This window comes from Vibrio sp. 10N.286.48.F5, assembly GCF_041469785.1.
GTDB classification, from domain to species: Bacteria; Pseudomonadota; Gammaproteobacteria; order Enterobacterales; family Vibrionaceae; genus Vibrio; species Vibrio crassostreae_C.
This window is the reverse complement of record NZ_JBFRLG010000003.1, coordinates 57,672-173,014: the sequence shown is the minus strand read 5'-3', so window position 1 is coordinate 173,014 and position 115,343 is coordinate 57,672. Positions and strand designations below refer to the sequence as shown.

94 protein-coding genes, 1 tRNA gene, 2 pseudogenes and 1 riboswitch (2 of these 98 cut by a window edge) are annotated in these 115,343 nt (G+C 44.0%); of the genes and pseudogenes, 58 read left to right on the top strand and 39 right to left on the bottom strand.

Annotated elements, in window-relative coordinates:
• From AB4185_RS02290 to AB4185_RS02280, 3 genes are all read right to left on the bottom strand, one after another.
• Nucleotides 1-1,476, bottom strand: partial view of a SpoVR family protein gene (locus AB4185_RS02290; RefSeq protein ID WP_372134777.1) — the 5' portion only. The gene continues 87 nt to the left of window position 1, outside the view; only the first 1,476 of its 1,563 coding nucleotides appear in the window; the start codon lies at nucleotides 1,474-1,476; its stop codon lies beyond the left edge, outside the window.
• Nucleotides 1,477-1,487: 11 nt separating this feature from the next.
• Nucleotides 1,488-2,759, bottom strand: a complete 1,272-nt coding sequence (locus AB4185_RS02285; protein ID WP_017062133.1) for a YeaH/YhbH family protein — start codon at nucleotides 2,757-2,759, stop codon at nucleotides 1,488-1,490.
• Nucleotides 2,760-2,886: 127 nt separating this feature from the next.
• Nucleotides 2,887-4,821: a PrkA family serine protein kinase gene (locus tag AB4185_RS02280; RefSeq protein ID WP_017062132.1), complete on the bottom strand. Its 1,935-nt coding sequence runs from the start codon at nucleotides 4,819-4,821 to the stop codon at nucleotides 2,887-2,889.
• Between the two features lie 379 nt (nucleotides 4,822-5,200).
• On the opposite strand from AB4185_RS02280, the pseudogene AB4185_RS02275 reads away from it, so the two are divergent.
• Nucleotides 5,201-5,341: pseudogene (locus AB4185_RS02275) on the top strand (MipA/OmpV family protein); the annotation flags it as partial.
• A 108-nt stretch (nucleotides 5,342-5,449) separates the two neighbouring features.
• Here the strand turns inward: AB4185_RS02275 and AB4185_RS02270 are convergent.
• The 5 genes from AB4185_RS02270 to AB4185_RS02250 all read right to left on the bottom strand — a co-directional run bounded on the left by AB4185_RS02270 (nucleotide 5,450) and on the right by AB4185_RS02250 (nucleotide 12,403).
• Nucleotides 5,450-5,950: a YfbU family protein gene (locus tag AB4185_RS02270; protein ID WP_017070032.1), complete on the bottom strand. Its 501-nt coding sequence runs from the start codon at nucleotides 5,948-5,950 to the stop codon at nucleotides 5,450-5,452.
• Between the two features lie 220 nt (nucleotides 5,951-6,170).
• Nucleotides 6,171-6,911 carry a pyruvate formate lyase 1-activating protein gene (pflA, locus tag AB4185_RS02265; protein WP_010437353.1) on the bottom strand — a complete coding sequence of 247 codons (741 nt, stop codon included), beginning with the start codon at nucleotides 6,909-6,911 and terminating at the stop codon, nucleotides 6,171-6,173.
• Between the two features lie 164 nt (nucleotides 6,912-7,075).
• The gene (locus tag AB4185_RS02260) at nucleotides 7,076-8,077 is read right to left on the bottom strand and encodes a lipid A deacylase LpxR family protein (RefSeq protein WP_017062129.1); all 1,002 of its coding nucleotides are present in this window, start codon (nucleotides 8,075-8,077) and stop codon (nucleotides 7,076-7,078) included.
• 200 nt (nucleotides 8,078-8,277) lie between these two features.
• Complete coding sequence (pflB, locus tag AB4185_RS02255) at nucleotides 8,278-10,554, bottom strand: formate C-acetyltransferase (protein ID WP_017066931.1); 2,277 nt, start codon at nucleotides 10,552-10,554, stop codon at nucleotides 8,278-8,280.
• A 307-nt stretch (nucleotides 10,555-10,861) separates the two neighbouring features.
• On the bottom strand, nucleotides 10,862-12,403 hold the full coding sequence (locus AB4185_RS02250) for a DUF3360 family protein (RefSeq protein WP_008220142.1): 1,542 nt from the start codon (nucleotides 12,401-12,403) through the stop codon (nucleotides 10,862-10,864).
• Nucleotides 12,404-13,194: 791 nt separating this feature from the next.
• On the opposite strand from AB4185_RS02250, the gene AB4185_RS02245 reads away from it, so the two are divergent.
• The 4 genes from AB4185_RS02245 to AB4185_RS02230 all read left to right on the top strand — a co-directional run bounded on the left by AB4185_RS02245 (nucleotide 13,195) and on the right by AB4185_RS02230 (nucleotide 16,372).
• Entirely contained in the window at nucleotides 13,195-13,965 is a 771-nt protein-coding gene (locus AB4185_RS02245) for an ABC transporter ATP-binding protein (RefSeq protein ID WP_004736532.1), read from the top strand.
• 136 nt (nucleotides 13,966-14,101) lie between these two features.
• A complete protein-coding gene (locus tag AB4185_RS02240; RefSeq protein ID WP_010437364.1) occupies nucleotides 14,102-14,872 on the top strand; it encodes an ABC transporter substrate-binding protein in 771 nt (256 codons plus the stop codon).
• Between the two features lie 79 nt (nucleotides 14,873-14,951).
• Entirely contained in the window at nucleotides 14,952-15,692 is a 741-nt protein-coding gene (locus AB4185_RS02235; protein WP_017063493.1) for an ABC transporter permease, read from the top strand.
• A gap of 2 nt (nucleotides 15,693-15,694) precedes the next feature.
• Nucleotides 15,695-16,372: an ABC transporter permease gene (locus AB4185_RS02230; RefSeq protein WP_017063494.1), complete on the top strand. Its 678-nt coding sequence runs from the start codon at nucleotides 15,695-15,697 to the stop codon at nucleotides 16,370-16,372.
• 77 nt (nucleotides 16,373-16,449) lie between these two features.
• Here the strand turns inward: AB4185_RS02230 and xthA are convergent, their stop codons facing one another.
• The 3 genes from xthA to emrD all read right to left on the bottom strand — a co-directional run bounded on the left by xthA (nucleotide 16,450) and on the right by emrD (nucleotide 21,068).
• Nucleotides 16,450-17,256 (bottom strand): exodeoxyribonuclease III, encoded by an 807-nt coding sequence (gene xthA, locus AB4185_RS02225; RefSeq protein ID WP_010437369.1) that lies wholly within the window; start codon nucleotides 17,254-17,256, stop codon nucleotides 16,450-16,452.
• A gap of 169 nt (nucleotides 17,257-17,425) precedes the next feature.
• Complete coding sequence (locus AB4185_RS02220; protein ID WP_017065926.1) at nucleotides 17,426-19,516, bottom strand: S9 family peptidase; 2,091 nt, start codon at nucleotides 19,514-19,516, stop codon at nucleotides 17,426-17,428.
• A 346-nt stretch (nucleotides 19,517-19,862) separates the two neighbouring features.
• Complete coding sequence (gene emrD / locus AB4185_RS02215) at nucleotides 19,863-21,068, bottom strand: multidrug efflux MFS transporter EmrD (RefSeq protein WP_372058183.1); 1,206 nt, start codon at nucleotides 21,066-21,068, stop codon at nucleotides 19,863-19,865.
• Between the two features lie 499 nt (nucleotides 21,069-21,567).
• On the opposite strand from emrD, the gene AB4185_RS02210 reads away from it, so the two are divergent.
• The gene (locus tag AB4185_RS02210; RefSeq protein ID WP_229647105.1) at nucleotides 21,568-23,685 is read left to right on the top strand and encodes a methyl-accepting chemotaxis protein; all 2,118 of its coding nucleotides are present in this window, start codon (nucleotides 21,568-21,570) and stop codon (nucleotides 23,683-23,685) included.
• Nucleotides 23,686-23,797: 112 nt separating this feature from the next.
• Here the strand turns inward: AB4185_RS02210 and AB4185_RS02205 are convergent, their stop codons facing one another.
• From AB4185_RS02205 to dinG, 5 genes are all read right to left on the bottom strand, one after another.
• On the bottom strand, nucleotides 23,798-24,931 hold the full coding sequence (locus tag AB4185_RS02205; RefSeq protein ID WP_017070025.1) for a cupin domain-containing protein: 1,134 nt from the start codon (nucleotides 24,929-24,931) through the stop codon (nucleotides 23,798-23,800).
• Between the two features lie 71 nt (nucleotides 24,932-25,002).
• A complete protein-coding gene (gene rsmS / locus AB4185_RS02200; protein ID WP_017055021.1) occupies nucleotides 25,003-25,173 on the bottom strand; it encodes a pleiotropic regulatory protein RsmS in 171 nt (56 codons plus the stop codon).
• On the bottom strand, nucleotides 25,163-25,711 hold the full coding sequence (locus tag AB4185_RS02195) for a primosomal replication protein (RefSeq protein WP_017070024.1): 549 nt from the start codon (nucleotides 25,709-25,711) through the stop codon (nucleotides 25,163-25,165). Before AB4185_RS02195 ends, rsmS begins: the two co-directional genes overlap by 11 nt.
• Nucleotides 25,712-25,733: 22 nt before the next feature.
• On the bottom strand, nucleotides 25,734-26,513 hold the full coding sequence (locus AB4185_RS02190) for a TSUP family transporter (RefSeq protein ID WP_017062114.1): 780 nt from the start codon (nucleotides 26,511-26,513) through the stop codon (nucleotides 25,734-25,736).
• Nucleotides 26,514-26,641: 128 nt separating this feature from the next.
• Nucleotides 26,642-28,717: an ATP-dependent DNA helicase DinG gene (gene dinG, locus AB4185_RS02185; protein ID WP_372102502.1), complete on the bottom strand. Its 2,076-nt coding sequence runs from the start codon at nucleotides 28,715-28,717 to the stop codon at nucleotides 26,642-26,644.
• 513 nt (nucleotides 28,718-29,230) lie between these two features.
• Between dinG and AB4185_RS02180 the strand changes: the two genes are divergently transcribed.
• Nucleotides 29,231-30,223, top strand: coding sequence for a porin (locus tag AB4185_RS02180; RefSeq protein ID WP_372134775.1), 993 nt, complete (start codon nucleotides 29,231-29,233; stop codon nucleotides 30,221-30,223).
• Nucleotides 30,224-30,300: 77 nt separating this feature from the next.
• Nucleotides 30,301-31,008 carry a DUF2057 family protein gene (locus tag AB4185_RS02175; RefSeq protein ID WP_017062111.1) on the top strand — a complete coding sequence of 236 codons (708 nt, stop codon included), beginning with the start codon at nucleotides 30,301-30,303 and terminating at the stop codon, nucleotides 31,006-31,008.
• Between the two features lie 58 nt (nucleotides 31,009-31,066).
• Here AB4185_RS02175 and AB4185_RS02170 read toward each other — a convergent pair whose 3' ends face one another.
• Nucleotides 31,067-31,795: a pseudouridine synthase gene (locus tag AB4185_RS02170; RefSeq protein ID WP_102332492.1), complete on the bottom strand. Its 729-nt coding sequence runs from the start codon at nucleotides 31,793-31,795 to the stop codon at nucleotides 31,067-31,069.
• A 321-nt stretch (nucleotides 31,796-32,116) separates the two neighbouring features.
• On the opposite strand from AB4185_RS02170, the gene AB4185_RS02165 reads away from it, so the two are divergent.
• Nucleotides 32,117-34,342: an NADP-dependent isocitrate dehydrogenase gene (locus AB4185_RS02165; protein WP_017067848.1), complete on the top strand. Its 2,226-nt coding sequence runs from the start codon at nucleotides 32,117-32,119 to the stop codon at nucleotides 34,340-34,342.
• 326 nt (nucleotides 34,343-34,668) lie between these two features.
• On the opposite strand, the gene cspD is transcribed toward AB4185_RS02165, so the two are convergent.
• The gene (gene cspD, locus AB4185_RS02160; protein ID WP_004736548.1) at nucleotides 34,669-34,890 is read right to left on the bottom strand and encodes a cold shock domain-containing protein CspD; all 222 of its coding nucleotides are present in this window, start codon (nucleotides 34,888-34,890) and stop codon (nucleotides 34,669-34,671) included.
• 585 nt (nucleotides 34,891-35,475) lie between these two features.
• On the opposite strand from cspD, the gene clpS reads away from it, so the two are divergent.
• Both clpS and clpA read left to right on the top strand, forming a co-directional pair.
• Nucleotides 35,476-35,796, top strand: coding sequence for an ATP-dependent Clp protease adapter ClpS (gene clpS, locus AB4185_RS02155; RefSeq protein ID WP_004737430.1), 321 nt, complete (start codon nucleotides 35,476-35,478; stop codon nucleotides 35,794-35,796).
• A 39-nt stretch (nucleotides 35,797-35,835) separates the two neighbouring features.
• Entirely contained in the window at nucleotides 35,836-38,109 is a 2,274-nt protein-coding gene (clpA, locus tag AB4185_RS02150) for an ATP-dependent Clp protease ATP-binding subunit ClpA (RefSeq protein WP_017062108.1), read from the top strand.
• A 166-nt stretch (nucleotides 38,110-38,275) separates the two neighbouring features.
• Here clpA and infA read toward each other — a convergent pair whose 3' ends face one another.
• The 3 genes from infA to aat form a co-directional block, all read right to left on the bottom strand.
• Nucleotides 38,276-38,494, bottom strand: coding sequence for a translation initiation factor IF-1 (gene infA / locus AB4185_RS02145; protein ID WP_001040192.1), 219 nt, complete (start codon nucleotides 38,492-38,494; stop codon nucleotides 38,276-38,278).
• 81 nt (nucleotides 38,495-38,575) lie between these two features.
• Nucleotides 38,576-39,274, bottom strand: a complete 699-nt coding sequence (locus AB4185_RS02140) for an arginyltransferase (protein WP_017062107.1) — start codon at nucleotides 39,272-39,274, stop codon at nucleotides 38,576-38,578.
• On the bottom strand, nucleotides 39,274-39,984 hold the full coding sequence (aat, locus tag AB4185_RS02135; RefSeq protein WP_017063504.1) for a leucyl/phenylalanyl-tRNA--protein transferase: 711 nt from the start codon (nucleotides 39,982-39,984) through the stop codon (nucleotides 39,274-39,276). The genes AB4185_RS02140 and aat overlap by 1 nt, the downstream gene beginning before the upstream one ends.
• 53 nt (nucleotides 39,985-40,037) lie before the next feature.
• Here aat and AB4185_RS02130 point away from each other — a divergent pair, with 53 nt between their 5' ends.
• Together AB4185_RS02130 and aroA are read left to right on the top strand one after the other, a co-directional pair.
• Nucleotides 40,038-40,493 (top strand): glycine zipper 2TM domain-containing protein, encoded by a 456-nt coding sequence (locus tag AB4185_RS02130; RefSeq protein ID WP_050634895.1) that lies wholly within the window; start codon nucleotides 40,038-40,040, stop codon nucleotides 40,491-40,493.
• A 162-nt stretch (nucleotides 40,494-40,655) separates the two neighbouring features.
• Nucleotides 40,656-41,936 carry a 3-phosphoshikimate 1-carboxyvinyltransferase gene (aroA, locus tag AB4185_RS02125; RefSeq protein WP_017062105.1) on the top strand — a complete coding sequence of 427 codons (1,281 nt, stop codon included), beginning with the start codon at nucleotides 40,656-40,658 and terminating at the stop codon, nucleotides 41,934-41,936.
• A 61-nt stretch (nucleotides 41,937-41,997) separates the two neighbouring features.
• Here aroA and AB4185_RS02120 read toward each other — a convergent pair whose 3' ends face one another.
• Nucleotides 41,998-42,243, bottom strand: a complete 246-nt coding sequence (locus AB4185_RS02120; RefSeq protein ID WP_017062104.1) for a YciN family protein — start codon at nucleotides 42,241-42,243, stop codon at nucleotides 41,998-42,000.
• Between the two features lie 439 nt (nucleotides 42,244-42,682).
• On the opposite strand from AB4185_RS02120, the gene topA reads away from it, so the two are divergent.
• The 4 genes from topA to AB4185_RS02100 all read left to right on the top strand — a co-directional run bounded on the left by topA (nucleotide 42,683) and on the right by AB4185_RS02100 (nucleotide 49,594).
• Nucleotides 42,683-45,313: a type I DNA topoisomerase gene (gene topA, locus AB4185_RS02115; protein ID WP_048612738.1), complete on the top strand. Its 2,631-nt coding sequence runs from the start codon at nucleotides 42,683-42,685 to the stop codon at nucleotides 45,311-45,313.
• Between the two features lie 524 nt (nucleotides 45,314-45,837).
• On the top strand, nucleotides 45,838-47,067 hold the full coding sequence (gene glgC, locus AB4185_RS02110) for a glucose-1-phosphate adenylyltransferase (RefSeq protein ID WP_080582251.1): 1,230 nt from the start codon (nucleotides 45,838-45,840) through the stop codon (nucleotides 47,065-47,067).
• Nucleotides 47,057-48,511, top strand: a complete 1,455-nt coding sequence (gene glgA, locus AB4185_RS02105) for a glycogen synthase GlgA (RefSeq protein ID WP_102332491.1) — start codon at nucleotides 47,057-47,059, stop codon at nucleotides 48,509-48,511. The genes glgC and glgA overlap by 11 nt, the downstream gene beginning before the upstream one ends.
• A 285-nt stretch (nucleotides 48,512-48,796) precedes the next feature.
• A complete protein-coding gene (locus AB4185_RS02100) occupies nucleotides 48,797-49,594 on the top strand; it encodes an alpha/beta fold hydrolase (protein WP_017062100.1) in 798 nt (265 codons plus the stop codon).
• 131 nt (nucleotides 49,595-49,725) lie between these two features.
• On the opposite strand, the gene AB4185_RS02095 is transcribed toward AB4185_RS02100, so the two are convergent.
• From AB4185_RS02095 to torD, 5 genes are all read right to left on the bottom strand, one after another.
• Nucleotides 49,726-50,043: a DUF2007 domain-containing protein gene (locus tag AB4185_RS02095; protein WP_017062099.1), complete on the bottom strand. Its 318-nt coding sequence runs from the start codon at nucleotides 50,041-50,043 to the stop codon at nucleotides 49,726-49,728.
• 47 nt (nucleotides 50,044-50,090) lie between these two features.
• Nucleotides 50,091-50,771, bottom strand: a complete 681-nt coding sequence (locus AB4185_RS02090) for a TVP38/TMEM64 family protein (RefSeq protein ID WP_059020315.1) — start codon at nucleotides 50,769-50,771, stop codon at nucleotides 50,091-50,093.
• 134 nt (nucleotides 50,772-50,905) lie between these two features.
• On the bottom strand, nucleotides 50,906-51,496 hold the full coding sequence (locus tag AB4185_RS02085; RefSeq protein WP_019820997.1) for a TfoX/Sxy family DNA transformation protein: 591 nt from the start codon (nucleotides 51,494-51,496) through the stop codon (nucleotides 50,906-50,908).
• A gap of 127 nt (nucleotides 51,497-51,623) precedes the next feature.
• A riboswitch (cyclic di-GMP riboswitch) is annotated at nucleotides 51,624-51,709 on the bottom strand.
• Nucleotides 51,710-51,879: 170 nt separating this feature from the next.
• Nucleotides 51,880-52,884, bottom strand: coding sequence for an HTH-type transcriptional repressor PurR (gene purR, locus AB4185_RS02080; RefSeq protein WP_017062096.1), 1,005 nt, complete (start codon nucleotides 52,882-52,884; stop codon nucleotides 51,880-51,882).
• A 315-nt stretch (nucleotides 52,885-53,199) separates the two neighbouring features.
• Nucleotides 53,200-53,847 carry a molecular chaperone TorD gene (gene torD, locus AB4185_RS02075; RefSeq protein ID WP_017062095.1) on the bottom strand — a complete coding sequence of 216 codons (648 nt, stop codon included), beginning with the start codon at nucleotides 53,845-53,847 and terminating at the stop codon, nucleotides 53,200-53,202.
• A gap of 285 nt (nucleotides 53,848-54,132) precedes the next feature.
• On the opposite strand from torD, the gene torR reads away from it, so the two are divergent.
• Nucleotides 54,133-54,846: a two-component system response regulator TorR gene (torR, locus tag AB4185_RS02070; protein ID WP_017062094.1), complete on the top strand. Its 714-nt coding sequence runs from the start codon at nucleotides 54,133-54,135 to the stop codon at nucleotides 54,844-54,846.
• 166 nt (nucleotides 54,847-55,012) lie between these two features.
• Here the strand turns inward: torR and elyC are convergent, their stop codons facing one another.
• Complete coding sequence (gene elyC / locus AB4185_RS02065; RefSeq protein WP_372057981.1) at nucleotides 55,013-55,864, bottom strand: envelope biogenesis factor ElyC; 852 nt, start codon at nucleotides 55,862-55,864, stop codon at nucleotides 55,013-55,015.
• A 115-nt stretch (nucleotides 55,865-55,979) separates the two neighbouring features.
• Here elyC and cmoM point away from each other — a divergent pair.
• From cmoM to fdhF, 5 genes and pseudogenes are all read left to right on the top strand, one after another.
• Nucleotides 55,980-56,764: pseudogene (gene cmoM / locus AB4185_RS02060) on the top strand (tRNA uridine 5-oxyacetic acid(34) methyltransferase CmoM).
• A gap of 125 nt (nucleotides 56,765-56,889) precedes the next feature.
• On the top strand, nucleotides 56,890-58,227 hold the full coding sequence (mukF, locus tag AB4185_RS02055; RefSeq protein WP_017055049.1) for a chromosome partition protein MukF: 1,338 nt from the start codon (nucleotides 56,890-56,892) through the stop codon (nucleotides 58,225-58,227).
• Nucleotides 58,208-59,014 carry a chromosome partition protein MukE gene (gene mukE, locus AB4185_RS02050; RefSeq protein ID WP_017067527.1) on the top strand — a complete coding sequence of 269 codons (807 nt, stop codon included), beginning with the start codon at nucleotides 58,208-58,210 and terminating at the stop codon, nucleotides 59,012-59,014. The genes mukF and mukE overlap by 20 nt, the downstream gene beginning before the upstream one ends.
• On the top strand, nucleotides 59,011-63,471 hold the full coding sequence (gene mukB / locus AB4185_RS02045) for a chromosome partition protein MukB (protein WP_372134773.1): 4,461 nt from the start codon (nucleotides 59,011-59,013) through the stop codon (nucleotides 63,469-63,471). Before mukE ends, mukB begins: the two co-directional genes overlap by 4 nt.
• Before the next feature lie 381 nt (nucleotides 63,472-63,852).
• Entirely contained in the window at nucleotides 63,853-68,082 is a 4,230-nt protein-coding gene (fdhF, locus tag AB4185_RS02040; RefSeq protein ID WP_372134771.1) for a formate dehydrogenase subunit alpha, read from the top strand.
• Between the two features lie 124 nt (nucleotides 68,083-68,206).
• Here fdhF and AB4185_RS02035 read toward each other — a convergent pair whose 3' ends face one another.
• The 6 genes from AB4185_RS02035 to AB4185_RS02010 all read right to left on the bottom strand — a co-directional run bounded on the left by AB4185_RS02035 (nucleotide 68,207) and on the right by AB4185_RS02010 (nucleotide 74,698).
• Nucleotides 68,207-69,187 (bottom strand): alpha-L-glutamate ligase-like protein, encoded by a 981-nt coding sequence (locus AB4185_RS02035; protein WP_372107050.1) that lies wholly within the window; start codon nucleotides 69,185-69,187, stop codon nucleotides 68,207-68,209.
• 3 nt (nucleotides 69,188-69,190) lie between these two features.
• On the bottom strand, nucleotides 69,191-70,696 hold the full coding sequence (locus AB4185_RS02030) for an inactive transglutaminase family protein (RefSeq protein ID WP_372134769.1): 1,506 nt from the start codon (nucleotides 70,694-70,696) through the stop codon (nucleotides 69,191-69,193).
• Between the two features lie 17 nt (nucleotides 70,697-70,713).
• Complete coding sequence (locus tag AB4185_RS02025; RefSeq protein ID WP_372134767.1) at nucleotides 70,714-71,454, bottom strand: ATP-dependent zinc protease; 741 nt, start codon at nucleotides 71,452-71,454, stop codon at nucleotides 70,714-70,716.
• A 312-nt stretch (nucleotides 71,455-71,766) separates the two neighbouring features.
• The gene (gene cmoB, locus AB4185_RS02020; RefSeq protein WP_009846365.1) at nucleotides 71,767-72,738 is read right to left on the bottom strand and encodes a tRNA 5-methoxyuridine(34)/uridine 5-oxyacetic acid(34) synthase CmoB; all 972 of its coding nucleotides are present in this window, start codon (nucleotides 72,736-72,738) and stop codon (nucleotides 71,767-71,769) included.
• Nucleotides 72,739-72,924: 186 nt separating this feature from the next.
• Nucleotides 72,925-73,653: a carboxy-S-adenosyl-L-methionine synthase CmoA gene (cmoA, locus tag AB4185_RS02015; protein WP_017062083.1), complete on the bottom strand. Its 729-nt coding sequence runs from the start codon at nucleotides 73,651-73,653 to the stop codon at nucleotides 72,925-72,927.
• Between the two features lie 139 nt (nucleotides 73,654-73,792).
• Nucleotides 73,793-74,698: a DUF72 domain-containing protein gene (locus tag AB4185_RS02010; RefSeq protein WP_029235140.1), complete on the bottom strand. Its 906-nt coding sequence runs from the start codon at nucleotides 74,696-74,698 to the stop codon at nucleotides 73,793-73,795.
• 314 nt (nucleotides 74,699-75,012) lie between these two features.
• Between AB4185_RS02010 and aspS the strand changes: the two genes are divergently transcribed.
• The 18 genes from aspS to AB4185_RS01920 all read left to right on the top strand — a co-directional run bounded on the left by aspS (nucleotide 75,013) and on the right by AB4185_RS01920 (nucleotide 92,891).
• On the top strand, nucleotides 75,013-76,791 hold the full coding sequence (aspS, locus tag AB4185_RS02005; RefSeq protein ID WP_017062081.1) for an aspartate--tRNA ligase: 1,779 nt from the start codon (nucleotides 75,013-75,015) through the stop codon (nucleotides 76,789-76,791).
• A 171-nt stretch (nucleotides 76,792-76,962) separates the two neighbouring features.
• Nucleotides 76,963-77,484, top strand: coding sequence for a crossover junction endodeoxyribonuclease RuvC (ruvC, locus tag AB4185_RS02000; protein WP_008219936.1), 522 nt, complete (start codon nucleotides 76,963-76,965; stop codon nucleotides 77,482-77,484).
• A gap of 214 nt (nucleotides 77,485-77,698) precedes the next feature.
• Nucleotides 77,699-79,159, top strand: a complete 1,461-nt coding sequence (locus AB4185_RS01995; RefSeq protein WP_372134765.1) for a methyl-accepting chemotaxis protein — start codon at nucleotides 77,699-77,701, stop codon at nucleotides 79,157-79,159.
• Between the two features lie 92 nt (nucleotides 79,160-79,251).
• Nucleotides 79,252-79,863 carry a Holliday junction branch migration protein RuvA gene (gene ruvA, locus AB4185_RS01990; RefSeq protein WP_008219934.1) on the top strand — a complete coding sequence of 204 codons (612 nt, stop codon included), beginning with the start codon at nucleotides 79,252-79,254 and terminating at the stop codon, nucleotides 79,861-79,863.
• 162 nt (nucleotides 79,864-80,025) lie between these two features.
• A complete protein-coding gene (ruvB, locus tag AB4185_RS01985) occupies nucleotides 80,026-81,042 on the top strand; it encodes a Holliday junction branch migration DNA helicase RuvB (protein ID WP_017062078.1) in 1,017 nt (338 codons plus the stop codon).
• Between the two features lie 552 nt (nucleotides 81,043-81,594).
• Complete coding sequence (cydA, locus tag AB4185_RS01980; RefSeq protein WP_017062077.1) at nucleotides 81,595-83,181, top strand: cytochrome ubiquinol oxidase subunit I; 1,587 nt, start codon at nucleotides 81,595-81,597, stop codon at nucleotides 83,179-83,181.
• Between the two features lie 13 nt (nucleotides 83,182-83,194).
• Entirely contained in the window at nucleotides 83,195-84,331 is a 1,137-nt protein-coding gene (gene cydB, locus AB4185_RS01975) for a cytochrome d ubiquinol oxidase subunit II (RefSeq protein ID WP_372134763.1), read from the top strand.
• A gap of 31 nt (nucleotides 84,332-84,362) precedes the next feature.
• A complete protein-coding gene (gene cydX, locus AB4185_RS01970; RefSeq protein ID WP_000270284.1) occupies nucleotides 84,363-84,470 on the top strand; it encodes a cytochrome bd-I oxidase subunit CydX in 108 nt (35 codons plus the stop codon).
• Nucleotides 84,463-84,765, top strand: a complete 303-nt coding sequence (gene ybgE / locus AB4185_RS01965) for a cyd operon protein YbgE (RefSeq protein WP_017067532.1) — start codon at nucleotides 84,463-84,465, stop codon at nucleotides 84,763-84,765. Before cydX ends, ybgE begins: the two co-directional genes overlap by 8 nt.
• A 172-nt stretch (nucleotides 84,766-84,937) precedes the next feature.
• Complete coding sequence (gene ybgC, locus AB4185_RS01960) at nucleotides 84,938-85,375, top strand: tol-pal system-associated acyl-CoA thioesterase (protein ID WP_017062074.1); 438 nt, start codon at nucleotides 84,938-84,940, stop codon at nucleotides 85,373-85,375.
• On the top strand, nucleotides 85,365-86,048 hold the full coding sequence (gene tolQ, locus AB4185_RS01955; protein WP_017063515.1) for a protein TolQ: 684 nt from the start codon (nucleotides 85,365-85,367) through the stop codon (nucleotides 86,046-86,048). The genes ybgC and tolQ overlap by 11 nt, the downstream gene beginning before the upstream one ends.
• A gap of 3 nt (nucleotides 86,049-86,051) precedes the next feature.
• Nucleotides 86,052-86,495: a protein TolR gene (gene tolR, locus AB4185_RS01950; protein WP_017062072.1), complete on the top strand. Its 444-nt coding sequence runs from the start codon at nucleotides 86,052-86,054 to the stop codon at nucleotides 86,493-86,495.
• Between the two features lie 13 nt (nucleotides 86,496-86,508).
• Complete coding sequence (tolA, locus tag AB4185_RS01945; RefSeq protein WP_017062071.1) at nucleotides 86,509-87,576, top strand: cell envelope integrity protein TolA; 1,068 nt, start codon at nucleotides 86,509-86,511, stop codon at nucleotides 87,574-87,576.
• A gap of 12 nt (nucleotides 87,577-87,588) precedes the next feature.
• On the top strand, nucleotides 87,589-88,941 hold the full coding sequence (gene tolB, locus AB4185_RS01940) for a Tol-Pal system beta propeller repeat protein TolB (protein ID WP_017062070.1): 1,353 nt from the start codon (nucleotides 87,589-87,591) through the stop codon (nucleotides 88,939-88,941).
• Between the two features lie 113 nt (nucleotides 88,942-89,054).
• On the top strand, nucleotides 89,055-89,597 hold the full coding sequence (gene pal, locus AB4185_RS01935; protein WP_017062069.1) for a peptidoglycan-associated lipoprotein Pal: 543 nt from the start codon (nucleotides 89,055-89,057) through the stop codon (nucleotides 89,595-89,597).
• 33 nt (nucleotides 89,598-89,630) lie between these two features.
• Entirely contained in the window at nucleotides 89,631-90,413 is a 783-nt protein-coding gene (gene ybgF, locus AB4185_RS01930) for a tol-pal system protein YbgF (protein WP_017062068.1), read from the top strand.
• A gap of 209 nt (nucleotides 90,414-90,622) precedes the next feature.
• Nucleotides 90,623-91,684: a quinolinate synthase NadA gene (gene nadA, locus AB4185_RS01925; protein ID WP_017062067.1), complete on the top strand. Its 1,062-nt coding sequence runs from the start codon at nucleotides 90,623-90,625 to the stop codon at nucleotides 91,682-91,684.
• Nucleotides 91,685-91,859: 175 nt separating this feature from the next.
• Complete coding sequence (locus tag AB4185_RS01920; RefSeq protein ID WP_017063519.1) at nucleotides 91,860-92,891, top strand: potassium channel family protein; 1,032 nt, start codon at nucleotides 91,860-91,862, stop codon at nucleotides 92,889-92,891.
• A 75-nt stretch (nucleotides 92,892-92,966) separates the two neighbouring features.
• Here AB4185_RS01920 and AB4185_RS01915 read toward each other — a convergent pair whose 3' ends face one another.
• A complete protein-coding gene (locus AB4185_RS01915; protein WP_372134761.1) occupies nucleotides 92,967-93,536 on the bottom strand; it encodes a UPF0149 family protein in 570 nt (189 codons plus the stop codon).
• Nucleotides 93,537-93,707: 171 nt separating this feature from the next.
• On the opposite strand from AB4185_RS01915, the gene AB4185_RS01910 reads away from it, so the two are divergent.
• The 4 genes from AB4185_RS01910 (at nucleotide 93,708) to gltS (ending at nucleotide 98,599) form a co-directional block, all read left to right on the top strand.
• Nucleotides 93,708-96,161: an ATP-binding protein gene (locus tag AB4185_RS01910; RefSeq protein ID WP_372134759.1), complete on the top strand. Its 2,454-nt coding sequence runs from the start codon at nucleotides 93,708-93,710 to the stop codon at nucleotides 96,159-96,161.
• A gap of 248 nt (nucleotides 96,162-96,409) precedes the next feature.
• A complete protein-coding gene (locus AB4185_RS01905; protein WP_017072260.1) occupies nucleotides 96,410-96,859 on the top strand; it encodes an L-alanine exporter AlaE in 450 nt (149 codons plus the stop codon).
• 180 nt (nucleotides 96,860-97,039) lie between these two features.
• Nucleotides 97,040-97,130: transfer RNA gene (locus AB4185_RS01900), tRNA-Ser, on the top strand.
• 254 nt (nucleotides 97,131-97,384) lie between these two features.
• Nucleotides 97,385-98,599: a sodium/glutamate symporter gene (gltS, locus tag AB4185_RS01895; protein ID WP_017062061.1), complete on the top strand. Its 1,215-nt coding sequence runs from the start codon at nucleotides 97,385-97,387 to the stop codon at nucleotides 98,597-98,599.
• Nucleotides 98,600-98,663: 64 nt separating this feature from the next.
• Here the strand turns inward: gltS and AB4185_RS01890 are convergent, their stop codons facing one another.
• Both AB4185_RS01890 and AB4185_RS01885 read right to left on the bottom strand, forming a co-directional pair.
• On the bottom strand, nucleotides 98,664-99,416 hold the full coding sequence (locus AB4185_RS01890; RefSeq protein ID WP_372057987.1) for a DeoR/GlpR family DNA-binding transcription regulator: 753 nt from the start codon (nucleotides 99,414-99,416) through the stop codon (nucleotides 98,664-98,666).
• A 9-nt stretch (nucleotides 99,417-99,425) separates the two neighbouring features.
• A complete protein-coding gene (locus tag AB4185_RS01885) occupies nucleotides 99,426-100,130 on the bottom strand; it encodes a glycerophosphodiester phosphodiesterase family protein (RefSeq protein ID WP_017062051.1) in 705 nt (234 codons plus the stop codon).
• Nucleotides 100,131-100,403: 273 nt separating this feature from the next.
• Here AB4185_RS01885 and AB4185_RS01880 point away from each other — a divergent pair, with 273 nt between their 5' ends.
• The 13 genes from AB4185_RS01880 to AB4185_RS01820 all read left to right on the top strand — a co-directional run bounded on the left by AB4185_RS01880 (nucleotide 100,404) and on the right by AB4185_RS01820 (nucleotide 113,833).
• Nucleotides 100,404-101,417, top strand: coding sequence for a C4-dicarboxylate TRAP transporter substrate-binding protein (locus AB4185_RS01880; RefSeq protein WP_372134757.1), 1,014 nt, complete (start codon nucleotides 100,404-100,406; stop codon nucleotides 101,415-101,417).
• A gap of 107 nt (nucleotides 101,418-101,524) precedes the next feature.
• On the top strand, nucleotides 101,525-101,989 hold the full coding sequence (locus AB4185_RS01875; RefSeq protein WP_017062049.1) for a TRAP transporter small permease: 465 nt from the start codon (nucleotides 101,525-101,527) through the stop codon (nucleotides 101,987-101,989).
• A gap of 9 nt (nucleotides 101,990-101,998) precedes the next feature.
• Complete coding sequence (locus AB4185_RS01870; protein WP_017062048.1) at nucleotides 101,999-103,282, top strand: TRAP transporter large permease; 1,284 nt, start codon at nucleotides 101,999-102,001, stop codon at nucleotides 103,280-103,282.
• Nucleotides 103,283-103,317: 35 nt separating this feature from the next.
• Nucleotides 103,318-104,103, top strand: a complete 786-nt coding sequence (locus AB4185_RS01865; protein WP_017062047.1) for an HAD-IIB family hydrolase — start codon at nucleotides 103,318-103,320, stop codon at nucleotides 104,101-104,103.
• A 761-nt stretch (nucleotides 104,104-104,864) separates the two neighbouring features.
• Nucleotides 104,865-105,848: a hypothetical protein gene (locus AB4185_RS01860; protein WP_372134755.1), complete on the top strand. Its 984-nt coding sequence runs from the start codon at nucleotides 104,865-104,867 to the stop codon at nucleotides 105,846-105,848.
• A 50-nt stretch (nucleotides 105,849-105,898) separates the two neighbouring features.
• Nucleotides 105,899-106,882, top strand: coding sequence for a hypothetical protein (locus tag AB4185_RS01855; RefSeq protein WP_029236521.1), 984 nt, complete (start codon nucleotides 105,899-105,901; stop codon nucleotides 106,880-106,882).
• 15 nt (nucleotides 106,883-106,897) lie between these two features.
• A complete protein-coding gene (locus tag AB4185_RS01850) occupies nucleotides 106,898-107,509 on the top strand; it encodes a lipoprotein (protein ID WP_017062044.1) in 612 nt (203 codons plus the stop codon).
• A gap of 84 nt (nucleotides 107,510-107,593) precedes the next feature.
• On the top strand, nucleotides 107,594-109,087 hold the full coding sequence (locus tag AB4185_RS01845; protein WP_017062043.1) for a transglycosylase SLT domain-containing protein: 1,494 nt from the start codon (nucleotides 107,594-107,596) through the stop codon (nucleotides 109,085-109,087).
• A gap of 78 nt (nucleotides 109,088-109,165) precedes the next feature.
• Complete coding sequence (locus AB4185_RS01840) at nucleotides 109,166-109,336, top strand: hypothetical protein (RefSeq protein WP_017062042.1); 171 nt, start codon at nucleotides 109,166-109,168, stop codon at nucleotides 109,334-109,336.
• A gap of 2 nt (nucleotides 109,337-109,338) precedes the next feature.
• Complete coding sequence (locus AB4185_RS01835; protein WP_372134753.1) at nucleotides 109,339-110,145, top strand: ETEC_3214 domain-containing protein; 807 nt, start codon at nucleotides 109,339-109,341, stop codon at nucleotides 110,143-110,145.
• A gap of 58 nt (nucleotides 110,146-110,203) precedes the next feature.
• Complete coding sequence (locus tag AB4185_RS01830) at nucleotides 110,204-111,181, top strand: bifunctional oligoribonuclease/PAP phosphatase NrnA (RefSeq protein WP_017062040.1); 978 nt, start codon at nucleotides 110,204-110,206, stop codon at nucleotides 111,179-111,181.
• 245 nt (nucleotides 111,182-111,426) lie between these two features.
• The gene (locus AB4185_RS01825) at nucleotides 111,427-112,353 is read left to right on the top strand and encodes a LysR family transcriptional regulator (protein ID WP_017062039.1); all 927 of its coding nucleotides are present in this window, start codon (nucleotides 111,427-111,429) and stop codon (nucleotides 112,351-112,353) included.
• 226 nt (nucleotides 112,354-112,579) lie between these two features.
• Nucleotides 112,580-113,833 (top strand): D-amino acid dehydrogenase, encoded by a 1,254-nt coding sequence (locus AB4185_RS01820; RefSeq protein ID WP_136978945.1) that lies wholly within the window; start codon nucleotides 112,580-112,582, stop codon nucleotides 113,831-113,833.
• Between the two features lie 75 nt (nucleotides 113,834-113,908).
• Here AB4185_RS01820 and AB4185_RS01815 read toward each other — a convergent pair whose 3' ends face one another.
• Nucleotides 113,909-114,646 carry a dienelactone hydrolase family protein gene (locus AB4185_RS01815; protein WP_372134751.1) on the bottom strand — a complete coding sequence of 246 codons (738 nt, stop codon included), beginning with the start codon at nucleotides 114,644-114,646 and terminating at the stop codon, nucleotides 113,909-113,911.
• A gap of 225 nt (nucleotides 114,647-114,871) precedes the next feature.
• Nucleotides 114,872-115,343 carry the 3' portion of a 1-aminocyclopropane-1-carboxylate deaminase/D-cysteine desulfhydrase gene (locus AB4185_RS01810; protein ID WP_372134749.1) on the bottom strand. The gene runs 464 nt beyond the window's last position, so 472 of the gene's 936 nt are visible here — the last part of the coding sequence; its start codon lies off the right edge, out of view; the stop codon is at nucleotides 114,872-114,874.

Genomic DNA, 115,343 nt, shown 5'->3' with positions numbered 1-115,343 from the left:
ATCAAAGCCCCACAAGCGATAGAGATGCTTCATCACTTCGTCGTAGCCTTTATCAAGCGGGATGCGGTCGTGAGGCACATATTGCAGTGTCATTGAGCGGTCACCACGAACATCGACATTAAACACCTGAATGTTTGGTTCAAGGTTACTTAGGTTGTATTGCGCCGCAAGCTTCTCACGAATCAGGCGATAGCCCGGATCATTATGAATAGCACTCACCTCAATGGTATTTTTACGGTCGTCGTCGAGTACAGAGAACAGCTTAAAGTCTCGAATGATTTTTGGAGAAAGGTATTGGCTGATGAAACTTTCATCTTTGAAGTTGTGCATCGCAAAGTGCACCGCTTCTAACCAATCACTTCCGGCTAACTCAGGGAACCACTCTCTATCTTCATCGGTTGGCTCTTCACAGATGCGTCGGATGTCTCTAAACATCGCAAAGCCAAGCGCATAAGGGTTTATACCGCTGAAATAAGGACTGTTGTAGGCAGGTTGTGCGACGACACTGGTATGGCTGTGTAGGAATTCTAAGATGAACTTATCACTCACCAAGCCTTCGTCGTAAAGGTGGTTAAGAATGGTGTAATGCCAGAAGGTTGCCCAGCCTTCGTTCATCACTTGAGTTTGTTTTTGAGGGTAGAAGTATTGGCTCACTTTGCGAACGATGCGAACACACTCTCGTTGCCAAGGTTCAAGCAGTGGTGCGTTCTTCTCGATAAAGTAGAGAATGTTTTCTTGAGGCTCGCTAGGAAAGCGGATCTTGGTCTCTTCTTCCTTACTTTTATTTTGAGGAACGGTTCGCCATAGCTCATTCACTTGAGATTGCAGATAAGCTTCGCGTTCTTCTTGTCTTGCTGTCTCTTCTGCAATGGAAATCTTCTCAGGGCGTTTGTATCGGTCTACGCCGTAATTCATCAGTGCGTGACAAGAATCAAGGAGCTGCTCGACTTCAGCAACACCATATTTCTCTTCACAACCACTGATGTACTTCTTAGCAAACAACAAGTAATCGATGATGGAACTGGCATCGGTCCATGTTTGGAACAGGTAGTTGCCTTTAAAGAAAGAGTTGTGGCCATAACAAGCGTGAGCCATTACCAGCGCCTGCATTGTGACCGTGTTCTCTTCCATCAGGTAAGCGATACACGGATCGGAGTTGATTACGATTTCGTATGCCAAGCCCATTTGGCCATGCTTGTAGTTTTGCTCGGTTTGAATGAATTTCTTACCAAAAGACCAGTGGTTGTAATTTATCGGCATACCAATGCTCGAGTAGGCATCCATCATCTGTTCTGAAGTAATCACTTCAATCTGGTTTGGGTAAGTGTCTAAACGGTAATGCTGCGCCACACGCTTAATTTCTACGTGGTATTTCTCCAAGAGGTTGAATGTCCAATCTGGACCATCAGGCAGCATCTTGTCGTTTTTCTTCTTTGCAGCTTTGTCTTTCTCTGCAACGTTTGATTTCGCTGTCATGGCAAACTCCCTTACGCTGTCTCTTTCTGGAACAGTTCTCTAAACACAGGAAAAATATCATCCACCGTTTTAATGTTTTTCATGGCGAAGTTGTCAAAGCTACTCTCGAGTTTTTCGTATTCGTGCCAAAGCGTTTGATGAGAGCGGCGTGTTATTTCGATGTAAGAGTAATATTGGCAAGTTGGCAGAAGCGTATTGACCAGTAACTCTTTACAACGAGGAGAGTCATCAGCCCAGTTATCGCCATCAGAGGCTTGTGCTGCATAGATGTTCCACTCATTAGCAGGGTAGCGGTCTGCGACAATTTCCTTCATCAGTTTCAGTGCGCTCGAAACAATGGTGCCACCCGTTTCTTGTGAGTAGAAAAACTCATGTTCGTCGACCTCTTTAGCCTGAGTATGGTGACGAATAAACACAACATCGACGTTTTCGTAGGTGCGATTTAAGAACAGATACAGAAGAACATAAAAGCGCTTCGCAATATCTTTTGTGGCCTGATCCATAGAGCCCGATACATCCATTAGACAGAACATCACGGCTTGGCTAGATGGAATAGGGCGCTTCTCGTAGTTTTTAAAACGTAAGTCGAAGGTGTCAATGAACGGCACGCTTTCAATCTTTTTACGTAACTCGGCAATCTCTTCTTTGAGGCGACCTTCCTCAAAAGGTTGTGCCGGCTCCGTCATTTTAACTTGGTCAAGCTGTTCCATCAGTAGGTTAAGCTCGCGCTTTTTACCTGCTGTCATCGCGGTTCTACGAGCCAGAGATTGCTGTAGTGAACGAACGATAGCGATGTTGGATGGAATCCCCGCGCTTTGGTAACCAGAGCGGTGAGTTTTCCATTCGGTGATTTTGTTGACCTGATTTTTCTCTAGATTAGGTAGAGCTAAATCTTCAAAGAGAATATCAAGATACTCATCTTTTGAAATTTGGAAGGTAAATTCATCTTGGCCTTCGCCGTCAGGGCTTGCGTCGCCTTGGCCTGAGCCACCACCTTGACCACCACCTTTAGGGCGTTCGATTTTATCGCCAGTGATGAACTGATCATTACCTGGGTGAACGCGCTCTCTTACGCCGCCTTGACCTTGGTGAAAGTTCGGCTCTTTGATGTCTTTATGGGGAATAGTGACGTCTTCACCTGTTTCTGTATTGGTGATTGAGCGTCGGTTAACTGCATCGGCCACAGATTCTTTGATTTGCTCTTTATGGCGTCGTAAGAAACGCTGTCTATTCACAGCACTCTTATTTTTGCCATTGAGCCTCCGATCGATAAATTGTGCCATAAGAACTCCCTCTCAGCTGATGTCGCGATCCTACTTTTTATTCGGGTATAAGAGTTATTGATTTACTAAGGTATAAAAGTTATTGGTTTATACGAGCTGCTCAGTTGAGCAGCTCAATACCGTTTAGTTATGAGGATTTACGAACTCTTAGGTACCACTCAGATAGCAGTCTCACTTGCTTCTCGGTGTAGCCTTTTTCCATCATACGAGCAACGAAGTCGTCATGTTTTTTCTGATCATCCGTTGAGGTCTTAGCATTGAACGAAATAACAGGAAGTAGCTCTTCTGTGTTAGAGAACATTTTCTTCTCAATCACAGTGCGCAGTTTCTCGTAGCTCGTCCACACTGGGTTTTGACCGTTATTGTTGGCTTTGGCACGAAGCACAAAGTTCACAATCTCATTTCGGAAGTCTTTAGGGTTACTGATACCGGCTGTCTTCTCGATTTTCTCTAGTTCGCCATTCAGAGAAGCACGGTCAAATAGTTGGCCTGTTTCTGGGTCGCGGTACTCTTGGTCTTGAATCCAGAAATCTGCGTAGGTGACATAGCGGTCGAAGATATTCTGACCGTACTCAGAGTAAGACTCTAGATAAGCGGTTTGAATTTCTTTACCGATGAACTCTACGTAGCGTGGCACTAGGTATCCTTTCAAGAACTCTAGGTACTTCTCGGCGGTCTCTTGAGGGAACTGCTCCCGTTCGATTTGCTGCTCAATAACGTAGAACAGGTGCACTGGGTTCGCGGCCACTTCGGCTTGGTCGAAGTTAAACACACGAGACAGGATCTTAAAGGCGAAACGCGTTGATAGCCCAGACATGCCTTCGTCAACGCCAGCATAATCTCGGTACTCTTGGTAGCTCTTCGCTTTTGGATCGGTGTCTTTTAGAGTCTCACCATCGTAAACACGCATCTTAGAGAATAGAGATGAGTTTTCAGGCTCTTTTAGTCTCGAAAGAATGCTGAATTGCGATAGCAGATCGAGTGTGCTTGGTGAGCAAGGCGCTTGGGATAGCTCACTGTGCTCAAGCAGTTTCTTGTAGATCTTAACTTCTTCAGACACACGCAGACAGTAAGGGACTTTTACAATGTACACACGGTCGAGGAATGCTTCGTTGTTTTTGTTGTTACGGAAGGTCTGCCACTCAGATTCGTTCGAGTGAGCGAGAATCATACCGTCAAATGGCAGTGCAGAAAGCCCTTCGGTACCGTTGAAGTTACCTTCTTGTGTTGCCGTAAGTAGAGGGTGTAATACTTTGATTGGCGCTTTGAACATCTCCACGAATTCCATCACACCTTGGTTGGCTTTACAAAGCGCACCAGAGTAGCTGTAGGCATCAGGATCATCTTGAGAGAAGTGTTCAAGTTTACGAATATCAACTTTACCAACCAGAGACGAGATATCTTGGTTGTTTTCATCACCTGGCTCCGTTTTCGCGATCGCAACTTGATCGAGAATAGAAGGGCGCAGTTTGATGACTTTGAATTTGGAAATATCACCGCCAAAATCGTGCAGACGTTTCGCTGCCCACGGAGACATAATTGAGCGAAGATAGCGTTTCTCAATGCCATATTCATTCTTCAATAAGTCGCCGTCTTCGTTAACGTCGAATAGACAGAATGGGTGATCGTTTACTGGGCTTCGTTCACCGTCAGCAGACAATACATAGATTGGTAGTTTCTGCATCAGGGCTTTGAGTTTTTCAGCGAGAGAAGATTTACCACCGCCCACAGGGCCAAGTAGGTAAAGGATTTGTTTACGTTCTTCTAAACCTTGCGCAGCATGTTTTAAGTAAGAAACAATCTGTTCAATCGCATCTTCCATACCGTAGAAATCTTTAAATTCGCTGTAGCGTGAGATGACACGGTTCGAGAAAATACGACTCAGTTGAGGGTCTTGAGCAGTGTCAATAACCTCTGGTTCGCCAATGGCTAGTAATAAGCGCTCGGCAGCATTAGCGTAAGCACTTTTATCGTCTTTACACAGCCCTAAGAACTCCTGCAATGTCAGCTCTTCTTCCTTGGCTGCTTCATAACGTGATTGATAGTGGTCAAAGATACTCATAGTCACATTCCCCTTGTTAACCAGTCAAAACTGACGAGCGATTGAAAAATAGGCTCTCCCTACATTTTAAGGTTAGACCCGCTTCCACAATTTTGCTTAACAATTATGTATTTATTTACAATTTTGCGTGTGAAAAACGTGGCGAGCGCAATAGGCAACTTGAGGCGCGTAGAATCAAATTATTTTACATTCGAGGGGATCTGGCCGTTTGTTTTGAGATTTTAGGTCGCTTAACAATACTCACAATGGATTTATGTGCATTAGATGTATAACTGGGCTCTATTGATTTTTGGAATGGAGTACCATATAATGCGCTAAGTTATCAAAAATTGCTCAATAAATAGGTAGATGTAGTGAAGAATAATGGGTTCAAAATAGTGGCTATCTGCATGTTACGCCAAATGTTCGAGTAACTGGTGGCGTTCGTTATACCAACCTTGAAGGTGATATAGAGAATAGCCCAATACTTGAAAGTGGTATCAACATGGCCGCGAACGTTGGTGTTGCTTACGTTTTCTAGTTGCTTTGGTTTTTCTCTTTGTGTGCGAACATTAAAAAAAGGGTTACTCATGATGAGTAACCCTTTTTCTTGAAACTTTTTAAAAGTTATCGCTGATCTATTAACGAATTAAGCGCTAAAGATTTGAGATAGCTCTGTCGCACATAGGTGGTACTGACGAGGGCAGTTGCGCCATGTTGTTAGCATGCGACGGTACTTCTCTAGCATTGGCATCTGGCTATTGAAGTGGTGATCGGCTTTGTCGAATTGAGGGTAAAGACCTTCAGAATCAACAAGGAAACGCACGTAGTGTACGATCTGCGCTTCAGAAGCGATATCAAAACCTAAGAACTGCAGGCGACGTTGGTCTACTTCAGCACGCTCTTGTTCTGCAAGCATTTTGTTCGACTCTTGCATTGCATGGTACATCTCCATGATGTCGATAATTTCGCGACATTCTGCTTCAGTCAAACAACCAAACTCTTTGTTAAGTTCACGCATTTGGAGTTCGTAACCACGTTCTACAATCGTTTGTAGACGCTGGTATTTCGCCGAGTTCTCAGGGTTCATTTGAGACATTAGGTAGTATTGATTTGATAGAATTAGACGCTGAGCATTGGTCATTTCCATGGGAGGAGCCTCACTAAAAAACTAAATGTTGTATTCTTTTGTTGCAGTAAGAGTAACAGCATTCCTACGAGTGGAAACATGATCTCAACACGGATTTAATATGATTTTTTGAATTGATAAACAAAAGTTGTAAAGAAAAGTGAAAGGATTGTTTGGCTCGAAAAGAAAACGCCCCAATCGAAATTGAGGCGCTTGAAATCACTATGAACGTCAGTCTAGATTAGTATTTTACGTTTGAATGGTACTGGCTAAGAACAGCAACAATCTCGTCCATTTTCTCTTTGCTTGGCGGGTTTGTACCTTCAAGAGGGTAGTCAAAACCAAGTGCTTCCCACTTATGTGCACCCAGCTTATGGTATGGAAGCAGTTCTACTTTCTCGATGTTATCCATGTCTTTGATGAATTCGCCTAGCAGATGAGCATCTTCAGGTGTGTCCGTGTAGCCAGGGACAATCACATAACGAATCCACGTCTTCTTACCGATTTTGTGTAAGTAGCGTGCGAAATCCAGAGTACGTCTGTTTGATACACCAATGAAATCGTGGTGAATCTCATCTCGCATGTGCTTAAGATCCAACATAACTAGATCAGAGGCTTCTAGGACTTCATCAACCACTTCAGTGTGCTTACGAATGTAGCCATTAGTATCAAGACAAGTGTGGATGCCTTCAGCTTGAGCTGCGCGGAAAAAGTCACGAACAAACTCAGGTTGTAGCATCGCTTCACCACCAGAACAGGTGATACCACCGCCCGATGCTTTCATGAAATGACGGTATGATTTTGCTTCGTTGATGATCTCTTCGACCGTTACTTCCTTTCCGTCATGAAGATCCCATGTATCACGGTTATGACAGTACATACAACGCATTAAGCAGCCTTGAAGAAACACAATAAAGCGGATACCAGGGCCATCGACAGTACCACAAGATTCGAATGAGTGAATGCGACCAGTTGTAGACATGAGCTATTCTCGTAGAGGAATTTATACCGTTTATTTTATTACAAAAACGGTACATAAAATAGGGTCAAATGGTAACGAGACCTTTAAAAATAAAGGCAACCACCTGTGAAGATGATTGCCTTTATTAAACTTGAAAAGTAAAGGACGAAAGCCCTTACTGGTGGCTAGAAGAAAGCAAACATTGTGATACCGCCAGTGGTGTACACTGACTCTTTCGCTTCTTCGTAATCCGGTGTTTTTGCGGTTAGCGCGAAAGAGGCACCAACGTATCGGTTATACCAAGCGACACCCAATACAGCAGTTGCTTGAATGTTCTCTAAAGTCACATCGTAGATCGCTGGATCTTCGTTGTTTTTATTAGCGTACTCATCAACACCTGAGCGATCGCCTTCGATAGTCAGGTCGTTGAATCGGTAGCGACCTTCGAGGCCTGCATAGGTAAACCAACCAGCGTTTGATGCGCCGATCATGCCCGGTTTGAATGGGTTTTCTGTGGTGATGTTAGCTGCACCAAAGTTACCGCCTAAGTCTGTACCCCAACGAAACATGAAGCCCGTTGAAATGTCACTTCTAAAGTTACCGACGTTGATTTCAGAAACGTTAGAGATTTCGTAGTCAGTATTCGCAAGAGCTTGATTACGCATTAGGTTGAAATGGCTTAGGTAACCAACGCTTCCCGCCCATTCATCATCGACTTGGTATTCCCAACCCATCGGCTCATCCGACTTAGTGATTGAGTGAACCAGCTTTTGAGCATCTTCAGACAGTGCACGTTCGCCCGTAGTACCAAACGTGATATTAAAACGCTGGGCTTGCTGTGGGTTTAAGCTGATGTAATTGAATTCAGTGTGAAGGTAACCTGCGTATGGGCGATCATTAGGCGATGGCGTTTCTAACTCAATGTCAGAAGGCGTATACATCTTGTGGCCAATGGTGATTTCCCACTTGTCTAGAGAGCTTGCGCCCCAGTAGGAAAGACTCAATGGTTTTACCCAGTTATATGGCGTAATACTTGATGATGTGTAACCCAGAAATAAGCCGTTGGTATAGTCTTGGTCGACACCAAAAATACCATCATTATCTAAAGCAAAAGTTAACGTAGAACGCTCAGAGGCTAAAGATGAGAAAGAGAGAAGAATCAGGGGTAAACAACGCAGGTATTTCATGGAGCAGTTACTCTTAAATTATGAACCGCGATATTACCGTAATTTGACAGAATTTGTGGAAAAAAAGTGAATGGCAGGGTGCTTTTTTGCTCAACCTAACATTTCGCGGGATAGGTGAGTGTAGTGCGATTTATTTCAGATATAAAAAAGCCCCGCACATTGGCGAGGCTAATATTATTTACTGTCTATTGAGCGTGAGCTTATAGAGATTCAGTAAATGTACGTGCGATTACGTCAGCTTGTTGCTCTGCAGTTAGAGAGTTAAAGCGAACAGCGTAACCAGATACACGGATTGTTAGCTGAGGGTATTTCTCAGGGTGCTTAACTGCGTCTTCAAGAGTTTCGCGGTTAAGAACGTTAACGTTAAGGTGTTGACCACCTTCAATGCCAGCTTCGTGGTGGAAGTAACCATCCATTAGGCCTGCAAGGTTAGCACGTTGGCTGTCTTGTTCTTTACCTAGTGCGTTTGGCACGATAGAGAACGTGTAAGAGATACCATCTTGTGCGTCAGCAAACGGTAGTTTACCTACAGACGTTAGTGAAGCTACAGCGCCTTTCTCATCACGACCGTGCATTGGGTTTGCACCAGGAGCGAAAGGAGCGCCAGCACGACGACCGTCTGGAGTGTTACCTGTTTTCTTACCGTAAACCACGTTAGACGTGATAGTAAGAACTGACTGTGTAGGGATAGAGTTACGGTAAGTCTTAAGCTTACGGATCTTGTTCATGAACGTAGAAACTAGTTCACAAGCAATATCATCTACACGAGAGTCGTTATTACCGTATTTAGGGTAATCGCCTTCAATTTCGAAGTCAGTTGCAATGCCATCTTCGTCGCGGATTGGTTTAACAGTCGCGAACTTGATTGCAGACAGTGAGTCAGCTGCAACAGATAGACCAGCAATACCACAAGCCATTGTACGACGAACGTCACGGTCATGAAGAGCCATTAGAGACGCTTCGTAGCTGTACTTGTCGTGCATGTAGTGAATGCTGTTTAGTGCAGTCACGTATTGCTTAGCTAACCAGTCCATGAATGTGTCTAGGCGACCCATTACGTCATCGTAGTTAAGAACTTCGTCAGTGATCTTGTCTGAAACAGGACCAACTTGCATCTTAAGTTTCTCGTCCACACCGCCGTTGATTGCGTAAAGCATTGTTTTCGCAAGGTTAGCACGAGCACCGAAGAACTGCATTTGCTTACCAACGATCATTGGAGATACACAACAAGCGATAGCGTAATCATCAGACTCTAGGTCAGGACGCATTAGGTCATCATTTTCGTACTGGATAGAAGAAGTATCGATAGATACCTTCGCACAGAAACGCTTGAAGCCGTCAGGTAGTTGCTCAGACCAAAGAACAGTGATGTTTGGCTCTGGAGAAGGACCCATAGTGTATAGAGAGTTTAGGAAACGGAAGTTCGAACGCGTTACTAGCGTACGACCGTCGATACCCATACCACCCATAGACTCTGTTGCCCAGATTGGGTCGCCAGAGAACAGCTCATCGTACTCAGGAGTACGTAGGAAACGAACCATACGCAGTTTCATTACGAAGTGGTCGATCATTTCTTGTGCTTGTTCTTCAGTGATCTTGCCAGCAGCGATATCACGCTCGATGTAGATGTCTAGGAAAGTCGAAGTACGACCTAGAGACATTGCAGCACCGTTTTGAGATTTAACAGCAGCTAGGTAGCCGAAGTAAGTCCACTGGATAGCTTCTTGAGCTGTTTGAGCTGGCTCAGAGATATCGAAACCGTATTTCTCAGCCATTTGCTTGATTTGACCTAGAGCACGATGTTGCTCAGAGATCTCTTCACGCAGTTGCATTGTTTCTGCTAGGTTTTCACCGTTTTCGAATTGCTCTTGAAGAGAAGCAAATTGAGCTTGCTTGTCTTTCATTAGGAAATCAATACCGTAAAGTGCAACACGACGGTAGTCACCAATGATACGACCACGGCCGTAAGCATCAGGAAGACCAGTCAGAACACCAGACTTACGACATTTTAGGATATCAGGAGTGTAGATATCGAAAACGCCAGCATTGTGTGTTTTGCGGTATTCTGAGTAGATTTTTGAAACCATTGGGTCAAGAGTTTCACCGTATGCTTTACAAGAACCTTCAACCATACGCACACCACCGTTAGGGATGATTGCACGTTTTAGTGGCTTCTCAGTTTGTAGACCAACGATAGTCTCAAGATCTTTCTCAATGTAACCTGCATCGTGAGCAGTAATGGTAGAGATAACAGAAGTATCGAAATCTACAGGTGCTTTAGTTGCGTTTTCCTGTTTGATACCTTCCATTACCGAAGACCAAAGCTTGTTAGTTGCTTCAGTACCCTCAGAAACTAGGAAAGACTCGTCGCCTTCATACGGCGTGTAGTTCTTTTGAATGAAATCACGAACGTTTACTTCGCTTTGCCACTCACCTGCAGCAAAATCTTCCCAAGCTTTAGCAAATTGCTCTGCCATGACATACCTACCTTTTTAGTAGAAAAAATACGTACATTAACACTGTTGAGCCAGCGCCCCTCGTAAGGGTAGTACACTCTTATTAATAACAATATATATGAGCATATAAGCGTCATATGGTTATATATATTGTCACTACCTTTTATATGTTGTCTTTACTCTATGAATTCAAGACTACGCTAAAAAATTTCTGTAAACCTTAAACTAAATCAATAAATGCCAAAAAAAGTTGAAAAAATTTGAGTGGCAGGGGTTGCCACCCAAACTTTTTTTTAATCCTAATACTACTTTTGTGTAGTAAGGACCATTATAGCCAAGCTTTTAGGCCATATTGACTTTCTAGCATACCAACTGCAAGCATTGCTACTAGACAGATAACTAAAACGCCAACTGGGATAACAATCTTATCTACAAATGATAGACGCTTCGCACGCTCTTTATCACCAATTAGACCGTTATTATCTAGAAGCATAGTCAGTGCCCATGCTAATACTGGGTTAACAACCGCTGAACCGAAGATACAGATACCAGCTGCTTGAGAGTCTTTTGAATCTTTAACCATCTGCATACCCGCTTCAAGTAGAGGTAGAGATACACCTACAAGTAGCGCAACACGCATCACTGGTGGCCATACTGCTACGTCCATTGGGAAGCCAAGAATCGCAACAATAATACATAGAGAGCCAAGCAAGATTGCGCCGCCAGGGATTGGACGTTTCGCGATTGCTGCTGGGATCATGTAAGTACCCCAAGATGAAGTGATGTTACCACCACCAACTGCTGTACCTACCATTTGACGAACTGAACACATAGTCATTGTGTCGTCTACGTCCATCAGTACTTTTTCAGACTTTTTAGGGTAGTTCAGTTCTTGGAAGATACGGTGACCTAGGAAGTCAGGTGACCACATTGCTACTGCTAGGATTGCAAATGGTAGAGAAGCGATGAAGTGCTCAACGTTTGGTAAACCAAGCATCCAACCTTCTTCAGTAGAACCCCACCAGTAGATTGGGTTTAGGTTTGGAATGCCTGTTTCAGTTACGAATTTGATATCGAAACCAGCACCAAGTACTAGAGCAATAGCTAGACCAGTGAAAGCACAAACAGGGATTGCTAACCAACGCTTGTTCACTTTAGCAAGGAATGCATATAGACCGATGGTAACGGCTAGAACAATCAAACCGATGTAACCCATGCTACCAGCAGCGACAGTGTCAGACTGAAGACCAACAGCCCAAGCTTGAATTGAGTTTATTTGGCTCATTGTACCGGTTAGACCCAAGAAGATGAGCAAGCCACCCGCCGTACCTTCAGAGGTAAGGTTAACAAGTTTAGACCCACCTTTTAGGAAGCTTAGGATAAGACCGAAGACACCGATAAGGATTGCCAATGCAAGAGGGTGAGCACCAGCAAGAGCGATGGTACCAATAAGAGGAATCATTGGGCCGTGGTTACCGGCAAGGTTAGCTTTAGGGTTAAAGAAACCAGAAGCAAGGATACAGAACAGCAGTGCAGGGATAAGCATTTCTACACGAGCGACTTCAATCGCAAAGTCTTTACCAAGGTTTACGTGATCCCAAGCTTGAGTTAGGCCTTCAGCCCAAGACATCATTACTGCAGAGTACATCGCGATGATACCAATGGTACCAGCCAGTGCAGGAACAAGGTCTTCTAGTTCAAAGCGGAAGTCACGGCCAGGAAGGTTTAGGCCAAAGCGGCGAGGCTTCATGATTTGAAGTTCGTGATCTAGATAATCTGAGCGGTTCTCAAATTCAGAAGCAGGGCGGTGTAGCTCTTTATAGCTTTTCTCTTCTACTTCAGAGTTCGCATTGTTCACAACGTCTGACATAGATTCCTCATATTTTATGTTAGTAATTCTAAAATTGAATTCTATAAGTTCGCGTAATTGCGTTATTTCTTAGTTATAACTCATTAACATCATGTTGCACGGTTTTGATGTGCTTTATGCAGCTAAGTTAAAAGAAATGTTTGGCATTTTTAATGCCTTATTCTTTGCTGAGGAGTCTAACAAGCTTACCCTTTAGGGTGATTGATCTTGATCACTTTATGAGTATATGTGAAAGAAAGCTACAAAACGCAGCGATTCATTAACTTCCCATTGATGAATCGTGTAATTAGTTTTCACAAATTGACGTTTACCTATCTTCTTCGAGCCTTTGTCGTCATGGCTTGAGTTCAATACTCAATTCTTACTGAGTTATTTCACTATTACTTGCTTCCCAACTGTTCCGAGTGAAATGCTTACAATGTAATAACCTTAAAATAATTGTGCCTTACGGTGTGTATGTAGTGTTGAGCGTGCAGATTATATTTTGCAGATCTCGGCGTATCTAAGTTCACAAAACTTGTTTTTCTTGTGAGACATCAAGCTACGTGAATCTCATTTTGGTTAACTTTATTTAAACAATGTAAGGGGTGTAATTACAGCTTATTGATAGAACTCATTCATTAAATTGAGGCGAAAACGCTACCTTTTGCATAATAAGTCAGAGTGAATCGCTATTTATTCCAATTTATTAGGTTAATAATTTGTTGCATGTTGTTTCGTGTGGTGCTAGTTTGTATCGCATGAAAAGGTCGGAGTACCTTGCATTTTCACAAACTTGGGAGAGAAAGCGCATGAAAGATGTACCAGCGCTGGACATAAAGGATCTACACAAAACGTTTGGTCAAAATGAAGTTTTAAAGGGAATTTCACTTTCTGCGCACAAAGGCGATGTTGTATCGATTATCGGATCTTCAGGGTCGGGTAAAAGTACTTTCCTTAGATGTATCAACCTTTTAGAGACACCAACTGCAGGCGAGATTTGGGTTAATGGCGAATTAATTCAAATGAAAAACAACCGCCAAGGCGTATCTGTTCCTGCTAATGAAAAACAAGTACAGCGAATCCGTTCTCGCTTAGCGATGGTTTTTCAAGGCTTCAATCTTTGGTCTCACCTGACCGTTCTCGAAAACGTTATCGAAGCGCCTGTTCACGTCTTAGGTGTACCTAAAGCACAAGCGATTGAAAATGCAGAGCTACTACTTAAAAAAGTAGGCTTGTATGAGCGCAAAGATTACTACCCAGGTCATTTATCCGGTGGACAACAACAACGAGCGGCAATTGCTCGAGCGTTAGCGGTTGATCCGGAAGTGATGCTGTTTGATGAGCCAACATCAGCACTTGACCCTGAGTTAGTAGGGGAAGTACTTGGTGTAATGCGAGATCTAGCAGAAGAAGGAAGAACCATGCTTGTGGTAACACATGAAATGGCTTTTGCTCGTGACGTATCAAACCATGTGATGTTCCTGCACCAAGGTCTAGTGGAAGAACAGGGCGATCCAGCTAAACTGTTTACGGAACCTGAATCTGAACGTTTACAACAATTTATCTCATCGATTTACTAATCAGAATTGAAACGCCGTTGCCAAGGTAAACAGCGACTGTGTGAACAATAAAACACAACAAGTAAGTTAATAAGCAACAACAAACACAATATTAAAACTAGCAAAACATAAAAACCTAAATCACAGGAGTAGGGATATGAAAAAGTGGTTATTAGTCGCGGCACTTGCTGCAACTGCTGCAACGGGCGTAGCTCAAGCAAAAGAATGGAAAACAGTACGCTTTGGTATTGAAGGTGCTTACCCTCCATTTAGCTGGACAGAAGCTGATGGTTCACTGAAAGGCTTCGATGTCGATATGGCTAACGCACTTTGTACTGAAATGCAGGTGCAGTGTAAGATCGTTGCACAAGACTGGGATGGTATCATTCCTTCTCTACTTGCTCGTAAATATGATGCGATCATTGCGGCAATGTCTATCACGGAAGAACGTAAGAAAAAAATCGACTTCACAGGTAAATACGCACTTATCCCAAACAAGTTCATCGCTAAGAAAGGTGCAGGCCTTAACTTTGATGATCTAAGCGGTCAAAAGATTGCCGTTCAACGTGCAACAACTCACGATAAATACCTAACAGACAACTACGGCGATACAGTAGAGATCGTTCGTTACGGTTCATTCGACGAAGCTTACCTTGATCTAGCAAACGGTCGTGTTGCTGCTGTACTAGGTGATGCATCTGCTCTAGAAGAAGGCGTGCTAAACAAAGCTGGTGGTGAAGACTACGAGTTCGTTGGTCCATCACTAACTGATCCTAAGTGGTTCGGCGAAGGTTTTGGTATTGCTCTACGTAAGCAAGACAAAGATCTGACTAAGCAATTAGATGCGGCAATCCTTTCACTACGTGAAAAAGGCATCTACCAAGATATCGCGGCTAAATACTTCAACTACGACGTATACGGTCAGTAATCTTTAGCGTCAATTCTTAAGGGAGAGGTTCTCCTCTCCCTGTCTTACCAACTTTTTCGCAGTTCTGTTGGAATCCATTATGTTTGATTTACAAGGATATGAAGCGTCGATCCTGAAAGGGGCGGTGCTCACAATCGAAGTTGCCTTGCTGTCGCTAATTTTAGCTATGGTTCTTGGTATGCTAGGTGCCTTAGCAAAACTCGCGCCTTATCGCTGGGCTCGTGCTATTGCAACCCTCTACACAACCGTCATTCGAGGTATTCCCGATCTCGTATTGATGATGCTGATTTTCTTTGGTGGACAAATCCTTTTAAACAACAGTTTGTATTCCATCAACGAGTGGCTCAACGAGTGGTTTGCATCCAGTGATCCTAACCACGAATGGACCTCTTACCTACCTGATTATATTGATGTCAGCCCATTTGTTGCTGGTGTCTTAACCATAGGCTTTATTTTCGGTGCCTATATGGCAGAAACGTTCCGTGGTGCCATCATGGCTGTCGACAGCGGTGAAATGGAAGCGGCAAAAGCTTATGGTATGAGCCCTGTAAAGGCGTTTCACCGCATACTGCTACCGCAGATGATTCGTCACGCATTACCGGGTTTTGGGAATAACTGGCTGGTATTACTTAAAACCACTGCGCTGGTTTCGATTATTGGCCTAGAAGACATGGTACGTGTTAGTGCACTGGCGGCGGGTTCAACCAAAATGCCATTCACTTTCTACATGACTGTGGCGATTATCTTCTTATTCTTCACCAGTGTTTCAACGGGCTTACTTAAGCTGGTTGAACGTAAATTCAGTATCCACGCGAGGTAGTTATGGACTTTTCATTGATAATTGAAAGCCTGCCGATTTACCTTGGTGGTTTATGGACAACGGCTTGGATGGTTTGCGTTGCTTTGATCATTGGCTTATTCGTCGCCATACCACTAGCTATCGCTCGTAACAGTCCAAATATGCTGATTAATGCTCCGGCTTGGTCATTCATCTATTTCTTCCGTGGTACGCCATTATTGGTGCAGTTGTACCTGATTTACTACGGAATGGATCAGTTCTTCCCTGTAAAAGATACACTATGGGAAAATGCATGGTTTTGTGCTTTGGTGGCATTCATCCTTAACACATCGGCATACACAGCTGAAATCATTCGCGGTGCGATTAACGGCTTACCAAAAGGTGAAGTTGAAGCAGCAAAAGCGTATGGCATGAGCACACCTAAGACATACCGACGTATCATTCTGCCAAGTGCATTACGTCGTGCATTACCGGCTTACAGTAACGAAGTTATCTTTATGCTTCACGGCTCAGCCGTTGCAGGTATTGTGACGATTATGGATCTAACGGGTGCAGCTCGTTTGGTTAACTCTCGCTACTATGCTCCGTTTGAATCTTTCCTAACAGCAGGTCTGTTTTACATGGGGTTGACGTTTATCATCATTGCGATTTTCAAATTCGCAGAGAAACGTTTCTTAGCTTACTTAAGACCACTTAGCTAATTGCACGGTATTCACACAGTTAACAAAACGGCGCTTCTATAGCGCCGTTTTTTATGAGCAGATTCTGTTGCTGTTGATTACTTAAACGTTGACCAAATTGGCGCGTGGTCAGACGGCTTTTCGATGCCACGCAGTTCGTAATCGATGCCTGCTTCAGTACACTTATCAGCAAGCTTTTGAGTCGCTAGGACTACATCAATACGCAGGCCGCGGTTGTCCACGAAACCTTTCGAGCGGTAGTCAAACCACGAGTATTGGTCGTTTACTTCAGGGTGCAGTAAGCGGAAGCTATCCACAAAACCCCAATCCATCAGTGTTTTCAACCATTCTCGCTCTTCTGGTTGGAAAGAGCACTTACCTGTTTTCAACCAACGTTTCGCATTAGGTTCACCGATGCCGATGTCTGCGTCGATAGGGCTGATATTAATGTCGCCCATCACAATGACTTGTTCGTCTTTGTTGTGGTAGTCATTTAGGTAAGTCATCAAGTCTTTGTAGAACTGGCGTTTGTACGGGTATTTTGTTTCATGCTTGATGTTATCCCCTTGAGGGAAGTAGCCATTTAGCACGGTAACCTTTTCACCATTTTCATCTTCAAACGTCGCCATGATCATGCGTTTTTGATGGTCTTCATTATCTGTTGGGAAACCCTTCTGCACAGAAATAGGCTCTTGCTTACACAACATTGCCACACCGTAGTGGGCTTTTTGACCGTGGAAGTAAACCTTATAGCCCATTGCTTCAACATCAGCAATTGGGAAGGCTTCATCGTGCACTTTTATCTCTTGCAGACCAATCACGTCGGGTTGGTGTTTGTCGATAATAGCTTGCAGTTGGTGAAGGCGGGCTCTAAGACCGTTGATGTTGAAGCTAATTACTTTCATTTGTTTTTATACCTCTCGTAAACCTTTGTCACTGCTTGTTTTTAAAGGTTTTTGATTTGGTGGATTTCATGGTTCATCGTATTTAACCATGCTTAATAATTTCTGTCGCCACTTTGTAGAGACAAAATGGCGACATTAAATGATGTGAATACTTACAGTTACGTAGAATCTATTGAGTCTTAAGTAAATCCAAAAAGAACGCGTATTCAAGTGCGTCTTCTTTTAATCGTTTAAATCGGCCAGAAGCGCCACCGTGACCGGCTTCCATATCGGTTTTGAACAGCAATACGTTGTTGTCTGTTTTCATTTCACGCAGCTTCGCAACCCATTTCATTGGCTCAAAGTACTGCACCTGTGAGTCATGCAGGCCTGTCGTTACCAACATGTTCGGGTAGTTTTGTACCTTAATGTTGTCGTACGGTGAGTACCCCAGCATGTAATCGTAGTAGGCTTTATCGTTCGGGTTACCCCATTCGTCATACTCATTGGTGGTTAGAGGGATCGATTCATCGAGCATGGTTGTCACAATGTCTACAAACGGAACATGTGCACCAATACCACGGTACAGTTCTGGTGCTTGGTTGATGATTGCTCCCATCAATAGACCGCCAGCAGACCCCCCAACGGCGAACACTTTATCTTTCGCGCCGTAGCCTTCTTCAACAAGCTCTTTGGTTACATCAATAAAGTCGTTGAACGTGTTTTGTTTGGTCAGTTTTTTGCCATCTTCATACCAAGGGCGACCAAGCATTTCTGAACCGCGGACATGTGCGATGGCATAAACAAAACCTCTATCCAGTAGGCTTAGGCGAGTTGAGCTGAAGGTAGGTTCAATCGTAGAGCCGTAAGACCCATAGCCGTATTGGTAGATTGGGTTAGTGCCGTCTTTCTTAAATAAGTCTTTACGATAAACCAAAGAGACAGGAACTTGCTTACCATCGCGAGCCGTAATCATGATTCGCTCTGATTGGTAGTTATCCGCTTCGAAATCACCTAATACGGGTGTTTGCTTCATGAGTTCGGATTCACCTGTACTTAGGTCGAAATCATAGTAAGTACCTGGCGTGGTTAAGCTGCTGTAATAGATACGAACTTTTGCGTTATCTAATTCATAGTTACTCGTTAGGTAAGCGGCAAATGCGGTGTCGTTAAATTCAAGTGGAAACTCGTGGCCTGTTGAGAGTTGGCGAACTTTCACTGTAGACAAGCCATCCGCGCGTTGCTCGTAGACAAGATGGTCATCAAACAACTCGAAATCTACAAGCTGAGTATTATCGTCTGCTGGGATGACATCGACCCATTTTGAGCGATCATGCATCTCTTCGGTTGTGACTTTCATTAAACGGAAGTTGACCGCTTGGTAGTTGGTGTAGATGTAATACCAATCACCTAGCTTAGCGATGCTGTACTCTATGCCGGTCTCTTTTGGGTAGAAAGCCTCAGCTGTAGCCTTTGGGTTGTTGGCATCGATGACTGAGACACCGCTGGTTTCTGTGCTCGAATGCCAAATGTAGACCTGTTCTCCATCTTTGCTTTTACTCAAAGAGGTGTAGTAAGCGCTATCGGCTTCTTCGTAGATTAACTGATCGCTTGCCTGAGCTGTGCCTAACACGTGGCGGTAAACTTGATAACCCAGCAATGTTTGTGGATTTTTTTTGATGTAGTAGAAGGCTTGGTTGTCGTTTTGCCACGCGATAGCACTTGAAGCGCCTTCAATTTCATCTTTTAGGTATTCACCTGTTGTGAGGTCTTTGATCTTGATGGTGTAAATGCGGCGGCTTAGCGTATCTTCGCCATAGGCCAACAAGTTTTCGTCTGGGCTGATCGTTAAGCCACCAATACTGAAGAATTCATGCTCTTTTGCTAGCTCGTTTACATCTAAGATGACTTGCTTGTCTGTGCCTAAAAAGTTTTTTTCACGCAGGTGAACTGGGTATTCGTTGTCGCCTGTCACCTTATTCGAGTAGTAGTAACTGCCTTTGCGAACCGGTACCGAATTGTCGTCTTTCGCGATTCGGCCTTTAATCTCTTCAAATAATTGTTTTTGTGCTGCTTCTGTATGTTTCAACACCGTATCTGCGTACTGATTCTCTTGCTCAAGTTGTTGCAATATCTCTGGATCTTGGCGTGCATCATCGCGCATCCAATAGTAATCATCGATTCGGGTTTCACCATGAATCGTCATTGCGTGAGGGACTTTCTTAGCAACGGGTGCTTGGGTTTGCTGAGCGACGAGCTGTGATTGAGAGTAGTGGTTCATGATTGAGATTCCTTGATTGCTGCATCCGGCGACAAGCGCTATTGATACGGCTAATGTGGTTAAAGCGATACGCATCTGTATATCCTTAGTGTGTACCTTCTCGTTTTAATGCCAGCATCCTTTGTTGTGAGAGTTCAGGTACGTTGGTGTTCTTCCAGTGATATTATTTATAATTGGATTCTGGATATGCACCTTCATCGTAAGTGTCTGTTATTGTTTTCAAAAAATCAAAGCAATGTTAAATGAAATTACTGATACGTGAGAGTGGAAGGAATAAATGTGCAACAAAAAGGACACACTTTTCAATATGTCCCTTTCCTTTGTTTAGCAAGATTCGAGTTTTACGTTAAATAGCCAATGGCATTTCGTTTGAGTGGTCAGGTTTACGATTAACCCAACGTAAACCAAGCATAGCGATGAATGACATAGCAATCATCAGGCAACCGAGTGGCAGTTGGTCTTGAGCTGGGAAGAACGATGCCAATAGTGTTGCGATGCCAGCACCTAGGTTTTGCATACCACCTAAAATCGCACCTCCAGTACCAGCGTGGTACGGGAATGGCGAAAGTGCCCCTGTTGTTGTTGCTGGGAATAATATGCCAGCGCCCAAGAAGTAAATTGTGGCACCGCCAATCAAAGTTAATGTTGTTGTTTGACCAAACAGACCCGGTATCAATACCACTGTTGAGCCTACCAATATCGCAACCAGACCAACATTCAATGCACGGCGCTCAGAGCGACGTTGTGCGATGTAACTAGATAAGCCTGCACCGACTAAGTAACCTGGAATAGGCAAGACAAACAGCAAGCTTACTGTGGTTGCCGGTAAGCCAAGTACGCCACCAAGCAACACACCTGCCGCTGCTTCAAATACGGCTACACCAGCAAAGGTTGCGACTAATACCAATAAGAAACCTTGGAAACGTTTATCAGACAGAACGAACTTGTAGCTGTTGGCAACCGATTCATGCTTGCGTCGTTCTTTCGGCAGTGTTTCCATCATGCTCGTCATCATAGTGATCACAACAGCAATACCAAACAGCGCAAGGAATAAGTAGCTAGAACGCCAGCCGAAAACTTCTGTTAGGTAACCACCCAGTACAGGAGCCATCAATGGTGAGAAAATCACACACATGCTAATCAAGCTGTTTGCACGGTGCAGCTCTGCGCCTTCAAAACAGTCGCGAGTCAATGTACGAGACATCGCACCACCACAACCGATGCCCAAACCTTGGATAAAGCTGCCCGCTAAGAACCATTCATATTCGTGAGCGAACAATGCTACCAAAGTACCGATGATGTAGATGATCAAACCAATCACGATGATCGGTTTACGACCTAGGCGATCTGAAAGTGGGCCGTAAACAAATTGCGACAGACCATAAGGGATCAAGTAACACGCCATCACTGCCTGCAGTGAAGATGCCGAAACTAAGAACTCACCTGCCATATGACCGATAGAAGGCACGTACATCGTTTGAGTCATTTGACCTACGGCAGTCAGAATAGCGATTAAAAAGGTAAGTTTCGCTAATGGAAACGAGGCGGACATTTGCGTATCTCTCCAAAAATTAAGACGTAAAAAGCCTTAGCGCTCCATTAAAGGAGAGCCAAATGAATAAAGTGTTCAGGGAATCTAGGCGCGAGATATTAGATCTTGATTGCGGGCTTAGCAATCAAAAAGTGTGAAGTTGAGCAAGATAAAAATCTATAACTTGGATTATAAAAACTAATCCGAAGTTACTGCATTTTAAAGAGGGAGAGGGTGGAGTGGGCTTCCTTTAAATATCGATGTTCTGGCTATGTCCAAAGCGCTAAAACCTAAGCAACACAGCTAATGATTATATGAGTACATCATTTGAAATCACAGAAAAAAGGAAGAAAACACGCTCTATTAACATTTGTATAAACTTTCGTTTTATATGTAAGCAATTTGTGCTGTAATTATCCGCTAAGCTATTCGTCTAACTCATTTACATTGTGTACAGCAATTCGTTGTCGATGTGATAGTTATGGTTATGGAAGTCTTTTGGCTTAAATAAGGATATTAAATGCGCTCTCTATCGGTACAGTGGAAAATAACCCTCTTAGCAGGTTGTTGTTTAATCATTACGTCACTGTCTCTTATTGGTTTCTCGATCTACAACGCGACGAGCAATCAACAAGTCATCAAATCTCAAAGTTCAGAATCAGTTATCAATAAAACTCAGCAGTTGCTGGCGTCTGTTTCTCAGCTAAACGCTCAAGAAACTCAACGTTATGTAGACGAAGCTATTTACCGCGCAGAGATGCTTGCGGCCAGTGCTCAGTTTCTAAAAAACAATGCAGACGAAAACTTTACACCAAGTGAAGAGCTTCGTACCGCCTTGGATGAAATGGTTCGTCGCTCGGTTTTAAACTTCGACTCTATTCAAGGAGCGTATCTAGTTTTCAAGCCTGACTTGCTCGATAGTGAAGATGCGAATTATGTCGATGCTGATTATGTTGGTTCTAACGAAAAAGGTCGTTTTGCTCCTTACTGGAAGGTGGCAGATAACGGTGAAAATGTTCTAGCGAACGTTCTTTCAGAATCTATCTTGAATGATGACAGCAATAGCGAACGTTTTTACTGTCCTTTGTCTTCAGGGCAAACGTGTATTAGTACGCCGAGAGTCGTGAACAGCGGTGGTGTAGCACTACTTACGTCCTCTATTTCAGTCCCTATTTTGGTTGACGACGTTGCTATTGGTTTTCTTGGTATTGATCTAAGACTTGATGGTTTAACCAGTGTGATTACTCAATCTGACCAGAGCTTGTTTAACGGTGCGGGTAAAGCTTACGTGGTTAGTCTAGATGGTTCGGTCATCGCTTCTGATGATTCAAGCATTGCAGTCGGTTCAACTTTCCAAAGTGGCAATACAAACAGTGATTTAATGACCGACTTTATCTTTGGTGGTGAAGTGACAACGCAATGGAGCGAGAACGGTGAGTGGTTACTTGCCTTTGCACCTGTTGTTGCAGCTAACCAAACTTGGGGGGTGTTGTTTGAGATCCCAAGAGACAGTGTCGTCGCTGACGCAAATAAATTGGATTCCATCATTAGCACTAAGCTAAGTGAAGGCATCAAAACAGAAGTGATCGCCGGTACAGTGTTTATTATCTTTGGCTTAGCCATTATCGCATTTGCTTCCCTTTCAATTGTGAAGCCTATTCGACAAGTGGTTGAGCGACTTAATGATATTGCTTCTGGTGAAGGTGATTTGACCCAACGTTTGGAAGTGAAATCTCAAGACGAAATTGGTCAGCTATCCAAAGGGTTCAACTTATTCTTAGACAAGCTACAACACACGATCAAAGAAGTGATTCACACCACTGAGCAAGTGGCGAGCACGACAAGCCAGGCTAAAGCATCGGCATCAAGCACTCGAGAAAGCAGTGAATCTCAATTTAAAGAAGTGGATCTTGTGGCGACAGCGGCAGAAGAGATGACTCAAACTGCGGGCTTAGTGGTACAAAACGCAGAAGTGGCCGTTGATGCTGCTTGTGAAGCGAATCGTTCTGCTCAACAAGGGCAACAAGTCATCGAACTTTCAGCCGGTGAAATGAGAAAGCTGGTTGAGCGTATGTCGAGTGCTGTTCCTATTGTTGAAGAATTGGCAAAAAATAACGGAAACATCACCGAGATCTTAAGTGTGATTGAAGGGATCTCTGAGCAAACTAACTTACTGGCATTGAACGCGGCGATTGAAGCGGCTCGTGCTGGCGAACAAGGTCGAGGTTTTGCTGTTGTTGCGGATGAGGTAAGAAACCTCGCAAGTCGCACCCAGTCATCGGTTGGTGAGATCAGAGCGGTGATCGACAAGGTTCATGCTGGAACTCAAGATGTCGTTGAAGCAATACAAGAAGGCAATATCCTAGCTAACGATACAGCACTACACGTTCAGAAAGCAGTTGAAGATCTGGGGTCGATCTTTACTTCTATTGAGGCGATCAGTGATATGAACAGTCAGATCGTTCGAGCAGCCGAAGAGCAACAATCGGTTTCCGGTGAAGTAAATCAAAGCGTGGTTAATATTCGCGATTTGAGTGCGAAGATCTTGGAGCAAGCCGCGGCTTCTGAGCAAGTCGGCAATGAAATTGACCAACTGTCTCAACAACAAAAGAAGTTGGTCAATCAGTTCAAGGTATAAGCATTAAGCCTTAACCAGTTCTTGAATAGAAAAAGGGACAAATGAAGATTTCATTTGTCCCTTTTTTAATTGTTTATTTAGAGGCTAGGCAATAACCAGCGGTTGACGCTGCTTACTCTTCGATAAACCAGTAGCCTTTGTTGACCAATTCAGTCACGACAGTTATGCCCGAAGGAGATAGGGCAGTAGCCGAGGTAATCATGGTCTCATCGCAAAGTATGTTGAGTAACGAAGAATCCGCTTCATCCACCTTAACCACTTCGCCATTGATGTAAGCAGTGTTGCTTTCATTTTCGTGGTAGAGCGCCTTTAAGCCTGATACTCGGTGAATCTCACCTTCAGACTCTAAGTGTTGAGCGATCTCTTCTTGAGTCCATAGTGGCTCTGGAGCAACGATATCAAGCTGGTGGCGTGATTGGCTTAGCAGACAACCCATGAATTCACTGATGGTTTCAGGTTGCTCTAGTGCAGATTTCAACATGTCTGTGAGATTGCTTAAATCCGATGAACGAATTTTTCCGTAGCCTTCTTGCATTTTGAATTCTGGATCGTGCAGGTGTACGTCACCCATATCATGAGCAAGCACAAAATCGGCAAAGTTGCTGATCAGTTCTTGTTCTTTAGGCGAGCGGTAGCCAATAGAGTAGCTCATTGACGGCTCTAACGTGCTCCCTTCATGTGGGAAACCTGGTGGGATATAAAGGATATCGCCCGGCTCTAAAGTTTCATCAATGATTGGGTCAAAACCTTCAATTTGACGAAGTGCAGACGCTTGAACAGTCTCTTTGTATTGGCCAACATCTTTAGCGCCAACCTTCCATTGACGTTTGCCTTGACCTTGAATGATGAAGACATCGTATTGATCAATATGTGGGCCTACGCCGCCTTCAGGTGCTGAGTAGCAGATCATGAGATCGTCGAATAACCAGTTTGGTAACGCTTGGAACGCCTCAGTCAGCTGATTTGCGCCTTGGTGCCAGTGGTTCGCTGCTTGAACGATCAGTTGCCAATGAGTTTCGGTTAATTCGCCAAACTTTTCTTCAGAGAATGGGCCGTGTTCTGCAGTCCACTGATTGTCGAGGTTAGAGACAAAGCGAGAATCCACTTCTTCTTCCATCGATAAACCAGCAAGTTCTTCCGGCGAAATTGGGTCGACGAAGTTTTGGAAGCCACCCTTTAAGATGGTTGGTTTTTTATGCCAGTAGTTTTCAAGAAACTCGGGCATAGAAAAGCTGAGTTGGTACATGTGAATCCTGTATATTTTTATGCTAGATGCTAGATGCTAGATGCTAGATGCTAGATGCTAGATGCTAGATGCTAGATGCTAGATGCTAGTTTGGCTTGTAAATCTTGCTGGACAATTTTGATTGCTTCTAACGCGACTTTTGGATCGATTTCGTTGCTTTCGAGCAGATAGATCAGGTCGACAGCTAACTTAACTTCTTCTGGTGCGTTATCCAGTGGTGATGGTGTGTTATCAGTGTTCATTTCGCTTAGGGTTCTCTAAGTTAATCAGTCTCTCAATATTTTTCATTGAGTCTTCACAGCGTTCTAATCGCTCTTTTGCTAACTGCCAAGCCTCTTCCGCTTTTTTCTTACTGTGGCGAGGCGCAGAATCAAACGCTAACTTTCGTACTCGTACTAAATCGACCAATCGCTTTTGCCAGTCTTGGTGCTGGGCGAGTTCGTTGTATAGGTCGTTCAGGGTTTTCCCTGACTTGCTTTTTCGGTCCAAGCGTAAATCGTGGTTGGCTAACTCTCTTTGGATTGCTGCAATCTGATTGGTCAGCTTTTCTGTCAGGTAGTTGGCTCTGGACGCGGTCAGTTGATTTGAGGTTTGTTCACGTACAATGGTGCGGTACGTTGCCTGAGTTTCAAGTGCATAGGGAAGCAAAACAGAGGCGCCGCATTTAAATAAGGCTCGGTCAAACAAGGCTTGATGATAAGCCCCTCGAGATTTGTCAACCTGCGAGCAATGGCCAATCAAGGTATCAATAACACTTTTTAGCTTTGAAAATTGATTCATTTCACTTCCCGTTGGCTACTGCCTATAAGTTCACAAACCAAGCTTCGTATGCCAGTTTAATTGCAAGTACGCTTACAACTGTAACAAACACAGGTCTTATAAATGTTGCACCGAACCGAATAGCAGAGTGAGCGCCAACAAATGCACCGGCCATCAAACAAAGGCCCATGGTTAAACCTAGAACCCAATCAATATGACCAAGAATCGCGAAGGTCACCAAAGAGGTAAAGTTACTGGTAAAGTTCATGGCTTTGGATAGACCAGAGGCAAGTAAGATGTTTAAGCGATAAAGCGCCATAGAGCTTACCGTCCAAAACGCGCCAGTTCCTGGGCCAGCAACCCCATCATAAAAGCCAAGAATGAATCCTTGGTACTTTTGTTTTCTCTTAAGCACAGGGCATGGCTTAGGAGACACATTATGGCTCACATCTGGAGTCTTATGAAAAATGGTATAGACCGCTGCGGCAAGAATGACTAACGGCAATACCTTCTCTAACCACTCGGTGCTAATGGCATCAACAGTGAGTGTGCCGATGGTCGCACCTATTAAAGTAGATATGAATGCATTGACCCAACACTCAGGCTTGAACAGCTTTTTACGGTAGTAAGTGAATGCAGCTGTAGATGAAGCGAAGGTTGCTGCAAGCTTGTTAGTACCCAATGCGATGTGTGGCGGTAAACCAAGTGACAGTAAAGCTGGAACGGTTAACATCCCTCCGCCACCTGCGACAGCATCAATAAAGCCTGCTGCAAATGCAACCAGAGCAAGTATGACCAACATGGTTGGCTCAATCATTTCCATAAATAGCTAGTGTTCTCGTTATCGGCTGATAGGGCAGCCACATGAAAAATCTATGGATTAGTCATGTTGGGTTGTGAATGCAAGGGCCTAGCGATGAAGGCCCATAACTACCTCAAGGGCAGGGGATATTAGTATTTTATTGTTCTTTTAAAAGGCGGTAGTGAATCGAGTAGGGACTTTCCGTATCGCTTCGTTACTATGCGTCTATCAAGGATCGTGACTTTACCAGAATCTCTTTCCTTACGCAGTAGTCTACCCACAGATTGAATAAGCTTTTTACTCGCATCTGGAACAGTAATCTGCATAAAAGGGTTACCACCGCGTGATTCAATATATTCTGAATGTGCTTGCTCTACGGGAGAGGTAGGAACACCAAAAGGAATCTTGGTAATAACGAGGTTTTCAAGAAGCTCACCCGGTAGATCAAGACCTTCAGAAAAGCTGCCAGTTCCAAAAAGAACGCTGGTTTTACCTTGGTCTATTAGCTTTTTATGTTTTTTTAGGATTTCAGTTCGTGAAGTATCACCTTGAACCTGCAATGCCCACGATTTTTTAACGAAATCTGTTGCTAAAGCCTCTGCAACTTTGTTCATTTGCCAGTAAGAAGAGAATAGAACGAGATTGGCTTTTTTGTCTTCTATTACCTTAGGCAAAATTTCAATAAGATATTCGGTAAACTGAGGTGCTTGTGGTTCGTACTTCATTGCTGGAACGATAAGCTCAGCCTGATTCTGGTAATCAAACGGTGATGCCAAAGCCAAAAACTGTACGCCATCTTCTGCTTTTTGGCTGATACCTGCTTGATGACAGAAAAAGCTGAAAGAGTTGAGCGCCCTCATGGTCGCAGATACTAATACGGCACCCACACAGCGGCTCCAGATTTGTTGATCCAGTTGCCAACCTACCTCTAGTGGCGAAACATTCACAACGAAATCGCCTTCGCTTTCTTTATTCAGTTCGAGCCAACGAGCCAAAGGAGCACCTTTTTCTCTCTTCGGTTCAGCCATTAAGCGCCAAACTTGAGCAAGGTTTTCTGTTCTTTGTATATAGAAGCCAATTTCTGCCAACGCAGGCTCTGCAAGTTTTGCTGAAAGCTCGCCGTCTTTAACTCGTTCTGCAATTAGGTCTGCAATCTTCGCAACGGCTTGGCTCGCCTTTTGCGTGAGCTGCTTGAGATCTTTAGATTCATTCTCAAGCCACTCTGGTAAGTCGCCATGTTCGAAGCGATACAAGCCGTCTTCAAAGTGGTTAGCGTCAAACTGTTTACTCATTTGAGTCAGGGTAGGGATCAGCTGTTGCACTGAGTCTTGCAGTTCATTTCGAAACCGGTGGACACGTTTCTCGTCAGCGAGGCCTGAAAGCTTAGTGATGGATTGGTTTAAACGCTCTAACCATGAAGCGGCACCCTTTAGACTTGCCGCCGCAGAAGAGTGATCTCTGGCTACATGCGGTAAATGGTGAGCTTCATCGAATATATAGATGCTATTTTCTGGCTCAGGCAGTATCACACCGCCGCCTAAGTCAGCATCTGCCATCACTAAACTGTGATTGGCGATAATCACGTCTGCTTTATCTAGCTCTGAGCGCGCTTTTTGGAAAGGGCAGTCTCTATGAGTAGGCATACTGTTATTACAGCTGTGCTTATCACTAACAATCATCTGCCAAATCATGTTGTCGATGGGTTTTGGCCACGAATCGCGGTCACCATCCCATTTACCTTGGGTTAGGCTTCGATACATGGTTTGAAGTTGCTCGATATCTTTCTTCTTTGGCTTAGATTCGAACATGGCTATTTGTCCGCCATCAACCCCGCAGGCAGCGGCTAGCTTTTCGGAGCAACAATAACGCTGTCTACCCTTCGCTAATATGAAAGAAAACTCTCGATCAGTCAGTCTTCTATATAGAGGGAGATCTTTATTGACGAGCTGTTCTTGTAGCGCAACCGTCGCCGTCGATATGACTATTTTTCGATTATTGAGCACAGCGACAGGAATAGTAGCCATTAAATAAGCCAGTGATTTCCCGATCCCTGTCCCGGCTTCTGCAACGATCATGCGATTACGTTTGTGGTATTGACCACAAAGTGTCTTCGCTATTTCTGCAACAAGGTAATTTTGAGCACGTCTAGGTACAAAGTTGTCCAACTGATCTTGGAGGTTTTGATAACTGGTGCGAATAGATTTTTGAATTTTAGTAGTTAGCATACTGTGACCTACGTAACGGAGCGAGGATAGTAGCACATATCACTAGTCGGTACATTTACGGTGAAATAGCTTGCTTTTGAATCAAAGGTAGATCTTGTTCACAAAAAAAAACTGAACCATCAGGAACTTAACTATTTTATTTATGTTGCGAAATATAAATATTAAAAAAGACTGGCTTGTAGGTGTTAAGTTCTGAAAATTGACGTTTGCATGAGTTAATTGTGGTGTTAAATGCTGTTTTGTTCTTTTTTTGGATTATTATATTTCCTGATAAAACTAAGGATAAGCTGCTCGTAAAACAATGAAAAAAAATGTAAGCGATTGATTTTGAAAGTTTTGTGTTTTTTTTAGGTTTGTTTTTAGTTTATTTGACACGCAGGATAATCTTTTGCAATCTAGACCTCGAAATTTAGTGACGGTGATTAACCAACAAAGAGTGGTAATGACCAGTCATAAAAATAAAAGGGAACCGGGCAAGGATCTCCCATTCTTAGAAAAGGCAGTGGATTTATTATGAAAAAGACTCTATTAGCACTTGCAGTTGTTGCAGCAGCAGGCTCAGTAAACGCAGCGGAAATTTATAAATCAGAAGACGGCGCAGTAGACTTTTACGGTCAACTACGTACAGAGCTTAAGTTCCTAGACGGGCAAGATGCCAAATTAGGTTCAGGTTCTTCGCGTGCTGGTGTTGACGCTCAATATAATGTATCTGATGATCTTAAAGTTCTTGGTAAAGTAGAATTTGCATTGAAAGACAGTGGCGACATGTATGTACGTAACCACATTTTTGGCTTTAGCAGCGATCAAGCGGGAACAATCAAATTTGGTAAGCAATGGACTACATCAGATGATGTATACGGCGCTGATTACTCATACTTCTTTGGTGGTTCTGCACTGCTTTACTCTGCTTTGAACAGTGCTCTTCATGGCTCACAAGTAAAGTACTCTTACGATTCTGACAACTTCTGGGTAAAAGCAGGATACGGATTAGCAGAAGATGATTCTAATCAAGAGCTAGCTGAACTTTACGTTGGTTTTTCTGTTGGTGACGTAAATATCCACGTTGGTGGTGGTCAAACAACTGATGATGTAGCTGGTTCTGGTTTTACAGGCCTTGAGAACACATACTACGAAGGTACTGTTGAGTACTCTAAAGATGTTCTAACAGTTGGTGCAACTGTTGCGGCATCTTCTGTTGAATCTGCTATTGATAAAGCAGACCAAACAGGTTTCTCAGTAGCTGCTACGTATGGCGTTGCTGATAAAACAACAGTATATGGTGGTTATGAGTTCGTGTCTCAAGATCACGATTTATTAGAAGATAGCAACGTTGTTTACGTTGGTGCTGAATACAAGTACGCTAGCTGGGCACGTGTCTATGCTGAGTATGGTTATGCAGACGGTAGTACTCTAGGTTTCACCGCTCAAGGTAGTGATATGGTTGTAGCGCCTCAGACTGTTGAGGGCGAAAACAATTTCGGTATCGGTGCTCGTGTTTACTGGTAATTTGATATATTGTTAGAAAAAGCCCAACATAGAGTTGGGCTTTTTTTTGCCTATTTTTTATAAGGATGGATACAATAATGCAAAGTTTCAAATATTCTTTTTTGGGGCTGTTAGTTGCTTCTACAGTAGTTGATGCCGAAGTAATATTGGATGTCCCTGAAAATGTAAATTTACTTTCAGTAAACATGAGTGTTCCTGACTTTGAACAAGGGTTGTTTTCTGCAGATAAGACAGTGCTTTTACCTGACGGTGAAAACCAAATCGTTTTTCAATATGAACCAGTATTTGATGAAAGAGATAATCAAAGGAAAGTCTACAGTTCTGTTATTATCGCTAAATTTGAGGCAAAAAACGAAGAACTTACCTTATCTATGCCTGAGTTTAAAAACTTGCGTTCTGCTCAAGAAAACATTGGAAACTTGAATTGGGAAATTAAAAACAAGCAAGGACAAGCCTTAATCAAAAATGAAGACATTTTAGCTAGTGACGGAGTTCAACTAAATAGAAGTTATTCTGAAGAAGCTACAGAATATAATAAAGTTGGTGGTGCTGCTGCTGTAACCATGAGTTATTTAGTTGTAGAAAACCAAGTTCGTCCTGCAGTTAAGGTTAATGCTACAAGTTTAGAAGAAAACACGCTAGTAAACGCTGAAGGTTTAACGGCTAACACATCAGCTCAGGTTGTAGATAAATCGGAGTCTTTGAAACAACTTAAAGCTTTGTATCTGAGCACTTCAAAAGAAGACCGTAAAGTATTCCGTAAATGGATGATTGACCAAGAGTAATCAATCTTCACGTACAAAAAAGCGAGACGTAAATCTCGCTTTAATATATTGCTATGAGTTAAATCTCTTTCCACTCACCAGGCTGCAGCTGCCCCACATTCATATTACCCATTGAGTAACGGATAAGACGCAGGGTAGGGAAGCCGATATTGGCTGTCATTCGTCTTACCTGACGGTTACGTCCTTCAATGATTGTAATAGCCAACCATGTTGTCGGTATCGCGGCTCTGAAGCGTACTGGAGGGGTTCTATCCCACACAACAGGTTCAGACATCACCTCAACCTGAGCGGGCAGTGTCATGCCGTCTTTTAGTTCGACACCTTTTCTCAATTTATCTAAATCTTCCTCAGAAGGTACGCCTTCAACCTGTACCCAGTAAGTCTTTGGGGATTTTGAGTTTGGTTGAGTTAGCTTAGCTTGAAAAATACCATCGTTGGTCAAGACCATTAACCCTTCGCTGTCGCGGTCAAGGCGACCTGCAGCATAAACGTCTTTCACTGGAATAAAGTCCGCTAGCGTTTTTCTCCCTTCGCCATCTGTAAATTGGCTTAGAGTATCGAAAGGCTTGTTGAACAGAATTACTTTGCGATCTTCGAGCGCAACCTTAGGTTTTGCATTGGTAGGCTTGCCTTTATATCGGTGCTTGCTTGAGTGAGATTTGTTGTGCGAATTGCCAGTGTTATTCTTATCACTGCTTCGGCTTTGTCTATTACCGCTTTGTTTTAATGTTGCACCAGAACGAGCCGGTTTGTCTGAACGAGATGCGCTGCGTGAGCGAGTAGACATGTTAACTACCTTGCAAAAATGTAAACGAAGTGTGCTGAAAAGTTTTCACTGAAACGGAATTGAGCTATCATTTGCGCGCCTAAAAGACACAAAATAGAACAAGTTGATGGACTCTTAAGCCTGATTTGTTTAATTATACCTTCGTGTTTTATTATAACAACGCACTCACGGATTTGGTTCATGCTGTCATCAAGATTGTATGAAAAATAAGATAGAGTACGACTATCGAGTAAGCAGTTTTCACTCTTAGAGTGGCTTACTGGTCAATTTATAACACGCTCACTACTTTAAATGAGCTTGTAAGAACTATAGGGAAATTTCATGCCTACTGAAAAACCAACGATCATCTATACCATTACAGACGAAGCTCCGGCGCTAGCAACATACTCTCTGCTGCCTATCATTCAATCTTTTACAGCTTCTTCTGGTATTAACGTTGATACTCGCGACATTTCACTTGCAGGGCGTATTATTGCCAACTTCCCTGACTATTTGAACGAAGAGCAACGTATTGGTGATGCATTAGCAGAACTAGGTGAATTGGCTAAGACACCAGAAGCAAACATTATCAAGCTTCCAAACATCTCTGCATCTGTACCTCAGCTTCAAGCAACAATCAAAGAGCTACAGTCAAAAGGTTACGCACTTCCTAATTACCCAGAAGAAGCAAACACTGACGAAGAGAAAGCAGTAAAAGCGACTTACGACAAAATCAAAGGCAGTGCAGTAAATCCAGTATTGCGTGAAGGTAACTCGGATCGCCGCGCTCCACTTTCTGTTAAAAACTACGCGAAGAAGAACCCACACTCAATGGGTGCTTGGTCTGCAGATTCTAAGTCGCACGTTTCAAGTATGGACGACAAAGACTTCTTCGGTAGCGAAAAGTCAGTAACCATTGAAGGTGCTACAGAAGTTAGCATTGAATTCGTTGGCAAAGATGGTGCGAAGAAAACATTGAAGCCAGCTTTTGCACTGCAAGATAAAGAGATCATTGATGCGTCAGTGATGAATAAGGCCGCTTTGGTTGCATTCTTCGAAAAAGAAATCGCATCGGCTAAAGAGCAAGGTGTACTGCTTTCTCTTCACTTGAAAGCGACGATGATGAAAGTATCTGACCCAGTGATCTTTGGTCACGCGGTTAAGGTTTACTACAAAGACGTATTTGCTAAACACGGTCAGCTGTTTGAAGAGCTAGGCGTTGATGTAAATAACGGCATCGGTGATGTCTACGCGAAGATTGATGCGCTTCCTCAAGAGCAGAAAGAAGCAATCGAAGCTGACCTGCAAGCGGTATACGAGACTCAGCCACCACTAGCGATGGTTGATTCGGACCGTGGCATTACTAACCTACACGTACCAAGCGATATCATTGTGGATGCATCTATGCCTGCAATGCTGCGTTCTTCTGGTCAAATGTGGGATCCAGAAGGTAAGCAAAAAGATACCAAAGCAATGATCCCAGATCGTAGCTACGCGAGCATTTACCAAGCGGTTATTGATTTCTGTAAAGAGAACGGCGCGTTCGATCCAACAACGATGGGTAGCGTACCAAACGTTGGCTTGATGGCTCAAAAAGCGGAAGAGTACGGTTCTCATGATAAGACTTTCATCCTTGAAGCTGCTGGTCAGGTTCAAGTTGTTGACGCTTCAGGCGCTGTGCTTCTTGAGCAAGACGTAGAGGAAGGCGATATCTTCCGTATGTGTCAGGTTAAAGATGCACCAATCCAAGACTGGGTTAAGCTTGCGGTAACGCGTGCTCGTGCATCGGGTGTTCCAGCGGTATTTTGGCTAGATGCGTCACGCGCACATGATGCTCAGCTTATCAAGAAAGTTGAAGCATACCTTCCTGAATACGATACCGATGGTCTTGAAATTAAGATCCTTGCTCCACTTGAAGCGACTCAATACTCACTGGTTCGTATCAAAGAAGGCCTAGATACTATTTCGGTTACTGGTAACGTATTACGTGATTACCTAACTGACTTGTTCCCGATTTTAGAGCTTGGTACATCAGCTAAGATGCTATCGATTGTTCCACTAATGAACGGTGGTGGTCTGTTTGAAACAGGTGCTGGCGGCTCTGCTCCTAAACATGTTCAACAAGTAGAGAAAGAAAACCACCTGCGTTGGGATTCTCTAGGTGAATTCTTGGCACTAGCGGCATCTCTAGAGCACCTGAGCGTAGTAACAGGTAACGCTAAAGCACAAGTTCTAGCTGATGCGCTTGATAAAGCGACGGGTGAGTTCCTTGATAACAACAAGTCTCCTTCACGTCGAGTAGGTGAGCTTGATAACCGTGGTAGCCACTACTATCTAGCGGCATACTGGGCTAAGGCGCTTGCTGAGCAAACGGCTGACGCTGATCTTGCTGCTGAGTTTGCAGGTGTGGCAAGTCAACTGGCTGAAAGTGAAGAAGCGATCGTTGCAGAGCTGAACAACGCTCAAGGTGTGGCTGGCGACTTAGGTGGTTACTACCTACTTGACGATGCATTGGTTTCAACACTAATGCGCCCAAGCTCAACGCTAAACGCGTTTATTGATGCATAGTGATTGGACTCATCGTTAGTCACTCATGAACGTGATTTGCTAACGAGTTGCTTAGGCTGATAGCTAAGTTATAGATAAAGTCAAAACGAAAGACGCTTTAACGATAATGTTAAAGCGTCTTTTTTCTGTCTAATACTTCTTAAGACCTAGCTTAAGGGGAGTAGCTCTTCGAGCTCATTGTCCAGTGAGCAACTTTAGAGCCCCCAAAACGAAAAAAACCGCTCACGTAATCCTGTGTTACAGGTATTAAATGAGCGGTTTCAATATTCTGTTTACCTGTCACCGTTAATGACGACTGATGGAGGTTAACATGAGTTTGCATTCGCCTATTTTGCGGCGCTGCCTTCTACAGGAACAACGGAGCTAGCATGCGAGCCTTTAGGTCCACTTTCTACTTCATAGTCGACCTGCTGACCAGCCTTTAAGGTTCGATAACCTTCCATTTGTATTGTGGAGTAGTGCGCGAAAATATCGCCGTCTTCACCTTCTGGACAAATAAAGCCAAACCCTTTGGCATTGTTAAACCATTTTACTGTACCTGTAGCCATGCTATACATCCCTCATGCATTTTGTTACTAACGTTGTTATATCAATTGTTGTAAGTGCGATTGATATCATTCCTACCAGCTAAAGAATTTCAGCTAATAGCTTGAATCTCGTACATTGCTTACGGAAATTAACGCTACCCTGCGTAATTATTCCTTATTGTTAATTTTTGAAGCGTGTTACTGATTTTAATTCATGTTGCAAAAGTGTATTAAAAAACCTTTTAGCTCCAATGTAGCTAATGATTGAGCACAGTCAATAGTAAATTGGTATAAAAGTGATCAATTTTAATAACAAATCACATTCGAGATTAACCGCAAACTATTAACCAAATAGTAACTTAGCGGTAATCTTATCGTTAGTATCAATAGTTATGGCGTCTTTTTAATCAATCACATATGTTAATCTTGTTAATCGAGATCTTTTATTTGCAGCGATGGAAATGGTGGATTAGGCTCAGTATAGAGGAATATTTTTTGGTACTGTTTCTAGGTGCAGTTTCTTAGTACACGGTAAAGCGTGAATGTGGTAAATTTGAGTTAGGTAAACACTCACGACTTCCGAAAAATAACCCTTAGCAAAGCGATATGAGCAGAAACTTTGAATGGGCATCTCCAGGCTCAGATTTACTGGAGAAAGAAGCAACAAAAGTAAAGCCACCGGCGATGTATAACGTTGTGTTGAATAACGATGACTACACGCCCATGGACTTTGTAATCGAGATCCTAGAGCGATTCTTCTCACTAGATATCGAAAAAGCAACGGAAGTGATGCTCAAGGTTCATTATGAAGGTAAAGCTATATGCGGCACATACAGTGCTGAAATAGCGGAAACAAAGGTAGCGCAGGTCACGATGTACTCAAAGGAAAATGAGCATCCGCTACTATGTACAATGGAGCAAGTATAAATTGCTCGAACAACACTGTTGTTCCCTTAGGAGGTACTTATGCTAAATAAAGAATTAGAGACGAGTTTAAATGGCGCATTTGCTCGTGCGCGAGACAAGCGACATGAATTCATGACTGTCGAACACCTCCTACTAGCATTATTAGAAAATGATGCGGCCAAGGAAGCGCTCCAAGCTTGTCAGGCTGATCTCGATGCTCTTCGCAATGAGCTCGATATTTTTATCGATCAAACGACCCCACTTATCCCTGAAAGCGACGAAACTCGCGAAACTCAGCCTACGTTGAGCTTCCAACGAGTACTTCAACGCGCTGTTTTTCATGTTCAATCTTCAGGTCGCAGCGAAGTAACAGGTGCTAACGTACTTGTGGCTATTTTTAGTGAGCAAGAATCTCACGCGGCATATCTTCTTAAGAAAAACGACATTAGTCGCTTAGATATTGTTAACTTCATCTCACACGGTATTACCAAAGCGAGCAACGAAGGCGACAGTCCTTCATCATCCGATTCATTTGGTGGTGCAGAAAATGCTGAAGAAGCTAACTCTGAAGACCGTTTAGAAAATTTTGCTACTAACCTTAACGAAGTCGCAAAGCAGGGCAATATTGACCCACTAATCGGTCGTGACAAAGAGCTGGAACGCACTATCCAAGTTCTGTGTCGTCGTCGTAAGAACAACCCTCTGTTAGTGGGTGAAGCGGGGGTAGGTAAAACTGCCATCGCGGAAGGTCTTGCATGGCGCATCGTTGAAGGACAAGTGCCTGAAATCATTCAGAGCAGCGTAATTTATTCTCTAGATATCGGTTCACTGTTAGCCGGAACCAAATATCGTGGTGACTTTGAGAAACGTTTTAAAGCGATTCTTAAGCAACTGGAGAAAGAAGAAGACGCGATTCTGTTCATCGATGAGATCCACACCATTATCGGTGCCGGGGCTGCATCGGGTGGTCAGGTTGATGCGGCAAACTTAATTAAACCATTACTAAGCAGTGGCAAATTACGTTGCATCGGTTCAACAACGTACCAAGAGTACAGCAGTATTTTTGAGAAGGAGCGTGCTTTAGCTCGTCGCTTCCAGAAAATAGATATTATTGAACCATCGCTAGACGATACGACCAAGATCCTGATTGGCTTGAAGCCAAAATACGAAGCTCACCACGAAGTGCGCTACACCAACAAAGCGTTGCGTGCCGCTGTGGAACTGTCAGCTAAATACATTAATGAACGCCACCTTCCTGATAAGGCCATTGACGTAATCGATGAAGCGGGCGCTCGTAGTCGTTTGGCACCTGCAAGCCGTCGTAAGAAAACGGTAAGCGTGGCTGATATTGAGTCAATGGTTGCGAAAATGGCGCGTATTCCTGAAAAGTCAGTATCGTCTTCAGACAAAGATACACTCCAGAAACTGGATGAGCGCATGAAAATGTTGGTATTCGGACAAGACCCTGCAATCGATGTATTGAGTGAAGCGATTAAGCTGACCCGTGCTGGATTGGGTGCAGACAATAAACCTGTTGGTTCATTCTTGTTTGCTGGTCCTACTGGTGTCGGTAAAACAGAGGTGACTGTTCAGCTGTCTAAGTTGATGGGTATTGAGCTTCTGCGCTTTGATATGTCTGAGTACGGTGAGCGACACTCAGTGAGCCGCTTGATTGGTGCGCCTCCTGGTTATGTTGGTTACGACCAAGGTGGTTTGCTAACGGATGCCGTAATCAAGAACCCGCACTCTGTTGTGTTACTGGATGAAATCGAGAAAGCTCACCCAGATATCTTTAACTTGCTACTGCAGGTAATGGATAACGGCACGCTAACTGACAACAATGGTCGCAAAGCGGACTTCCGTAATGTGATTCTAGTGATGACGACCAACGCAGGTGTGGCTGAAACCGAGAAGAAATCGATCGGCCTGATCCAACAAGATCATGCGCCAGATGCGATGGGCGAAATCAAGAAGGTATTTACTCCTGAGTTCCGTAACCGTCTTGATAATATCATTTGGTTCAACAGCCTTGACCCAAGTGTGATTAGCCAAGTAGTTGATAAGTTCATTGTCGAGCTTCAGGTTCAACTGGACGCTCGTGGCGTGTCTTTAGAGGTTTCTGAGGATGCTCGTCACTGGTTAGCTGATAAAGGCTATGACAAGACCATGGGTGCTCGTCCAATGGGACGTGTTATTCAAGAGAAGCTTAAGAAACCACTTGCTAACGAGTTACTGTTCGGTAGCTTGGTTGATGGCGGTACGGTTAAAGTATCCCTGAAAAAAGACGAATTGGATTTCATCTATGTTGGTGCTAAAGAAGAGGTCATGCACTAACGAAGTGATTGATAAATCAAAGGCTTAAATATAAAACGCATGACTTAGGTTGTGCGTTTTTTTATGCTTGCGAGATGCGAGATTGATGTGCTTGTGTAGTAAAAAGCTCAGGCAATAAAAAACGGAGCCTTAAGCTCCGCTTCTTATTGTATTCGCTAATTAAAAATTAACGAGCACGGAAGACGATGCGGCCTTTAGAAAGGTCGTATGGAGTCATCTCAACAGTTACTTTATCACCAGTAAGAATACGGATGTAGTTCTTACGCATTTTACCAGAGATGTGTGCTGTCACTACGTGACCGTTTTCAAGCTCAACACGGAACATTGTGTTTGGTAGAGTATCAAGGACAGTGCCTTGCATCTCGATTACGTCTTCTTTAGCCATCTAATCCTCTTTCGAAATTTGGCGGTTTTCAACGGCTTGATTGTGCCGTTAAAATCAAAATATGTAAAGTTGTCGCGTATTCTACCCTTGCCACCGCTGATTTACTAGCCTTTGATGACGTTGAAATCGTACTTTATAGTTCATCGCAGGGCATTCATCGATTTGATAACCCAAATATAACCATTGTTTTTGTTCTTTCTGGGCATGTTGGATCTGAAATAGAACGCCAAGTGTTCCCATCGAAATGTCTATATCAGGAGCGAAGAAGGTATAAAACGCGCTCGTACAGTGAGCCATGATGTCGGTTACGGCGATACCAACCAACTTGTTCTCATCATAGATGTGCATGAACTTTGTAGTAAGCCACTCATTTTTAGAGAATTGTAGAAACTCTTCTTTCTTGGGTGGGTACATGGTTCCCGAACGGTGACGAGCGGTGATATAGCGACTGTATAAGTCAAACCAGTTGTCATCCATCTCATCTTTCAGTTCCCAACGTAGTGATTTTCCTTTGTTAAGGATCCGTCGTTGGCTTTTGGAAAGCTTAACCTCAGGAATTGAAAGCCGAATCGCTTGGCATGCTGAGCAATTATCGCAATGTGGCTTATAAATGGTTGAACCACTGCGGCGAAATCCATTCGCAAGCAGAACTTCATAGTTATCTGAGGTGTGCATGTGTTCGTCAAGCGTGACCGCCACTCTCTCTTCGAAGTGAGGTAAGTAGCTGCAAGCGTGATTGTCTGTTAATCCAATTCTGATTTGTTGTAAATCTGGATTCATTAAGGCATTTCCTTTAGCCATTGGGTTTTAAAGCATGCATCGTCAACGGAGAACTCTTTGAGTAATTGCAGAGAGCCTAGGAATTCATCCCTATCAACCTCGATAGCGCCCAAGGATTCCAAGTGAGGGTTCATGACTTGGCAATCAATCAGTTGTCCGCCGAATCGGGTAAAGTGTTTACAAAAGTACCACAGCGCAATTTTAGAGGCATTGGTCTTTAGGCTGAACATCGATTCACCGCAAAAGACTTGGCCTCTTTGTAAGCCGTAAAGTCCACCGATCAGTTCATCATCTTGCCAAACCTCAACCGAGTGGCAGAAACCTAATGAAGCGAGTTTGCGGTAGGCTGACTGCATGTCGCTGTTTAGCCAGGTTTCTTCTTCGGGTCTTAGTGAAGAGCAATAACCAATTACTCTGTCCGTCGCTTGGTTGATGCTGACTCGGTAATTGTGCTTTCTTTGAAACTTTTTAAGACTTTTTGACGGTTCGAATGTCTTAGGATTAAATACCGCTCGCGGTGCAGGGCTCCACCAAAGTATAGGCTCACCTGGGCCATACCATGGAAATATACCTTGGCTATAAGCGTTTAAAATTCGCATTGGTGATAAATCACCACCGAAGGCGAGCAGACCGTTGGGGTCATCAAGCGCGTCGAAAGGCGAAGGAAACTCTATACTAGTAGTATCAAGTTCGGTTAGGTATATAGTCATAAGTACCGCATTACAGATTAATCACTGACCAAGAGGTCTTTAGGAGTTTTACCATGAAGAAGTTGCTTTGGATTTTACTTGTTTTGCCCATGTTGGCAAATGCAGCTTACAACAGAAACCAAGCTCGACCAGTAAACGAGGTGGTTTATGGTGAGATTGATACGGTCAGATACATCACTCAGCAAGAGATCGTTGAGTCGAAAGCGAATGGTTGGGAAACCTTGTTAGGTGCGGCGATTGGTGGCTTGATTGGTAACCAGTTTGGCGGCGGCACTGGTAAAGAAGTGGCGACAGCTGTAGGTGCAGTAGCAGGTGCGGGTATTGCTCGTAACCGAGGTAACACACAATATAAAGTAGAGTACAAACTGGTCGAGTTATTGGTCAAAACCAAAGACGACAAGTTGGTCAACATTATCCAAGATGTCGATAACTCGATGCTGTTCAACCGAGGCGATGATGTACGAATTCTCTATTTTTCAGATGGTGTTCGAGTTGATCTCGCGTACTAGTATATAAATACGATTGATTGGCTAATTAATCACCGGTTTGGGCCGGATTAGCTCTGGAGTTCGTTGGAAAAGTTCGTTAGTCTGCAAGTACGAAGAATTATTCATCACCCGAAAATAAATACGCACCAGTGACTTCGGGTGGTACAAGGACTATAAGATTTAATGGAAAGCCTTACGTTACAACCAATTCAAAAAGTGAACGGGGAAGTTAACCTACCTGGTTCAAAAAGCGTTTCCAACCGTGCACTTCTTTTGGCTGCACTTTCTACGGGAACCACTCGCTTAACAAACTTGCTAGACAGTGATGATATTCGTCATATGTTGAATGCATTGACTCAGTTAGGTGTTGATTATCAGTTGTCTGCAGACAAAACCGTTTGTGAAGTGACAGGTGTTGGTGGTGCATTCTCAAGTGACAAAGCCCTAGAGCTTTTCTTAGGTAACGCGGGTACGGCGATGCGTCCGTTGGCGGCTGCACTATGTTTAGGTCGCGGTGAATACGTTCTTACTGGTGAGCCTCGCATGAAAGAGCGCCCAATTGGCCACTTAGTAACAGCACTACGAGAAGCCGGTGCCGACGTTGAATATTTAGAGAACGAAAACTACCCGCCATTGAAGATCACAGGTACCGGTTTGAAGAGCGGTACGGTTTCTATCGACGGTTCGATCTCTAGTCAATTTTTGACGGCATTTTTGATGGCTGCGCCTTTAGCTGAAGGTGAAGTGACCATTAAAATTGACGGTGAATTGGTTTCTAAACCTTACATCGATATTACGCTGCACATCATGAAGCAATTTGGTGTGGACGTGATCAATAATGATTACCAAGAGTTTGTGATTCCTACCGGGCAATCTTACTCGGCACCGGGTGATTTCTTGGTTGAAGGTGATGCATCATCTGCGTCATATTTCCTTGCAGCCGCTGCTATCAAAGGTGGTGAGATTAAGGTCACTGGTATTGGTAAAAACAGTATCCAAGGTGATATCCAATTCGCTGATGCGCTTGAGAAAATGGGTGCGGAAATCGAATGGGGTGACGACTACGTTATTTCTCGTTGTGGCGAGCTGAAAGGCATTGATATGGACTATAACCATATCCCAGATGCTGCGATGACTATCGCGACAACCGCATTGTTTGCGAAAGGCACAACGGCAATCCGTAATGTCTACAACTGGCGTGTGAAAGAGACAGATCGCTTGGCTGCAATGGCAACAGAGCTACGCAAAGTCGGCGCTGAAGTGGAAGAGGGTGAAGATTACATTATTGTTAACCCTGTGGCTGAACTGACTCATGCGGCGATTGATACTTACGATGATCACCGTATGGCGATGTGTTTCTCGCTGGTTGCCTTGAGCGATACGCCTGTGACGATTAATGATCCAGGTTGTACGTCAAAGACATTCCCTGATTACTTCGACAAGCTGAAAATGCTAAGTCTATAAAAATGCTTAGTATGTAAAGGTTTAGGAACAAAAAAGCTTGCCTAAGTGGCAAGCTTTTTAATTATTGCTGAATTGTAAATTCTTTCGAAAGGTGGTGCGCTAAGTATTTAAACATGTTAAATACCGCGGTTGTATTCTCGGTCGGCATTCCATTGCTGTCTAAGAAGTATTCACCTTTGAAGACGAGTACATCGTCTTTTTCTACTACGCTGTTTGCGCGCATGCCTTCAATGTAGTCATCATGTGATTGGATAATTTGGTTTGCGATAAGCAGTAAATCAAATTCTGCTATTACTTTCTTTGTCATGAGTTTATCTCTGATAACTGAATATAACGTTGAGTTTATGGTGTCGAACTAGAAATTCAATGATTTCACAACCGATTAAGAGAGTCTTTTCAAACATCCACAATTTATTTTGTGATTTACGGCAAAAATAATTGAATGGGGCTCGCGTTAGATTCGCGGACAAGCTTAGTATGAGCCCGTTTAGACGTAATGCCTGATGAATAGGCTCTTGCAAGTATTCTTAGTGAGTACTTTATAGCTTCTTTATATTGTGACCCTTTTATCTATGAGTCGTCGAATTGTCGAGCGATCAGATCCAATTTTGAAAAAAGCGGTTGATCTTCTAGTAATCTCGCACAATAGTAAAAAAAGAAGCAATGAATTTAGAATATCATGCGTAAAAGCCCACAAGCTAAATTGTTGGTGCTGAAGCATCGTGATTAAGGACGTTAGAGTCAATATGGGTAAATCGCTCGTTATAGTGGAGTCGCCAGCCAAGGCTAAAACTATCAATAAATATCTTGGCAAAGACTTTGTCGTTAAGTCGAGTGTAGGTCACGTACGTGATTTACCAACGGCAGGTCAAAGTACTGGTCAAAAGGCTGCTGCAGTTTCAACCAAGGGTATGAGCCCAGAAGACAAAGCTCGTATCAAAAAAGAAAAAGATCGCAAAGCTCTTATCAAAAAGATGGGTATCAACCCATATAAAGAGTGGGAAGCGAACTATCAAATCCTACCTGGTAAAGAGAAAGTCGTCGCTGAATTGCAAAAACTGGCTGAGAACGCAGACCATGTTTATCTCGCAACCGATTTGGACCGCGAAGGAGAAGCTATCGCATGGCACCTTCGTGAGATCATCGGCGGCGATGAAACGCGATACAAGCGAGTGGTTTTTAACGAAATCACCAAGAATGCTATTCAACAAGCTTTCGAAACGCCAGGTGAGCTAAATATTGATGGCGTAAACGCACAACAAGCACGACGTTTTATGGACCGTGTTGTTGGCTTTATGGTGTCACCTCTGCTTTGGAAAAAAGTAGCACGAGGCCTGTCCGCTGGCCGTGTTCAATCAGTAGCGGTAAAACTACTGGTAGAGCGTGAGCGCGAGATCAACGCCTTTATCCCTGAAGAGTTCTGGGATGTGCATGCTGATACTAAAACAGCAGAGAAAACCGACTTTAGACTGCAAGTTGCACAGAAAGACGGTGTTGCGTTTAAACCTGAAAATGAAGCGCAAACACAAGCTGCTGTTAGCGTTTTAGAAAAAGCGCAATACGAAGTATGTAAACGTGAAGACCGCCCAACAAAGAGTAAGCCGTCTGCACCTTACATCACGTCGACGCTGCAACAAGCGGCGAGTACGCGTCTTGGTTATGGCGTAAAGAAAACCATGATGCTGGCTCAACGCCTGTATGAAGCGGGTTACATCACTTATATGCGTACTGACTCAACTAACTTGAGCTCAGAAGCTGTAGAAGCCGCTCGTGAATACATTGGTTCTGAGTACGGCGCGCAATACCTTCCACCTAAAGCACTTGTATACGGCAGCAAAGAGGGCGCTCAAGAGGCCCACGAAGCGATTCGTCCTTCAAGTGTAGATGTTAAGTCGGAAGACCTAAACGGCGTAGATGCAGACGCACACAAGCTTTATTCGCTAATTTGGAATCAATTCGTTGCGTGTCAAATGACACCAGCTCAATACGATTCAACGACAGTAAGCGTTAAAGCCGATGAGTACACGTTAAAAGCGAAAGGTCGTATCCTTAAATTTGATGGTTGGACTCGTGTTCAGCGTCCAATGGGTAAGAACGAAGATACGATCCTTCCAGCAGTTCAGATCGGCGATAAGCTTGACCTGATCGCGCTAGACCCTAAACAGCACTTCACTAAGCCACCGGCTCGTTTCACTGAAGCGGCGCTAGTTAAAGAGCTTGAGAAGCGTGGTATTGGTCGTCCTTCAACATACGCATCTATCATCTCGACGATTCAAGATCGTGGTTATGTAAAAGTTGAACAGCGTCGTTTCTATGCTGAGAAGATGGGTGAAATTGTTACTGACCGTCTAGACGGCAGCTTCAACGACCTAATGAACTACGACTTCACTGCTCGTATGGAGCAGAAGTTGGACCAAATCGCAGAAGGCGAAGCAAGCTGGAAAGGCGTGCTAGATAACTTCTTCGAAGACTTTACTGGCGATTTGGAAAAAGCAGATTTAGACGAAGACGCTGGTGGCATGAAGCCAAATCATATCGTGGAAACCGATATTGAGTGTCCGACTTGTAGTCGTAAAATGGGTATTCGTACTGCTTCGACAGGCGTATTCCTTGGTTGTTCTGGCTATGCACTTCCACCAAAAGAGCGTTGTAAGACAACAATCAACCTTGGTGATGAAGAAGGCATTATCAACGTGCTTGAAGAAGACGTTGAAACAGCAGCACTTCGAGCTAAAAAGCGTTGTCCTATTTGTGAAACGGCAATGGATGCTTATCTAATCGATGATAAGCGTAAGATGCACGTATGTGGTAACAACCCGAACTGTGAAGGTTATGTGGTTGAGCACGGCGAATTTAAAGTGAAAGGCTATGATGGTCCACTTGTTGAGTGTGACAAGTGTGGTTCTGACATGGTTCTGAAGAACGGTCGTTTTGGTAAATACATGGATTGTACCAATGACGATTGTAAGAACACTCGTAAGATTCTAAAAAATGGCGAAGTTGCGCCACCGAAAGAAGACCCGGTACATTTCCCTGAACTTCCATGTGAAAATTCAGACGCGTACTTTGTTCTTCGTGATGGTGCTTCTGGTCTATTTATGGCTGCGAGCAACTTCCCTAAATCACGTGAAACACGTGCACCATTAGTGGAAGAGTTGGTTCGTTTTAAAGACCGTATCTCACCTAAGTTCCAATACCTAGCATCAGCGCCAGTTGCTGACCCTGATGGTAAGCCGACAGTGGTTCGTTTTAGTCGTAAGACTAAAGAAAACTACGTTCGTACTGAAGTAGATGGAAAACCGTCCGGTTGGACTGCGTTGTACATCGACGGTAAGTGGGAAGTTACGGATAAGCGTAAAAAGCCTAAAGAGAAGTAACTGAACGTTATTGATGAAAAAGCAGCCTAATGGCTGCTTTTTTTTGATCTCAATATGACTAATTATGCAACTTGTTGACCTGGTGTTTCGTCGGTGGGGATTTATTAAATTCACACTGCGAAATTAATGGCGGCAATTAATCATATCTTCTTATGCAACTTTAACGAAAATGTAACTTAATTAAAATATTGTAACTCACAGATCAGCGTTTAGTTGTATACCTGATGTGTGTCGGGTGTTAATGTAATGTTTCGTCTGGACGGTGTAGTGTGAGCTGCTTTAAGTCTTAGGAAAGCAATCAGCTTACGTACCACAGAATGGCGTATTAAAAATTGAATTCGGCCGAAAAGTCGATAACGTATATAAAACCAAGTGCAAAGAATAGTGCACACATAACAACGTTTGGCTTAGGATATTGTCACTGTATGTGAATGGATATTCGCTAAATACCGAAATAAGTGTTGGTGCTCATCCCCCAGAGGAAGATACCTCTACGAGTACTAACATCGACAAGCTATAGATATATGGAGAATAAAATGGCTGGTGTATTGGGAATGATTCTTGCTGGTGGTGAAGGCTCTCGCTTAAGACCTTTAACTGAATCTCGCAGCAAACCCTCGGTTCCTTTCGGTGGTAGTTACCGCTTAATTGATTTCGCTTTGAACAACTTCGTTAATGCTGATCTAATGAAGATCTACGTATTAACACAATTTAAGTCACAGTCACTGTTCCACCATATGAAAAAAGGCTGGAATATCAGTGGCATAACAGACCGTTTTATCGACCCAATTCCTGCGCAAATGCGTAAAGGAAAGCGTTGGTATGAAGGCACAGCAGATGCTATCTACCAAAACATGGGCTTTATGGAGTTGGAAGAACCTGATCAAGTATGTATTTTTGGTTCAGACCATATCTATAAGATGGACATCAAACAGATGCTTGATTTCCATAAAGAGAAGAAAGCGGCTCTAACAGTATCAGCATTGCGCATGCCGCTTGCTGAAGCATCAGAATTCGGTGTTATTGAGGTTGATGCTGACGGCCGTATGATTGGCTTTGAAGAGAAACCTGCAAATCCGAAGTCGATCCCGGGCGATCCAGAATCAGCGCTCGTTTCAATGGGCAACTACGTGTTCGAAGCGAAAGAGCTTTTTGCCGAACTAACGGAAGATGCTGATAGAGAAGGTTCGACACACGATTTCGGCAAAGACATTATTCCAAACATGTTCCCACGTGGTGATGTGTTTGTTTATGATTTCAGCACCAACCGTATTACTGGTGAGAAAGAAGAAGTTTACTGGCGCGATGTAGGTACGATTGACGCGTACTGGCAAGCGCACATGGACCTTCTTAAGAAAGATGCGCCATTCTCGCTATACAACCGTAAATGGCCTCTACACACTTATTACCCGCCACTACCACCAGCTACGTTTACTGATTCGGCAAATGGTCGAATTCAGATCATTGATAGCCTTGTGTGTAGCGGTAGTTATGTACGTGGTTCGCGTATTGAAAAGAGTGTATTGGGCTTCCGCAGCAATATCGCATCAGCGTGTGATATCAGCGAAAGTATCTTACTCGGTGATGTAAAAGTGGGTGAGGGTTGTATCTTGCGCCGCGTTATCATTGATAAAGATGCAGACATCGCACCGGGTACACAGATTGGTGTGAATCTGACAGAAGACAAAAAGCATTACCACGTATCTGACGATGGTGTTGTAGTGATTTCTAAAGGAGCACGAGTTGGTTACTAAGACTCTCTCGGTACTTTTTGTAGCGTCTGAAGTTGAAGGCTTGATTAAAAGTGGTGGCTTGGCTGATGTAGCCAAGGCACTGCCGAAAGCGTTGCAAACACTCGAACAGGACGTTCGAGTGACTATCCCCGCATATAGAAACATTCCAAACATTGATTCAGCAGAAGTTATTTTATCGACTGAACTCGATCATTGGCCTCATACGGCTTATCAAGTTAAAAAACTGAGCGTAGAAGGCGTTCCAGTTTTTGGTATTGAATGTGCCAAGTATTTCGACCGCCCGGAAATGTACGCAGAAAACAATCAAGCTTATGCTGATAACGGAGAGCGCTTCTCGTTCTTTAGTGCAGCCTGTCTTGATATGCTTCCTAAGCTTGGTTTTCAACCGGATATCATTCATGCAAATGACTGGCATACTGGTTTCGTTCCTTTCTTGCTTAAATCGCGTTATCAAGAACACGATTTCTTTGAAAATACGCGCAGTGTTATCTCGATCCACAATGCGGTTTTCAAAGGTGTGTTCGCATACGATGAACTTCAATTCCTGCCAGAGATGCACAGTTACCATGCGCCTGAAGCTTCAGTGAGTGACACTCATGTCACTATGCTAAGAGCTGGTGTGATGTGCGCGGATAAAGTGAACGCAGTAAGTCCTACCTATGCAGAAGAGTTGAAAACGGAATTAGGTAGCCACGGTATGGCTGCAGAATTCCAACACAGATCGGCTGATCTGTTCGGCATTTTGAATGGGTGTGATTACGGGGCTTGGAATCCGGAAACTGATGCTTTCCTGCCTCGTAAATACAAAGCGACCAAGCACAGCATGGCTCGCGGAAAATCAGCTTGTAAGCAAAAACTGCAACAAGATGTAGGTTTACCCGTTGCCGACTGCGCGGTTTATGGCATGGTTTGTCGCTTGACGAATCAAAAAGGTGTTCATTACTTACTGCCTATCATCGAACAGTTTTTGAAAAATGATCTGCAGATCGTGATTGTCGGTACTGGCGATCCGGTTTTAGCGAGTCAATTGAAAGAGCTATCAGCGCTTCACTCAGATAAGTTCTCGTTCGTGGAAGCGTACAATAATGAACTTGCGCACTTGGTTGAAGCAGGCTCTGATTTCTTCTTGATGCCTTCGGAATTTGAACCGTGTGGCTTAAACCAAATCTACAGCATGGCTTACGGTACTTTGCCGATTGTTCGTTCTGTGGGAGGTTTAAAAGACAGTGTGAATGATTACGATGAGGATCCTGAAGTCGCGACTGGGTTTGCTTTTGAAGAGCCAACACCGCAGGCGTTATTGGCTGTGTTACATCGTTCATTACTGCTTTACGCACAAAACCCATCTGAAATTAAGCGTGCTCAGCTTTATGCTATGCAGCAAGATTTTAGTTGGGAAGATGCGGCTAAAGAATACTTGGATATGTACCATTCAGCACTTTAACTTGTTGACTTAGTCTTAAAATTAGCTGGCGAGCAACAACCGCTCGTAATAAATGAAGGCGCTCTAATTGTAGAGTGCCTTTTTGTTTCCTGGTCAGAGCACATCACGTTTACGAAGACAAAGCTTGCAAACTCATTTTAGTCAGGTAGAAAAGGTGAGGTAGGTATTCACATGACTAATGATAGGTTTGACACTATTATCACTTAAAGTTCTTAATAGCGTGATATCCTTAGTCATCGCCTCGTGATGAGGCATAGCTCCATTCCAATAATTAAAGCGATAGGTATGTCTGAGAGTTTACTATTTCATAAAACATTTACTCACCCTACGAGCGATGAGTGGGTTGTATTTGTGCATGGCGCAGGAGGCAGTTCCTCCATCTGGTTCAAGCAGATCAAAGCGTATAAACAGCATTTCAACTTACTTCTCATTGATCTGAGAGGGCACGGTAAATCAGACAATATACTTAAAGGGCTGATTTCGAATCGCTATACGTTCAAATCGGTGACGCTTGATATTCTTAAAGTGTTAGACCATCTTAAAATCCGTTCTGCACATTTCGTTGGCATGTCTTTGGGCACGATTATTGTGCGTAACGTTGCGGAACTAGCGGCTGGCCGTGTACGTTCAATGGTACTGGGTGGCGCTGTCACCAAGCTAAATACTCGCTCTCAAGTGTTAATCAAGTTGGGTAACCTCAGCAAGCACATCATTCCTTACATGTGGTTATACAGCCTTTTTGCTTATGTTGTGATGCCACAAAAGAGCCAAAAAGAGTCTCGTCATCTTTTTATCCGCGAAGCTAAAAAGCTGTGTCAAAAAGAGTTTAAGCGTTGGTTTATCTTAACGGCTGATGTAAACCCATTGATGAAGTATTTCAAAGACAGAGAATTGCCGATCCCAACCCTTTATTTAATGGGAGAACGTGACTACATGTTCATCAAGCCTGTAAAAGAAATGGTCGCAGCGCATGAGTCGAGTGAGCTAGTAGAAATTCCGAATTGTGGACACGTGTGTAACGTGGAAAACCCTGAAGAGTTTAATCAGCGTTCGATTGCGTTTATTCAAAAACAAATTCAGTGATTTTCTAGGCGTGAAATCAAAGATGATGAGTTAATCGAATTGAAATAAAAACGGGAAGCTAACTTTAGCTTCCCGTTTTTAATTGGAGGAGGTATCTGACCGAATCGTTCTATCAGGTCACTGAAACCCTGCTATTCAGGTGAGGCAGCACCGCACTGCCAGCAAGAGCCGAATTGCGCTTCGTTGACTTCATGACACTCACCACAACGCCACTCTTCATAGATGATCGAATCTTGCTGCTTTTGGTAGTCATTGACAAGCATGCGAGCTTTACTGGCCAATTCTGGCTCATATAACCATACGTAAGGGTCAGTTTCTTCAGTGAATGGGATTTCCCCCTTTAATCCGAACAACCCCTCACCACGGACTTCACAGGCAATATTCTCGCTTTCTAACAACCCACAGATGATATGAGCTTCTGTCGGATTCGATGCACTGAAGATTTTCATTGAATTAGAACCTTATTCGGCTATCTGTGTTATTTAGTTATTATAAATTATTCAGCTACGGGCGCTGAACGAAACTTACCCATCAACCATTTAGCCACTATTGGGAATATACCCAATAACGCAAATGACAATAGTACTGAAGGGGAGACGATGCCCGAAAGTGAATCAATTTCTGCGAGCTGAGTACCAGCATTCAAGAAAACCGCCGTCCCCGGTAACATCCCGATTTGACTCGTAAGGTAGTAACGACTCACTGACATGGGTGTTAGACCCATCAATAGGTTGATAAGGAAAAATGGGAATACAGGAATCAGACGCAGAGAAAACAGGTAAAATGCGCCGTCTTTTTCAACCCCCTTGTTAATCGTCGCCAATTTGTCACCAAACTTGGTTTGAATCCAGTCACGCAACAGGTAACGGCTACTTAAGAAGGCTAAGGTCGCACCGATCGCACTTGCGAAAGATACCAGCAGCAAGCTGTTCCAGAAGCCAAATAGCGCGGCCCCTAATAGGGTCACAACAGCGGCACCGGGAATGGAGAAAGCTGTAATCATTACATACGCGACAAAATAGATAGCGGCAGCCGCAATAAAGTTGCTGTCAATGTAGTCATTTAACACAGCTTGTTGGGCCTTAGCATTTTCAAGCGTTAAGTACTGGCCGAAATTGATGCCTAACAAGACGATGGTTACGACCAACACAATACCCAATATCATTTTCTTACTCATTGATACTTCCTCTAAATTTTCAATGCATACCGATAGTATAGATAGACAGGCAAAGCATAGATTAACTTTCAGCAGATATAAAAAAAGCCGCAGTAAATGCGGCTTAGTTATGTATATAGATTGCACTGACAATGTTAATTGACGCGATTGATAAGCTCTTCGCGACGCTGCTGCGGTATAACAGACCAATGTGTACCATTAATCGCGCCTTCTAGCGCCCAAAGTAGTTCAATACTGACAGAAGACGCATGCGATTCTTTGATGGCGTTAAATGCGTTTACAGAGCCAGATTCATATAAACGTTCTACAGAATCGATCCCTGCCTTTTTCAACATACGCTCGGTAGCGAGTCGAAGATTAGGCAGATCTTTGAGTCGGGTCGGCTTAGCAGAAGACTGCTCAGCTTTTTCTTCTTTAGCAAAACCTAGAGACGTGGTTGCAAGCTGCAAGATTTTCTCTTGGTCTTGCCAGAGGCCTTCAGGTAAAGCGAAATATTTAGTAACGACAGGGAAACCACGTTTTTTGTAGACGTACGGTTGAAACCCTTGTTGTTCGAATTGTTTCGTTGTGCCTTTGTCTGCGCGTATGTGCAACTGGTCATTTACAACCAGAGCAAACATAGTGTCATCAGCAAAAAGACCGAAGCCACCAAACATTGAGCGTGATTTTATTTTTCCTAGGGACTCAAATAACTTCATCGAGTCCTTTAGTATCGGTTTATCCATGTTATTTATCTCGGTGTATTTGAACTACGCCACCAAATAAGCAGGTCCGAGAGATTAGCAAAATGTTGCAATTAAATTGTCAATAAGCCGTAAATTACTAAATTATTAGTAGTTACTGCATTTTGCCATCGGTAACCCCGCTACCATACCAACGAGTGGTTTAGGCCGGAAGCTTTGCGTCTCACTCTTTCGAGTGGTTTGCCCTGTGCGTGACTGATTGAATAGAATAAAGTTTTTGTTGAATGAAGCTCACAGTTGATATTTCAAAATGTGATATTGCTTCAATTAATGATCTTTCATTTATGCATAAGGGTTCATTATAGTTGCTGATAAAAAAAGCGCACCTAAAGGTGCGCTTGATGAAATTAAACTCGAATTATCAACTAATTTAACGTTTTAACTGTACTTCGTTCAACAATTTCAGGGTGCATTTCGAAGACGCGTTTTTCGTGGTCTTTGTCTTTGATGCGCTCTAATAGAATTTCGAATGCATTCTTACCAACACGACGTTTTGGTTGGTGAACGGTCGTTAGCGGCGGAGAGAAGTATTCAGCCAGTTCGATGTTGTCGTAACCGATCACTGAGATATCTTCTGGAATGCGAATGCCTTTTTCTTGCAGGCGGCTCATTAAGCCGAGTGCCATTGTATCGTTAAAGCAGAATACCGCTGTTGGACGATCTTCCATCTCAACGATTTGTTCTGCAGCAAGAACAGCCGTATCACACTCAAAGTTGCCTTCGATGATCATATTTTCATCAGCAGAAATCTTTGCTTCGTTGAGTGCGCGCTTGTAACCGGCAATACGTTCAACACATGCTGCTTTGTCTAAGTGGCCACTTAAACATGCAATCTTAGAGTGACCGCGTTCAATAAGGTATTTGGTCGCTAGGTAGCCACCTTCTTCTGAGTTATCGATGATCTTATCAGCCTGAGAGCTCTCAGGGCCCCAGTCCATGATAACTTTAGGGATGTCAGCGTGACGGTCTAACATCTCTCTTAGTTCTTCAGTTAGGTCTGAACACATAACTAAGATGCCATCTACACGTTTCTCTGCAAGCATTCGAATGTAGTCACGTTGCTTCTCATAGATACCGCCCGTATTACACAGGATCAAAGTGTAACCTTGACGGTAGCAGTAGCTCTCAACACCATCGATAACTTCAGAGAAGAATAGGTTAGTTGATTGAGTCACTAGCATGCCGATGGTGCGTGTTGTATTACACTTCAAACTACGAGCAACAGCACTTGGTGCATAGTTCAGTTCATCTACGGCTTTGTTTACTTTTTCTTGAGTTGCTTCTGCAACAAAGCGAGTTTTGTTGATTACGTGAGAAACGGTTGTTGTTGATACGCCGGCTAAGCGAGCGACATCTTTTATAGTGGCCATGGTTTTATCCTATTAGAAGCTACTTTCCCAAAGTACGGAATAAAGTAGCCGTTAAGCTACCTAACTAAGAGCTTAAATTTGTAGGGCTCTTTGGGTACTAAAGTGCTAAAAAACAAAAAACCGCTATTGAGCGGCTTGTCTTAACACCGAAATGCTCTGAACTTTAATAAGCATAGCATTTCGTGAATGTTTCATATTTTATCGTTTGCGGTCACAATTTTAGACTGACTAGAAATTACTCGCAATAAAATTCACCCAGAAATCCGGGTGAATTGTCACATTCTACTGAATTTATTTACCTAGTCATCCAAGAAGCTATTCACCAGCTAAATATTGAGTGTCTAATTGACAGAATGCGAGTAGCAACGATGAGACGGAGGCGTAGAAACCGAATTCATCAACGTCATGACATTTCACGTTGAACTTTGGTAACCAAGTCAGCAGTTGTTGTTCGATAAACTGCTGTTGAGCGGCAAATGAATTCTCTAGTTCTTCTTCAATATTCGTTTCGTTTGAACGAATGATCAAGTTACCAAGGAAATCGAGTTCGATAGCAATGTGGTCTGCTGGCTCTTTTAGATCTTGGTTCACAACTAAGTTGTGCTTAGCCATGATCTCTTCCATATCTTTTGCTGGCTTATCATTCAAAAGGCCAGTTTCGCCGATATACATTGAAGCGTAAGGAAGAGCGCCGTGCTTATCTGTCTTTAAGAAAAGATCGCAAAAGTCTGCAGACAGTTCTAGCTGAGCATCTTCACGAGTTTGTAGGCGGTTCAGCGCATCCACTAACTTATCAATCGCTGGCTTTAGTGTCTCATTTTCGCCTAAACCAGTTAGGAAAGAACGAATTTCAACAGAGTGGTAGTGATCGAGTTCTTCTTGAGTGAGCTCTTTGGCAAATAAGCTTGATAGCCACCAGTATATTTCTGCTCTTTGCTCGTTGAACGCTTTCGTATCTTTCATTTGTTAGATCCTGACTTAGTCTTGTGATGTTGCTTATATGCATCTTGAAGTCACTTGGGCATAAGCACACCAAGGCTGAATAACAAGGTTATTTGCGAAACGCAAAGTTACTCGTTAGTAGTAATGCCTATATTGAATTGCGATGGACGATAAATAGCAAGGTTTAAGATTGTCTTGTATCAAAAAAAATCCATGTTTCTGGCTTTTATCTTCTGTACCACTAGAATTGTTACTAGTTATGAATAGAATAGTCACTGAAACTATTAAATAAGAAAAGTGGTGTAGATGAGCTATCACGTATTAGTCGTAGAAGATGATGTGGTAACCCGCAGTAAACTGGTTGGATACTTCCAGAACGAGGGTTACACAGTGAGCGAAGCAGAAAGCGGCGCTCAAATGAGAAACGTGTTAGAAGAAAACAACGTTGACCTCATTATGCTGGACATCAACTTACCAGGCGAAGATGGATTGATGCTAACTCGCGAATTACGCAGTCAATCAGACATTGGAATTATTTTAGTTACTGGACGCACGGATAGCATCGACAAAATCGTTGGCCTTGAAATGGGCGCTGACGATTACGTTACTAAACCCTTCGAACTTCGCGAGTTATTAGTTCGAGTTAAAAACCTACTTTGGCGTATTTCTGCTGCTCGTAAAACAGCAGCGGGCGCAGTCGAAGAAATATCAGATGAGTCTGTGGTTCGTTTTGGTGAGTGGACATTTGATATCCCTCGTCGTGCGTTAAGCAAAAACGGCGAACCGGTGAAATTGACCAAAGCAGAATACGAACTGCTAGTGGCATTGTCTTCTTACCCTAACCAAGTATTAAGCCGCGAACGTATTTTGAATATGATTAGCCACCGAGTGGACGCGCCTAATGACCGTACTATCGACGTATTGATTCGTCGTATGCGTGCAAAAATGGAGTTTGATCCTAAGAACCCACAAATTTTTGTGACGGTTCACGGTGAAGGTTACATGTTCGCTGGTGATTGATTTCCTTCGGAAGTGATTAATCAACAACGAAATTTAAACGTAAAAAGCCGAGACACCATTGATGTCTCGGCTTTTTTATTGCTTAGCTTTCATTGTTAACGAACAGAGAACCTAAAAATACTTGCCGACTCAGTCTGCTCAGTATGAGTTTAAAGATTCAATTGGCTTACTGAGGCTGAGCCGCAGAAACTTCACCGTCATCTTCAACTAAGCTGGAAGCTTCTGGAATCACCGGCTCTTCAACAATGTCATTGCTTGTATCTAGCCAATCACGCAGGCTTTGCCAAACTAATCCCATAGTTTCGTGCCAGTATCGCTCAGTCTGCTCAAGGTAAAGAGCTTTTGGCAGGTACTTGTTCCAAGGCTCAACTATACCTTCTTGTGCAAGGTAGTTAGTTGGTGCCGGCAGTGGTTTCATTCCAGCAGCATTGAATTCGTTCAGTGCGCGAGTCATATGGCTCGCTGAAGTCACCAACACCATTCTTTTATTCTTAACGAACGCAGCGGCTTGGCGGGCTTCTTCCCAAGTGTCTTTTGCGGTTTCAAGCAGAATGATGTTGGGCTTTGCTACGCCAAGTGCTAAAGCCACTTTAGCCATCATTCTTGCGTTACTTACTTCAGTGCCTGCGCCATAGCCAGACAAAATGAGTTTTGCACCAGGGTAGAGGCGTAGAATACGAATCCCTTCACTTAAACGCATCAGGCCGGTGCGGCTAAGTTCTGATGTCGGTGGAATTTGGTCGTCTACGACGTGACCACTTCCAAGAACCATCACGTAATCGACGGTTTCATCGACAGGTAAAAATGCGGTGTGTTGCCTTTCCATTGGCATTAAAAGTTGACTAGAAACTGGCTGGAAAGCGATTAGGAAAATACCACATAGGGCTGAGAGGGTGATTAGGCAACCAGTCTTCCTTTTGGTAGTAAACATCACTAGGGCTAAACCCAGAAAAGCGAGAATTAACATTGCTGGCAGTGGCATCAATAGCGAAGACACTACTTTTTTCAGCTCAAACATATCCGAATAGTCCGAAAAAACATCACTTAGTAGTAAAAAGAGACATCGCCTCTTTATTCCTGAAATTCCTGTGACAGAATAGCAGGCACGATAGGACATAATAACTCAAGTAGCCGTGACTGAAGACCGTAATTTCGACGATATTGCCCACAAATTTGCAAAAAATATTTACGGCTCTGACAAAGGAGAGATCCGTCAGATCATCGTATGGGAAGATTTAGAACAAGCTTTGAGCAAGTTTGAGCAATCAGCTTCGCCGCTGCATGTGCTTGATGCTGGAGGCGGCCTTGCGCAGATGTCGCAAAAATTGCGTCGCTTGGGCATAACGTTTCTCTGTGTGATCTCTCTTCTGAAATGCTGAAGCTCGCCGAAGAAAGTATCAGCGAAGCGGGTTTGCTAGAGCAATATCGATTTATTCATTCACCGGTACAAAAAGTCGCAGAACATCTCGATGAGAAAGTCGATTTTGTGATGTTTCATGCCGTAATGGAATGGTTAGCCGATCCTAAAGAGGCGCTTGATTTATTGCTTGAACAAGTTAAGCCAGGTGGTGTTGCCTCGATAATGTTTTACAACCACCACGGATTAGTCCTGAAAAATGTGATTTGTGGCAACATTCCTCATGTATTGAATGGGATGCCACATCGAAAACGGTTTAAGCTGCAACCACAAAAAGGCTTGAAGCCGGAAGAGGTTTATCAATGGATAGAAGACGCTGGTCTAGAAATCTGTGGTAAATCAGGCATTCGCTCTTTCAGTGACTACATAGGTAATATGGAGTACATGGGCGATTACCAATTTGAAGATGTATTGGAACTGGAAAAACAGCTATGTCGCCAAGAGCCATATCTGTCACTAGGCCGTTATATTCACGTTTGGGCTCAAAAACCTGCGCAATAACAGCGGTGAATGTGGTAAAAGAAGCCACAACATGCGCTATGCAATCGTAAGAAGCCCGCGTCATAAAGAAATAGGCGTCATATCTAATACATTCGATATGACGAAGAACAGTAACAGGAACCACAATGAGTGAAATGACTCAAACTGCCGAAGAGCAGCCAATTGATGAGTTGGTGGGCTGGGTCAAGCAGCATGATTTTTCATTAAACTTGCCACCAGAGCGCTTAGCATTTTTGATTGCTATCGCAGTACTAAGCAATGAAAGGTTCGATGAAGAGTTGGGCGAGGGTGAACTGCACGATGCATTTACCATCGTCACTCGACTGTTTGAAGATACTGGCGAAGCGTCCGCGTTTCGTGCCAACAATGCCATCAACGAGTTAGTTAAACAGAAGTTGATTAGCCGCTTTACCAGCGAAATCACCGATGGTGCGAGTATTTATCGCTTATCACCATTGGCGATTGGTATTTCAGATTATTACTTACGCCACCGTCAGTTCTCTAAGTTAAAACTGTCTATCCAGCTTTCTATGGTTGCGGACGAGATGGCAAAAGCCATTGAAGCAGCACAAAAAGGCGGAACTCCAGGACATTGGAGAAAGAATGTTTACGGCGTGCTCAAGTATTCTGTTGGTGAAATTTTCGATCAGATTGATCTTAACCAACGTGTTATGGATGAGCAGCAGCAAACCGTTAAACAGCAAATTGCCGACCTTTTAAACAAGGATTGGCGAGAGGCGATTAACAACTGTGAAACCTTGCTTTCAGAAACCTCGTCCACACTAAAAGAATTGCAAGACACCTTGCAAGCGGCGGGGGATGAACTGCAAACACAGATCCTCGATATTCAAGAAATTGTTTACGGTGACGATGAACTCGAGTTCGTTGGCGAAACCCTGTTCGGCTTGCAGATGAAGCTAGACCGAATCACCAGTTGGGGCCAACAAGCCATCGATTTATGGATCGGCTACGACCGCCATGTTCACAAGTTCATCCGTACCGCGATTGATATGGATAAAAACCGCGCCTTTAGCCAGCGCTTGCGTCAGTCAGTCACTGACTACTTTGATGCGCCTTGGTTATTGACCTACGCCGATGCTGAGAAGCTGACGGATCTTCGTGATGAAGCGCTCGTGCTTCGTGATGACGAAGTGATGGGACAAGCACCAATCGACGTAGAGTACGAAGAATTTGAGCAAGTAAATGACCTGCTTTCAGATCGAATTGCAGAGATGTTAAAAGCTCACAAACAGCAAGGCGCGCCAATTGATCTTGGCCTTGTGTTACGCGATTACCTCGCTGCACACCCTCGCACACACCATTTTGATTTAGCCAGAATTGTTGTCGACCAAGCCGTGCGCTTAGGTTACTCAGAGTCTGACTATCAGGCTATTCAGCCAGATTGGCAGGCAATTAACGATTTCGGTGCAAAGGTACAAGCAAATGTCATTAACAAGTACTGATGATTACATGCCAGAGAAACTGGTAAAAGCGATAGCGAACCCACTGTTCCCTGCGCTAGATAGCATGCTGCGTTCAGGTAAGCATGTTTCAACAGAAGACCTAGATAACCACGCGTTGCTGTCTGATTTTGAAGTTGAGCTTCAGCATTTCTATCAACGCTACAATACGGAATTGGTAAAAGCGCCGGAAGGTTTCTATTACCTGCGTCCGCGTTCTACGTCTCTGATTGGTCGTAGTGTGTTGTCTGAGCTCGACATGTTGGTTGGAAAGGTGTTGTGTTTCTTATACCTAAGCCCAGAACGTCTTGCTCATGAAGGTATCTTCACCAACCAAGAACTGTTTGATGAGTTGATGTCGTTAGCGGATGAGAAAAAACTCATGAAGCTAGCAACCAACCGTGCGTCTGGTTCTGACCTAGATAAAGAAAAGCTGTTCGAAAAAGTACGTACTTCTCTACGTCGTTTACGCCGTATCGGCATGCTGATTGCGATTGGTGAAACCGGCAAGTTCCGTATCAGCGAAGCGGTATTCCGTTTTGGCGCTGACGTTCGTGTTGGCGATGATATGAAAGAAGCGCAGTTACGTCTTATCCGTGATGGTGAAGCTGTGGTGCATACCCAAGAGCCTAACCAAGGTAGCTTGTTGAATGAAGAACAAGCGGAAGCCACATCAGAAGTAGATGCAGACGTAGACGAAAACGGTCAACAAGACATTTTTAACGATCAAGCTGACTTTGACCTTGAGTCAAATGCTGGCGAACAAACAAAAGTAGAAGGTGAAGCATGATTGAAAGAGGTAAGTATCAATCATTAACCATGGTCAACTGGAACGGCTTCTTTGCGCGTACTTTTGATATTGATGGATTGGTTACAACGCTTTCTGGCGGTAACGGTGCGGGTAAGTCGACCACAATGGCGGCATTCATCACAGCACTGATCCCTGACCAAAGCCTTCTGCATTTCCGTAACACAACGGAAGCGGGTAGCTCACAGTCATCTCGTGATAAAGGCCTTTACGGTAAGCTTCAGCCAGGCGCATGTTATGCCGCACTAGATGTTGTGAACTCTCGTAATCAGCGTCTATTGTTTGCAGTAAAACTGCAGCAAGTCGCGGGTCGTGATAAGAAAGTCGACATTAAACCGTTCGTTATCCAAGGCCTTCCAAGCCATGTGAAACCAACGGATGTGTTGATTCAGAACGTTTCAGACAGCCACGCTCGCGTATGTCAGTTGAACGACGTGAAAGCGGCGGTTGCACAATACGAAGGCACGCATTTTAAGGCCTTCTCTTCGATTGTTGATTACCACTCGCAAATGTTTGAATACGGTGTGGTACCGAAGAAACTACGTAACAGCAGCGACCGTTCTAAGTTCTACCGCCTAATTGAAGCATCACTTTACGGTGGTATCTCAAGTGCGATTACGCGTTCTCTGCGTGATTATCTGTTACCGCAAAATGGTGGTGTGAAGAAAGCGTTCCAAGACATGGAATCAGCACTACGCGAAAACCGTATGACGCTAGAAGCGATCAAAACGACTCAGTCGGATCGTGATTTGTTTAAGCACTTGATCACTGAATCTACGAACTACGTGGCAGCAGATTACATGCGCCATGCTAACGATCGTCGCAACAAGCTTGATCAAACCATGAAGTTCCGTGGTGAGCTGTTTGGTTCTCGTGAAACCTTGCTTGATCAAAACAACTTGTTGAACCGCGTTCAAGAAGAACTAGAGTTACTTGTCGATCAAGAATCAGCACTAGAGCAAGATTACCAAGCGGCTTCGGATCATCTGCAATTAGTTCAAACTGCACTTCGTCAGCAAGAGAAAATTGCCCGCTACAGCGAAGATCTAGAAGAGCTTAACGAGCGTCTAGAAGAGCAAATGATGGTGGTTGAAGAAGCTCAAGAGCGAGTACTTCTTGCTGAAGAGCAGGCAACCATCACTGAAGAAGAAGTGGATAGCCTGAAAACTCAGCTTGCTGACTACCAACAAGCATTGGATGTTCAGCAGACTCGTGCACTTCAATACCAGCAAGCGGTTCAAGCATTAGAGAAAACTAAGCAGCTACTTGGTGATGAGTCTATTACGGCAGAAAGCGCACTAACTCTGGTTTCTGAGCTAAAAGCACAAGAAGAATCAAGCACTCAAACGCTGCTGTCTACTAAACATAAACTAGACATGTCTTCTGCTGCTTCTGCGCAGTTCGACAAAGCGCTCGCTCTTGTTAAAAGTATTGTGGGTGACGTTGAGCGTAAAGAAGCGTCTCAAAGCGCTAAGCAAGCTTTAGAAAAAGGCCGTAACGCAAAACACGTTGTTGAAAATGAACAGCAGTGGCGTGCTCAGCACCGCGATATGGCTCGTGATGTGGCTCAGCAGCGTCAAGCAAAAGAGCTAGCGACTGAATACCAAAAGCAACACAACATCTCACTGACTGACGAAGCGGTTTTCGATGAAGAACGTGAACGTCACGCTATGCAGATCGAATCTCTTGAGTACGCTCAAGAAGAACTGCGTGAAGCGAAGAGTGAGCAACGTCGTGTGCAACAAAACCACGACCAAGAGATTCAAAAGCTTGAGTCCATTGCTCCAGCGTGGATCACGGCAAACGATGCGCTTGAAGCATTAAGAGATCAAACCGACGCTGAGCTAGAAGATAGCCAAGCGGTGATGACTCAAATGCAGCAAGTGCTTGAAGATGAGAAATCTCAAGCGGTAGCAAAAGATCAGTTGGCTACGCGCCGAGCTGAACTTGAGCAAGAGATTGAGCGTTTAGCCTCTCCAGGTGGCTCTAACGATCCTCGTTTGAAAGGTCTGGCGGATACGCTTGGTGGCGTGTTGCTTTCTGAGATCTACGATGACATCACGATTGGTGATGCGCCGTACTTCAGTGCGATGTACGGCCCAGCTCGTCACGCAATTGTGGTTTCTGATCTTGATGGTATTAAAGAGAAGCTGGTGGATCTTGATGATTGTCCAGAAGACCTTTACATCCTAGAAGGCGATGTCGACGCGTTTGATGACAGTTCATTCAATGCCGATGAGCTTGAAGGCGCGGTGTGTGTTCAATTGAACGATCGCCAAATGCGTTACTCTCGTTTCCCTGAGATCCCACTGTTTGGTCGTGCGGCTCGTGAGCAGCGTTTAGAGAAACTGCGAGAAGAGCGCGATGTGGTTGTTGAGAATCACGCGAAAGCTGCGTTTGACTCTCAAAAGCTGAATCGTTTATACCAAGCATTCAACAGCTTTGTAGCGAAACACCTGCACGTTGCGTTTAATGCAGACCCAGAGCAAGCACTTGCTGCGATTCGTGATAAGCGTAATCAAATTGTTCGTTCTCTGGCTGAGCTTAACTCTAAAGAGCAGCAGCAACGCAGTCAGCTTCTACAAAGCAAGCAGGCACTTGGTGCGCTAGATAAATTAGCACCAATGGTTCGTATTTTAGAAGACGAAACATTGGCTGAGCGTTTAGCTGAATTAGAAGCGCAACTAGAGCGTTTAAGTGAAGCGAAATCTTACTTGAATACGCACGGCAAGGCGCTTACTTCTCTAGAACAGTTCGTATCTGCACTAGACGCTGACCCAGAGCAATTCGAAGCTTTGGAAGCAGAGTACCGTCAAGCAGACAACGCGCTACAAACGCTAAAAGGCAAAGTGTTCGCACTGTCTGATCTGATTGAGCGTCGTCATTACTTTGCTTACGCGGATTCTGTTGATTTGCTTAATAAGAGCAGTGAACTGAGCGAGCAACTGAAAGCGAAGTTGGTTCAAGCTGAACAAGCAAGAACCAAAGGCCGCGATGGCTTGAAGCAAGCTCGCGAACAGATGAACCAATACAACCAAGTATTGGCGGCACTGAAGAGCTCACATCAAGCGAAGCAAGAAACGGTTCAAGAGTTCAAACAAGAGCTACAAGAGTTCGGCGTAAACGCTGACGAAGGCGCTGAAGAGCGTGCTGTACGTCGTCGTGACGAGCTTCAAGAGCGTCTGCACACATCTCGCAGCCGTAAGAGTGAATACGAGCGTACGATTACGTCAACTGAACTTGAGATGAAAGCACTGGCTAAGCGTCTTAAGAAAGTTCAAAAAGAGTACACCGAGCTTCGTACTTTCGTTGTTGCAGCGAAAGCGGGTTGGTGTTCAGTACTTCGTTTAGCGCGTGAGAATGATGTTGAACGTCGTCTGCATAAACGTGAACTGGCTTATCTAACGGCAGGCGAGCTTCGCTCTATGTCGGATAAATCACTGGGTGCGCTACGTCTGGCGGTAGCCGACAATGACGACCTGCGTGATTCGCTGCGTTTATCTGAAGACAACGCGCATCCAGAGCGTAAAGTTCTGTTCTACATTGCGGTTTACCAACACCTTCGTGAGCGTATTCGCCAAGATATTATTCACACGGATGATCCGGTTGAAGCAATCGAAGAGATGGAAGTGGAGCTAGCTCGACTAACAGAAGAGTTGACGCAGCGTGAAAATCGCCTGGCAATCAGCTCTGAGTCCGTAGCAAGCATCATCAAGAAAACGATTCAGCGCGAGCAGAACCGTATTCGAATGCTGAATCAAGGTTTGTCTAACATTTACTTTGGTCAGGTTAAAGGCGTACGTCTGAACGTTAAGATCCGTGAAAGCCACGAGATCTTGCTATCAGGGCTAGCAACTCAACAAGAGCAACACAAAGACTTGTTTGAATCAACGCGCTTTACCTTCTCAGAAGCGATGGCGAAGTTGTTCCAACGAGTGAACCCGCATATCGATATGGGTCAACGTTCTCCACAGGTTCTTGGTGAAGAGCTACTGGATTACCGTAACTACCTAGAGCTGAGTGTTGAAGTTAACCGTGGTTCAGATGGTTGGTTACAAGCTGAATCGGGCGCATTGTCTACGGGTGAGGCGATCGGTACGGGTCAGTCAATCCTATTGATGGTTATTCAGAGCTGGGAAGAGGAATCTCGTCGACTTCGCAGTAAAGACATCGTTCCATGTCGTTTGTTGTTCCTTGATGAAGCAGCACGTTTGGATTCTAAGTCGATCTCTACGCTGTTTGAACTGTGTGACCGTTTGGGTATGCAACTTCTGATTGCAGCACCTGAAAACATTAGCCCAGAGAAAGGTACAACCTACAAACTGGTTCGTAAGGTCTTCAAAGACCACGAACACGTACATGTTGTTGGCCTGCGCGGTTTTGCTCAAAACAAACCAGCATCTCCGGTGCAAGAGCTTATCGAAGAAACTGAGCAATAACTTTGATAGCCGAATTATAATCTTGATAGCCGAGCAATAACCTTGATAGCTTAGCTATAAGCTCGAAAGCGACTCAATGATATTTGTTCAAAGCCCCTAATCATTAGGGGCTTTTTTGTACCTTGAATCTAACTTCTTACTTCTTACTTCTTACTTCTTACTTCTACAGCAGAACCCCTCCCGCTTAATCCTTTCGTCGACACTGATAAGACCACTCATACATTATGGTTATTATCAATGGAACTTATTTGAGGTCACACGCACAAAACCACAAATAATGTATGGTAATGACATAGATTTAATAATATTAATAATATTGTATTACTTAAATTTTAATTGTTGATAACTCGCGTGTGCGAAAGGTAAAGGTAGGACTTAGGTATGATTCAAATCGTTATTGATGGGAAATATCGAATCGTCGAGCAAGGACAAACCGTTCTTGAAGCGGCAAAAACATGTGGTTTGGAAATCCCATCTTTATGTGGTTTGAATAAAACAGCGGATAAAGTGCCGTGTGATTTGTGTGTTGTGGAAGTTGATGGCGTTGGTGTTACTCGCTCTTGTGAGCTTGAAGTGTCTAATGGGCTGAATATTACCACTCAGTCAAAACAGTTAACGAATCATCGACAAGAAGCGTTGAATCGCATCATGACCGATCACTACGCTGACTGTGAGGCGCCATGCCAAACAGCCTGTCCTGCTGGGGTCGACATCCAATCTTACCTGCACCATATTGCTCAAAATGATCACATTAAAGCGATTGAAGTGATCAAAAAGACATTGCCAATGCCGCTTTCAATTGGTCGTGTGTGTCCTGCTTTCTGTGAAACCGAATGTCGTCGTAACTTGGTCGATGAATCCATTGCGATTCGCCAACTCAAACGACACGCTGCCGATGCGGATCTAGCGGCTCAAGAGAGCTACATGCCAGCGAAGAAACCAAATAAAGGCAAGAGCATTGCTATTGTTGGTAGTGGCCCCGGTGGGCTTACGGCGGGTTATTACCTATCTAACGAAGGCTATGATGTCAGTGTCTATGAGTCGATGCCGCAAGCGGGTGGTTGGCTGCGTTACGGTATCCCTGAATATCGCTTACCTAAGTCGATTCTAGATAAAGAAATCGAGTTGATGTGTCGCAACGGAATGGTGGTTGAGTGCGGTAAAAAACTCGGTGTTGATTTTACACTGTCTGATTTAAGTAACGATTTTGATGCGGTTTGTTTAGCCGTTGGTGCATCGCAAGCGGTCGAGATGAATTACCCGGGTAGCGAACTCGGAGGTTGTTATTTGGGTGTCGATTATCTGAAAGATTACGTGACCGATCAGCAGTACGTCACTGGTAAAAAGGTTGCCGTGATCGGTGGCGGTAATACAGCGATTGACTGTGCTCGAACCGCAGTTCGTGATGGCGCGGATACTACGCTGATTTATCGTCGTACTCGAGATGAGATGCCAGCAGAAGATTACGAAATCGAAGAAGCTGAACATGAGGGTGTGAAGTTCCACTTCTTAACCAACCCTGCAGAAAACATAGCCGATGAAAATGGTCATGTATCAGAAATACGATTAGAACGAATGGCTTTGGGTCCTGCTGATGCTTCAGGCCGCCGCAGCCCTAAACCAACTGGCGAGTTCTTTGTTGAAGCGTTTGATACGGTTATTGCTGCCGTGTCGCAAAAGCCTGATCTGAGCTTTATGGACAATGAAGCGATTGATATTCCTCTTACTCGTTGGAATACCGCAGATGCTGATCCACAAACCATGCATACCGGAACCGGAAATATTTTCAGTATTGGTGATTTCCGACGCGGCCCTGCAACCGCAGTCGAAGCGGTGGGGGATGGGCGTATTGCTGCACAAGCGATCGATCGCTTCTTCCATGGTGATATGGACAATATTCCAGCCAAACCGTTTAACTCAAGAAAGCACAAACAGCTCAAAGCGGTGGATCCTGAGCAATACCAGTCGATACAACGCATGGCTCGTAAGGTCATGCCAGAACTAACGCCCGAGCAGCGTGAACAAAGCTTTGATGAAGTAGAAACAGGGTTTGAGAATGCTGATGCAATAGCGGAAGCTGCAAGATGTCTAGAGTGTGGCTGCCAAGCCAATACCGATTGCGACCTACGAGACTACTCGACCGAATACAAAGCAACGCAAACGCATCCAGAGTACAAAATCGATGTGGCTTCGAATGAGAGTTGGCAGGCGATTCGTGCTGAAGAAGCGAAGGTCGGGTTAACAAGGCAAAAATTTTCGGTCGATGACAGTTCTGAGTTCATTATCTTTGACGCCAACCGCTGTATTAGTTGTGGCCAGTGTATTCAAGCATGTCGAGAACAGAATGTTCATGGCGTTCTAAGCTTCATGAATCAATCGGATGGCAAACCTGCATCAAGACCTGAATGTCGCCCTAACTTTGGGGCAGATAAGACCTTAATGGGCGACTCAAACTGCGTTCAATGTGGATCGTGTATTCAGGTGTGTCCAACCGGTGCAATGGTGGATGCTCGCGACAGAAAGCAGGGAGACACAGACGTACTCAAGAAAGTCGATACCATCTGCACCTATTGCGGTGTCGGCTGCAAGCTAACCATGCATATCGATGAGCAGAAAAACAAAATCCGCTATATCGAAGGCGGAGACTCTCCGGTTAATGAAGGCATGTTGTGTGTTAAGGGACGATTTGGCTTCGATTTTGTGGGCAGCGATGCGCGTTTAACCACACCATTAATTCGTAAAGATGGCTGGTTGCAACCTGCAAGTTGGGATGAGGCAGTTAAGCTTATTGCCGAGAAGTTTACTGCGATTAAGCAAGGCTTTGGCAGTAACGCTTTAGCGGGGTTCTCGTCGGCGAAAACCACCAATGAAGATAACTATGCCTTCCAAAAATTCATACGTCGTGAACTCGGTACCAATAACGTCGATCACTGTGCGCGCCTTTGTCACGCATCTACTGTTACTGGTTTAGAGGCTTCGCTAGGTAGCGGGGCGATGACCAATGATATTCCAAGCATCAAGCACTCAGATGTGATCTTTATTATTGGCTCCGACACCACGTCAGCACACCCAATTATTGGCTCGCATATCAAGCAAGCTGTGAGACATGGTGGAGCGAGATTGATCGTTGCCGATCCAAAACGAATCGATATTGCTGACCATGCTGAACTTTATTTAGCGCACCGACCGGGTACTGATGTAATGTTGATCAATGGTGTGATGCAGCAAATCATCAAACACGGTTGGTACGACCAAGAGTATATCGAAGACCGTGTGGATGGCTTTGATACCTTGCTTCAAGAGGTAATGTCACCAAGTTATTCACTAGACAAAGTGGAGCTGGTAACTGGCGTTAAAGCGGAAGACATCTTCGCAATGGCGCGATTGATTGGTACTGCAGAGCGTACAGCGGTGTACTACTCGATGGGCATTACGCAACATACCACTGGTCACGATAACGTTCGATCAATCGCTAACCTACAGCTCTTGTGTGGCAATATCGGAATTGAAGGCGGCGGTATCAACCCATTACGTGGTCAATCCAATGTTCAGGGTGCGTGTGACATGGGCGCATTGCCAAATAACCTTCCGGGTTATCAGAAAGTGTACAACCCAATGGTTCGTCAAAAATTCGCGATGGAGTGGGGTGTTTCTGACCTACCGGCTGAAACAGGCTTAACGTTGACCGAAATTATTGATGGAGCGTGTCATCGAGATGTTCGTGGTCTGTACGTAATGGGCGAGAACCCAGTGCTGAGTGACCCGAACCAAGCGCATGTGATTGAAGGTCTTGAAGCGTTAGATTTCCTCGTGGTTCAAGATATTTTCTTAACCGAAACCGCTCAATATGCCGATGTGGTGCTACCGTCTTGCTCGTTTGCTGAGAAGTCTGGTCATTTTACTAATACCGAGCGTCGTGTTCAGCGTATTAACCCGGCGGTATTGCCTCCAGGTGAAGCGAAAGAAGATTGGGTGATTATCCAAATGTTGGCTAATGCGATGGGCGGCAATTGGGAATATGACTCGGTTGCTGATATCACCAATGAGATAGCGCGTGTCACGCCACAGTATGGTGGTTTACGTTGGGAGAACATTACGGTGAACGGCGTGCAATGGCCAAGTAATAAGAACAACCCTGATGGCACACGTATCATGCACCAGACCCAATTTACGCGTGGGCGTGGTCAAATGGAGGCGATTCCGTTTAGATACGCTGCTGAGCTACCGGATGCGGAATACCCGTTAGTATTAACGACAGGCCGTATTCTAGAACAGTTCCACACCGGAACCATGACACGTAAAACAAAAGGGTTGGATAACTTAGCAGGGCCGCGTGCCATGGTGAGTGTTCATGATGCTGAAGCGCTAGGTATCTCGAATGGTCAGATGCTTAAGGTCTCAACACGTCGTGGTGAAATCGAAATCGCGGCCTTTGTGACTAAACGAATGCAAAAGGGTGTGGTATTTATTCCATTCCATTTTGTTGAATCACCAGTTAACCGTTTGACTACCACAGCGACTGATCCACACGCGAAGATCCCTGAATTTAAGGTGGCGGCTGTGCGTATTGATCCTATTCGTGAGCCTGAGTGTGAAGTAACAGAGGCTTAATCATATTAGCTCGGTGAAGACGGCTGGCATTAAAAAGCCGCGTAACTCTCAGAGTTATGCGGCCTTTTTATCGAGCTAGATTCAGTATCAATAACTGAGTCGTTTCGCTTTAATTTAGATGAGCTTAGTTTTGAACAATTTCGCTACCGTGAACACCAAATTGCTTAGCAGCGTAGGCAACGCGCTCTGCTGGTTTTGGGTATTCAGCCGGTGTGCCCAGGTTTTCAATATGATGCAAGCGAGGTAATAAACCTGCGCCGTTTGCAATCTGTATTGCTAATCCAGGGCGAGCGTTTAGCTCCAGTACCATCGGGCCTTCTTCTTGGTCTAAAACCATGTCCGTACCCATGTAACCAAGGCCTGTCATTTCCCAAGCACTTGATGCAAGGGTCAGCAGTTTCTCCCAATGCGGCACCTGAAGTAGCGCCAACTCTTTACCCGTATCTGGGTGGTGTGTCACTGGATGGTCAAACTGAACCGCACGAACGGCCTTGCCGGTTGCGATACAAATACCGACACCCACAGCACCTTGGTGCAAGTTCGCCTTACCATCAGAAGCCGAAGTCGATAGACGCATCATCGCCATTACAGGGTAGCCCTTGAATACAATGATTCGTACATCTGGTACACCCTCGTAACTGAAGCCGTCAAAACACTCGTCAAACTTGATGAGGTTTTCAACTACAGCAACATCGTTCTTACCACCGAGTGAGAAAAGACCCGCGAGAGCGTTACTGATGTGGCGCTCTACATCTTCTTCATTGATAGTCGAACCCGATGGCTTGGTGTAAACGCCGTCCTTGTGAGAAGTCACAACAAGGATACCTTTACCACCACTGCCTTGAGCTGGCTTGATTACGAAACCCGGCCACTCTTTTACCATCTTGTGGATTGTTTTTACTTCAGCTTGATGACCAATCACGCCAATCAGTTTTGGTACAGTAGCACCAGCCTGTTCAGCAATGATCTTCGTCTTAAGCTTGTCATCAACGAGTGGATACTTGGAACGATCATTGTAGCGACCAATATAACTATGGTTACGCTTGTTCATCCCCATTATGCCTTTGTCTTTCAACTTAAACGGTGAAGTAAATTGATCAAACATAACTTAGTCCTCCGCTAGCGGTTTAAAGCGACGAAGCTCTGTTAGACGGTAGCCTGTATAGTTACCTAGTAGCAAGATGGTCGCTAGAATAACAAGCTGTAAACCAATAAAGTTAAACGTTAAGTGTTGAATGAATGGGTTAGTCATACCTAGGTAAACAAGAACCGCAGTAAATAGAGAGCCGCCGCCTTGCAGTACGACTTCTTTCGCACCTTCTTCTTCCCATAGGATAGACATACGTTCGATAGTCCAAGATAGGATAATCATAGGGAAGAACGTAATAGATAGACCTTCAGTCAGACCCACTTTAAACGCGACTACAGTAAACACAGAGATAATCATGATTACCGTGATGATTACGGCGGATATCCTGGCTACCAAGAGCAAGTTGAGTTTGGACAAGTAACTTCGAATAATCAGACCCGTACCTACAATAAGCAGGAAGCCAACAATACCCGTTACCAGTTGTGTTTGTACAAAGGCTACCGCAATCAGTACTGGCATGAACGTACCAGACGTTTTCAGGCCGATGATGACACGTAGGAACACAACAATCAGAGCACCGATAGGAATCAGCATGATGGTTTTAAACATCGCTTGCTCTTCTAACGGTAGGCTGTGAATTGAAAGGTTTAACAGTTGATCAGCAGAGACTTTACTATTGGTTGCTTCCGTTGGTGAAACCTCTTGAGCAATCATAGAGAAGTGAACTTTACTGTTCTGACCGCCAACAACATCCAGTAGAGAAACGTTTGATTCGTCCCAGATGAGTAGGTTTGGTTGGACTTGTTGTTCGCTTGATTCAGGAGAGAATAGAACCCACTCGTCGTTATCCCAGATCTGAATCATGTTTTGAATCGACTGACGACGACGACCATCTTCTAGCTCGATAACACCAACCACTTTGTTGTGTATTTTCGCCGCTGAAAGTAGCTTGTGTGTCGCTTCCACTTTGGTCATGTTGTTCAGAATCAGCGCTGAGTTTTGGCTGTCTGGATCATTAAGTGTTTTGATGAGCTCACGGGTAAAAGTGATATTGTCTGCAGAACGCTTTGTTGCTCTGTCAATAAGAGCTAGAGACGCCGCTTCTTCCGGGCCGTCGAAGCTTGGTTGAACCACTTCACCTTCTGGTGGTGTGTCGTTCACTTTAGCTTGGTTGTCGACTAGGAATTGTGTCTTGTAGTAGATGGTTTGAGGGCCATCTGCGTAACGAATAGACCACTCTGCACGACGACCTGACTCAGTATTTAAGTAAGAAATACCGTAACCTGGTGATGAAGCCGATTCGCCGATAAGTGTGTAGTTAGACTGAGTATGAGGAGCCGCTAAGGAAACTTTTGCTTCTTTGCCTACTGCGTTGAACTCAATACGAGCTTCAACGTCCCAAACCTGCCTGGTTTCCCCTGGAGTCCAAGGTACACCGTAGGTCGTATGTCTGAACATACTCAGTGTTATGCCTGCCACGATAAGCAGGAATATAGAGATATAAAATGGAATTCTTGACGTCATAGCTTACCCTACTATTGTTATTTAACTTCCGTTTGTACGTACTTTTTACTTACATCTACTAGCGCTATGTCTTTGATAAATTCGCGCCCTAGTAATACAGGGTGACTCATTTGAGAGCGATCCGCCAATGTAAATTGCGCTTTTTCATGGATTTTTCCAACTTTAACCCATAATTCAATCACAGCTCGACGTTCTGTCTGATCATTCGTTGATTGGCGGATTTTCACATAACGTACAACAGGCGCTTCAATCCATTTCTGGTCTTCTTTAGCTTGGGCTTTGTCGTCTAGGTGAAATTTAACCCAGTTCTTGCCGTTACGTTCGAATTCTTTGATATCGACAGCGTTTAAAGAAGAGGTGGTTGCACCTGTATCAACACGAGCATCAAAGCTTTGCTTGATAGAGTCGATAAACACTTTTTCGATGCCGCCAAGGATAGTCGGTTGTGATATAGGAGCGATAGGAGCAACGGCAATAGCGACCGGTTCCTCTTCCTCTAGCTCTCCAATAACCTTGTGTTCCATGCTCGTTAGATGGGTATCTAATTGACTAGAAAGGGTAGTAATTTCGTCTTCTAAGCTTTCAATATAGTCACTTTGATTGCTTAGTTGCAGTTCAAGATTTTGAACCTTATTTGCGATGTTTGTCTCTGAGCGGGAAATAGCGTCGAGAGTTTCTTGGTGGTAGGTAGCACCATTTGTAAGAGTACAACCAGAGAGCAAACCAACCGCCACAATAGGCGATAATCGCTTAAACATAAAAAAACCTTTGAGAATTAGAGAATAGTTCAGACTATTTAGAAGTTTAGCCCACAAAAAAGGATGCGTGAAGCATCCTATTGTAAGAGTCTGGTCATATTGAATCGCAATGTGAGCGCTACGCCAATTATTGCTATTTGGAAGAGCTCACTTATTAAACATAAGTCAATTTTTGTTCAATTCTTAAGCTAAGGAAGCAAGGTTCACCGCGAAATTAACAGTGGCTTTTTGACCATGCAAGCAATTGTTTTGCTGCCTTAATAGGCTTGTGCTTTATTTACTCAATATGTCACTGCTTTGTGGGCAGTAAATCTATGGCTTTGTTGCTACCAGAATCGCACGTCTCGGTGCAGGGTGACCTTCAACCGTTTTACTTGGATCGTTCGGATCGAGGTAATCTGGAAGAGAGTTGTGTGTCATCCATTCTGTGGTGCGTTGTTCACCAATTGTCGTGACATTTTCGTCAACGATTCGTACGTCTTCAAAACCAACTTGTTCTAGCCAGCGTTTCAGTGCGCGAGCTGAAGGGAAGAAGTAGACGTTTCTCATTTGCGCGTAACGGTCAACCGGAACTAATACTGCGTTCTCATCGCCTTCAATCACCAAGGTTTCAAGAACCAGTTCACCGCCAGACACCAATTGGTCTTTCAGTTGAATCAAGTGGTCCAGTGGTGAACGACGGTGGTATAGCACGCCCATGCTGAATACAGTGTCGTACGCTTCCAGTTTTGGTAGTTGTTCAATACCTAGAGGTAAAAGGTGCGCACGTTGGTCATCGCCCATCAACTTACGGATCGCTTCAAACTGAACCAAGAAAAGGTGAGAAGGGTCGATACCTACTGTAAGACGAGCGCCTTCGCCAAGCATGCGCCACATGTGGTAACCATTGCCACAACCTACATCGAGCACAGAACGGTTTTTAAGTGGTGAGATATGTGGAAGCACACGATCCCATTTCCAGTCACTGCGCCATTCTGTATCGATATGAATGTCGTGAACCGTGTAAGGACCTTTTCTCCAAGGGTGGAAAGTCTTTAGCAAGCTTTCTAACTTTTTAAGTTCACCCGTGTGGAACGGTGTAGAGCTGCCAATGGTCACTGAGTTTTTCAGATCAACTTGGTCAGGCACACCTTGTGGAATCTTGTTCAATGCACGTAACCAGCGGTCGAAGTCACCGTGCTCTGCATTTTGCCAATCCGTCAGCTGTTGAGGAAGAACATTTAGCCACGGCTGAAGGCGAGTATCTTGGGCAATAAGTTGATAAAAATTGGCAAAATTAAACATAGGTTTTCACTGAGTTGGTGGTGTAGAAATTAAATTTGTCACTCGATTAAGAGTGTGGACAAACATGCTAGGGAATCTCGTTTATCGTATTTGATAAGAGATCCCCAACTCGCTCGTTCCTCGCTCTTGAGGATGACATTTTAGTACGTGCTAACGGTGTCGCGACGGTTACGTAATCTAAAGTGTTTACTTTATCGCGAACATTGAACCAAAGTTGAAACATTGGAACCAGACTTCGCTGCTTGAGAAGCCAATCTTATCAAATCGCTCTCTGTGAACAGGGATCGAATCCGGGCGCATAACGTTTTCAATAGCGCTGCGTTTCTGACTTACTTCTAGCTCGCTGTAGCCGTTAGCACGTTTGAAATCATGGTGCAGGTCGATAAGCAGTTCATTTGAGCTTTCATCTTCGAATACGTATTTTTCTGACAGGATTAAGATCCCGCCTGGGCGCAAGCCAGCATGAATTTTCTCAAGCAGAGCGTATCGATCGTCTGGAGAAAGAAATTGCAGCGTAAAGTTAAGCACCACAACAGAAGCGTCTTTGATTTCCACTTCACGGATGTCGGCTTCAATCACTTCTACCGGTGTGTCACTGCGGTAAGCATTAACGTGCAATTTGCAGCGCTCAACCATGGCTTCTGAATTATCGATCGCGAAAATCGTGCAGCCTTCTTGCTGAATGTGACGACGCATAGAAAGTGTCGCAGCACCAAGCGAGCAGCCAAGGTCGTAAATATTTGAGTGTGGCTTTACAAAGCGCTCAGCCAGCATGCCGATTGCAGAGATGATATTGCTATAGCCAGGCACCGAACGTTGAATCATATCCGGAAATACTTCAGCAACCCTTGCATCAAAGGTGAAGTCTCCAATTTTATCAATAGGAGCGGAAAAGATATTGTCTGTGTTGCTCATAGCATTTTCTCTCGACAGTCAGCGTAATTGGCACAAAATTCGTACCAAATAAAAGGGGGCGTATTTTACGTAAAAAAAACGCCACTGTCACGAAAACTGAGATTTAGCTCAAGGTTCGAAGCTACTTACAAGTGAGAGGTTAAAACATCGAGATTTGGTGATTGCCTTTTTGAGCTGGAAACTGAGCCAGTTCGGGCAGTAATAATGATGTATTTTCAGAGACTTGCTTTTGTAGCCTCTTATAAATAGCAATCGCAAGTTCAGGTGCGTGGTTATTGTCTGGGGTGTGGATCATTAAATAGGGCTGCTTGCCTTCATTAAGCCAGTTTGGGATTTTGGCAAACCAAGGCTTAAAAAACTCAATATTAGGTTCTTGGTCTGGGTGACCAATAAATCGAATCATCGGGTTATTGGCGGTAGCAATTGCATGAACAGGAACACGCGGTTTTTTCTGATGCGCATCGATCACCGCTTCTGTGGTGGGTGGCGCAGAGAAAACGGGGCGGCTGTCCATAATGATGCGATTGATGCCTTCCTCAACCAGCCATTGGTTGAAGCGTTTTTCCGCATCGCCCTTATCAAAGAAACCTAAGTGTCGAACTTCGACGCCAAGCTGCATATCTTTTGGGAATAAGGTGCAAAACTTTTGTAGGGCAGGCAGCATGCTGGGCTCAAAACTGTGCGGCAGCTGAATCGTCCATTGACCAATACGGTCATGCAGTGGCGACATAGTCATCAAGAACTCTTTGAGTTCGGCTTGGCAGTGTCTCAGTTGTTGCTGGTGGGTGATGAATTTGGGCAATTTGAAGGTGAACTTGAAATCATCGTGACTGGCGGCTTTCCAATTGTGAACGGTAGACATACTTGGCGTAGCGTAAAAGGTGGTGTTGCCCTCAACGGTATGGAAAACTTGGGTGTATTTTTCCAAGCGTTCGGCAGGCTTGGTGCCTTTACCGTAGAACTGACTTTGCCACTCAGAATGAGACCACATAGTTAATCCAAGTCTTAGAGGTAAAGTTTCTGTTGTTATTACACGATTATCCATCTATTACACCGTTATCCATCACGCCATCAGTCATTACAAAAAGTTTTTGGGTTGAAACGAAAATCTACTTTACGAGAGTTTTGCTGATTAAGGTACTTTCGAGATATAATTATCGCAATTTTTTCGGTTTTGATGAATCTTTGCGCACTTGATGGGCTAAAAAGCAGCAAAGCCAGATAAAACACAATAAATTCGAATGTGGAAGGTCGATTTTAAGCGAGTTTCCGCGTATAAATGTTCCTTTGCTCTGTTGTGTGGAATGACCACTGACAGCTTGGAAATTAGTAAATAATTAAGAGATTGGGAAATTCATTATGCGTACCCATTACTGTGGTAACCTGAACAAGTCCCTGGCGGGACAAACTGTAGAATTGTGCGGCTGGGTAAACCGTCGCCGTGATTTAGGCGGTCTTATCTTTATTGATATGCGTGATCGTGAAGGCATCGTTCAGGTTGTTGTCGATCCAGATATGAAAGATATCTTCCCGATCGCTAACCAACTGCGTAATGAATTCTGTATCAAGTTTACTGGTGAAGTACGAGTTCGTCCGGACAGCCAAGTAAATAAAGACATGGCTACTGGTGAAGTAGAACTTTACGCGACGGGTCTAGAGATCATTAACCGTTCAGAAGCGCTTCCACTAGACTTCAACCAAACGAACTCTGAAGAGCAGCGTCTTAAGTACCGTTACATCGATCTTCGTCGTCCAGAAATGAGCGACCGTATTAAGCTTCGTGCACGTGCTTCTAGCTTCGTTCGTCGTTTCCTAGATGAGAACTTATTCCTAGACATCGAAACGCCAGTACTAACGAAAGCGACACCAGAAGGTGCTCGTGACTACCTAGTACCAAGCCGTGTTCACAAAGGTAGCTTCTACGCACTTCCTCAATCTCCTCAGCTTTTCAAGCAACTGCTGATGATGTCTGGTTTTGACCGTTACTACCAAATCGTTAAATGTTTCCGTGATGAAGATTTACGTGCTGACCGTCAGCCTGAATTTACTCAAATCGATATCGAAACATCTTTCATGACTTCTCAAGAAGTACGTAACGTGACTGAGAAGCTTGTTCACGATATGTGGAAAGAACTTCTAGATGTTGAACTAGGTCAATTCCCAGTAATGCCTTTCTCTGAAGCGATTCGTCGTTTCGGTTCTGATAAGCCAGATCTACGTAACCCACTAGAGCTAGTGGACGTTGCTGACTTGGTTAAAGATGTTGAATTCAAGGTATTCTCTGGCCCAGCTAACGACGAAAAAGGTCGCGTAGCAGTTATCCGTGTTCCAGGTGGTGCTAAGCTAACTCGTAAGCAAATCGACGGCTACGCTGAACACGTAAACATCTACGGCGCGAAAGGCCTAGCTTGGATGAAGGTTAACGACCGTGCTGCAGGCATGGAAGGTATTCAATCTCCAGTTGCTAAATTCCTAAGCGAAGACGTAATCAACGGTATTCTAGATCGTACTCAAGCTGAATCTGGCGATATCATTCTGTTCGGCGCAGACAAAGCGGGCATCGTTGCTGAAGCAATGGGCGCACTTCGTCTTAAACTAGGTACGGATCTAGAGCTAACAGACACATCTGCATGGGCTCCACTGTGGGTTGTTGACTTCCCAATGTTCGAAGAAGACGGCGAAGGTAACCTACACGCAATGCACCACCCATTCACATCACCACTAGGTGTGAACGCGGAAGAGCTAAAAGCGAACCCAGCAGCAGCAAATTCTGATGCATACGACATGGTAATCAACGGCTACGAAGTAGGCGGCGGTTCTGTACGTATCCACAACGCAGAAATGCAAACAGCGGTATTTGGTATCCTAGGTATCGAAGCACAAGAGCAACAAGAGAAGTTCGGCTTCCTACTTGAAGCGCTTAAGTACGGCACGCCACCGCACGCTGGTCTAGCATTCGGTCTTGACCGTCTAGCAATGCTGCTTTGTGGTACTGAGAACATCCGTGACGTTATCGCATTTCCGAAAACAACAGCTGCAGCATGTCTACTGACAGACGCGCCAAGCCTAGCGAACCCAGCATCACTGGAAGAGCTAGCAATCGCAGTTAAATTGGCAGAGAAAAAAGAGCAAGCGTAAGCCTGTTATCTTTTCTTGTTGATGAAGAGATCCTAGTTGATAGAGAGCTCTCAATTAATTAGCCAAGACTTGCCAGTAAATTAGAGAATGCCCGTTAATTTGACGGGCATTTTTTTTTGCGTTCGATATACTAAGCTCATAAAGCATGTATAAATAATCAGTATTGAAGTTATGTCTATTATCTTAGGAATTGACCCTGGCTCGCGTATTACCGGCTATGGCGTGATTCGTCAAAATGGTCGCCATCTATATTACTTAGGTAGCGGTTGTATTCGCACCTCTGAAAAAGAACTGCCGGGCCGACTCAAACAAATCTACGCCGGTGTGAGCGAAATCATCACTCAGTTTCAACCGGATGTGTTTGCGATAGAACAGGTCTTCATGGCGAAGAATGCGGATTCTGCACTTAAGCTGGGACAAGCGCGTGGCAGTGCGATCGTAGCGGCTGTAAATGCGGATCTGCCTGTTCATGAATACGCGGCTCGTTTAATTAAGCAAGCGGTGACAGGTAATGGTGGTGCGGACAAGTCTATGGTTCAGAACATGGTGATGAGCATGCTTAAGCTACCTGCCAAGCCACAGGCCGATGCAGCCGATGCCCTGGGCGTAGCGATCACTCACGCTAACACCAATAAAACCTTGATTGCGCTTGCGGGTAAAGCAACGGGTGCAAGAAAAGGGCGTTACCGTTAATTCTCATTCTCTTGTAAGCTCCTAACATACAGCCTTTAGACCTATTCCATCGATGAGCCTCACGCCCTGTTTGGCTCATATCAAAACACTACGCTGCTAAATCCTTGATGAAATGAGATCTTTCGAACAGAACCCAGATAATAACATTGCGTATCATTTAACATGTTATTAACATTGGTCGGAGGTCTAACAAGTTAATCAAGGATGATCACTGATGAACCCTATCAAGTTGTGGCGCGCGCTGTTTTTACCCAAAAGTAATGGGTGGAGTAACAACGAAGTCAGACAAGCCGATATCTTATTACTCTTTACCTTTATCGCCTTCTTTGTGGGTGTCTACAGCTTAATCAAATGGACCAAGCACGAAGAGCAACTTCTGATCGCCACATCTGTGTTCCTTATCGTGTTTGAACTGATCTCCGCACTGCTGTTGCGTGTTACCAGTAAGCCCAGTCTTGCTCTCAATTTTGGCTTTGTGGGGATGGCGGTACACGCCCTCAATATTATCTATCAAAGCGGTGGTGTGGTGGCGTCAACACAGGCTTATTGGGTGCCTTTGTTAGTGGTCGCTTTTTTCTTGTCAGGAACACGCATTGTCGCCTTGGTATGGAGTGGGTTAGTGATCGGGGTTTCATTGGTGATGACGTCGGGTCACCTTAATGGCTTTGAATTTCCGCAGTTAGTACTTACTCCTGAAGCGGTGGTGGTTGAAACCTGGTCTGGTGTGATCATGCCGTTGGTGGTGATTTGCATTGCTCAAGCGTTTACCGCGAAGCAAAAAGAGATCGCAATCGAAATAGCGGAAGAAGCGATTTCAGAAAGCCAGCAGGTTGCCAATCAAGCAACTCAAAGTGAAGCGCGCTTATCGGTTGTGCTAGACCAAGCCAATTCGAATTCAGAAAGCTTACAGGGTGTCTCTGTTCATCTAGAACAACAGTCACAAGACTTACATGGTCAAGTCGAGGTGTTGAACATAAATTGTGAATCCCAAGCGAGTGCGGCAGAACAGATGAGCCAACAACTGCATCAGATGACACAAGGCATCGAGGAATCTAATTCATTTGTGGGTGAACTAAAAGAGCGCAGCGAAGCCGTTGGCACCAAAGCTCAAAAAAGTTCTGAGTCACTTGAGGCCTCGACCAGTGCAATCAGCCAAATTATTCAAAGCAACCAAGAGATCATGAAGGTCGCGGATCTGATTACGTCGGTTGCTGAACAAACTAATTTGTTGGCATTAAATGCGGCCATAGAAGCGGCTCGCGCAGGAGAACAGGGAAGAGGATTTGCGGTAGTTGCCGACCAAGTGAGAGAGTTATCGGCGAAAAGCAGTCATTCCGCAATAGAAATTCGAACCCTGTTGGACCGCAGTAAAGACGAAGTGGCGCATGGACGAGCGATTATTGAGACGACTGCGAATGAGATGAACGGCATCATCTCCGAGGTTCAAACTATCTCGACTGACGTCAATCAGCTGACCAACATTATGGCGATGCAGATGAATTCCTTGAAAGAGCTCGATCTCGCGAGTTCAGAAGTGGCGCAAAGTGTCGCGGAAACTAAATCTGTTTCAGGGTTAGTGGCCAATTATGGTTCTGAACTCACAGGACATGTTACCTCTGTCAAAGAGCTGGTCGAAAGCCTAAATAACGTGGTTTCACAAGCCAAACAAGCGTAAATAAATCACCCGAATAAACACAAAGAACTGGATAAGCATCCAGTTCTTTTATATTCTGTCCCTCAAATTATATTCCACCAAGAGAGTGAATTGTGATCGGACGTCTACGCGGTACATTAATAGAAAAACAGCCACCAGAGTTATTAATTGAAGTGAGTGGCGTTGGCTATGAAGTTCAAATGCCAATGAGCTGTTTTTATGAATTACCAAACGTTGGCGAAGAGGCAATTATCTACACTCACTTTGTTGTTCGTGAAGATGCACAACTGCTTTACGGCTTCAACACAGTTAAAGAACGCGCGCTGTTCCGTGAAGTCATTAAAGCGAATGGTGTTGGTCCTAAGCTTGGCCTTGGTATCCTTTCAGGTATGACGGCGAGTCAGTTTGTTCAGAGTGTTGAACGTGAAGATATTTCTACACTAGTGAAACTACCGGGTGTCGGTAAGAAAACCGCAGAACGTCTTGTTGTTGAAATGAAAGACCGCCTGAAAGGATGGGGCGCAGGAGACTTGTTTACGCCTGCAACGGATGCAGCACCGATTGACTCTATGCCAACGGTTCATGACGCTGAAGAAGAAGCGGTAAGTGCACTACTTGCATTAGGCTACAAGCCCACTCAAGCTTCTAAGGTTGTTTCTCAAGTGGCTAAAGAAGGCATGACAAGCGAACAACTGATTCGTGATGCCTTGAAGTCGATGGTTTAATTAAAACCTAAATCGCGATATAAGCTCAGTATTGCATCACGTTTATCTATAGCGAGTACTATCTCGTTAGAATATGCTTAGTATTCATGTGCTCCACTATTGGTGAGCGACTAAGCAAGACTTAAAGATAACAGAGTTAACACTCTTAAATTGGAACCCTCTATGATTGAAGCTGATCGCCTCATTGCTCCTGATAATCCGGTCTTTAAAGATGAAGATGTTATTGACCGCGCGATAAGACCGAAAGCATTAGCCGACTATCAAGGTCAGGATCACGTTCGTGGCCAGATGGAGATTTTCATCAAAGCGGCACAACTGCGTAACGAGGCGCTCGACCATCTGTTGATATTTGGCCCTCCAGGCTTGGGTAAAACCACGTTGGCGAACATTGTTGCCAATGAGATGGATGTCAACATTCGTACGACTTCAGGCCCTGTTCTAGAAAAAGCAGGCGACCTAGCGGCGTTACTGACCAATCTCGAAGAAAATGATGTCCTGTTCATTGATGAGATTCACCGTTTAAGCCCTGTGGTTGAAGAGGTGTTGTACCCTGCAATGGAAGACTACCAATTAGATATCATGATTGGTGAAGGCCCAGCGGCACGCTCTATCAAGATTGACCTTCCTCCTTTTACTTTGATTGGCGCAACCACTCGTGCTGGCTCACTGACATCGCCGTTACGTGACCGTTTTGGTATTACTCAGCGTCTTGAGTACTACAAGGTTGAAGATCTACAAAACATCGTTCAGCGCAGTGCAGATTGCCTTGGTCTTTCTATGGAGTCCGAAGGGGCGCTAGAAGTTGCTCGCCGAGCTCGTGGTACGCCACGTATTGCTAACCGTCTACTGCGCCGTGTTCGTGATTATGCGGAAGTAAAAGGCGACGGGCATATTTGTCCGGAGGTTGCTGACAAAGCGCTAAACATGTTGGATGTCGATGCTAAAGGTTTCGACTACATGGATAGAAAGCTTCTGCTGGCGATTATGGAGAAGTTTGGTGGTGGTCCGGTAGGTATCGACAACATGGCTGCCGCGATTGGTGAAGAGAGAGACACTATTGAAGATGTGTTAGAACCTTACTTGATTCAACAAGGTTACCTACAAAGGACGCCAAGAGGTCGAATCGCGACCGACAGAGCGTATTTACACTTTGGAATAGATAAACCCTCCAATCGTTAAATTATTCATTTTTAAAGATCCCAGTTGCATAAGCGCTGGGTTTTTTTGCTTTTTACTGAATAACAACTCTTTGCGCGAGTCGATAAAAAGATCGAAAAGGGAGCTTCAAAAATGGAAACTTTGATTTCAGGTTTGATTTAGATAACAGGAAATGAAATAAGTTGTCATATTTTTTGTTAATACTTTATAGGTAGTTGTAATTCGGATGTTGAGGCGGTGCTGAGCATTTGTCACAGATATCATGCGCTGTTATTAAGACAAGCATAATTGGTGTGATTTTAATCATAATTGTACAAAAATAACTCTAATTTGCTCGAATAAATTTGATACAAATCAACGCAGGGTTCTCCCATAAACCTTTTGAAACATACTGATTTTACCAGTAATATTAGCGCCAGCTATATTAGCTCATGCTTAACAATAATCTAACTATAACGGTACGTTTTTGCTACAAATTTCAACTTGTAATAACAATTACACAAATTGTTTTAACATGGATTTTTGCGGTGAATAATCACACAAGTGTCATTCAGCCGACACAAAGGAGTTACCATGATTGATGTTGTTGATCTGTCGCGATTGCAGTTTGCATTTACAGCGATGTATCACTTCCTATTTGTTCCACTGACTTTAGGTATGGCATTTCTACTTGCCATTATGGAGTCAGTTTATGTAATGACTGGCAAGCAAATTTACAAGGACATGACCAAGTTCTGGGGTAAATTGTTTGGTATTAACTTTGCTCTTGGTGTAGCGACAGGCTTAACCATGGAGTTCCAGTTTGGTACTAACTGGTCTTACTATTCTCACTATGTTGGCGACATTTTTGGTGCCCCGCTAGCTATCGAAGCGCTTGTTGCATTCTTCCTAGAGTCTACTTTTGTTGGCCTATTCTTCTTCGGTTGGGACAGACTGTCAAAGCGTCAGCACTTAGCGGTAACTTGGTTAGTAGCACTTGGCTCTAACTTCTCTGCGCTTTGGATCTTGGTAGCAAACGGCTGGATGCAAAACCCAGTGGGTGCGGAATTTAACTTTGAAACTATGCGTATGGAAATGGTGAGCTTCGCTGAAGTTGTACTAAACCCAGTAGCACAAGTTAAATTCGTACACACAGTAGCGTCTGGTTACACAACGGGTGCAATGTTCATCCTTGGTATCAGCTCATACTACATTCTTAAAGGTCGTGACCTTGCCTTTGCTCGTCGTTCTTTCGCGATTGCAGCGTCTTTCGGTATGGCGGCGATCTTGTCAGTAATCGTACTAGGTGATGAATCTGGTTACGAGCTTGGTGAAGTTCAAAAAGTGAAGCTCGCTGCTGTAGAAGCGGAATGGCACACTGAAGAAGCACCAGCAGCATTTACTGTTTTTGGTATTCCGAACCAAGAGACAATGAATACTGACTACGCAATTAAAATTCCTTACGTAATGGGTATCATCGCAACGCGTTCGCTTGATACTGAAGTAACGGGCCTACGTGACCTACGTGATGACCACGTTGATCGTATCCGTACTGGTATGTACGCGTACGAGCTGCTTGAAAAGCTACGTGCAGGCGATAAGTCTGAAGAAAACATGGCTGCGTTCGACGAAGTGAAAGGTGACCTAGGTTACGGCTTGCTTCTTAAGCGCTACACAGACGACGTTGTTGATGCAACTGAAGACCAAATCCAAATGGCTGCGGATGATTCTATCCCAACAGTTTGGCCTCTATTCTGGTCATTCCGTCTGATGGTTGCTTGTGGCTTCATCATGCTGTTTGTATTCGGTGCTGCGTTTGTTCAAACGTGTCGTCAGAAAATCGAACAGAAACCATGGGTACTTAAAGCTGCGCTATTCTCAATCCCACTTCCTTGGATTGCGATTGAAGCAGGTTGGTTCGTTGCTGAGTTTGGTCGTCAACCATGGGCGGTTGGTGAAATCCTACCGGTTAACGTTGCTGCATCAGCACTGACTATTGAACAGCTTTGGACTTCTCTATTCGCTATCCTGGCACTTTACACAGTGTTCTTGATTGCTGAAGTTTACCTAATGCTGAAATTCGCACGTAAAGGTCCAAGTAGCTTGAAGACAGGCCGTTACCACTTCGAACAAAACGATAACTCTGTTGAAGACAAAGTTAGCCGTTCAGTTGAAGTATAAGTGAGGGAATATTATGTTTGATTACGAAAGCTTACGACTTATTTGGTGGGTATTGATCGGTGTTCTACTGGTTGGTTTCGCCGTAACTGATGGCTTTGATATGGGTGTTGCCGCTCTGTCACCTGTTATCGGTAAGAGCGACACTGAACGTCGTATTATGCTAAACACGATTGCCCCTCACTGGGATGGTAACCAAGTTTGGCTTATCACTGCGGGTGGTGCATTGTTTGCTGCATGGCCACTGGTTTACGCGACGTCTTTCTCTGGTTTTTACTTCGCAATGTACGTAACGCTAGCTGCACTTTGGTTACGTCCACTTGCTCTTGACTACCGTTCAAAGATCGAAGATCCAAAATGGCGCAAAACTTGGGACTACGCACTTTGCTTTAGTGGCGCAGTACCACCAATCATTTTCGGTGTGGCATTTGGTAACCTACTACAAGGTGTTCCATTTGAACTGAACGAATTTATGATGTCTAAGTACCATGGTACGTTCTTCGCTCTGCTTAACCCATTTGCATTGCTTTGTGGTGTGTTGGCTCTGATGTTGTTCGTGATGCAAGGTGCAACATGGCTTCAAATGAAGACAACAGAAGTGCTGCACGCTCGTGCTCGTAACGTTGCTCAGATCACTGGCCTAATTGCTATTGCTCTATTCGTTATTGGTGGTTTCTGGGTTCAATCTATCGAAGGCTATGTAATTACGAGCACTATCGATACGTTTGCTGACTCAAACCCACTAAACAAAGAAGTATCACTTCAAGTGGGTGCTTGGATGACAAACTTCGAAACTTATCCAGCAATGTGGGCTGCGCCGATCCTTGGTGTAGCAATGCCACTGCTTGCTGTGATTGCATCTCGCTTTGAGCGTGGTGGTTTCGCATTCTTGTTCTCAAGCCTATCGAACGCTGGTGTTATTCTAACGGCTGGTTTTGCAATGTTCCCATTCGTAATGCCATCAAGCCTGAACCCTAACCAAAGCTTGACTATGTGGGATTCAACAGCGAGTGAGCTAACGCTTGGTCTTATGACTGTCGTTGCGGCGGTAATGGTTCCTGTGATTCTTGGCTACACAACTTGGACATACTACAAAATGTTCGGTCGTCTAGATAAGAAACACATCGAAGATAACGACGTTTCAGCTTACTAAGCTAGAAGTTAAATAACTTAGGAGAAATTTTATGTGGTATTTCGCATGGATTTTGGGTGTACTTCTAGCATGTGCATTCGGCATCATCAATGCTCTATGGCTAGAGCATTCAGAAATGATGGACAAAGACAGTGAGTAATCTCGCAGAGCAAATCGCTAAGCTGCATCAACCAATGGATAAGACTCTGCTTAGAGCCTTATCCCTAGTATTGGGTTTCATGCATGTGGGTTTAGTGATGTGGGATCCTGAAGCGTATGCGACAAGCATCGGTGGCTTTAACGCGATCATCGGGCCAATGTTCATTTGGGCAGTATGCTCAAGCATGGTTTACGGTATCGGATTTAAGCCAAGAGCTTGGATGTGGCAGCTACTGTTTAGCCCATATGTTTCACTCACAATTTTGCTCTACCTAACGACGCTGCGCCTTCTATAAAAGGCAAAGGATTTAGGTTCATAACAACGTGAGCCTTTATACTTGTTGGGTTTTTAGCCAAAAAGAGGTCATCTTATACAGATGGCCTTTTTTTTCGTCTCTCAAATCAAAAAATTCACAGCGATATACTATTAATGATAAGGAGTTAGGTTATAGTGAGATCTTTATCGTTTTGGATTGTGGTAGCAAATTGCAGGGATTATCTAAGCTATTTACGTGGCCAGTGACTGTGTATTACGAAGACACCGATGCGGGTGGCGTTGTATACCATTCAAACTATCTTAAGTTTTTCGAACGCGCTCGAACTGAGATGTTGCGCTCAATTGGCGTTTCTCAGCAAGTATTGTTAGAACAAAACATCGGTTTTGTAGTCCGACATATGGACATTGATTTTATTCAAGGCGCGCGTCTTGATGATTCTTTACAAGTCATTACAAATATTTACGAGTTGAAGCGAGCTACCTTGGTCTTCTGTCAAGAGATCGTAAATCCTGATGGCAAGGCATTGTGTAAAGCAATGGTTAAGGTAGCATGTATCGATAATCAAAAAATGAAACCCAAAGCAATGCCAACATTTATTCTCACGGAGCTAACGAATAGTGACTGCTGAAATCTCAATCTTAGGCCTAATTTTAGAAGCTAGTTTACTAGTTAAGATGGTCATGCTGACTCTTATGGGCATGTCTGTTGTTTCTTGGGCGATGATCATAAAAAGAAGTAAAGTGTTATCTCAAGCTTCTAAACAAACAGAAGTGTTTGAAGACAAATTTTGGTCAGGCGTTGATCTTGCAAAACTGTACCAAGAGAGCAACAAACGCAAAGACGAGCTTTCTGGTACTGAAGAAATTTTCTACGCAGGCTTTACTGAGTTCGCTCGCCTTCGTAAATCGAATGCAACATCACCTGACTTCATTATGGAAGGCACTGGCCGTGCGATGCGCGTTGCCGTTGCTCGTGAGATTGATGAACTAGAAACTAACTTACCTTTCTTGGCGACCGTTGGCTCTATCAGCCCATACATCGGCCTATTTGGTACGGTTTGGGGCATCATGCACTCATTCATCGCATTAGGTGAAGTGAAGCAAGCGACGCTCGCAATGGTTGCTCCTGGTATTGCAGAAGCACTGATCGCAACAGCAATGGGTCTATTCGCTGCGATTCCAGCGGTAATGGCGTACAACCGCTTCAGCAGCCGAGTAGGCAAGCTAGAACACAACTACGCGACTTTCTCTGAAGAGTTTCACAGTATTCTTCACCGTCAAGCGATGGCTGGCAGGGAATAATAGATGGCTGGATACCAACCTAAAAAACGCAAAATGACAGCAGAGATTAACGTTGTACCTTACATCGACGTTATGCTTGTTTTGCTGATCATTTTTATGGTGACTTCGCCGTTTGTTACTCAAGGTGTCGACGTTGAATTGCCTCAGGCTTCAACGGCTAAGTCTGCACAAGACCTATTGGGTGACGACAACGCGAGCTTTATTATCGTTGAAGTGAACAAAGACGGTGAGCTTGGTTTGAGCGTGAATGACGAAGAAGTACAACGTGGCTTATCCATGGAAGATATTATCGTCCGAGTAAAAGCTGAGTTGTCTTTGAAGCCGAATTCTCCAGTGGCGGTTGGCGGTGATGCCGCAACGCCATACGCTGAAGTGGTTTTATTACTTGATGAATTAAGCCGTGCAGGTGTGCCAAAGGTTGGCCTTTTAACGGATATAAGGGAATAGCTCCGTAGCATTCATGAAAGCGAATAATAAAAAATCCAATAATTTCAGATCACCGCTTCTTATTTCTCTTGGACTGCACGTCATTTTATTCGTTGCGCTCATTTGGGGGGCGGATTTCACGATGTCAGAGCCAAAGCCTACAGGGCAGATGGTTCAAGCAGTGGTGATTGATCCTCAGTTGGTTCGCCAGCAAGCTCAACAGATTCGTCAACAAAGAGAAGCGGCAAGCAAGAAAGAGCAAGAGCGTCTTGACAAACTAAGACGTGAAAGCGAACGACTTGAAAAGAATCGTAAAGCTGAAGAAGAAAATATTCGCAAGCTAAAAGAACAGCAAGCGAAAGAAGCTAAAGCAACTCGTGAAGCTGAAAAGCGTCGAGTTGAGAAAGAGAAACAACGCAAAGCTGAAGAAGCGCGTTTACAGCAAGAGCAAAAGAAAGCCGCTAAAGCCGAAGCTGACCGTAAGCTAAAAGAAGCTGCGTTAGTGAAAGCCGAGAACGAGCGTAAAGCCAAAGAAGCGGCAATCGCAAAAGCTGAACAAGAACGCGTGGCAAAAGAAAAAGCAGCGAAAGAGGCAGCAGACAAAGCTCGTAAAGAGAAAGAAGCCGCTGAACTCGCGGAAAAGCAACGCATAGCGAAAGAGAAAGAAGCGGCAGCCGCAGCAGAGAAAGCCCGTAAGGCAAAAGAAGCTGCAGCAAAAGCAGAAAAAGAGCGTAAACAACAAGAAGCCGCATTGAACGATATCTTTGCTGGGCTTGAAACGGAAGCGACTCAAAACTCTTCAGCAAGACAACAATTTATCACTGATGAAGCGCAACGTTACGGGGCTATCTATACCCAACTGATTCAACAGAACCTGTTGTTAGAAGACAGCTATCGAGGACGCTCATGTCGAGTGAACCTTAAGCTGATTCCAACGGGCTCTAACGCGATATTGGGTAGTTTGAGTATCTTAGATGGCGATAGCCGTTTATGTGCAGCAACCAAGCGTGCGGTGGCACAAGTACAATCTTACCCGTTGCCTAAAGACCCAGACATTGTGAACTCACTGAAAGACATTAACTTAACTGTATCACCAGAGTAAAAGGACGAACTTGTGTTAAAGAAACTATTACTGAGTTTTGTTTTCTTAATAGCTACAAGCAGCCAGTTTGCACATGCAGCGCTGGAGCTGGTTATTACAGACGGTATTAACTCTGCAAGACCTATAGCTATTGTACCTTTCCGTTGGGAAGGCTCAGAGCCATTGCCACACGATGTATCAGCGGTTATCGCTTCTGACTTACAGCGCAGTGGTAAATTCAGCCCAGTTGCGACAAGCAAAATGCCTCAAACGCCTTACAGCGAAACTGAGGTTAACTTTGATGCTTGGACTAACCTAGGTGTTGACTCATTGCTTACCGGTAGTATCACTAAAAATGCCGAAGGGCAGTATGTGGTGAATTACCAATTGATCGACATTGTTCGTGGTCAACTGACCAAAGGACAAAGTCGTGCGCTGAGTGATGAAGGCCAATTAGTGCTTTCTAAAGATCACGTTCTATTCAATAAGAAGGCTACGGTTCCTGGTAATCGCTTGAGAGAGTACGCACACCGTATCTCAGACCTAGTGTATGAAGAGCTAACTGGTGAGAAAGGCGCGTTCTTAACTCGTATCTCTTACGTGGTAGTGAACGATAAAGACAAGTACCCGTATCAACTTCGTGTTGCTGACTACGATGGCTTTAACGAGCGTTTAGTACTTCGTTCTAAGCAGCCTCTCATGTCTCCAGCATGGTCACCAGACGGCAAAAAGCTAGCTTATGTGAGCTTCCAGAATGGCCAAGCTGAAATATTCATCATGAATATTTACACGGGTGAACGTGAGAAAGTGACGTCATACCCTCGTCACAATGGTGCGCCAAGATTCTCGCCAGATGGTAAAACATTGGCATTGGTATTGTCGAAAACGGGCAGCCTTCAGGTGTACACACTTGACCTTGCTAGCCGTAAGCTGACTCAAATTACCCGCGGCCGTTCGAATAATACTGAACCATTCTGGCACCCAGATGGCAAGTCTCTTATTTTCACATCGGATCGTGGTGGTAAACCACAGATTTATAATGTAAATTTGTCCAATAATTCGACTTCTCGTATTACTTGGCAAGGTAGCCAAAACTTAGGTGGCCAGATCACTCCTGATGGTCGATTCATGATCATGGTGAATCGCAGCAACTCAGGTTTTAACTTGGCTAAGCAAGATTTGGAAACCGGTGCGGTTCAGGTACTAACAAAAACATTGTTAGATGAGTCTCCAAGTATTGCACCGAATGGAGGTATGGTTATCTATAGCTCTATTTACAACAAAACAAATGTACTATCGATGGTTTCTATCGATGGACGTTTTAAAGCTAGATTACCGGCAACTAACGGACGCGTAAGAGCGCCTGCATGGTCACCGTTCCTCTAGGGAAAATTACATATTCTTTTAGCTATTGATAGTGTTAACTATTGTGGCATTTAACTATCTATAGCACTCTTAGTCGCTGTAGAAACTAAGTTTGATAACGTAAGGAAAAAAAGATGCAACTTAACAAAGTTCTTAAAGGCTTGATGATTGCACTACCAGTGATGGCAGTAACGGCATGTAGCTCAACTGATGAAGCAACATCTGCAACATCTGGTACTGAAAGCAACCAAACAACTTCAGGTTCAGAAGGCAATGTAGACACAACTGTTGTAACGCCAATTGACGCTAACGGTCAACTGTCTGAGCAAGAGCTTAAAGAGCAAGCGCTACGTGAAACTCAAACAATCTACTTCGCATTCGATAACTCTACTATCGCTGGCGATTACGAAGAAATGCTAGCAGCTCACGCAGCATACCTAGTTAAGAACGTTGACATGAACGTTACTATCGAAGGTCACGCTGATGAGCGCGGTACTCCTGAGTACAACATCGCACTTGGCGAGCGTCGTGCACAAGCTGTAGCGAAATACCTACAAGCTCTAGGTGTTCAAGCTGACCAAATCTCTATCGTAAGCTACGGTGAAGAGAAGCCACTTCTTCTAGGTCAATCTGAAGATGTGTACGCTAAAAACCGTCGCGCAGTACTAGTTTACTAATTTTAGTAGACTATATAATTGAGGAATTGCCTCATGTTCAGTAACACAAAGCGAGTCATTTTGCTTTCGTTACTGGCAAGTGCAGCGAACACCGCGTTCGCTGCACCAGCTCCAGTATCCGATCTCAATAGCACCGCAACCAATTCATCATCTTCCTCTCGATCAGCATCTAACGAATCAGATATTGAGCGTTTAGAGCGCCTGCTTCAAAATCGCAATCTCGTTCAGCTTCAAATGCAACAGCAAATCGACGACATGGCACTGGAGATCAGTGAACTTCGTGGTGATCTGGAACGAAACAGCTACGATATGAAGCAAATGCTAGAGCGTCAGCGTGAACTGTTCATTGAACTGGATCGCGTAAGAGGCGAGGTGAAAGCAGCAGGAACAGCAACGGTAGCAGTGGCGGCGAGCGAAGGCTCTAAAGACGCTTCTGGTACGTTCAGTACTGATGTGGATGAGCAAACTGCTTATCAAAATGCTGTAGATATGATTCTAAAGCAACGAGACTACACGGGTGCTATCGCTGCATTCCAAAAGTTTCAAAAAGACTTCCCAGATTCTACCTTCACACCTAACTCACATTACTGGTTAGGTCAGCTTTATTTCGCTAAGAAGCAAGATAAAGAAGCCGTGAAGAGCTTCGCTGCTGTTGTGTCGTACAAAGACTCAAACAAGCGAGCAGATGCACTGGTTAAGCTTGGTGACATAGCAGCGCGCAACAACAACGCGACGCAAGCTAAGAAATATTACCAACAAGTCGTAACCGAGCACCCAAACAGTGCTTCGGCTAAAGTGGCCAAAACCCACTTATAACCAAAATAGGGGTGCTTAGGCGCCTCTTTTTTATACCTGTTCACTTCCGTTTAGTGTTTACTTCTCTTGCTAGTGATGACAACACATCGCCTTGTTTATGCGTTTTAAGCATTAGCTAGTCACCGCTTGCAACCAATCCTTTTTGATCCCAATCGCTGTCCTGTGTAGAATACTCGGATTCTCGGAAGAAGTTGCGTAGAGCAAGAGCAATGAGTCATATACTAGATAAAATCGATACAGTTTACCCGTTTCCGCCTAAGCCAGTTCCATTGAGCGACGCTCAGAAACAGGCCCACATCGCAAACATCAAAAAACTACTTCAAGAAAAAGATGCAGTTCTAATTGCACACTACTACACCGATCCTGAAATTCAGGCTCTGGCAGAAGAAACTGGTGGTTTCGTTGGCGATTCATTAGAGATGGCTAAGTTCGGTAACCGTCACTCAGCAAGCACTTTGATCATCGCTGGTGTTCGTTTCATGGGTGAGTCTGCAAAGATTCTTACTCCTGAAAAACGCATTTTAATGCCAACACTTGAAGCTGAATGTTCGCTTGATCTTGGCTGCCCAGCTGACAAATTTACAGAATTTTGTGATGCTCACCCTGACCACACTGTGGTTGTATACGCGAACACCTCTGCAGCTGTTAAAGCTCGTGCAGACTGGGTAGTTACGTCGAGCATCGCTTTAGAAATCGTTGAAAGCCTAGACGCTGAAGGCAAACCCATTATTTGGGGGCCAGACCGTCACCTAGGTTCTTACATCGCAAATCAAACTGGCGCTGACATGTTGCTTTGGCAAGGTGAGTGTATCGTTCATGATGAGTTCTCAGCTGATGCTTTGAAGAAAATGAAATCGGTATACCCAGAAGCGGCTATCTTGGTTCACCCAGAATCACCAGCAAGCGTGGTTGAACTGGCTGATGCTGTAGGCTCAACAAGCCAACTGATCAAGAAAGCAAAAGAGCTGCCTCATCCACAGATGATTGTTGCGACAGACAAAGGCATCTTCTTCAAGATGCAGCAATTGGTTCCTGAAAAAGAGCTGATTGAAGCGCCGACAGCGGGTGCTGGTGCAACGTGTCGTAGCTGCGCACACTGTCCTTGGATGGCAATGAACGGCCTTGAAGCGATTGAAAACGCGCTTGAGAATGGTGGTGAGCAACACGAAATCTTCGTTTCTGACGAATTACGCGTGAAGTCTCTTATTCCATTGAACCGCATGCTAGATTTTGCAGAGCAGTTAAATGTGCAGGTAAAAGGTAACGCGTAAGTCGTTCTTTTATCTAACCAATAAAAAAACCAGCCAATAGTGCTGGTTTTTTTGTATCTGCGTATAGGCCGCCAATATCAATCTTGTGGTCATGTATCTTTTTCTGATGATACATCTTGTTGATATCGCGTATTTTTTCTAGCATGTAAGTAAGAGGAAAAGATTAGAGGCTCGAATGATAATCTGGTTACAACTCAAACGCTGGATCAAAGCAAACATCTTTGTTTTGAATGGCAAAAACTTACTGTTCACTTTTCTTGGCTACATCGCTTTATCGTGGTCGATGCTGTATTTGGCGGGTGAAACAGATTTAACCAGTTCGGTTACCGTATTCGCTTACTACTTGGTGGTGACGGCTTCTACGGTTGGTTATGGTGATTTATCACCGACCACGGTAGCGGGGCAGTGGATCGTTATTCTATTTGTGATTCCAGGCGGGTTGAGCCTTTTTGCCGCGTTGCTCGGTAAAGTGGCGACAGAAGGTGTTGAATATTGGCGAGCGGGCTTGCTAGGAAAAAGGAGAGTTAGAGTGGACAACCACATTTTGATGTTGGGGTGGAATGAGCAAAGAACCATTCATCTCATCCGCATGCTACAACACGAAGAAACGGGTAAACGACCAATCGTGCTATGTACGCGTTCAGATATCGAGAACCCGTTACCCGGTGAAATCAATTTCGTCAAAGTAAACAGCTACACCGATGGCAAAGAGATGGAGAAAACGGGCATTGAGTCTGCAAGTTGCATCCTGATTGATAACCCAGAAGACGACATTACGTTATCTGCGGCGCTTTACTGTGCCAACCGAAACCCTAAAGCGCACCTTCTTGTTTACTTTAAAGATGAAGCGCTGAGCGATTTGTTACACAAGCATTGCCCTAACTCAGAATGTATTCCAGCGGTGGGTGCTGAGATGCTAGCAAAGGCTGCGGTAGACCCAGGTTCCAGTGCGCTTCACCAAGAATTATTGAGCTCAACAAGAGGCATGACACAGTATTCAACGTATTTCCCTGAAGACGCTGAGTCTGTCACCGTCGCGCCTATTTTCTCAGTGTTTAAAGAGAAGTATCAAGCAACTCTGATCGCCATTGATACGGGGAGCGGTATTGAACTCAACCCAGAGTTAGATCAAGTGGTCAGCAGTGGCACTAAGCTGTTTTATATTGCTGATGAGCGAATTGATGACTTCGATTGGAAAGGCTTCTAAAGCGACTATTTTATTTCGTCTGGAAACTAAAAAAGGCCTCATTATGAGGCCTTTTGGCTTGTACAAAGCTAACTGTTATTGAGTTTCAGCCAGTGCAATGCCACGCTGCGTTAGTCCGCAAAGCATCACAGGAACAGCGTTAAAGATCTCTTCGAACTGCTCTAGGCCTTCGATGCCTTGCTCTGCAAGCGTAGCAATTGACGTTTCTGGATCGTAAAGCATGCTCAGTGACAGCAGGACACCGCCAACGAGTGCGTTATCTTCGCTCTCTTCAGGCATTAGTGTTTCCCAATCGTCGCGAGCAATCTGCCAGCCTTGAAGCAAGCCTTCACAAAAATCACGAGCGGCAGTGTTCACCACTTCTTCGTCGTCTAATTGACAAGCTTCAGGCCAAACCCAAGTCCCTTCAATCAGTTCTGGGCGGGTTTTATTCCAAAGCTCGATGATAACTTCAATGTAGCTTTCTAGCTGTTCACCATCCGTAAAAGGTGCGACTTCTTCGCCACCCCATAAGAACGGTAGCCACTCATGCGGGGTTAACACATTCGGTGCCGCTGCCATTGCAGTGACAAAGCCCATTGTTTTGTGTTCTGTGATTAGCTTTCCTTCCAACTCTGGAAGCGAAAGAATATCTTGTAAAGTCAAAGTGAGGTACCGTAAAAGGGAACATATTTGCGCTTATAGTACCAATGAACTTGTGCCAATCAAGCTTCAATCTAAAAAGGCTTGATGTCATGGATGATAAACACTAGGTTTAACAGAAAAGAAAACAATAAAAGAATTATGCAGATACGGTCGTCTTTAAAGAAAAAAAGCATGGTAGCGCTTGGATTATACCTTGCGATGTTTATTGCCATTGTCGGTAGTGTGACGTATTACGTCGTAGAATCCCCTGTGCGCGCCAAATTACAACAAAATCTCGACTTGCGTACGCAATTGTTATCCGCATTTATTACAGAGCCACTCAGCAGCTCTCAAGGCTTTGTAGACAGTCTCGTTGGGTTTGCTCAAGCGCATCGTAACGGTGATGATGTTATTCCGCTATTTAAGTCCATGTTGGCGGCGAGCGACGATACAATTGTCAGTGCCGGTATTTGGCCTGAACCTTATGCGCTCGATTCTAAAAAGCTTCTCAACAGTTACTTTTTTAATAAAGCCGACGATGGAAGAATCGATCAGATATATTCTTACAACAACCCCAAAAATGCCCCTTATCAAGAAGAGTATTGGTACACCTCTGTCGTCAACAAAAAACAAGGAACGATCTCTTGGAGCGATGTGTATATCGACCCATACACACACGTTCGAATGATTACGGCGTCTTCCCCTTATTATTACGACGGTACTTTTGCCGGTGTTGCCACGGTGGATCTCTCGCTCGAAGAGCTGCTTGGTTTTATCAAGAACCACGCCGAAGAATACAACCTTGGCATTACGCTCAGAGATAAGCTTAACCAAGTGTTGGTTTCGCATAACTTTAATCTCGTTGAAGGCATTTACATCAGTAGCAATCAATTTGGTGATTTCGGCTGGCAAGTGGATGTGGTGAACTCCAAATCACGAGTAGAAGACGAAGTGTTTCGTCAGGTGATGAGCATTGAAGGCGGTATTGTTCCGCTATTGCTACTTTGTGTCATGGCGGGGTATTACTTATTGAACCGTTATTTGATTAGTCCAATCACAAGGATTGCAGCACAGGTTGATAGCTCGAAAGCCGGCGAAATCATTGATGTGGATTACCCGAGTGATGACGAAATCGGCCATTTGATTAAAACCTTCAACGAAAAGACCATTTATCTCGAAGCGGAAAAGGTTAAAGCTCAGGCATCCACCAATGCAAAAACCGCTTTCCTTGCGACCTTGTCACATGAAATTCGCACTCCGATGAATGGGGTATTGGGTACCGCTCAAATCCTATTAAAAACGCCTCTAAATTCTGAACAAGAGAAGCATCTTAAGAGCTTGTATGAGTCCGGCGATCATATGATGACTCTACTCAACGAGATCTTAGACTTCTCGAAGATCGAGCAGGGCAGGTTGGATCTTGATGAAACGCGTTTCCCGCTTGATTCGATCATCGGCAGTATTAACAGTGTTTACTACACATTGTCTTCCGAGAAAGGGCTTCAATTCAAAGTGTACTCTGAGGTGACTTCGGGTCGTTGGTACTTCTCAGATAAAGCTCGCCTTCGCCAAATTTTGTTTAATCTATTGAACAACGCGGTGAAGTTCACCTCCAGAGGCTTTGTTGAGGTGTACCTGAAAGAAGTTGTAGAGGGGAGTGACACCTATCTGAGCATTCGAGTTCGTGATACCGGAATTGGTATTTCTAAAGAAGCTCAGAAGCGTATTTTTAAACCGTTTGAACAAGCGGAGTCTTCGACCACAAGGTGTTTTGGCGGTACTGGCCTTGGCCTCGCGATTGTGAAGAAAATTGCCCAGTTGATGGATGGCAGTATTACCGTCACCAGTGAAGAAGGGATAGGCACGAGTTTTGATGTTCGCTTGAAGATTCAGCCATGTCAGCCAGGAGAAATCGAGAGTTTGCCACATAAGAAGTTGGACTACTCTGGCTTAAAGGTACTGATCGTCGAGGACAACCGAACTAACACGGTGATCATTGAAGCCTTCATGAGCAGTAAAGGCTTTACCAGTAAGAGCGTCGAAAACGGTGAACTTGCGATACAAGCCGTGGTTGCTGAGCGCTTTGATTTGGTGCTCATGGATAACCATATGCCTGTGATGGATGGCGTTGAATCAACCACTGCTATTCGTGCTTTGATAGGCGATGTGTCATCGGTATTGGTGTTTGGTTGTACGGCTGATGTCTTTAAAGAGACTCGTGAGCGTATGTTGGGGGCAGGTGTGGATTATATTATTGCTAAGCCGATTGACGAGCGTGAACTGGATGATGCCTTGTTCCGCTATTCAAATAAGCTTTATCAATACCATGAAGTAAAAGCGGATGAGCTCGAAAGCCAAGACGTAAAACCACACGATTCGAAAAGTAAAAGCGAGTCACTGCCTAAACCTGATCTTCGCAACAAAGATAACACTGAAGAGCTGTTAGTGACGTTGTATGTGGCGCTAGAAGACAACAACCTAGAACTGATTCAATTTGCACTAGAGAGCCTACGTGTCCACGTTGAAGCTATGAACAACGCGGAACTTACTGAACAAGTCGATAAAGCGTTAGAGCAGGTTGCTTTAGGATCACCACCTACACAAGATGTCATTAATATCATTACTGTAAATCTACCTATGGCTTAAATGTTGTTTAATTACGGTAAGTAAATGACGAACTGTCCAATATTTGACCTTGGTTGGATTTTTTGGTGAAAGTGACTGCTTTTAAAGTGGTTTTTGGTTGTTAATTTACAACTTGATTTTTAATTTGGAGTGTATGACTACTAATCTTGTGATTTAATAGCGACATTATCTGGTGAGGTGCAAATGTGCCTTGTTTATATGTTACTAAATCACTAATTAAGCAGTGATATATTTTAGGTTTGTCGTCAATGAAGTCTCGTGGTCCATTTTGTATTCGAAACGCAGCTGCGGATACATTTGCTATGGTCGTTTTCTGTTTTATTTCTGGCATGATCGTAGAAGTGTTTATTTCTGGTATGACGTTTGAGCAATCTCTTGCTTCTCGAACGTTATCTATTCCTATAAACATTGCTATCGCTTGGCCTTATGGCGTTTTTCGTGATTGGTTCTTACGCAATGGTGCAAAACTTTCAGAAAGCTCATTGATGAAAAACTTGTCTGATTTGATGGCATACGTGTTATTCCAGTCTCCAGTGTATGCGGGTATTTTGTTGGCAGTGGGTGCTTCAGGCGACCAGATCGTTACGGCTGTCACCAGTAATGCAGTTATCTCGTGCGGTATGGGCGTACTTTACGGCTACTTCCTCGATATGTGTCGTAAATGGTTTCGAGTTCCTGGCTACTATCAACAAGCTTAAGAAAAGCAACAAGCGTAAGTGCAGCGAAAGAATGAAATTTGGTTTGTTTTTGATCTAATGAGTTAATTTGTAATCGAACAAACCGAAAAAGGCACTTTTTTTGAGAATGCCCCTTGACCAAAGCAAGCAGAATCAATAAAGTAGCGCCTCGTTGAGTGACATGCTCAACACACAATTTGTGGAAGGATGGCTGAGTGGCTTAAGGCGCTCGCCTGGAAAGCGAGTATACGTTTATAGCGTATCTGGGGTTCAAATCCCCATCCTTCCACCACTATTCAAAACCCTAGCAGAAATGCTGGGGTTTTCTCGTTTTAGAGCCTCTATATCCCACCTCATCTGTATACCTCCCTAATATCCGTTCCTTTAATCATTGCTTTATAGTTATAATCTCTATTAATACCGTCGCAGAATTAACCATATTAGGTGTTTTTATCATAGATAATCGCTTGATTTTTTGGCGTGAACCTAGATTATTAATAGTACGCAATATTATGAATAATCTAACTATTAGGAATCCATAGCCTCATGACAGAAACCCTAGTTTCTCCAATGCTCTCTTTTACGATCGCGATTTCATTACTGTTTATCGGTAAAGGTTTGATCGAGCGATCTGAAGTATTAAGAAAGTATTCACTGCCAGAGCCTGTGATTGGTGGCTTTGTCTGCGCAGCGACCGTAGCGGCGCTTTACTATATTTTTGAAATCCAAATCACTTTTAGCCTAGATGTCAGAGACTTTTTACTTCTCTACTTTTTTGCTGGCATCGGGCTCCAAGCGGATATTAAAACACTGATTAAAGGCGGGCGACCGTTGTTCATCCTACTGTGTCTTGCTGCCATTTTTATCGTGTTGCAAAACGTAGTCGGAATGGCAGTCGCTTCTGGCTTTGGAATGGATGCGAAAGCAGGCTTGCTATCTGGGTCTGTTAGCTTGATAGGCGGCGTAGGCACAACGTTAGCTTGGGCGCCAATGTTTGTGGAAGAGTTTGGTATTGCTAACGCGCTCGAACTTGGTGTCGCTTCAAACACGGTTGGTTTAATTGCAGCGTGTGTGATTGGTGGTCCGATTGCGAACTACCTGCTCAATAAACACAAAGTAAGCCCTTCTAATGAAGAAGAGGTTACGGTTGGTGCATTCCAAGAGAGTGAAACAAAAACAGAGCTTAGCCACTACGGCGTTCTGTGGGCGTGGTTGATTCTTAACTTAACACTAATGCTGGGTTACAGCTTGAGTGAAGTTATCGACTCGATGGGCCTAAAACTGCCGTTATTCGTTAGCTGTTTGATCGCAGGTATCCTAATCGGAAACGTTGGTCGCGCACTGTTTAAGAAACGTCGTACACAAGAGAAAATCGCTCAAGGCCGCAAAGGCTTAGCGATGATCTCTGATATTTGTTTAGGCATGTTCTTGACCATGGCATTGATGGGGTTGCGTATCTGGGATCTCGATGGACTGTTTGGCTATATCTCTGTTGTCATGAGTATCCAGATCTTGCTTTCCCTGTTGTTTACTGTGTTTGTCGTTTATTACTTGATGGGAAGAAACTACGATTCTGTGGTGATATGTTCAGGCTTCGGTGGTATCACTCTAGGCTCGACCGCAACAGCAATTGTGAACATGACCGCAGTAACTCATCGATATGGCGCAAGCCCACAAGCATTCATTGTGGTGCCATTAGTATGTGGTTTCTTTGTTGATTTGATTAATGCGCTAGTGATCAGTTTCTTTGTTGGGCTGTAGCGCTAATTAAGAGCAATTGTCTTAAGCAAAAAAAGCCTAGCTGTGATGCTAGGCTTTGTTGTATTCAAGTATGAGCATTCTCTTCTACTAAGTGTATGTTTAGCTCCGAAGGTAATTGGCTGCTATTGGTGTATATGCGGTCAAAGTCATTCAGTGACGCTACCTTTAGAGCGGCAAAGCGTCCCCATTTACTGGCATCCGCGACAAGCCAGCTTTCACGGCTGTTCTTTATGATTGATTTGGATAGGTCAGCCTCAACTTGCTCATGTTCCATAGCGAAATTACTGTCTGTTACTGAGCCACACCCACAGATGCCAATGTCAGCTTCAAAATCGGAAAAGAAGTGGACCACGCTACTGCCCACCATGTCTTGGTGTTCTCGTCTGAACAAACCACCGGCCAAATACACTTCAATTTGCTCGTTTGCTTCTAAGATACGGGCCACTTGTAGGTTATTGGTGATCACTCGTAACGCGGGCTTTGCCAACAAATACTGCGCAATTCGAGTGACGGTGGTACCAATGCCCATCATAACCGTTGAGCCTTCAGGTATCGCATCGGCAACCGCCATCGCAATACTGTCTTTTGTTTCTGACTCAACGCCAGCGCGGAATCGATAACTCGTGTTCGTGAGCGTAGTAGGTAGGCTCACGCCTCCGTGCACTCTACGCGCTAGACCTTGCTCACACAGGTGGTTTACGTCACGGCGAATGGTTTGAGTAGTGACAGAAAACAACTCGGCTAAGTGGTCAATCTGAATATCTTGGTTTGCTTTAAGCGTTGCGAGTATTTCTTTCTGGCGATGGTTCAGTTCCATAGAAGCCCACTAAAATTGGTTTGGTACGTCAGTGATGATGTTATCGACGCCAAGGTTAAAATATTTAGCCGCCAATTGTGGATCGTTCAGAGTCCATATTTTAAGAACTGCGCCTGAAGCTTTGATCGCTTTTGCTATTTTCTCATCAAGAATGCGGTGATCGATATGAATGCTGTAAAGATCAAGTGATTGAAGGGATTCTAGGCTGAAATCGTTCCACACTTCGCAGATAAAACCACGTTTAACCTCTGGCATCATCTGTTGGCAAAGACTTAGCGCCTCTTTTTTGAAGCTTGAGATGAGCAGTTTTTCAATAGAGAACTGCTTTTGCTCAATCAGTGCGATCACTGTTTCAACTAGAGGCTGAATAGCCTTATCGTCGTAAATTTTGATCTCAAGGTTCAGAGTTACATCAAGTTCTAGGCATTTGTCGAACGCTTCACTCAAAGTAGGAATCGTTGTCCCCGCGAATTCGCTACCAAACCAACTACCAGCATCTAAGGTCTTGAGTGTGGTTAAGTCTAAATCGGCGATATTGCCCGTTCCGTTAGTACAACGATTGACTGTCTTGTCATGAAAAAGCATAGGGATGCCATCAGCGCTCAACTGGGTATCAATTTCAATCCATTTAGCACCAGCTTTCGCTGCTTGTTCAATACTCACTAACGTATTTTCAGGTGCTAAAGACGCGGCACCGCGGTGGCCTGTGATCATAATTCAATCTCGATGTTCATTTGAAAATTCAGGAAACAGTAGCTCTACTTTATTACAGATTTATTATCTATCCGCTATATCTACTTATTTTAAATGAGAGCTAGCTAAAAGGTGTTGTACAGAGTTTATACAATAGTGAGACCTTATACTCACAATGTTCAAGTCGGTAAGATTAATGTTCATATGAATGTAATAATTCACTCACATACTCTACGAAAACTTAATAACCCCCTCTATATTTAGAAAACGATAGCCACATAAAGGTGATAAAAAATGAAAAAGCTATTAGGTACAGTAATTATGGCGGCAACGCTGCTTGTTGGTTGTGGTGAAGCTGACAAGGCTGGTTCTGAAGCTAAAGACGAGCCGATCAATATCAACATGAGCCTTGTGTTCACTCAAAATGAGCTGCTTACACAAGAGCTAATCAAAGCGACCGACAAAATTCGAGAAAGAACCGATGGCTCGGTAAACATTAAAGTTTTCCCTGGTGGCCAATTGCCTGTTTACAAAGATAACTTGGAACAAGTGGTTAACGGTGCCAACTGGATTGCCGTAGAGGATTTGACTTATCTAGGTGATTACGTGCCTGACTTTGCTGCACTTGCAGGTCCAATGCTGTACAACACCTACAATGAATACTTAGCGATGATGGACACTGATTTCGTCGCTGGCCTTAAGACTAAAGCGGAAGAGAAAGGCATCAAAGTATTGAATGCAGACTACATGTTTGGATTCCGCCACATGATCACCAATAAAGAGATCGTTAACTCTGATGACATGAAAGGCATGCGTATTCGTGTTCCACAAAGTCAGCTGTTCATTAGCACACTTTCAGCAATGGGCGCAGCTCCAGCTTCTCTTCCATTCCCTGAGACCTATGCAGGTGTTCAACAAGGCGTTGTTGACGGTCTTGAAGGTTCTATCCTGACAATGTACTCAACCAAGATCTACGAAGTGGCTAAGAACATGTCTTTGACTAAGCACTTCCTTGGCACAGTGGGTATCTACATTTCACCAACGCTTTGGGACAAATTTACGCCAGAGCAACAACAGATCATCAACGAAGAGCTAGAGGCTGGCGCTGAATCTAACACTGCTGAGCTAGTTAAATTGGATGTTGAATACACTCAGAAACTTGAAGAGCTAGGCGTTACCTTCAATGAAGTGAATTCTGAAGAGTTCAACCAGTTGACGGCAGATGTGTACAACCAGTTCCCAAGCTGGAGTGAAGGTATACACGCGACGATCATAAAAGAGCTAGAAACGATCCGAGCTGCACAGTAATCCTGCATACGTCAATTAATTAGTTAATGATTACGGCCTAACTATTCTTAGGCCGTTTTATTCCTGAAATACCCACGTTGTCTTCGGTATTTCGCTGGAGAAGTCTTTTGTTTTTATTGAAAAATATTGAAGAAATCCTCGCTTCTATCGCTATATCGATCACCGTTTTGGTTGTTATCGTTAACGTCGTCCTGCGTTATGGATTTGGCTTTGTTGTCCCGTGGAGCGAAGAGTTGTCGGTTATTTGCTTCATTTGGGCTGTCTACTTAGGGATTAGCTCCTGTTACAAACACAAGCTTCACATGGGTGTGGACGTGGTGGTTGCCATGTTGCCAGAAAAAGCAAAAATCCCATTTAGGCTATGTGTTTCCGTTTTCCTACTGGCTCTGAACCTCTTAATGGCAGTTCTGAGTTATCAATATCTCATGTTATCTAACAAGGTAACGCCAGTCATGGGCGTATCATATTTTGTTATCAATGGCGTGTTGTTGCTTTGTTTCTCATTGATGGCGATCCACACCGTTCGATTTATTGCGAACGATGTCGCTTCTCTAAAGCGCTCTTCTAAGTAGGTACGATTCATGGAAAGCTATCTTCCAATCCTTATTCTGTTTGTTCTATTTCTTTTGAACATCCCCATCGCGTTTTCTCTGATTGCATCGGCGATGGTTTACTTTCTTTTTATCAATGACTCTATTCCGGTGAGCTTGGTGATGCAGCGCTTTATTAGCTCTGCTGAGTCTTTTCCGTTGTTGGCTATTCCGTTCTTTATCATGGTGGGTTCGGTGATGAACTATGCGGGGATCAGTAAGAGCTTACTCGCCTTTGCTGATTCTATGATTGGTCACAAAACCGGTGGCCTTGCTCAAGTGAATGTAGCATTGAGTACTCTGATGGGCGGTATCTCTGGTTCTGCAAATGCGGATGCGGCGATGCAGTCTAAGATTCTTGCTCCTGAGATGACCAAGCGTGGTTACGACTTACCATTCACGGCCGCTGTGACCGCTGCGTCATCAAGTATCAGCCCTGTGATTCCACCGGGTATCAACCTAATCATCTTTGCTTTATTAGCGAATGTGTCGGTCCATCAAATGTTTATTGCGGGTTACGTTCCGGCATTTTTGATGGCGCTGTCGCTGATGGTGACGATCGCGTTCATCGCTCGCAAACGTCGTTACAAACCGTCGCGTTCTGAGCCAGCTTCTGCTAAAGAGCGCTTTCATTATTTCCTGAAAGCGATACCGGCACTGCTGATCCCATTTGGCATTATTTTAGGCATGCGTTTTGGCTTGTTCACGCCTACTGAAGCGGGTGCGATTGCTGTATTACTCTGCGCGATTATTGGCATCTTTGTCTATCGTCAACTGGGCTTCCGCCATATCCCGCTGATCATGCGTGAAACAGTGCAAGGCACCAGTAGTGTCATGTTCATCATTATCGGTGCCATGGTCTTTGGTTACTACATGACGCTAGAACAGATCCCACACAATGTTGCGTCTGCTTTGATTGAACTTACCGACAACAAGTTAGTCTTGCTGTTGTTGATTAACGTACTGCTGTTAGTGGTAGGTATGTTCATCGAAGGCGGCGCTGCAATGATCATACTCACGCCATTGCTGCTGCCTGCTGTGCTTAACCTAGGCGTTAACCCGGTTCACTTCGGCATCATCGTGATAGTGAATATCATGATTGGTGGTGTGACTCCGCCATTTGGCTCGATGATGTTTACGGTTTGCTCGATTTTAAAAGTTCGTATGGTCGACTTCGTGAAAGAAGTGGCTCCTTTGTTGCTAGCACTACTCACGGTTCTGATGTTGCTGACTTTCTCTGAAAGCTTGGTGATGTTTTTGCCGAATTTGCTTTAACACTGTTTAGTGATTGATTATTTAGAGGTGTAGAAATGAATTCGGTATCGAATGAATTGAACCAAAATTGGAAAAAGATAGATTGGGTGTTAACCGATGTGGATGACACCTTAACGTGGCAAGGTCAATTGCCACCTGAAACCTTGATCGCGTTAAGCAAACTGCGTGATTCAGGGAAAAAAGTGGTTGCGGTAACGGGCGCTTGTGCAGGTTGGTGTGATCACATTGCTCAGTTGTGGCCTGTTGATGCGGTTCTCGGCGAGAACGGCGCGTTCATTATGGAAAAGAAAAACGGTTATCTGACATTGCGCTCTGATATCCCTTTGCCAGAAGTCAGTGCCAATCAGAGTAAGCTGAAAGAACAAGTATTGGCTATTTTGGGCGATTACCCAGAGCTCAGTTTAACGCTGGATCAGTCTTACCGCCTGTGTGAGGTGGCAATCGATATCGGTCAAAACCGTCCTAAAGTCGACGATGCCATTATCGAAGAGATAGTCTCTAAGATTCACGCGTTAGGTGCACATGCGACAGCAAGCTCTATTCACATCAATGCTTGGTATGGTGAGCACTCTAAGAAAGCGACATCGACCGCTTTTCTTAAAGAGAAGGGGTTATCTGACCAAGAGATACTTGAGCGTAGTTGCTATGTCGGTGACTCGATGAACGACCAATATATGTTTGAAGCCTTATCAAATAGCGTTGGGGTATCTAACATTCAGCACTATTGGCAACGCCTTGAACACCATCCAGTCGTTGTGATGACTCAACCTGGCGGATATGGTTTTGCCGAGTTTACGGACAAGTTACTCGCGCTAAAATAGTCAGAAAGACATGCTCAAACCCTTCATAGATAAAAATGAAACTACCCTTAAGGTGGTATCTGTACTTTCTGTCTATGAAGGTTATTTTTAATAAGGATTCATTGTCTGTTGGTGTTTTATTTGGTTTCTTGGTTCGATTTAAATAGAAACTAAAAATAATTTATCTTCCTACAAGATCTACTTCCCATCTTTATTTATCCGCTAATGGCCTATATTTCTGATATCCATTTAATTAGACCTTATTTCATTTTTATCAGTATTGGCATGAGAAATAGACAGCTCATTTCTATAAATCCCGCGCGATAGTGATTTATTAACATTGTTGTGATTAACGGAATTTCATTTTTTCGAGTGTCTGTCTGGTATCTTTATTTAGGGTAGAGACTAAAATCTGCTGTTAATATCAAATTTGTCATTGAGATCAGTATCTCACTTTTATTGAATGAATATCACTTTTTTAATCAAAGTTATGTGTATTTTTTGAACCGAAATTCGGTTTTTTTAAGACTTTGTTCACGTTTTTATCAATGGAAAATAAAGAGTTATTGTGTAATTTATAATTTACATCAATTGCCTAAAAATCAAGGCTTTGTATTATCTTTTTTGTTAATTAACGGAGGTTTTGTATGAATTTGATGTGTGAGATCAATAGAAAATAAATATATTTGGCTCAAAAATTAATCAAACTATAAATTTGGTCGTTTGAATGTTTAATTTTGAGGATATAAGATTGCGACAAACTTTTTCGATGTTGGTTCCAAATGTCTTCAAATAAAAAAATAGTTCGCTTTTTCATAGCGCTATTCGCGTTGCTTGTTCTTTCTGGCTGTCAATCTACAAAACCTGAATGGTATCTAAAGCCTAAAGTAGACAGTGACGAGTACATTTATGCAGTTTCTCAAGCGCTAACTCTGTCTCATGCTAAAAAAATTGCTGTAAACAACATCAACGAAAAGTTATGGACTCAAGTCGAGTCGTCTTTTTACATGAGAGACACCGTTCGAGAAACCAATGGTAAGGGTTTTTCAAATAGTCTAGTTGATAACAAAGTTAATACTAAGACTGAATCCTTGACCTTAAATGGTATCGAATATGTACAAATGGAAGAGAATGATCTTGGTGCGTTTGTCGAAGTAAGAGTGAAAAAGTCACTCGTGACTCAACAGTTGATTCGCGAAATAAAAGATCTAAACCGTAAATCTCAAATCGAACTTGATGCGCTTTCTCACGAAGATAAATTACTTTGGTGGTTAGACAATCGCAGTGTTTATCAAACTGAACACGATGCTTCTGTGCGTATCGCAATGCTTTCATCTCTGAAGCCTAGTTATAAAGCTGACACCAGCGCAATCGAACTGCTGACTATTACACACCAAAAACTAAGCAGCCAAATTAACATTCGTCTCTCTTCAGATAGAGAGTCAAGAAAAGCAATTGAACTGCTAGGGAACCAGTTATCAGAGTTCAATATCGCGACCTCAACTTCAAAGAACAAAAACCAAACTCATGTGTTGAAAGTGGATTCTGAGCGTCGAAGAAACAAAGTCGGAGACGCGTATATTTCAACCTTGGTCTCTAATGTCAAAATTATAAATAAGAAATCTAAAACAGTGTCACGTAGTGAAATTATCTCTACAGGAAATTCTGTAACTAGCTACAAATATGCCGACGAAGGGGCTGCTCGCCACTTTGATGAGCAAATAAAAGAGAAAGGGATTTGGACTGCGCTGGGCTTAATTAAATAGCGAACCTCTAGTCCTAGAAAAATAAAATAAACATATTCGGGAGAGAATATATGTTAAAGAAAACGTTAATGGCTAGTGCGGTACTTACTATCTTGACTGGTTGTTCGAGTACGCCTGTAGAGGTTTGCACACCTGATACTCGCGTCGAAATTGAGCAAGCTGACGTAACTATCCCATCAACAGAAGACGTTAAAGTTATCGTACTTTCGCCAGATATTTCTTTTCAAGATGAAGCGCGAACAAAGCTGATTTCTTCAATGCGAAATGAGCTTGAAAGTCAGATTTCCAGCTCCGGTGCAGAATTGGTCGATCGTACTTTAGCTAATAAGCTTAAGAAAGAGCTAATGTTCGCCGAGCAAAGTGGCCGATACAACACCAAAGGAGCGTCGGTAGCAGATATTGCAATCATTACTGAAATAACGGCATCAGACCTTACTTACAAGTACAAAGAAGCTCGTAAGAAAACTAAGGATGATGGTGAAGTGAAATATTACCCAGCTGAATGTAGATTCGAGGTTGATGTTAAAGCAGTCACGAAAGTGGTTTCAGTCCCAAGTATGACATTGCTTAAACGCTTTGAAATGGAAGGTGATGAGCAAATTACAGTAGAAGAGCGCAGTTCTGATTGTCCAATCACAATTGGACAATATCAAAGCCTAGCTAGCAAAGCGGCTATGGAAGCGGTTGAACATACCTATGACTTAAAGCAAATGTTGGCAGCAAGTGCTCATGTATCCGAGCTTCGTCAGTGCCAACACGGCAGCATGGTGAAGTTAAATATGGGTAAGAATAAAAAGGTCACACCAGGGGCTGAGGTATTGTTTTCAAAAGCAATGAAGTCAATGGAAGGCGATACGGAAATATTCCCTATTGGTACCGGCCATGTTGTAAACAATGAACACAACGCAGTGACACCAAATTATTCTTGGGTGTCGATTGACGAAGAAACAGCTCTTAAAGTTCAAAAAGGCTCTTTAGGCAAAATGGTGCCAGAAGGCTGTCACTGGGCAGATATAGAATGCACGCTTAAATAGTCAGGTAATTAAAAAATGAAAAAACTACTTATTGCAACTTCACTAGTAGCAGTTCTAGCTGGCTGTCAGAGCAACAACGCGACGGTTAAGGAAGCGCAAAACTTCGCTCCATGTACTTTCCCAGATGCACCTACCGTATCTGCGCCGGGTTGGATTTGTGATGTGATACCAAGCGATATCGCTGCAGCGGCAAAAGGCTACTCCAAGAAGAGTGCAGCTGGTATGAGCGTTATGCGAAAAGTTGCAGTCAATGATGCTCGTGTAAACCTTGCAGCTGAGTTTGAAACTGACGTGAGCAACCTATTCCAAGCGGCTACTGAAGGTGTGACTTCTACATCGGCAGCAGAGGGTATAACGCTAGTGACTGAAGATGTTCAAGAGACATTCGAGAACATCACTAAGACAGTCGTGAATAAAACGCTTACTAGCAGCCGCATTATCGTAAGCCAAGCAAGCCCAACGGGCGGCTTGTACGTTCTAGTCGGTATGGACCAAGCTGCATACGATGCGAATATGAACAAAGTAATTGATGAAGTTGGTGGTGAAGATTCTGCTTTGTGGGATCAATTCAACAATGAGAAAGCGGCAGCAGACCTTGCGGCGGCGTTCGATGCATTGAAAAAATAACCGCGAACGGAACCGCGATTAGTATTAGTGAAAAAGGCCGCCATTTGAGTGGCCTTTTGTCTCTATACACTCTGGGAGTGAACTATGTACAAAATGATCAATAAGACCGTGTTAGCTGTAGTTATTTCGGCAGCTATTAGTTCTCAGGCATTTGCTGTGTCAGAAGAACAAAAGCAGCAGCTAAACAATGCTGTTGCCAAAGCAAGCCAGTCTCAAGAAGACAAAGTCAAAGAGTTTCATGCTTACGTTAATGCTTATTTGGATGAGTACGAAGCTTGGCGTGATGAATATACTAACAACCTCGATGAGCGCAGAACCGATCTAATCAAGACATGGGGCGAGGGTGAGGTTTCATCTCAAACCAAGCAGGTGGATTACTCTCAAGACGATCAGGTGAAAACTTCAGTCGATTACGAAACCAATACTGCAACAGTATCTGTATTGGTGGATGAAGATAGCAGCCCTGAAGAGATTAAAGCGCTTGTTAAAAACATTCCGGTTGAGGTTGCTGGTCAAAACGTTGAGCTAGCGGAGCTAAAAGCAGAAGACCACGCGGTGCTTTACTCTTTGGAGAAAGAGCAAGAAGAGAAAAACTTCGTTATCCAGCAGACGCAAAGCCAGATGAATGAGTTGGATGTGCAAGCCGAGCGATTGATTTTATCTGATACTGGTATTCCAGACTCTTTCATTTACCAGCGTGCTCATAACAAGAAAATGGCACTACTGGCAAAAGCTCAGGAACGTATTGCGGCGCAAACCAAGCTGTATGACGAAATGCGTGCCAAACATGGTATTGAGGTTAAACGACCAGAGCCAGAAGTTGAGATCGTAAAGCCAGCTGAAAAGGTTGAAGTATCAAAAGAGGTTGCCAAGCTAGAGCCCGCGCCAACAAAAAAGCAGCCGCCAAAAGTTGTGGAAAAAGTCGTCGAAAAAGCGCCACAGCCACAAGTGGTAAAGCCTAAGCCAGCCGTTGACGTTGCGGCGGCCCCGGCTAAGCCGAAAAAAGTGATCAGTTACAAAGTTAAGCTTCCTGAGAACAGCTTAAAAGCGCGCGCGAGCAAGTACAGTGCGTTGGCTGAAAACGAGAGTAAAAACTGGGAAGTTGATGCTGCACTGATTATGGCAATCATGCACTCGGAATCGGCGTTCCGTCCGGATGCGAAATCACACGTGCCTGCGTTTGGTTTGATGCAAGTGGTACCAACCAGTGCGGGTCATGACGTTAACAAACAAGTCCGTAATATCGACGCGCCAATGAAAGTGGCGGATCTGTATCAACCAGTTATCAACGTAGAAACAGGTACGGCCTATTTAGACATCCTAAACAGTAAGTATCTTCGCAAGATAAAGAATGACGAAAGCCGTTTGTACTGTGTCATTGCCGCATATAACACTGGTGCGGGTAATGTGGCTAGAGCGTTCAATAAAGATCGCTCCACCAGTATTGGCAAAGCATCGAAGATTATCAACCAGCTGACGCCTCAACAAGTCTATGATCAGCTAGTGGTTAATCTGCCGTACGACGAAACCAAAAATTACTTGAAGAAAGTAAACAGTCGTATCGCTTTGTATAAGTAATAAATTAGTTAAGCAAAACAAACAAGTACATGTCATTGGCATGTACTTGGATTACCAGTTAATGAATTGAGAGTAGCAATGTTTAAAATTTTCGCTTTAGTATTTATCGGTATCGGCATTTATCTTGGTCTTAATTACAGCGATGAAATTGAAAGCACCATGGACACGGATGCTTTTGAGCGAGTTCAAGAGAAGGCTGAAGATGGTACAGATGCGCTAATGGATAAAATCGACGAGATCAAAGGTTAAAAATGTCTGAAGAGCAAAACAAGGATATTCAAAAAGATATACAGGAAGAGTTACAAGAACTTCAAGACACTCAAGAGTCTCTGTTGGAAGAGCAGAAGAAGGGCGGTATGGCACGCACTATCGGCTTAGTGTCGGTTATTTCCATTGCTTTGGGCGGCTTTAATGACAGCTTTGACGCGCTAGAAAAGATGTTCGATTTTGGTCTTTCTCAAATGACAGACATTCCATCGCATAGAAAGTTGGACAAAATCTATATTCGTTCATCTGCCGAAACCTTAGACCAAACATTTGGTGCGCCTGTTTATATTAAGCGCGCTACAACGGATGATGTGATTAAGTACTACCAGGACGACAACTTCATCCTTTCTGCGATTACTCGAGATAATGCGATCGTCGCTTATCTGGTCTTCCCAAATGAAGACTTTGCTCCAGAAACATTCGAGCATGCAGGTGGTTCTGAGTTTTTTGCACAGACGTTTAGTTCTATTGAAAGTGTCAATGAGATCCGTACATCGTTTGCAAGAACAGGTAACTACTACATTGAAGAGAATAATGGTGGCGAATTTGGCTACTTGTACTCATCAATCAGTGGTGCGAGTGAGTTTATTTCGCCGATGTCACAAGAGAACAGGAAGTTGCTTTCGGAAGTGGTAGACGCTTTAACAATGGACGAGAACGTTGTAGAAAGCGTACAGTCTTTACGTTTGAATGCGAAACCTAATTTCTATGGTTACAGTACGTTAGGTGTGGGGGCTTTAGAAGAAGCTATTTTGTCTAACACCGAATATCGTTTAATTCATAAGAGTTAACCATTAACACATCAGTTCTAGCTTATGATCAAGCTAGAACTTTATTAGCAGTGGGATTATGGCAAATTTAAAGTTCGAAAGCTTTCTAGAACGGCTTAAGGGTGATGACAGAATCATTATTCAAGCTCATGACTTCCCTGACCATGATGCGATTTCTTCCGCATACGCTTTAGCATACTTATTAAAAAGCAAAGGGTTGCGCCCATATATTACGTTTCATGGTTATATAGATCGAGTGTCACTCAGGAACTTAATAGATTGGTTAGATATTCCAATCTATCAGCCAAAAGATTTGAAACTACAACCGGATGACAAGGTTATTGTTGTTGATGGCTGTATTGGTGAGAAAAATGTCATCGATTTTCCGGGGCTTGAGGTCGGAGTGATCGACCACCATCAAGTGAAAGCACCTGATTTTGTATGGTATTCCGATATACGTTCAAACTATGGTTCAACAGCAACCATAATGGTTGAGTATTATCGTTATTTTTCTCTGCAGATGCCCCAAAATATTGCGACAGCACTATTGGTTGGTCTGAGTTTTGATACCGCAAACTTTACCCGAGGGGTAGGGACTGCAGATCTAAAAGCATTGTTGTATCTTCAAGCGAAGGCCAATAATGATATGGTTAACAAAATTTGTCGTAATCAAGTAGAGTTCCATGAATTAAAACTTTTCTATTCCATGCTCGATAGCTTACGTCGTGAAAAAAACGCAGCATTTGCTGTGCTTCCTGAAGGTTGCCCTAAAAATATGCTTGGCGTGTTAGGTGATTTCTTGCTGAGTGTTGATGAGCTCGATATTGTTGTTCTCACTGCTAGAAATAGAGAGAAGACCTTTATCTCTCTCCGTTCAGAGTGTTCAAAAAACAATGTCGCGAAGATAGTTAGAAGGGCCCTTAATGAAAAAGGGATTGGTTTTGGCGGCGGGCACCCTCATATGGCTGGCGGCATTATCAACAAACAGTTTGAATTCAGCAGTGAACTTGCTTGTGTTTATGACTTGATTCGACCGAACCTTTTACTTGATGCCTAAGTCCATCAGTGAAAATGATTGTTGCTCTACAAGAAGTAACAACTCAAAGGTGATGACGAAAGTTGTCGCCTTTGTTTTATCGACAGCAAGCTAAAACACGTATATCAGCCTTTGATGTGATGTCTTGAAGTGACTCGGTGCACAAGTTAGAAAGTGCAATTACAATCTTGATAAATTGGGATATATGTTCGTAGTAAAATTGTGAGACGCTTGATCAAGTGTTAGTCGAATCACAAGGAAGTTGAATGCACCACTTTAATATCCGTGCTCTTGAGTATTTAAATGCGTTGTCAAAATATGGGTCGTTACGTAAGGCATCTAAGATGATGAACGTTGACCCTGCCGCGATGAGTCGGATGTTGACACAGTTAGAAGCGCAAGCGGAAATGAAAGTATGGGAGCGCAACAACCGCCAATCACTGTTAACCGAAGCGGGTAATGAACTGCTGAATTACTACCGTTCCATTGTTCGTGGAGAGGCCGCTGTACTTGCTCGACTAACTAAGCTTAAAAACCTCAAAGGAGGCAATGTCAGCATTGCTATCGGTGAAGGATTTATTACCAACTTGGTGTCAAAACCGATGCAAACCTTCATGACTCGTTATCCTGATATCAATCTTTCTATTGAGATCGCTGGGGCATTGGATGCAGTCAAGATGTTGGAAGATCAACAGATAGACTTTGCGATAACCTATGCGTCTGCACCGCACCCTAAACTGCACTCCCACGTTGAACGCAGCCATCCGCTCGAATTGATTGCTCCGAAGGGGCACTTCCTTACGATGAAAGAAGCACCAGTGGTAATGCAAGATATTCAAGACGCTTCTCTCGCCTTGATCGATAACTCGACCGGTATGGGGAGGCTAGTAAAGCAGGCTGAACAAATTTCCCATCTTACCTTGCAGCCAAAACTTCAAACTAACTCAGTCACGGCACTGACTAACTTCGTTTCAGCAGGGTTGGGCGTCACCTTTATGCCTAAGCTCACTGTGATCGATGAAATAAAGTCAGGGCAGATTGAAGTGGTTGCGACCGAGTTGGAGATGCTATCGAAGGCGACGGTTAAGGTTCAATCTTTGAAAGGCCGTGCACTTACGCTACAAGCCGAAACCTTGTTGGATTTCTTACTCGAGAACGCCACTTTCTTAAGCCATGACGCTTACAATATCTAGGCTTAGTTGATTTACTTAGCGACTCCTACCTAAGCTTTCAAATACCGCCAATATCACACTTTCAAACTGCCGAATTCGTTTTTAAGTCGAATTGAGTTTTTGTCAACGCTCTCTCTATTGTTAAGTCAACACGTGCGGAATAAGTTACAAACCATTAACGAAACGAGTTTTACACTGACAGTTGTGTTCGGCTGGTTTTGGCTTTGTCGGGCATTAGGGGAAGAGAATGGAAGTAATTGTAATTGGCAGCGGTGTGATTGGCTTGACCAGTGCTTGGTATCTGGCGAAAGAGGGCCACTCGGTGACGGTTATCGATCGTCAAGATAGCAGTGGCAAAGAAACCAGTTTTGCGAATGCCGGGCAAATTTCTTACGGTTATTCATCACCATGGGCGGCACCGGGCATCCCTTTGAAAGCGATGAAATGGCTTACCCAAGAACATGCGCCACTTAAAGTGAAGCCTTCTCTTTCTCCAGAGTTAATGTCTTGGGCGACTAAGATGCTCGCCAACTGTAATGAAGCCAAGTACGCACAGAATAAATCGCGGATGTTACGAGTCGCTAACTACAGCCGAGATTGCCTGACTCATCTAAGAATCAGTGAAGATTTGGCTTATGAGGGCCGGCAGAAAGGCACCTTGCAAGTATTCAGAAGCGAAAAACAATTGGACGCTATTCAGCAGGATATGAAGCTATTAACAGAGAGTGGAATCGAACACTCGCTGTTTGATGTTGAACAGTGTCTGTCAGTGGAGTCTGGTTTAGCAGACGTTAAAGACAAGCTGGTGGGCGGCCTGTATTTACCACACGATGAAACCGGTGATTGTCATCAGTTCTGTTTAACCTTGACCGAAAAAGCCAAGCAACTCGGCGTTCAGTTCGTGTTTAATACCGAAGTGGTTAGGCTCAATCATCAGAATCAAACCATTGAGAGTATTACAACGACTCAAGGCGAGTTCAAAGCGGATGCTTACGTGGTCGCTTCAGGAAGCTATTCTCGAGAACTGTTGAAGCAAGTCGATTTGTCGATCCCGGTTTATCCAGTGAAAGGCTATTCGCTAACACTGCCGATCGTGAATGCAGATAAGTCACCAACCTCGACTGTGATGGATGAAACTTACAAGGTAGCGATGACGCGATTTGATGATCGTATTCGCATTGCAGGGACGGCAGAACTTGCGGGGTTTAATTACCTTATCCCTGAAAAACGCAAAGCCACGATTGATATGGTGATTAAAGATCTTTTCCCACAAGCGGGTGACTTTTCTAAGGCTGAATACTGGACTGGGTTAAGACCAATGACGCCGGATGGTACGCCTATTATCGGTAAGACGCCTATCAAGAACCTATTTACAAATACTGGACATGGGACATTAGGTTGGACAATGGCATGTGGCTCAGGAAAGATCTTGGCAAGCGTGGTCAGTGGCTCTGATTGCGATATAAAAGCAGACGACTTGAGCATCCATCGTTACATGTAGTTCATCCAAATCCTTGGTCATACGAATTAGCCCATGTTTATTAAGCATGGGCTAATTTGGTTTGAGTGTCGCGGCTTATCGGGTGGTGGTTTCTAACACATGAGTGAATCGTTCCCACGATTTTTGGTCAGCTTCATTTTGGTAATTATTAGAGCCGAACACGGTAAAGGCATGCGGCGCCCCACTGTAGGTGATCATTTCATGCGGAACTTTGGTTGTTTCAAGTTCAGCGGCAAGGTTGCCAAAGTCTTGCATTGAAATCATGGCATCAGCCGTACCGTGGAACACGACAACCGGAGCCTTTGTCTGCGAGTAGTCTTGACCTTTTGGTGTTGATAAACCGCCATGGAAGGTGACATAAGCCTTCGAAGGAATGCCCGCACGAGCGGCTTCCAATACAGCGGCTCCGCCGAAACAGTATCCCATCATTACGTTGTTATCTAAGTTGCCGCCAAGTCTTTTCGCTTCCATGGCACCAGCGTTGAGCAACGTACGCATTTTTTCTCTGTCTTTATACAGTTCGCCTGTGTGTTGCTTTTTATCTTTCACTTCGGTCGGGCGAATGCCTTTACCAAATAGGTCGATGGCGAACACGTTGTAACCGAGTTCGTTGAGCATCTCAGAACGTTTCTTTTCGTAATCGGTTAAGCCATCCCAATCGTGTATTAGCAGTACTAAAGGTGCTTGGTCACTGGCCTCACTCCAATAACCTTCGTAATCCATCCCATCGACTTGGTAAGTGACGTTTTCTCCTGATATCGCAGAGAAGGGCAGTAAAACTGAAAACAGGCCGAGTGTAGTGAGTTTTAGCATGCGTAATTCCTTTCGATGACAATTGACGTTCCAATCGAAAGTATAGATAACGCGATGATTCTCGCCAGATTTATGTCTCTAACTTGAAATGTATGGCAGGGATAGCAGGTGGCGATTACTGATAAACAGCCATCGAAAGGGAGTGCGATGGCTGTTCATGATGTGCTGAGAAATTCTCAGGTCCGCAGAAACGCGGGGGATATTAGAGTAGAAAAGAACGGATTACTACCAAGTAGCGTTATCAGCGGTGTGACTACTTCGAAGTTCTGGGTACTTACGTTGATAGCGCGGCAACATCGACTCATTACCTAAGATGCCGCCTTGGTGGATATAGATGACGGTTTTTGTTGGGTTCTCTTCTTGCCATTGCTCTAGGCATTGCCACATCAATGGGTCGTAGAGCAGGTCGAATTCAATATCAGTTTGTTCTTGTAGAGCCAACCAAGTTTGATAGTCCTGCTGGTACAACTTACCAAAGTGGTGTTTGGCTTTAAGCGGTAATATCTGCGGGTGATCGGTTTCGCCAAGCTCGTTGAACTGTTGCGTTAGGTAATCACTGCCGCCAACACATGCACAGGTTAATACCGGGATGTTGTGTAGTTTTAAATGCTTATGTAGATACAGAGCCGTGCTGCCTGTGCCTGCTGGCAGTGCCACCACGAAATCGTGTTTGCTTTCGAAACGCGTCCAGCTGAGT

Excerpts from the sequence above, each read along its gene's own strand:
- AB4185_RS02285 (WP_017062133.1), bottom strand. The coding sequence starts at position 2,759 with ATGGCACAATTTATCGATCGGAGGCTCAATGGCAAAAATAAGAGTGCT.
- AB4185_RS02280 (WP_017062132.1), bottom strand. The coding sequence starts at position 4,821 with ATGAGTATCTTTGACCACTATCAATCACGTTATGAAGCAGCCAAGGAA.
- AB4185_RS02270 (WP_017070032.1), bottom strand. The coding sequence starts at position 5,950 with ATGGAAATGACCAATGCTCAGCGTCTAATTCTATCAAATCAATACTAC.
- pflA (WP_010437353.1), bottom strand. The coding sequence starts at position 6,911 with ATGTCTACAACTGGTCGCATTCACTCATTCGAATCTTGTGGTACTGTC.
- AB4185_RS02260 (WP_017062129.1), bottom strand. The coding sequence starts at position 8,077 with ATGAAATACCTGCGTTGTTTACCCCTGATTCTTCTCTCTTTCTCATCT.
- pflB (WP_017066931.1), bottom strand. The coding sequence starts at position 10,554 with ATGGCAGAGCAATTTGCTAAAGCTTGGGAAGATTTTGCTGCAGGTGAG.
- AB4185_RS02250 (WP_008220142.1), bottom strand. The coding sequence starts at position 12,403 with ATGTCAGACGTTGTGAACAATGCGAACTCTGAAGTAGAAGAGAAAAGC.
- AB4185_RS02245 (WP_004736532.1), top strand. The coding sequence starts at position 13,195 with ATGAAAGATGTACCAGCGCTGGACATAAAGGATCTACACAAAACGTTT.
- AB4185_RS02240 (WP_010437364.1), top strand. The coding sequence starts at position 14,102 with ATGAAAAAGTGGTTATTAGTCGCGGCACTTGCTGCAACTGCTGCAACG.
- AB4185_RS02235 (WP_017063493.1), top strand. The coding sequence starts at position 14,952 with ATGTTTGATTTACAAGGATATGAAGCGTCGATCCTGAAAGGGGCGGTG.
- AB4185_RS02230 (WP_017063494.1), top strand. The coding sequence starts at position 15,695 with ATGGACTTTTCATTGATAATTGAAAGCCTGCCGATTTACCTTGGTGGT.
- xthA (WP_010437369.1), bottom strand. The coding sequence starts at position 17,256 with ATGAAAGTAATTAGCTTCAACATCAACGGTCTTAGAGCCCGCCTTCAC.
- AB4185_RS02220 (WP_017065926.1), bottom strand. The coding sequence starts at position 19,516 with ATGAACCACTACTCTCAATCACAGCTCGTCGCTCAGCAAACCCAAGCA.
- emrD (WP_372058183.1), bottom strand. The coding sequence starts at position 21,068 with ATGTCCGCCTCGTTTCCATTAGCGAAACTTACCTTTTTAATCGCTATT.
- AB4185_RS02210 (WP_229647105.1), top strand. The coding sequence starts at position 21,568 with ATGCGCTCTCTATCGGTACAGTGGAAAATAACCCTCTTAGCAGGTTGT.
- AB4185_RS02205 (WP_017070025.1), bottom strand. The coding sequence starts at position 24,931 with ATGTACCAACTCAGCTTTTCTATGCCCGAGTTTCTTGAAAACTACTGG.
- rsmS (WP_017055021.1), bottom strand. The coding sequence starts at position 25,173 with ATGAACACTGATAACACACCATCACCACTGGATAACGCACCAGAAGAA.
- AB4185_RS02195 (WP_017070024.1), bottom strand. The coding sequence starts at position 25,711 with ATGAATCAATTTTCAAAGCTAAAAAGTGTTATTGATACCTTGATTGGC.
- AB4185_RS02190 (WP_017062114.1), bottom strand. The coding sequence starts at position 26,513 with ATGGAAATGATTGAGCCAACCATGTTGGTCATACTTGCTCTGGTTGCA.
- dinG (WP_372102502.1), bottom strand. The coding sequence starts at position 28,717 with ATGCTAACTACTAAAATTCAAAAATCTATTCGCACCAGTTATCAAAAC.
- AB4185_RS02180 (WP_372134775.1), top strand. The coding sequence starts at position 29,231 with ATGAAAAAGACTCTATTAGCACTTGCAGTTGTTGCAGCAGCAGGCTCA.
- AB4185_RS02175 (WP_017062111.1), top strand. The coding sequence starts at position 30,301 with ATGCAAAGTTTCAAATATTCTTTTTTGGGGCTGTTAGTTGCTTCTACA.
- AB4185_RS02170 (WP_102332492.1), bottom strand. The coding sequence starts at position 31,795 with ATGTCTACTCGCTCACGCAGCGCATCTCGTTCAGACAAACCGGCTCGT.
- AB4185_RS02165 (WP_017067848.1), top strand. The coding sequence starts at position 32,117 with ATGCCTACTGAAAAACCAACGATCATCTATACCATTACAGACGAAGCT.
- cspD (WP_004736548.1), bottom strand. The coding sequence starts at position 34,890 with ATGGCTACAGGTACAGTAAAATGGTTTAACAATGCCAAAGGGTTTGGC.
- clpS (WP_004737430.1), top strand. The coding sequence starts at position 35,476 with ATGAGCAGAAACTTTGAATGGGCATCTCCAGGCTCAGATTTACTGGAG.
- clpA (WP_017062108.1), top strand. The coding sequence starts at position 35,836 with ATGCTAAATAAAGAATTAGAGACGAGTTTAAATGGCGCATTTGCTCGT.
- infA (WP_001040192.1), bottom strand. The coding sequence starts at position 38,494 with ATGGCTAAAGAAGACGTAATCGAGATGCAAGGCACTGTCCTTGATACT.
- AB4185_RS02140 (WP_017062107.1), bottom strand. The coding sequence starts at position 39,274 with ATGAATCCAGATTTACAACAAATCAGAATTGGATTAACAGACAATCAC.
- aat (WP_017063504.1), bottom strand. The coding sequence starts at position 39,984 with ATGACTATATACCTAACCGAACTTGATACTACTAGTATAGAGTTTCCT.
- AB4185_RS02130 (WP_050634895.1), top strand. The coding sequence starts at position 40,038 with ATGAAGAAGTTGCTTTGGATTTTACTTGTTTTGCCCATGTTGGCAAAT.
- aroA (WP_017062105.1), top strand. The coding sequence starts at position 40,656 with ATGGAAAGCCTTACGTTACAACCAATTCAAAAAGTGAACGGGGAAGTT.
- AB4185_RS02120 (WP_017062104.1), bottom strand. The coding sequence starts at position 42,243 with ATGACAAAGAAAGTAATAGCAGAATTTGATTTACTGCTTATCGCAAAC.
- topA (WP_048612738.1), top strand. The coding sequence starts at position 42,683 with ATGGGTAAATCGCTCGTTATAGTGGAGTCGCCAGCCAAGGCTAAAACT.
- glgC (WP_080582251.1), top strand. The coding sequence starts at position 45,838 with ATGGAGAATAAAATGGCTGGTGTATTGGGAATGATTCTTGCTGGTGGT.
- AB4185_RS02100 (WP_017062100.1), top strand. The coding sequence starts at position 48,797 with ATGTCTGAGAGTTTACTATTTCATAAAACATTTACTCACCCTACGAGC.
- AB4185_RS02095 (WP_017062099.1), bottom strand. The coding sequence starts at position 50,043 with ATGAAAATCTTCAGTGCATCGAATCCGACAGAAGCTCATATCATCTGT.
- AB4185_RS02090 (WP_059020315.1), bottom strand. The coding sequence starts at position 50,771 with ATGAGTAAGAAAATGATATTGGGTATTGTGTTGGTCGTAACCATCGTC.
- AB4185_RS02085 (WP_019820997.1), bottom strand. The coding sequence starts at position 51,496 with ATGGATAAACCGATACTAAAGGACTCGATGAAGTTATTTGAGTCCCTA.
- purR (WP_017062096.1), bottom strand. The coding sequence starts at position 52,884 with ATGGCCACTATAAAAGATGTCGCTCGCTTAGCCGGCGTATCAACAACA.
- torD (WP_017062095.1), bottom strand. The coding sequence starts at position 53,847 with ATGAAAGATACGAAAGCGTTCAACGAGCAAAGAGCAGAAATATACTGG.
- torR (WP_017062094.1), top strand. The coding sequence starts at position 54,133 with ATGAGCTATCACGTATTAGTCGTAGAAGATGATGTGGTAACCCGCAGT.
- elyC (WP_372057981.1), bottom strand. The coding sequence starts at position 55,864 with ATGTTTGAGCTGAAAAAAGTAGTGTCTTCGCTATTGATGCCACTGCCA.
- mukF (WP_017055049.1), top strand. The coding sequence starts at position 56,890 with ATGAGTGAAATGACTCAAACTGCCGAAGAGCAGCCAATTGATGAGTTG.
- mukE (WP_017067527.1), top strand. The coding sequence starts at position 58,208 with ATGTCATTAACAAGTACTGATGATTACATGCCAGAGAAACTGGTAAAA.
- mukB (WP_372134773.1), top strand. The coding sequence starts at position 59,011 with ATGATTGAAAGAGGTAAGTATCAATCATTAACCATGGTCAACTGGAAC.
- fdhF (WP_372134771.1), top strand. The coding sequence starts at position 63,853 with ATGATTCAAATCGTTATTGATGGGAAATATCGAATCGTCGAGCAAGGA.
- AB4185_RS02035 (WP_372107050.1), bottom strand. The coding sequence starts at position 69,187 with ATGTTTGATCAATTTACTTCACCGTTTAAGTTGAAAGACAAAGGCATA.
- AB4185_RS02030 (WP_372134769.1), bottom strand. The coding sequence starts at position 70,696 with ATGACGTCAAGAATTCCATTTTATATCTCTATATTCCTGCTTATCGTG.
- AB4185_RS02025 (WP_372134767.1), bottom strand. The coding sequence starts at position 71,454 with ATGTTTAAGCGATTATCGCCTATTGTGGCGGTTGGTTTGCTCTCTGGT.
- cmoB (WP_009846365.1), bottom strand. The coding sequence starts at position 72,738 with ATGTTTAATTTTGCCAATTTTTATCAACTTATTGCCCAAGATACTCGC.
- cmoA (WP_017062083.1), bottom strand. The coding sequence starts at position 73,653 with ATGAGCAACACAGACAATATCTTTTCCGCTCCTATTGATAAAATTGGA.
- AB4185_RS02010 (WP_029235140.1), bottom strand. The coding sequence starts at position 74,698 with ATGGATAATCGTGTAATAACAACAGAAACTTTACCTCTAAGACTTGGA.
- aspS (WP_017062081.1), top strand. The coding sequence starts at position 75,013 with ATGCGTACCCATTACTGTGGTAACCTGAACAAGTCCCTGGCGGGACAA.
- ruvC (WP_008219936.1), top strand. The coding sequence starts at position 76,963 with ATGTCTATTATCTTAGGAATTGACCCTGGCTCGCGTATTACCGGCTAT.
- AB4185_RS01995 (WP_372134765.1), top strand. The coding sequence starts at position 77,699 with ATGAACCCTATCAAGTTGTGGCGCGCGCTGTTTTTACCCAAAAGTAAT.
- ruvB (WP_017062078.1), top strand. The coding sequence starts at position 80,026 with ATGATTGAAGCTGATCGCCTCATTGCTCCTGATAATCCGGTCTTTAAA.
- cydA (WP_017062077.1), top strand. The coding sequence starts at position 81,595 with ATGATTGATGTTGTTGATCTGTCGCGATTGCAGTTTGCATTTACAGCG.
- cydB (WP_372134763.1), top strand. The coding sequence starts at position 83,195 with ATGTTTGATTACGAAAGCTTACGACTTATTTGGTGGGTATTGATCGGT.
- cydX (WP_000270284.1), top strand. The coding sequence starts at position 84,363 with ATGTGGTATTTCGCATGGATTTTGGGTGTACTTCTAGCATGTGCATTC.
- tolR (WP_017062072.1), top strand. The coding sequence starts at position 86,052 with ATGGCTGGATACCAACCTAAAAAACGCAAAATGACAGCAGAGATTAAC.
- tolA (WP_017062071.1), top strand. The coding sequence starts at position 86,509 with ATGAAAGCGAATAATAAAAAATCCAATAATTTCAGATCACCGCTTCTT.
- pal (WP_017062069.1), top strand. The coding sequence starts at position 89,055 with ATGCAACTTAACAAAGTTCTTAAAGGCTTGATGATTGCACTACCAGTG.
- ybgF (WP_017062068.1), top strand. The coding sequence starts at position 89,631 with ATGTTCAGTAACACAAAGCGAGTCATTTTGCTTTCGTTACTGGCAAGT.
- nadA (WP_017062067.1), top strand. The coding sequence starts at position 90,623 with ATGAGTCATATACTAGATAAAATCGATACAGTTTACCCGTTTCCGCCT.
- AB4185_RS01920 (WP_017063519.1), top strand. The coding sequence starts at position 91,860 with ATGATAATCTGGTTACAACTCAAACGCTGGATCAAAGCAAACATCTTT.
- AB4185_RS01910 (WP_372134759.1), top strand. The coding sequence starts at position 93,708 with ATGGTAGCGCTTGGATTATACCTTGCGATGTTTATTGCCATTGTCGGT.
- AB4185_RS01905 (WP_017072260.1), top strand. The coding sequence starts at position 96,410 with ATGAAGTCTCGTGGTCCATTTTGTATTCGAAACGCAGCTGCGGATACA.
- gltS (WP_017062061.1), top strand. The coding sequence starts at position 97,385 with ATGACAGAAACCCTAGTTTCTCCAATGCTCTCTTTTACGATCGCGATT.
- AB4185_RS01890 (WP_372057987.1), bottom strand. The coding sequence starts at position 99,416 with ATGGAACTGAACCATCGCCAGAAAGAAATACTCGCAACGCTTAAAGCA.
- AB4185_RS01885 (WP_017062051.1), bottom strand. The coding sequence starts at position 100,130 with ATGATCACAGGCCACCGCGGTGCCGCGTCTTTAGCACCTGAAAATACG.
- AB4185_RS01880 (WP_372134757.1), top strand. The coding sequence starts at position 100,404 with ATGAAAAAGCTATTAGGTACAGTAATTATGGCGGCAACGCTGCTTGTT.
- AB4185_RS01870 (WP_017062048.1), top strand. The coding sequence starts at position 101,999 with ATGGAAAGCTATCTTCCAATCCTTATTCTGTTTGTTCTATTTCTTTTG.
- AB4185_RS01865 (WP_017062047.1), top strand. The coding sequence starts at position 103,318 with ATGAATTCGGTATCGAATGAATTGAACCAAAATTGGAAAAAGATAGAT.
- AB4185_RS01860 (WP_372134755.1), top strand. The coding sequence starts at position 104,865 with ATGTCTTCAAATAAAAAAATAGTTCGCTTTTTCATAGCGCTATTCGCG.
- AB4185_RS01855 (WP_029236521.1), top strand. The coding sequence starts at position 105,899 with ATGTTAAAGAAAACGTTAATGGCTAGTGCGGTACTTACTATCTTGACT.
- AB4185_RS01850 (WP_017062044.1), top strand. The coding sequence starts at position 106,898 with ATGAAAAAACTACTTATTGCAACTTCACTAGTAGCAGTTCTAGCTGGC.
- AB4185_RS01845 (WP_017062043.1), top strand. The coding sequence starts at position 107,594 with ATGTACAAAATGATCAATAAGACCGTGTTAGCTGTAGTTATTTCGGCA.
- AB4185_RS01840 (WP_017062042.1), top strand. The coding sequence starts at position 109,166 with ATGTTTAAAATTTTCGCTTTAGTATTTATCGGTATCGGCATTTATCTT.
- AB4185_RS01835 (WP_372134753.1), top strand. The coding sequence starts at position 109,339 with ATGTCTGAAGAGCAAAACAAGGATATTCAAAAAGATATACAGGAAGAG.
- AB4185_RS01830 (WP_017062040.1), top strand. The coding sequence starts at position 110,204 with ATGGCAAATTTAAAGTTCGAAAGCTTTCTAGAACGGCTTAAGGGTGAT.
- AB4185_RS01825 (WP_017062039.1), top strand. The coding sequence starts at position 111,427 with ATGCACCACTTTAATATCCGTGCTCTTGAGTATTTAAATGCGTTGTCA.
- AB4185_RS01820 (WP_136978945.1), top strand. The coding sequence starts at position 112,580 with ATGGAAGTAATTGTAATTGGCAGCGGTGTGATTGGCTTGACCAGTGCT.
- AB4185_RS01815 (WP_372134751.1), bottom strand. The coding sequence starts at position 114,646 with ATGCTAAAACTCACTACACTCGGCCTGTTTTCAGTTTTACTGCCCTTC.